98 protein-coding genes and 3 pseudogenes (1 of these 101 cut by a window edge) are annotated in these 114,733 nt (G+C 73.3%); 61 read left to right on the plus strand and 40 right to left on the minus strand.

All coding sequences use genetic code 11. The annotated features are described in order from the left end of the window. Nucleotides 1-178: 178 nt before the first annotated feature. Entirely contained in the window at nucleotides 179-979 is an 801-nt protein-coding gene (locus AC3ERT_RS12960; protein WP_435129821.1) for an SDR family NAD(P)-dependent oxidoreductase, read from the minus strand. A gap of 322 nt (nucleotides 980-1,301) precedes the next feature. On the opposite strand from AC3ERT_RS12960, the gene AC3ERT_RS12965 reads away from it, so the two are divergent. After that, a complete protein-coding gene (locus AC3ERT_RS12965) occupies nucleotides 1,302-1,907 on the plus strand; it encodes a TetR/AcrR family transcriptional regulator (RefSeq protein WP_435174079.1) in 606 nt (201 codons plus the stop codon). Nucleotides 1,908-2,057: 150 nt separating this feature from the next. Beyond that, nucleotides 2,058-2,285: pseudogene (locus AC3ERT_RS12970) on the plus strand (isochorismatase family protein); the annotation flags it as partial. Nucleotides 2,286-2,409: 124 nt separating this feature from the next. Here the strand turns inward: AC3ERT_RS12970 and AC3ERT_RS12975 are convergent. Beyond that, on the minus strand, nucleotides 2,410-2,703 hold the full coding sequence (locus tag AC3ERT_RS12975) for a muconolactone Delta-isomerase family protein (protein ID WP_435129827.1): 294 nt from the start codon (nucleotides 2,701-2,703) through the stop codon (nucleotides 2,410-2,412). Nucleotides 2,704-2,846: 143 nt separating this feature from the next. Here AC3ERT_RS12975 and AC3ERT_RS12980 point away from each other — a divergent pair, with 143 nt between their 5' ends. Then, entirely contained in the window at nucleotides 2,847-3,182 is a 336-nt protein-coding gene (locus tag AC3ERT_RS12980) for an ArsR/SmtB family transcription factor (protein WP_335979791.1), read from the plus strand. Nucleotides 3,183-3,222: 40 nt separating this feature from the next. Here AC3ERT_RS12980 and AC3ERT_RS12985 read toward each other — a convergent pair whose 3' ends face one another. Then, nucleotides 3,223-4,695, minus strand: a complete 1,473-nt coding sequence (locus tag AC3ERT_RS12985; protein WP_435174081.1) for a glycosyltransferase — start codon at nucleotides 4,693-4,695, stop codon at nucleotides 3,223-3,225. After that, complete coding sequence (locus AC3ERT_RS12990; RefSeq protein ID WP_435174083.1) at nucleotides 4,692-4,859, minus strand: hypothetical protein; 168 nt, start codon at nucleotides 4,857-4,859, stop codon at nucleotides 4,692-4,694. The genes AC3ERT_RS12985 and AC3ERT_RS12990 overlap by 4 nt, the downstream gene beginning before the upstream one ends. Nucleotides 4,860-5,148: 289 nt before the next feature. On the opposite strand from AC3ERT_RS12990, the gene AC3ERT_RS12995 reads away from it, so the two are divergent. Then, a complete protein-coding gene (locus tag AC3ERT_RS12995; protein ID WP_435174085.1) occupies nucleotides 5,149-6,096 on the plus strand; it encodes a DUF389 domain-containing protein in 948 nt (315 codons plus the stop codon). Nucleotides 6,097-6,200: 104 nt separating this feature from the next. Here AC3ERT_RS12995 and AC3ERT_RS13000 read toward each other — a convergent pair whose 3' ends face one another. After that, nucleotides 6,201-10,364, minus strand: coding sequence for a S53 family peptidase (locus tag AC3ERT_RS13000; RefSeq protein WP_435174086.1), 4,164 nt, complete (start codon nucleotides 10,362-10,364; stop codon nucleotides 6,201-6,203). A 159-nt stretch (nucleotides 10,365-10,523) separates the two neighbouring features. Between AC3ERT_RS13000 and AC3ERT_RS13005 the strand changes: the two genes are divergently transcribed. Beyond that, the gene (locus AC3ERT_RS13005) at nucleotides 10,524-11,498 is read left to right on the plus strand and encodes a helix-turn-helix domain-containing protein (protein ID WP_335979800.1); all 975 of its coding nucleotides are present in this window, start codon (nucleotides 10,524-10,526) and stop codon (nucleotides 11,496-11,498) included. 33 nt (nucleotides 11,499-11,531) lie between these two features. On the opposite strand, the gene AC3ERT_RS13010 is transcribed toward AC3ERT_RS13005, so the two are convergent. From AC3ERT_RS13010 to AC3ERT_RS13030, 5 genes and pseudogenes are all read right to left on the minus strand, one after another. Further along, the gene (locus AC3ERT_RS13010) at nucleotides 11,532-11,711 is read right to left on the minus strand and encodes a response regulator transcription factor (RefSeq protein WP_435174088.1); all 180 of its coding nucleotides are present in this window, start codon (nucleotides 11,709-11,711) and stop codon (nucleotides 11,532-11,534) included. 205 nt (nucleotides 11,712-11,916) lie between these two features. Continuing rightward, nucleotides 11,917-12,153 (minus strand): annotated as a pseudogene (locus AC3ERT_RS13015) (response regulator); the annotation flags it as partial. Between the two features lie 53 nt (nucleotides 12,154-12,206). Next, nucleotides 12,207-13,427 (minus strand): sensor histidine kinase, encoded by a 1,221-nt coding sequence (locus tag AC3ERT_RS13020; RefSeq protein ID WP_435174090.1) that lies wholly within the window; start codon nucleotides 13,425-13,427, stop codon nucleotides 12,207-12,209. Between the two features lie 131 nt (nucleotides 13,428-13,558). Further along, complete coding sequence (locus AC3ERT_RS13025; protein ID WP_435174092.1) at nucleotides 13,559-15,871, minus strand: MMPL family transporter; 2,313 nt, start codon at nucleotides 15,869-15,871, stop codon at nucleotides 13,559-13,561. A 198-nt stretch (nucleotides 15,872-16,069) separates the two neighbouring features. Beyond that, a complete protein-coding gene (locus AC3ERT_RS13030; RefSeq protein ID WP_435174094.1) occupies nucleotides 16,070-16,384 on the minus strand; it encodes a hypothetical protein in 315 nt (104 codons plus the stop codon). Nucleotides 16,385-16,587: 203 nt separating this feature from the next. On the opposite strand from AC3ERT_RS13030, the gene AC3ERT_RS13035 reads away from it, so the two are divergent. From AC3ERT_RS13035 to AC3ERT_RS13050, 4 genes are all read left to right on the plus strand, one after another. Beyond that, nucleotides 16,588-17,097, plus strand: a complete 510-nt coding sequence (locus tag AC3ERT_RS13035) for a SigE family RNA polymerase sigma factor (RefSeq protein ID WP_435174096.1) — start codon at nucleotides 16,588-16,590, stop codon at nucleotides 17,095-17,097. An 8-nt stretch (nucleotides 17,098-17,105) separates the two neighbouring features. Further along, a complete protein-coding gene (locus AC3ERT_RS13040) occupies nucleotides 17,106-17,537 on the plus strand; it encodes a hypothetical protein (protein ID WP_435174097.1) in 432 nt (143 codons plus the stop codon). A 159-nt stretch (nucleotides 17,538-17,696) separates the two neighbouring features. After that, nucleotides 17,697-18,161 carry a MerR family transcriptional regulator gene (locus AC3ERT_RS13045; RefSeq protein ID WP_435174098.1) on the plus strand — a complete coding sequence of 155 codons (465 nt, stop codon included), beginning with the start codon at nucleotides 17,697-17,699 and terminating at the stop codon, nucleotides 18,159-18,161. After that, complete coding sequence (locus tag AC3ERT_RS13050; protein ID WP_435174100.1) at nucleotides 18,158-18,637, plus strand: carboxymuconolactone decarboxylase family protein; 480 nt, start codon at nucleotides 18,158-18,160, stop codon at nucleotides 18,635-18,637. The genes AC3ERT_RS13045 and AC3ERT_RS13050 overlap by 4 nt, the downstream gene beginning before the upstream one ends. Here the strand turns inward: AC3ERT_RS13050 and AC3ERT_RS13055 are convergent. After that, entirely contained in the window at nucleotides 18,546-18,863 is a 318-nt protein-coding gene (locus tag AC3ERT_RS13055) for an FCD domain-containing protein (RefSeq protein WP_435174102.1), read from the minus strand. The genes AC3ERT_RS13050 and AC3ERT_RS13055 overlap by 92 nt on opposite strands. Nucleotides 18,864-19,140: 277 nt before the next feature. Here AC3ERT_RS13055 and AC3ERT_RS13060 point away from each other — a divergent pair, with 277 nt between their 5' ends. From AC3ERT_RS13060 to AC3ERT_RS13085, 6 genes are all read left to right on the plus strand, one after another. Continuing rightward, nucleotides 19,141-20,061: a polyphosphate polymerase domain-containing protein gene (locus tag AC3ERT_RS13060; protein WP_435129849.1), complete on the plus strand. Its 921-nt coding sequence runs from the start codon at nucleotides 19,141-19,143 to the stop codon at nucleotides 20,059-20,061. After that, entirely contained in the window at nucleotides 20,058-20,735 is a 678-nt protein-coding gene (locus tag AC3ERT_RS13065; protein WP_335979808.1) for a DUF4956 domain-containing protein, read from the plus strand. Before AC3ERT_RS13060 ends, AC3ERT_RS13065 begins: the two co-directional genes overlap by 4 nt. After that, the gene (locus tag AC3ERT_RS13070; RefSeq protein ID WP_435174105.1) at nucleotides 20,735-22,453 is read left to right on the plus strand and encodes a CotH kinase family protein; all 1,719 of its coding nucleotides are present in this window, start codon (nucleotides 20,735-20,737) and stop codon (nucleotides 22,451-22,453) included. Before AC3ERT_RS13065 ends, AC3ERT_RS13070 begins: the two co-directional genes overlap by 1 nt. Nucleotides 22,454-22,599: 146 nt before the next feature. Continuing rightward, nucleotides 22,600-23,352 (plus strand): response regulator transcription factor, encoded by a 753-nt coding sequence (locus tag AC3ERT_RS13075; protein WP_335979812.1) that lies wholly within the window; start codon nucleotides 22,600-22,602, stop codon nucleotides 23,350-23,352. A 29-nt stretch (nucleotides 23,353-23,381) separates the two neighbouring features. Beyond that, complete coding sequence (locus tag AC3ERT_RS13080) at nucleotides 23,382-24,920, plus strand: sensor histidine kinase (RefSeq protein WP_435174107.1); 1,539 nt, start codon at nucleotides 23,382-23,384, stop codon at nucleotides 24,918-24,920. Between the two features lie 144 nt (nucleotides 24,921-25,064). Further along, nucleotides 25,065-25,781: a phosphatase PAP2 family protein gene (locus tag AC3ERT_RS13085; RefSeq protein WP_435174109.1), complete on the plus strand. Its 717-nt coding sequence runs from the start codon at nucleotides 25,065-25,067 to the stop codon at nucleotides 25,779-25,781. A gap of 55 nt (nucleotides 25,782-25,836) precedes the next feature. On the opposite strand, the gene AC3ERT_RS13090 is transcribed toward AC3ERT_RS13085, so the two are convergent. Then, nucleotides 25,837-26,562 carry a class I SAM-dependent methyltransferase gene (locus tag AC3ERT_RS13090; protein ID WP_335979817.1) on the minus strand — a complete coding sequence of 242 codons (726 nt, stop codon included), beginning with the start codon at nucleotides 26,560-26,562 and terminating at the stop codon, nucleotides 25,837-25,839. A 196-nt stretch (nucleotides 26,563-26,758) separates the two neighbouring features. Between AC3ERT_RS13090 and AC3ERT_RS13095 the strand changes: the two genes are divergently transcribed. Then, entirely contained in the window at nucleotides 26,759-26,953 is a 195-nt protein-coding gene (locus tag AC3ERT_RS13095; RefSeq protein ID WP_335979818.1) for a hypothetical protein, read from the plus strand. A 54-nt stretch (nucleotides 26,954-27,007) separates the two neighbouring features. On the opposite strand, the gene AC3ERT_RS13100 is transcribed toward AC3ERT_RS13095, so the two are convergent. After that, a complete protein-coding gene (locus tag AC3ERT_RS13100; protein WP_335979820.1) occupies nucleotides 27,008-27,424 on the minus strand; it encodes an ArsR/SmtB family transcription factor in 417 nt (138 codons plus the stop codon). A gap of 104 nt (nucleotides 27,425-27,528) precedes the next feature. Between AC3ERT_RS13100 and AC3ERT_RS13105 the strand changes: the two genes are divergently transcribed. After that, nucleotides 27,529-29,520, plus strand: a complete 1,992-nt coding sequence (locus tag AC3ERT_RS13105; protein WP_435174111.1) for a heavy metal translocating P-type ATPase — start codon at nucleotides 27,529-27,531, stop codon at nucleotides 29,518-29,520. After that, nucleotides 29,517-29,768 (plus strand): hypothetical protein, encoded by a 252-nt coding sequence (locus AC3ERT_RS13110; RefSeq protein WP_335979824.1) that lies wholly within the window; start codon nucleotides 29,517-29,519, stop codon nucleotides 29,766-29,768. The genes AC3ERT_RS13105 and AC3ERT_RS13110 overlap by 4 nt, the downstream gene beginning before the upstream one ends. 76 nt (nucleotides 29,769-29,844) lie before the next feature. Here the strand turns inward: AC3ERT_RS13110 and lhgO are convergent, their stop codons facing one another. The 4 genes from lhgO to AC3ERT_RS13130 all read right to left on the minus strand — a co-directional run bounded on the left by lhgO (nucleotide 29,845) and on the right by AC3ERT_RS13130 (nucleotide 34,360). Further along, nucleotides 29,845-31,077 (minus strand): L-2-hydroxyglutarate oxidase, encoded by a 1,233-nt coding sequence (gene lhgO / locus AC3ERT_RS13115; RefSeq protein ID WP_435174112.1) that lies wholly within the window; start codon nucleotides 31,075-31,077, stop codon nucleotides 29,845-29,847. Nucleotides 31,078-31,197: 120 nt separating this feature from the next. After that, on the minus strand, nucleotides 31,198-32,229 hold the full coding sequence (locus tag AC3ERT_RS13120) for an alpha/beta hydrolase (protein ID WP_435174114.1): 1,032 nt from the start codon (nucleotides 32,227-32,229) through the stop codon (nucleotides 31,198-31,200). 219 nt (nucleotides 32,230-32,448) lie between these two features. Further along, nucleotides 32,449-33,591, minus strand: a complete 1,143-nt coding sequence (locus AC3ERT_RS13125; RefSeq protein ID WP_435174116.1) for a cytochrome P450 — start codon at nucleotides 33,589-33,591, stop codon at nucleotides 32,449-32,451. 106 nt (nucleotides 33,592-33,697) lie between these two features. Beyond that, nucleotides 33,698-34,360, minus strand: a complete 663-nt coding sequence (locus AC3ERT_RS13130) for a GPP34 family phosphoprotein (protein ID WP_335979831.1) — start codon at nucleotides 34,358-34,360, stop codon at nucleotides 33,698-33,700. Nucleotides 34,361-34,801: 441 nt separating this feature from the next. Here AC3ERT_RS13130 and kdpF point away from each other — a divergent pair, with 441 nt between their 5' ends. The 9 genes from kdpF (at nucleotide 34,802) to AC3ERT_RS13175 (ending at nucleotide 44,582) form a co-directional block, all read left to right on the plus strand. Then, nucleotides 34,802-34,894, plus strand: coding sequence for a K(+)-transporting ATPase subunit F (kdpF, locus tag AC3ERT_RS13135; protein ID WP_335979832.1), 93 nt, complete (start codon nucleotides 34,802-34,804; stop codon nucleotides 34,892-34,894). Beyond that, nucleotides 34,891-36,555 carry a potassium-transporting ATPase subunit KdpA gene (gene kdpA / locus AC3ERT_RS13140; protein WP_435174118.1) on the plus strand — a complete coding sequence of 555 codons (1,665 nt, stop codon included), beginning with the start codon at nucleotides 34,891-34,893 and terminating at the stop codon, nucleotides 36,553-36,555. The genes kdpF and kdpA overlap by 4 nt, the downstream gene beginning before the upstream one ends. Next, entirely contained in the window at nucleotides 36,555-38,711 is a 2,157-nt protein-coding gene (gene kdpB / locus AC3ERT_RS13145; protein WP_435174120.1) for a potassium-transporting ATPase subunit KdpB, read from the plus strand. The genes kdpA and kdpB overlap by 1 nt, the downstream gene beginning before the upstream one ends. 33 nt (nucleotides 38,712-38,744) lie before the next feature. Further along, on the plus strand, nucleotides 38,745-39,359 hold the full coding sequence (gene kdpC / locus AC3ERT_RS13150; RefSeq protein WP_435174121.1) for a potassium-transporting ATPase subunit KdpC: 615 nt from the start codon (nucleotides 38,745-38,747) through the stop codon (nucleotides 39,357-39,359). A gap of 2 nt (nucleotides 39,360-39,361) precedes the next feature. After that, nucleotides 39,362-40,045: a response regulator gene (locus tag AC3ERT_RS13155; RefSeq protein WP_335979838.1), complete on the plus strand. Its 684-nt coding sequence runs from the start codon at nucleotides 39,362-39,364 to the stop codon at nucleotides 40,043-40,045. Nucleotides 40,046-40,258: 213 nt separating this feature from the next. Next, on the plus strand, nucleotides 40,259-41,107 hold the full coding sequence (gene modA / locus AC3ERT_RS13160; protein WP_435174253.1) for a molybdate ABC transporter substrate-binding protein: 849 nt from the start codon (nucleotides 40,259-40,261) through the stop codon (nucleotides 41,105-41,107). Next, nucleotides 41,104-41,961 carry an ABC transporter permease gene (locus AC3ERT_RS13165; protein WP_435174122.1) on the plus strand — a complete coding sequence of 286 codons (858 nt, stop codon included), beginning with the start codon at nucleotides 41,104-41,106 and terminating at the stop codon, nucleotides 41,959-41,961. Before modA ends, AC3ERT_RS13165 begins: the two co-directional genes overlap by 4 nt. Beyond that, complete coding sequence (locus AC3ERT_RS13170; RefSeq protein WP_435174123.1) at nucleotides 41,958-43,028, plus strand: ABC transporter ATP-binding protein; 1,071 nt, start codon at nucleotides 41,958-41,960, stop codon at nucleotides 43,026-43,028. The genes AC3ERT_RS13165 and AC3ERT_RS13170 overlap by 4 nt, the downstream gene beginning before the upstream one ends. 249 nt (nucleotides 43,029-43,277) lie before the next feature. Further along, a complete protein-coding gene (locus AC3ERT_RS13175) occupies nucleotides 43,278-44,582 on the plus strand; it encodes an alginate lyase family protein (RefSeq protein ID WP_435174125.1) in 1,305 nt (434 codons plus the stop codon). Nucleotides 44,583-44,648: 66 nt separating this feature from the next. Here the strand turns inward: AC3ERT_RS13175 and AC3ERT_RS13180 are convergent, their stop codons facing one another. Further along, a complete protein-coding gene (locus AC3ERT_RS13180) occupies nucleotides 44,649-45,935 on the minus strand; it encodes a YihY/virulence factor BrkB family protein (protein WP_435174127.1) in 1,287 nt (428 codons plus the stop codon). 18 nt (nucleotides 45,936-45,953) lie between these two features. On the opposite strand from AC3ERT_RS13180, the gene AC3ERT_RS13185 reads away from it, so the two are divergent. The 15 genes from AC3ERT_RS13185 (at nucleotide 45,954) to AC3ERT_RS13255 (ending at nucleotide 62,908) form a co-directional block, all read left to right on the plus strand. Next, complete coding sequence (locus AC3ERT_RS13185; protein ID WP_335979845.1) at nucleotides 45,954-47,603, plus strand: acyl-CoA dehydrogenase family protein; 1,650 nt, start codon at nucleotides 45,954-45,956, stop codon at nucleotides 47,601-47,603. Between the two features lie 262 nt (nucleotides 47,604-47,865). After that, the gene (locus AC3ERT_RS13190; protein WP_435174129.1) at nucleotides 47,866-49,146 is read left to right on the plus strand and encodes a GAF domain-containing protein; all 1,281 of its coding nucleotides are present in this window, start codon (nucleotides 47,866-47,868) and stop codon (nucleotides 49,144-49,146) included. A 175-nt stretch (nucleotides 49,147-49,321) separates the two neighbouring features. After that, nucleotides 49,322-49,405 carry a putative leader peptide gene (locus AC3ERT_RS13195; RefSeq protein WP_328917755.1) on the plus strand — a complete coding sequence of 28 codons (84 nt, stop codon included), beginning with the start codon at nucleotides 49,322-49,324 and terminating at the stop codon, nucleotides 49,403-49,405. A 188-nt stretch (nucleotides 49,406-49,593) separates the two neighbouring features. After that, on the plus strand, nucleotides 49,594-51,318 hold the full coding sequence (locus tag AC3ERT_RS13200; protein WP_435129907.1) for a nitrite/sulfite reductase: 1,725 nt from the start codon (nucleotides 49,594-49,596) through the stop codon (nucleotides 51,316-51,318). Then, nucleotides 51,315-51,506, plus strand: coding sequence for a hypothetical protein (locus AC3ERT_RS13205; RefSeq protein WP_335979849.1), 192 nt, complete (start codon nucleotides 51,315-51,317; stop codon nucleotides 51,504-51,506). The genes AC3ERT_RS13200 and AC3ERT_RS13205 overlap by 4 nt, the downstream gene beginning before the upstream one ends. Continuing rightward, nucleotides 51,503-52,210 (plus strand): phosphoadenylyl-sulfate reductase, encoded by a 708-nt coding sequence (locus AC3ERT_RS13210; RefSeq protein ID WP_435129910.1) that lies wholly within the window; start codon nucleotides 51,503-51,505, stop codon nucleotides 52,208-52,210. The genes AC3ERT_RS13205 and AC3ERT_RS13210 overlap by 4 nt, the downstream gene beginning before the upstream one ends. Before the next feature lie 110 nt (nucleotides 52,211-52,320). Next, on the plus strand, nucleotides 52,321-52,872 hold the full coding sequence (gene cysC, locus AC3ERT_RS13215; protein ID WP_335979853.1) for an adenylyl-sulfate kinase: 552 nt from the start codon (nucleotides 52,321-52,323) through the stop codon (nucleotides 52,870-52,872). A 4-nt stretch (nucleotides 52,873-52,876) separates the two neighbouring features. After that, nucleotides 52,877-53,812, plus strand: coding sequence for a sulfate adenylyltransferase subunit CysD (gene cysD, locus AC3ERT_RS13220; RefSeq protein WP_435174130.1), 936 nt, complete (start codon nucleotides 52,877-52,879; stop codon nucleotides 53,810-53,812). A gap of 2 nt (nucleotides 53,813-53,814) precedes the next feature. Continuing rightward, the gene (locus AC3ERT_RS13225; RefSeq protein ID WP_435129917.1) at nucleotides 53,815-55,161 is read left to right on the plus strand and encodes a sulfate adenylyltransferase subunit 1; all 1,347 of its coding nucleotides are present in this window, start codon (nucleotides 53,815-53,817) and stop codon (nucleotides 55,159-55,161) included. Between the two features lie 328 nt (nucleotides 55,162-55,489). Then, the gene (locus tag AC3ERT_RS13230) at nucleotides 55,490-56,638 is read left to right on the plus strand and encodes an aliphatic sulfonate ABC transporter substrate-binding protein (protein WP_435129920.1); all 1,149 of its coding nucleotides are present in this window, start codon (nucleotides 55,490-55,492) and stop codon (nucleotides 56,636-56,638) included. A 49-nt stretch (nucleotides 56,639-56,687) separates the two neighbouring features. Then, nucleotides 56,688-57,491, plus strand: a complete 804-nt coding sequence (locus tag AC3ERT_RS13235) for an ABC transporter ATP-binding protein (protein WP_435129923.1) — start codon at nucleotides 56,688-56,690, stop codon at nucleotides 57,489-57,491. After that, nucleotides 57,478-58,422 (plus strand): ABC transporter permease, encoded by a 945-nt coding sequence (locus AC3ERT_RS13240; protein ID WP_435129926.1) that lies wholly within the window; start codon nucleotides 57,478-57,480, stop codon nucleotides 58,420-58,422. Before AC3ERT_RS13235 ends, AC3ERT_RS13240 begins: the two co-directional genes overlap by 14 nt. A 2-nt stretch (nucleotides 58,423-58,424) precedes the next feature. After that, nucleotides 58,425-59,222, plus strand: a complete 798-nt coding sequence (locus tag AC3ERT_RS13245; protein WP_335984349.1) for a sirohydrochlorin chelatase — start codon at nucleotides 58,425-58,427, stop codon at nucleotides 59,220-59,222. Nucleotides 59,223-59,501: 279 nt separating this feature from the next. Beyond that, a complete protein-coding gene (locus tag AC3ERT_RS13250; protein ID WP_435174255.1) occupies nucleotides 59,502-61,727 on the plus strand; it encodes an MMPL family transporter in 2,226 nt (741 codons plus the stop codon). A gap of 89 nt (nucleotides 61,728-61,816) precedes the next feature. After that, complete coding sequence (locus AC3ERT_RS13255; protein WP_335984348.1) at nucleotides 61,817-62,908, plus strand: sigma-70 family RNA polymerase sigma factor; 1,092 nt, start codon at nucleotides 61,817-61,819, stop codon at nucleotides 62,906-62,908. Between the two features lie 24 nt (nucleotides 62,909-62,932). Here the strand turns inward: AC3ERT_RS13255 and AC3ERT_RS13260 are convergent. Further along, nucleotides 62,933-63,040, minus strand: a pseudogene (locus tag AC3ERT_RS13260) (hypothetical protein); the annotation flags it as partial. A 283-nt stretch (nucleotides 63,041-63,323) separates the two neighbouring features. Here AC3ERT_RS13260 and AC3ERT_RS13265 point away from each other — a divergent pair. Next, complete coding sequence (locus AC3ERT_RS13265) at nucleotides 63,324-64,187, plus strand: aminoglycoside phosphotransferase family protein (protein WP_435174132.1); 864 nt, start codon at nucleotides 63,324-63,326, stop codon at nucleotides 64,185-64,187. Nucleotides 64,188-64,385: 198 nt separating this feature from the next. Here AC3ERT_RS13265 and AC3ERT_RS13270 read toward each other — a convergent pair whose 3' ends face one another. Both AC3ERT_RS13270 and AC3ERT_RS13275 read right to left on the minus strand, forming a co-directional pair. Then, a complete protein-coding gene (locus AC3ERT_RS13270) occupies nucleotides 64,386-65,081 on the minus strand; it encodes an exonuclease domain-containing protein (protein ID WP_335984346.1) in 696 nt (231 codons plus the stop codon). A gap of 120 nt (nucleotides 65,082-65,201) precedes the next feature. Beyond that, a complete protein-coding gene (locus tag AC3ERT_RS13275) occupies nucleotides 65,202-66,440 on the minus strand; it encodes an SAV2148 family HEPN domain-containing protein (protein WP_335984352.1) in 1,239 nt (412 codons plus the stop codon). A gap of 258 nt (nucleotides 66,441-66,698) precedes the next feature. Between AC3ERT_RS13275 and glgX the strand changes: the two genes are divergently transcribed. Beyond that, a complete protein-coding gene (gene glgX / locus AC3ERT_RS13280; protein ID WP_435174134.1) occupies nucleotides 66,699-68,837 on the plus strand; it encodes a glycogen debranching protein GlgX in 2,139 nt (712 codons plus the stop codon). 137 nt (nucleotides 68,838-68,974) lie between these two features. After that, complete coding sequence (locus AC3ERT_RS13285) at nucleotides 68,975-71,539, plus strand: alpha-amylase family glycosyl hydrolase (protein WP_435174135.1); 2,565 nt, start codon at nucleotides 68,975-68,977, stop codon at nucleotides 71,537-71,539. A 43-nt stretch (nucleotides 71,540-71,582) separates the two neighbouring features. Here AC3ERT_RS13285 and AC3ERT_RS13290 read toward each other — a convergent pair whose 3' ends face one another. The 3 genes from AC3ERT_RS13290 to AC3ERT_RS13300 form a co-directional block, all read right to left on the minus strand. Continuing rightward, nucleotides 71,583-72,389, minus strand: a complete 807-nt coding sequence (locus AC3ERT_RS13290; RefSeq protein ID WP_435174137.1) for an aminotransferase class IV family protein — start codon at nucleotides 72,387-72,389, stop codon at nucleotides 71,583-71,585. Between the two features lie 538 nt (nucleotides 72,390-72,927). Further along, nucleotides 72,928-74,979 carry an AfsR/SARP family transcriptional regulator gene (locus tag AC3ERT_RS13295; RefSeq protein WP_435174139.1) on the minus strand — a complete coding sequence of 684 codons (2,052 nt, stop codon included), beginning with the start codon at nucleotides 74,977-74,979 and terminating at the stop codon, nucleotides 72,928-72,930. 9 nt (nucleotides 74,980-74,988) lie between these two features. Next, entirely contained in the window at nucleotides 74,989-75,948 is a 960-nt protein-coding gene (locus tag AC3ERT_RS13300; protein WP_435174141.1) for an AraC family transcriptional regulator, read from the minus strand. Nucleotides 75,949-76,037: 89 nt separating this feature from the next. Here AC3ERT_RS13300 and AC3ERT_RS13305 point away from each other — a divergent pair, with 89 nt between their 5' ends. From AC3ERT_RS13305 to AC3ERT_RS13325, 5 genes are all read left to right on the plus strand, one after another. Next, on the plus strand, nucleotides 76,038-76,880 hold the full coding sequence (locus tag AC3ERT_RS13305) for an SDR family oxidoreductase (protein ID WP_435174143.1): 843 nt from the start codon (nucleotides 76,038-76,040) through the stop codon (nucleotides 76,878-76,880). Nucleotides 76,881-77,027: 147 nt separating this feature from the next. Then, nucleotides 77,028-77,906 (plus strand): alpha/beta fold hydrolase, encoded by an 879-nt coding sequence (locus AC3ERT_RS13310; protein WP_435174145.1) that lies wholly within the window; start codon nucleotides 77,028-77,030, stop codon nucleotides 77,904-77,906. A 284-nt stretch (nucleotides 77,907-78,190) separates the two neighbouring features. Further along, nucleotides 78,191-79,102: a GNAT family N-acetyltransferase gene (locus tag AC3ERT_RS13315; RefSeq protein WP_435174147.1), complete on the plus strand. Its 912-nt coding sequence runs from the start codon at nucleotides 78,191-78,193 to the stop codon at nucleotides 79,100-79,102. Nucleotides 79,103-79,209: 107 nt separating this feature from the next. After that, entirely contained in the window at nucleotides 79,210-80,964 is a 1,755-nt protein-coding gene (gene treZ / locus AC3ERT_RS13320) for a malto-oligosyltrehalose trehalohydrolase (protein ID WP_435174149.1), read from the plus strand. Next, nucleotides 80,961-81,143, plus strand: coding sequence for a hypothetical protein (locus AC3ERT_RS13325; RefSeq protein WP_435129964.1), 183 nt, complete (start codon nucleotides 80,961-80,963; stop codon nucleotides 81,141-81,143). Before treZ ends, AC3ERT_RS13325 begins: the two co-directional genes overlap by 4 nt. A 36-nt stretch (nucleotides 81,144-81,179) precedes the next feature. Here the strand turns inward: AC3ERT_RS13325 and AC3ERT_RS13330 are convergent, their stop codons facing one another. Together AC3ERT_RS13330 and zapE are read right to left on the minus strand one after the other, a co-directional pair. Further along, nucleotides 81,180-82,028, minus strand: coding sequence for a polyphosphate kinase 2 family protein (locus AC3ERT_RS13330; protein WP_435174150.1), 849 nt, complete (start codon nucleotides 82,026-82,028; stop codon nucleotides 81,180-81,182). 85 nt (nucleotides 82,029-82,113) lie between these two features. Then, nucleotides 82,114-83,181 carry a cell division protein ZapE gene (zapE, locus tag AC3ERT_RS13335; protein ID WP_335983493.1) on the minus strand — a complete coding sequence of 356 codons (1,068 nt, stop codon included), beginning with the start codon at nucleotides 83,179-83,181 and terminating at the stop codon, nucleotides 82,114-82,116. Nucleotides 83,182-83,347: 166 nt separating this feature from the next. On the opposite strand from zapE, the gene AC3ERT_RS13340 reads away from it, so the two are divergent. The 6 genes from AC3ERT_RS13340 to AC3ERT_RS13365 all read left to right on the plus strand — a co-directional run bounded on the left by AC3ERT_RS13340 (nucleotide 83,348) and on the right by AC3ERT_RS13365 (nucleotide 88,424). Further along, the gene (locus tag AC3ERT_RS13340) at nucleotides 83,348-84,157 is read left to right on the plus strand and encodes a pyrimidine reductase family protein (protein WP_435174151.1); all 810 of its coding nucleotides are present in this window, start codon (nucleotides 83,348-83,350) and stop codon (nucleotides 84,155-84,157) included. A 130-nt stretch (nucleotides 84,158-84,287) separates the two neighbouring features. Next, nucleotides 84,288-84,755 carry an indole-3-glycerol phosphate synthase gene (locus AC3ERT_RS13345; RefSeq protein WP_335983489.1) on the plus strand — a complete coding sequence of 156 codons (468 nt, stop codon included), beginning with the start codon at nucleotides 84,288-84,290 and terminating at the stop codon, nucleotides 84,753-84,755. Nucleotides 84,756-84,846: 91 nt separating this feature from the next. Next, complete coding sequence (gene murC, locus AC3ERT_RS13350; RefSeq protein WP_435174153.1) at nucleotides 84,847-86,250, plus strand: UDP-N-acetylmuramate--L-alanine ligase; 1,404 nt, start codon at nucleotides 84,847-84,849, stop codon at nucleotides 86,248-86,250. A 32-nt stretch (nucleotides 86,251-86,282) separates the two neighbouring features. After that, nucleotides 86,283-86,705, plus strand: coding sequence for a peptide-methionine (R)-S-oxide reductase MsrB (gene msrB, locus AC3ERT_RS13355; protein WP_335983485.1), 423 nt, complete (start codon nucleotides 86,283-86,285; stop codon nucleotides 86,703-86,705). Nucleotides 86,706-86,766: 61 nt separating this feature from the next. Beyond that, nucleotides 86,767-87,705, plus strand: a complete 939-nt coding sequence (locus AC3ERT_RS13360) for a carbohydrate kinase family protein (RefSeq protein WP_435174154.1) — start codon at nucleotides 86,767-86,769, stop codon at nucleotides 87,703-87,705. Between the two features lie 20 nt (nucleotides 87,706-87,725). Continuing rightward, nucleotides 87,726-88,424: a peptidyl-tRNA hydrolase gene (locus tag AC3ERT_RS13365; protein WP_435174156.1), complete on the plus strand. Its 699-nt coding sequence runs from the start codon at nucleotides 87,726-87,728 to the stop codon at nucleotides 88,422-88,424. A 162-nt stretch (nucleotides 88,425-88,586) separates the two neighbouring features. Here the strand turns inward: AC3ERT_RS13365 and hemQ are convergent, their stop codons facing one another. The 3 genes from hemQ to hemE all read right to left on the minus strand — a co-directional run bounded on the left by hemQ (nucleotide 88,587) and on the right by hemE (nucleotide 91,903). Next, entirely contained in the window at nucleotides 88,587-89,351 is a 765-nt protein-coding gene (hemQ, locus tag AC3ERT_RS13370) for a hydrogen peroxide-dependent heme synthase (RefSeq protein ID WP_435174158.1), read from the minus strand. Between the two features lie 4 nt (nucleotides 89,352-89,355). Continuing rightward, the gene (gene hemG / locus AC3ERT_RS13375) at nucleotides 89,356-90,783 is read right to left on the minus strand and encodes a protoporphyrinogen oxidase (protein WP_435129983.1); all 1,428 of its coding nucleotides are present in this window, start codon (nucleotides 90,781-90,783) and stop codon (nucleotides 89,356-89,358) included. Nucleotides 90,784-90,856: 73 nt separating this feature from the next. After that, complete coding sequence (hemE, locus tag AC3ERT_RS13380; RefSeq protein WP_435129986.1) at nucleotides 90,857-91,903, minus strand: uroporphyrinogen decarboxylase; 1,047 nt, start codon at nucleotides 91,901-91,903, stop codon at nucleotides 90,857-90,859. Between the two features lie 160 nt (nucleotides 91,904-92,063). Here hemE and AC3ERT_RS13385 point away from each other — a divergent pair, with 160 nt between their 5' ends. From AC3ERT_RS13385 to AC3ERT_RS13405, 5 genes are all read left to right on the plus strand, one after another. Then, a complete protein-coding gene (locus AC3ERT_RS13385; protein ID WP_335983474.1) occupies nucleotides 92,064-92,687 on the plus strand; it encodes a DUF3000 domain-containing protein in 624 nt (207 codons plus the stop codon). A 187-nt stretch (nucleotides 92,688-92,874) separates the two neighbouring features. Then, the gene (locus AC3ERT_RS13390) at nucleotides 92,875-93,540 is read left to right on the plus strand and encodes a response regulator transcription factor (protein ID WP_202236784.1); all 666 of its coding nucleotides are present in this window, start codon (nucleotides 92,875-92,877) and stop codon (nucleotides 93,538-93,540) included. 185 nt (nucleotides 93,541-93,725) lie between these two features. After that, entirely contained in the window at nucleotides 93,726-95,018 is a 1,293-nt protein-coding gene (locus AC3ERT_RS13395; protein WP_435174159.1) for an HRDC domain-containing protein, read from the plus strand. A 316-nt stretch (nucleotides 95,019-95,334) separates the two neighbouring features. After that, on the plus strand, nucleotides 95,335-96,555 hold the full coding sequence (locus AC3ERT_RS13400) for a thiolase family protein (RefSeq protein WP_435129994.1): 1,221 nt from the start codon (nucleotides 95,335-95,337) through the stop codon (nucleotides 96,553-96,555). Then, nucleotides 96,552-98,678: a 3-hydroxyacyl-CoA dehydrogenase NAD-binding domain-containing protein gene (locus AC3ERT_RS13405; protein WP_435174161.1), complete on the plus strand. Its 2,127-nt coding sequence runs from the start codon at nucleotides 96,552-96,554 to the stop codon at nucleotides 98,676-98,678. Before AC3ERT_RS13400 ends, AC3ERT_RS13405 begins: the two co-directional genes overlap by 4 nt. Before the next feature lie 82 nt (nucleotides 98,679-98,760). Here the strand turns inward: AC3ERT_RS13405 and AC3ERT_RS13410 are convergent, their stop codons facing one another. The 11 genes from AC3ERT_RS13410 to acnA all read right to left on the minus strand — a co-directional run. Beyond that, complete coding sequence (locus AC3ERT_RS13410; RefSeq protein WP_435174163.1) at nucleotides 98,761-99,627, minus strand: DsbA family protein; 867 nt, start codon at nucleotides 99,625-99,627, stop codon at nucleotides 98,761-98,763. 130 nt (nucleotides 99,628-99,757) lie between these two features. Beyond that, nucleotides 99,758-101,371, minus strand: coding sequence for an amino acid permease (locus tag AC3ERT_RS13415; protein ID WP_435174164.1), 1,614 nt, complete (start codon nucleotides 101,369-101,371; stop codon nucleotides 99,758-99,760). 112 nt (nucleotides 101,372-101,483) lie between these two features. Then, nucleotides 101,484-103,439: a 1-deoxy-D-xylulose-5-phosphate synthase gene (gene dxs, locus AC3ERT_RS13420; protein WP_335983460.1), complete on the minus strand. Its 1,956-nt coding sequence runs from the start codon at nucleotides 103,437-103,439 to the stop codon at nucleotides 101,484-101,486. Between the two features lie 177 nt (nucleotides 103,440-103,616). After that, complete coding sequence (locus AC3ERT_RS13425) at nucleotides 103,617-104,921, minus strand: sugar ABC transporter permease (RefSeq protein WP_435130006.1); 1,305 nt, start codon at nucleotides 104,919-104,921, stop codon at nucleotides 103,617-103,619. Next, nucleotides 104,918-105,706, minus strand: a complete 789-nt coding sequence (locus AC3ERT_RS13430; protein ID WP_335983458.1) for an ATP-binding cassette domain-containing protein — start codon at nucleotides 105,704-105,706, stop codon at nucleotides 104,918-104,920. Before AC3ERT_RS13430 ends, AC3ERT_RS13425 begins: the two co-directional genes overlap by 4 nt. 214 nt (nucleotides 105,707-105,920) lie before the next feature. After that, the gene (locus AC3ERT_RS13435) at nucleotides 105,921-107,006 is read right to left on the minus strand and encodes a sugar ABC transporter substrate-binding protein (RefSeq protein WP_335983456.1); all 1,086 of its coding nucleotides are present in this window, start codon (nucleotides 107,004-107,006) and stop codon (nucleotides 105,921-105,923) included. Between the two features lie 137 nt (nucleotides 107,007-107,143). After that, entirely contained in the window at nucleotides 107,144-108,346 is a 1,203-nt protein-coding gene (locus tag AC3ERT_RS13440; protein WP_335983454.1) for an ROK family transcriptional regulator, read from the minus strand. 263 nt (nucleotides 108,347-108,609) lie between these two features. Beyond that, nucleotides 108,610-109,542 (minus strand): carbohydrate ABC transporter permease, encoded by a 933-nt coding sequence (locus AC3ERT_RS13445; protein WP_435174166.1) that lies wholly within the window; start codon nucleotides 109,540-109,542, stop codon nucleotides 108,610-108,612. Between the two features lie 10 nt (nucleotides 109,543-109,552). Next, nucleotides 109,553-110,479 (minus strand): carbohydrate ABC transporter permease, encoded by a 927-nt coding sequence (locus AC3ERT_RS13450; protein WP_435130015.1) that lies wholly within the window; start codon nucleotides 110,477-110,479, stop codon nucleotides 109,553-109,555. A gap of 42 nt (nucleotides 110,480-110,521) precedes the next feature. Next, entirely contained in the window at nucleotides 110,522-111,946 is a 1,425-nt protein-coding gene (gene ngcE, locus AC3ERT_RS13455; RefSeq protein WP_335983520.1) for an N-acetylglucosamine/diacetylchitobiose ABC transporter substrate-binding protein, read from the minus strand. A gap of 487 nt (nucleotides 111,947-112,433) precedes the next feature. Continuing rightward, nucleotides 112,434-114,733: the 3' portion of an aconitate hydratase AcnA gene (gene acnA, locus AC3ERT_RS13460; protein WP_435174168.1), read on the minus strand. It continues 415 nt past the right edge of the window; the window shows 2,300 of its 2,715 coding nt (coding positions 416-2,715); its start codon lies off the right edge, out of view — the gene reads right to left on this strand; its stop codon occupies nucleotides 112,434-112,436.

Consider the following 114,733-nt stretch of genomic DNA (forward strand, 5'->3'; position numbering starts at 1 on the left):
GCTTGTGCTTGGGTGACCCCCCCCCCACCGGGACGAGACCTGGCCGGCGCCGCCGCGGACGCGGACTTCCCGGCCGGTCATCAAGCCGCCGCGGCCGCAGGCGTGCACCGCGTCTACGACGCCGGTCTCCGCGTCGCCGTAGCGGCGGTGCACGCCCCTGTCCGCGGAGGGGTGCCGGCTACAGGCGCTCGCCGCCGGTGGCGTCGATGATCTGGCCCGTGATCCACCGGGCGTCGTGGGAGGCGAGAAGGACGACGACATCGCCGACGTCGGTGGGATCGCCCATGCGGCGGAGGGCGCGGGCCGCGACGCGGCCGGCGATGGCCTCGGAGTTCCCGCGCAACCAGTGGGCGTTCATGTCGGTGTCGGTGGTGCCGGGGCGGATGGCGTTGACGGTGATGCCGCGCGGGCCGAGGTGCTGGGCGAGCGGGCCCGTGAGAGCTTCGAGGGCTCCCTTGGACATGGTGTATCCGACGATGCCGGGCATGGGGAGGCGGGCGGCGCCTGAGGAGACGTTCACCACGCGTCCGCCGTCGGCCAGGCGCGGCAGCGCTTCCTTGATGATCAGGAACGGCGCGGTGGCGTTGATCTGCAGCAGGCGGTTGACGTCCTCGGCGGAGGTCTCCTCGATGACGCCGTCGACGACGATCCCGGCGTTGTTCACCAGTATCCGCACGGGCGCGTCGCGCAACTCGCCCGCGGCCGCGTCGTAGGCGGCCCAGAAGGCGGTGCCGGAGTCGGGTTCGGCCAGGTCGGCGGCGAAGGAGAACGCCGCGCCACCGGCCGCGACGATCTTCCCCACGACGTCGGCCGCGGCGGCCTCGTCCTGGCGGTAGTGGACTGCGACGGTGTACCCCTCGGCGCCGAGACGGCCGGCGATGGCGGCTCCGATGCCGCGGCTGCCGCCGGTGACGACAGCGATGCCGTCGGGCTTACGGGCGTCGAGCGCTTCGATGTCGCGCAGGTCGGTGTCAGACATGGTGCCTCTCTGTCGCCCGCGATCGGGCGGTACTGGGTGCTGATGACGTGGACGCTCCCCCGCTCTACTCGCTCACGGCGGCGTCCACGGAGGGGGAACCTCGACCCCCCGACTTCTATTCCGATCGGAATAGAAGTCGCCAAGCCAGCGATGCGGGTGTGCCGCACGCGACCGCGGGCCGCCCGCGACGACGCCTTCCGCGAAGCGCCTGACGACCGCCGTCGCGGGTGAGAACCAAGGCCATCCGAGGGCATACGCCTTCTAGTCCGATCGGTATACATTTCAGCCCAGATCGCCGCTCGTAGTGGAGTAGCCTGCACACATGGCTGGTTCGCGGAACGTCGTCATGGGTCGGCCTCGGGAATTCGACATCGACGAGGCGCTTGAGCGCGCCATGCAGCTGTTCTGGGAGCGGGGATACGAAGGGGTCAGCCTCACCGATCTGACCAAGGCCATGGGCATCACGAAGCCAAGCCTGTACGCGGCCTTCGGCGACAAGAAGGAACTGTTCCGCAAAGCCCTGGAGCGCTACAGCGAGGGCCCGGCCGACTACGGCACGCGCGCCCTTGAGGAGCCGACCGCACGAGGCGTGGCCGAGGCAATCCTCCATGGAGCGGTCCGGACCACGACACGCCCGGGCTGCCCTGCGGGATGCCTGGGCGTGCAGGGCGCGTTGGCGTCGAGCGAAGCGGGGCGTCCCGCGCACGACATGCTGGTCGAGTGGCGGAACACCGGCGCTCTGCGCCTTGAGGAGCGTTTCCGGCGGGCCGTCGACGAGAGCGATCTGCCGCGCGACGCCGACCCCCGACGGCTCGCCCGACACGTGATGACGGTGGCGTTCGGCATCGCCGTCCAGGCCGCCAGCGGCCTCAGCCGCGACGAACTCCAGGACATCGCGGACATGGCACTGGAGTGCTGGCTGCCATAGGGGGCGTGCGGCGGACAGGCGCGGGACGTTTCCGGCCAGTGCTGACCGGTCTGGAAGCGCGGCGACAGCGGCCCTCGCCTACCCGCCCGCCCGAGATCATCGGTCTTCCGGTCGCGGCCGGGTCGCCGCTTCCAGGTTGCGGACAAGCTCCGCGCCCGGGGCATCGACACCCTCGTCCTCAGCGGCGTCACCACCAGCGGCGTCGTCCTGTCCACCCTGCTCGACGCCGCCGACCGCGACTACCGCGTCTACGTGCTGTCCGACGGTGTCGCCGACTGCGACCCCGAGGCGCACTCCACCCTGATCACCAAGGTCTTCCCCTCCCGCGCCCACCTCATCACCACGGACGAGCTGCGGACCCTCGTACGCAAGGGGTGAACCGTACGCTCCGCAGCGGGCGTTCCTGACGTGGAGCGGCGCCTTCGCTCTGAGGGGGCGGGGCGCCGCTCCGCGCCGCGGATGCCCGCCAGTGGCGCCGGCGGCATCCCTGGTGGCGCGTTCGTCAGGACGCGGCCGCGGCCTCGATCGTCATGGGGTGCGTGGCAAGGAGCGTGATGTCGATGTCGGCGTACGGGCGTACGGGCAGGCTCTCCAGCGCCTCTTCCAGGGCGTCGGCGTCAGGGGCGGTCCAGATGCCGACGTTGGCGCGCTGACCGGGCAGGCGCCAGAAGTGGCGCAGCACGCCCTGGCTCATGAGCTCGCGTCCGCGGGCGCGCTCCCGCTTGATGAGGTCCTCGCGTTCACCGGGGGGCAGTTCGGATGCGCGAGAGGTGTTGATGCGTACGAGGAAGTCCATCGCCTCGTGTTCCCTTCCTTCGGGTGGCAGGTCCGCATCCGGCGGACGTGGGTCCGCGACAGAGCCCGCGACAGCGTCCGCGGCGGATGCGGATCGACCATACATCGATATTCGTCGAACATCGATGTATGTAGGCTGTCCCTATGCCACGTCAGCTGCGTCACCCCGATCCGCAGGGGATTCCGCTCGCCCAGGTCCTGTCCGCCCTCGGCGACCCGGCTCGGCTGCGGATCATGACGGTGCTGTCCGATCACCGGGAGCACGTGCGGGAGGACTTCCAGCTGGGAGTAGGGCCCTCGACCGTCAGCCATCACATGCGGACGCTCCGGGAAGCGGGCCTGACCTGGCACCGCATGGAGGGGACGCGGTGTTTCGTGTCCCTGCGCGACGAGGCGCTCCAGCGGTTTCCGGACGTCGTGGAGAACGTACTGCGCGTGCACGCGGCGCACGAGGCGGAGGCCGAGGGTGCGGCGAGGTAGGGCGCCGCTCCCCGAAGCAAGCCGGTGGTCGCGATGCCGGTCAGTCGGACGCCCGCGGTGCGGCCCCCGCCGCGGTGCGGTGCGGGCCGGAGGGCAGGGGCACCGCGCCGTCTGCGTACACTTCCACGGTCTCGCGGGTGAGCCAGCCGGTGCGGGCGCAGGTCGCCAAGCCGTACCAGCGCACGGCGCGCAGGACCGTGAGGCTCCACAGGGTCATCAGGGGTGCGCAGGCGAAGACGAGCAGTCGGGTGCGGAGTCGTTCGTTGTCGGGGCGGATGGCCAGGTAGCGCAGGCTGTGGAGGTAGCCGAGCGCGATGGGCATGAGGAGAAGGACCGCCAGCGGGGCTGTCCTGCTGATCGGTTGCAGGAGGATGAACCAGGTGAAGACCGCGGCGGTGGCCAGGGTGATGAACCAGTTGAGTGCCTGGTTCCAGAAGGCGTAGCCCTTGAGCGGGAGGTACCTCACGCGCCAGAAGGAGCGGATCGCGGAGCCGCGCATCCAGCGGATCTGCTGGCGGAGGTGGTGGCTGAGGTTCTGCGGCATGGTGGCGCGGGCGAACGCGGTCGGCTGCTGGACCGTCCTGCCGCGGAGCTTGGCCAGGAGCGTCAGCAAGGAGTCGTCGGAGAAGGTGACGGGACGCCCCATGAACGTCTCGTTGAGGTAGGCGTCGGCGTTGTCCCGCACTACCTGCGCCCGGTAGGAGGCGCAGCCCCCGGTGTTGACCACGACGGAGCCCAGGACCGACTGCGCGGAGCGCTCGTTGAGCTGCCAACTGACCGCGTACAGGTCGAACAGGCGGGTCAGCCAGTTGGTGTGGGCATTGGCCGACAGGACCACGGCGGCCACCGACTGCACCTCGGCGTCCGCGAAGGGCTGGTGCAGTTCGTCGAGCGCGAGCCGGTCGAGTTCGGCGTCGGAGTCGATGGTCACGAAGTAGTCCGCGTCCGGGCTCGCCGCGGCGGCGGTGAGCTGGGCGTGCCGCTTGCCGCGGTTGTCGGTGCGCTGCCAGACGACCCGGACGCCCGCATCGGCCGCGGCCGGTTCGAACCACTCCCGCACGGCCTCGTAGCCGACGCTGCTTCCGTCGTCGGTGACGTTCACCGAGTCCGGAAGCCGCGTCTGGTCCAGCAGGGACTGCAAGGAGCGCCGCAGCAGCAGCGGGTCCTCGTTGTAGACGGGGATCAGGACGCAGACGTGGGAGGCGTCCAGGACGGCCTGCTGCGCCGGGGACGCCCGGTACGGGCGTTCGGCGTAGGCCAGCAGCGTCTGCCACAGCAGCCACAGGCAGGTCAGGGAGTACAGGAGGACGAAGGGAGGCCGGCCCCCGCCGCCGAGGGAGGTGAAGGCGTCCACCCGGCGCAGGACGAGGTAGCCGAGGGCCGGCGCGGTGACGGTGGCCGCGGCCAGCACACGGCGGCCGCGCGCGGAGACGGGTCTGACGCGGATCGTGCCGAACTGCCTGGGGACGCGTCGCCGGCCGGTGCCGCTGCCGCGCCGTTCGTTCCCGCTCATGATCCGGCGGGGCGGTTGCGCCGCCACGCGAGCCGCAGCATCACGACACCGGTCACGACGATCGCGGCGGCCACGGCGAGCAGCCACATCTCGCCGACGGCGAACCCCAGTACGGTGACGGTGCCCAGCCCTGCGCCGGTTTTCGCCAACTGCCCCTCAGACATGCGTCTTCCCCTTCGTCGCGGGAGGCGCGCGGTGTGAACGGCTCGGGCGATACCGATCGAGCCCAGTCGGCCGCGCCTTGCTCCGGAGGAGTTCCCCCGCGGGTCGTCCCGGGTGCCGTGCGCGTCGATCGTTCGTTCCCATGGCCTAGAACTTCGGGGGCGTCGTGTGGGGTCGCGGTGTTCCGCACGAGGCGCGGGTCGTGCCTGGAGGTCGCCTAGACTGCGAGCCGGCAGAACGGCGGCGACGGGTCGCCGCGCCGTCACCGAACGCCCGCAGGAGGCAGGCTCCGTGCTCCAGTTCCGCCTGATCGTCCCCGCGGACCGTACCGGCGCGGCCACCGAGCTGATCACCGCGACCGTGGGCGCGACCCACCTGACCGTGCTCAAGGGTGCCGCCCTGGACCCGCCCGGTGACGTGGTGACCTGTGACGTCGCCCGCGAGGCGGCGGACCCGCTGCTCACCGGGCTGCGCCGGCTCGGTCTGGAGGAGGACGGGCTGATCGCGGTGGACTCCGTCGACATGACGCTGTCCCGCAGATCGGACGCGGCGGAACGGGCCGCCCCCGGAGAGGGCGCGGACGCGGTGCTGTGGGACTCGATGGCGCACCTGACCGAGGAGGAGTCCACCCTCACCGTCACGTATCTCGCGTTCCTCTCCGTGGCGACGATGCTCGCCGCCTACGGGGTCATGCTGGACAGTTCCATCCTGATCGTGGGTGCGATGGTGGTGGGTCCGGAGTTCGGTCCGCTGGCCGGGATCTGCACCGGGCTGATACTCCGCAGGACCAGGCTCGTCCGGCAGTCGGCCAAGGCCCTGGTCATCGGGTTCCTGACGGCGATGCTGGTCACCGGCGCGTTCGGCGCGCTCCTCGACCTGCTCGGGCTGTTCAGCCGCTCGCAGTTCGACCGGCCGCACCCCGCCACCCAGTTCATCTGGCAGCCGACCGCCGACTCCTTCGTGGTGGCCCTGCTGGCCGGCATCGCCGGGATGCTCTCCCTGACCTCGGCGAAGTCCGGCGCGCTGGTCGGCGTCGCGATCTCCGTGACGACGGTCCCGGCCGCCGCGAACGCCGCGCTCGCCCTGTCCTACACCTCCTGGCACGAAGTGCTCGGCTCCGCATGGCAGTTGGCCCTCAACCTCGCGGGCATCATCGTGGCCGGCCTGCTCACGATGCTGATCCAGAAACAGGTCTGGCACCAGCAGCGCAAGCGCACCGCGGCAGCCGCCAAACGCTGACAGTCCCCGGGACACCCGGGCCCCCGGGACACCCGGGCCCGCGGCATCCGGGCCCGCGGCATCCGGCCGGGCCGCCCGGACAGGGGCGGCCCGGCCGGGGGCCGTCACCTCATCGCGGCGAGCGCGGTGTCGACGCCGGCCAGCGGAGATCCGAGGCCGGTCACGGTGTCGTACCCGGGGCCCGCGGTGCACTCGGCGCCGCACAGGCCGTTGGAACCCGCGGTGACGTCGTCGAGCCGGGGGCCCAGGGCGTACACATCGGTGTGGGCGGTGTCGCCCTGCGGTCCGGCCGCGGCCAGCGGCGCCTTGCCCGCCTGGGCGCGGAGCTGGTCGGCCGCGCTGATCAGGGCGGCCCAGGACGGCGCGGACAGGCTGGTGCCGCCGACCTCCATCCACACCGGGCTTCCGCCGGCACTCGTGTAGACGGCCACGCCGGTGTTCGGGTCCGCGACGAAGCTGACGTCCGGGGTGGCACGGTACTGCGAGCCCTGCACGCCCTTCTGGTAGGCCGGGCGCTTCTCGAAGTAGCTGAGGCCGCCGCCGGTCGAGGACCAGGCGGTCTCACCGAGGGTGGTGCCGTCGGCGTCCAACTGGAGGCTCGTGCCGCCGATGGCCAGCGCGTAGGGGTTGGTGCTGGAGTAGCCGGCCGGGTAGCCGGCGTCCCCGGTGGACTGGGTGCACACGGAGTCGCTGAGCGCGCAGTGGCCGTCGTAGAAGGACTCCTCGGAGAACTCCGGCATGCCCCAGCTGTCGCTGACGGCGGCCGGGTGCAGCGAGGCGGCCTTGTCGACGGCCTGGTAGAGCCCGGCGGCGGAGGCGTCGGCCGCTTCCACCAGGACGATCTCGGCGTGCGGTGCCACGGAGTGCGCCCACTCGATGTCGAGGGCCTCCTCTTCCTCCCAGTTGGCGTCGGCGGCCGGCCGGGTGCCGTCGGCGTACACCTGCTGGAAGTCGAAGCAGTCGGTGCCGGCCGGGACGCTGTCGCAGGTCTGCGGCAGGCCGAAGTGGCCGGCGAAGTGGTTCAGGTCGTCCTTCGCGGTCGGGTAGTCGTAGGCGTCGACGATGGCGATCTTCTGTCCGGTGCCGTCGCCGGTCAGTCCCAGCCGGGCCTGGATCTGCTGCGGGGTGTAGCCCTTGGTGGGTTCGCCGGTGTCGTCCGCCCGGGCCGCGACGGTCGACTTGACCTCCAGCGACGGGGTGGCGGTACCCGTGGTGGGCAGGGTGGCGCCTGCGAACGGGGTGGCGGCCGTCACGCTGTCGCCCTGGCCACCCTTCTGCTTGGCGGCCAGGTCCCTGGGTGCCTTGCCGCTTCGCGGCTGGACGGAGCGGGTGGCGGCGCCGGCCGGCTGCGGGGTGTCGGTGACCTGCTGGACCGTCACGCCGTGCGGGTAGCTGTCCACCGCGATCATGTCGGCGCCGAACCCGCCGGTGCTCAGGGTGAGGTCGTAGGCGGCGTTGTCCAGCGGGAGGCCGACGATGTCGGTGGCCTTGCCGCCGGTCAGGTCCACTGCGGTGGCGGTGCCCGCGTACAGCGAGAAGTCCTCGCTGGTGCTGGAGAGGTAGTCGCCGGACTTCGGGAACGGCTGGTCGTACTGCTCAAGGCCGCCGACGGCCCCGACGAACGTCTCCTTCCCGCCCGTGGTGGTGGCGAAGAGGCCCTGCTGGTTGTTCGGGAGCGTCCCGACGTCGTAGGGCGTGCTTCCGTCGGCGGGGTAGACCGTCATCTGGAAGGAGTGCAGTTCGACCAGGCCGTACTTCGCCGAGGCGGCGAAGCCCTGGAAGGTGTTGGCTCCGGTGGAGTCGTGCTCGGAGACGACCTTGCCGGTGGCCGCGTCCACGATCTGCACCCGGTGCTTGCCGGTGGCGGGCTTGTCACCGCCGAAGGCGAACGCCACCCCCGCGCCGCCGGTGCCGGGGATCGCCGTGCTGGCGAAGGCCCCGGCCTGCTGCTGTATCCAGGTGGCCGAGGCGGTATCGGTGTTTGCGGGCTGCTCGCTCCACAGTTGCGTGCCGGTGCCCGCGTCCAGGGCCACGGCGGTCGGCGCGGGGTCGCTCGGTCCGGTGCCGAAGGCCGACCGGGCGCCCCCGTACTCCAGGAAGAGCCGTCCCCGGCCGTCGGTGGCGGGGGTGGAGTAGAGGACCTGCTTGCTGCCGACGCCGGCCGGGCGGTACTGCCACGTCCGGGAGCCGTCGGCGGTGTAGGCGGCGACGCTGCTCGCACCGGTCGCGACGATCTCGCCCCTGGTGACGGCCAGGCCGTACTGGAAGGAGCCCGTGGTGATGTCGGCGCCGACCTTGCCGGTGGCCGGGTCGAGCACCGCGAAGCCGTGGGACGTGGCGGCGACGACGTGCGGGGCGGTCCTGCCGTGCCGGTCGGCGACGTTCGCCACCTGGATCTGGTGGACGGCCGCGCTGACGGCGGTGTGCCACAGGACGGTCGGTGCGGCGTTCTTCAGGGAGCGGCCGTCCAGGGCGAAGACACCGTGGCTCTGGCCGCCGACTATCAGGTCCTTGACGCCGTCGCCGTTGGCGTCGATGGACGCCGCGCCGTAGTTCTCGCTGAACAGCGGCAGGTCGACCGCCTTGCCGCCGGCCTTGTCCAGCGTCCAGGCGTTGAGGTCCAGCCCGACGCTGAGCAGGCCGCCCCGGTACGCGGTCACCTGGTCGCCGGTCACGTCGCCGTCACGGCGCCACTCGAGAGAGCCGTTCCGGGCGTCAACGGCGAGCAGTTGGGTGTGGTAGACGCCCTCCGGCTCCGACGCGCTGTCCGCGACGTTGTCGGCGACGGCGGCGTAGACCTGGCCGTGGCCTGACGCGTCGAAGGCCAGCGACAGGGTGGGCGCGTCGGGGTTGCCGACGGTGCTGGCGGTCTGCCGGGTCCACACGGTGTCGCCGCCCGCGTCCCAACCGGAGATCGTGCTCTGCCCGTCGCTCAGGTCGGCGTTGATGCCGAGTTCCGCGACGGCGTAGCGGGCCTGCTTGCCGTGGGCCTGGCCGTTGACGACGAAGTCCTCGGGGATGGTGTTGTCACGCGAGGCCAGTACGGTCCGCGCGCCGGTGCGCGCGTCCACCGCCGTCAGGTCCCACCGCACCGCGTCGTAGGGGTCGTTCTGCTCGGCGACCAACACCCGGTCCGAGCCCGGGTCCTGCTGGAGGATGCGCGGGTAGCCCGGGGTCCTGGTGTCGACCAGGGCCTTGCCGCCGGCCGTGCTCACGACCAGGACGTGGCCGGCCGCCGGCCTCGGGTTGCCCAGGCCGAAGGGCGTGTCCGTCCAACCGACCGTGATCCGGCCGTCGTTCAGGGGCTCGATGTCCGTCCAGTCGGCCCAGGGCGCGCCGGTGCTGTACGTCCAGGCCTTCTCGGCGGCGACGTCGCCGCTCCTGCGCGCGGTGAAGGAGTAGGCGAGCAGGGAACTGCGGCTGTCCCCCTGGGTGGCCACCGGGTCGTCGCCCCAGTCCGGTCCTGTGGTGTCGGCGACGATCAGCTTGCCGTCCTGTGCCAGGAGCGAGCCGACGTATCCCGGCAGGAGCTGGTGCCACAGCATGCGGCCGGTGCGGCCGTCGAGCACGTTGACGAACGTGCCCGACGGCAGGTCGGAGCCGGGCGAGGTGAAGGGCCGGGCCGGGTACTGGCCCACCGAGTAGGCGACCGCGACGTCCGCGACGCCGTCAGCGTTGAAGTCGGCCTGGGCGAAGGGGTGCCGGCCGGACGACGACGGCTCGTAGGGGTTGTAGCCCTCGGACATCACCGGGGTGAACGCCTGGGGCTGGTAGGAGTTCGCCGGCGCCACCTTCCAGTCGTCGTAGAGCGAGCCGCTGGTGCGCTGCCACACCGGGTCGCCGTGGGCGTCGTAGCGGGTGACGGAGCCGCCGGCGGACAGGGCCACCCAGTCCCCGGTGCCCTTCAGGGCCAGGGTGGAGACGGAGCCGCGCGCGCTCTCCCAGGTCGTGGACTGGTCGATGGCGGTCGTCGCCGGGGCCGCCGACGTGCCGGACGCGGCGGTCGACGAGGGGGCGGCCGTCGACGAGGCGGCCGTCGACGACGTGGACGCGTCGTCTCCCGACGCCGCCGCGGCGACGAACCCGGAGGTACCGTCGGCGCTGCGGGTGTACTTCGCGCTCAGTTCCGCCAACTTGGCGGCGTTCAGACGCACGGGTCCGTGCGCGGCCGGGGCGGCGTGCGCCGCCGGTGCGGACAGCAGCGCCGTCGCTACCGCCAGGGCAGCGGCCAGTGCGCCGCCGCGTAGGGCTTGGCCTGCGGATCTCATCCGAACCGTCACTCCTTTGTCACCGCGAGAGGGGGTGGCTGTACCTTTCCAGCCAGCCGCCGGTGATGGGGACGAACCCGGTGGCCTGTTCCGGCCGTTGTCCGCAGCAGGCCACCTGTCCGGCGGTCATTTCCGGGCAATGGGACGCAAGGAGCCGCGATGCTGGAGCCGGTCGGACTCGACGAGGTGGCCGAGCGGGCCTACGGGGTGATGCTCCGTGAGGAGCAGCTGACCGTGGGCCATCTGGCCGGCCTGCTCGACCTGGCGCCCGCGCGCGCCCGCCAGGCCCTGGACGGCCTCGTGACGGCAGGGCTCGCGCAGTGCCACCCGGGGCGGCCCGCGCGCTACGAACCCGTCGATCCCCGCACCGGGCTGACCGGGTTGATCCGTGCACGCCAGCGCGAACTGGAGCGGGTCGCCGCTGCGGTGGAGACGTACGCGGCCGACTACCACGAGCGAAAGCTGCGGGCCGATCCCCGTCTGCTCGTGGAGGTCATCGAGGGGCCCAACGAGATAACCCGGCGGGTCGGGTCGCTCGTCAACAGCGCGGAGGACGAGATCCTCGCCTTCGACGCGCCGCCCTACGTCTCGCCGGGCGACACCACGTCCCCGTCCGAACGGGCCGCCCTGGAACGCGGCGTGAGCGTGCGCGCCGCGTACGCCACCGAGGTGCTGGCGCTGCCGGAACGGGCCCGGGTCCTGCGGGAGATGATCGCTCTGGGCGAGCAGGCCCGGGTGCTCCCGCGTGTGCCGACCAAGCTGATCGTCGTGGACCGGCGCGAGGCGATCCTCCCCCTCACCGGCTCCGACGCGGGGCAGCGCACCACCGCCGCGTACGTCCGGCGCTCCGGGCTCAGTGACGCCCTGGTGGAACTCTTCGAAGCGCACTGGGCCGTGGCCACACCCGTCTTCGCCGCCGCCGACGCGGCCGAACCGGTCGATCCCGAGATCTCCCCCGAGGACCGTGCGCTGCTCCAACTCCTGAACGCCGGGATGAAGGACGAGGCCATCGCCCGCCAGCTCGATCTCAGCCAGCGCACCTTCCGCCGCCGCATCGCGCACCTGCTGAACCGGCTCGGCGCGACCAGCCGCTTCCAGGCCGGCACCCAGGCGATGCGCCGCGGCTGGCTGTGAACGGGGTGAGCGCTGGTCGGCGAACGGCCGAGCTCAGCGCTTCGACGAGTCAGGCCGCACAAGGCCGTTCTGGTAGGCGATGACGACGAGTTGGGCCCGGTCCCGGGCACCGAGTTTGGTCATGGCGCGCTGGATGTGGGTGCGTACCGTCAGGACACTGAGGACGAGTTCCTCGGCGATCTCGCCATTGGACCTGCCGTGGGCTGCGAGCACGGTGATCTCCTGCTCGCGTGGGGTGAGGTCGCCGAGGCGCTCCGGGGGGGGCCAGCGGCGGTGTGGCGGCCGTGGTGAGGAAGCGGGTGATCAGGGCCTGGGTGGCGCCTGGGGACAGGAGTGCTTCACCTGCTGAGATGGTGCGGATTCCGGCGAGGAGGACGTCGGTCGTGACGTACTTGCCGAGGAAGCCGCTGGCGCCGACACGAAGGGCCTGGGCGACGTACTCCTCGGTTTCGAACATGGTCAGGATGAGGACGCGCGTGCTGGCCAGGTCGGGGTCCTCGCAGATGGCCGCGGTGGCGGCGAGTCCGTCGGTGCCGGGCATGCGGATGTCCATGACGACGACGTCGGGCCGGCGGGCGCGGGTGAGTTCCACGGCCTGCCGGCCGTCGGCGGCCTCGCCGACCACTTCCATGTCGTCGCAGGAGTCGATCAGCACGCGGAAGGTGCCGCGCAGCAGGGCTTGGTCGTCGGCGAGCAGGACGCGGATGGTCAACGGGGTTCCTCGTGCCGGTGGGACAGGTTGTCGACCTGGGGCGGGGGCTGGATGGGCAGGCTGGCGGTGACGTCGAAGCCCCCTTCGGGGCGGGGGCCCGCGTGCAGGTCACCGCCGACGGAGTGGGCGCGTTCGCGCATGCCCATCAGGCCGTAGCCGCCGCCCGGGACCGCCGACCGGACGGGCGGGCCGTCGTTGGTGACGGTGATGAGCAGGCGGGTGTCCGCGTACGTCAGCTGGACGCGGGCCACGTGGTCGGCGGCGTGCTTGGTGGCGTTGGTGAGGGCTTCCTGGATGATCCGGTACGCCGTGAGGTCCACGCCGGGGGTGAGGGGGCGGGCCGACCCGCCGGTGGAGACATCGACCCTCAGGCCCGCAGACTTGCAGGCGGCCAGCAGGTCGGGGAGGCGGTCCAGGCCCGGGGAGGGTTCCAGCGGCCCGGTCTCGGGGGTGTCGCCCTGGCGCAGGACGCCGACGGTGGCGCGCAGCTCCAGCAGGGCGGAGGACGTGGTGCCGACCAGGTCGGTGAGGATCTCGCGGGCCTGCTCCGGGCGGGTGCCTGCGAGGTGGGCGGCGGTACCGGCCTGGGCGTTGGCGACCGCCATGTGGTGGGCGACGACGTCGTGCAGTTCACGGGCGATGCGCAGGCGCTCCTCGGCGACCCGCAGCCGGGCTTCCTCTTCACGGGTTCGTTCGGCATGTGCCGCGCGGTCCTGGGCCGAGCGCAGGTAGGCCCGGCGGAAGCGGCTCAGGACGCCCAGTGACATGGGCAACGCCAGCCACAACACGGTGCCCAGGGAGCGGAGCATGAAGTTGTCGCCGATCGGGGCCCCGGCCAGGGAGGTGGCCACCAGCACGGCGATGGTGGGGTAGCCGTAGAGCCCGGTGGTACGCGGGTCGGTGACGGTGGCGAGCCAGTACAGGCACGCCATGACGGGGGCGAGCAGCAGGGGGCTGGGCAGGTAGCCCATGGCGGTCAGAACCGCGGCGGCCGCCGCGGCGGCGGTCAGCGCCGTGCGGGGACGACGGCGGGCTTCGAGGAGGACGGCGCCGCTGAACAGGGCGAGGACCCGGGCGGCCCAGGGAGTGTGCGGGGGCGTCGAGCCGGCCGTGCTGATGTCGGCCCCCAGCAACATGCAGGCGCACAGCGCCACCGCCAGCACCACTTCCGCCGTTCGCGGGTGGTGCTGCGCGTAGCGTTCCAGGTGGCTCGTCATCGTGGTTCTTTCGGGTGTGCGGGTGCCTGCGTCCATGGTCGCCGATCGCTGCCGCAGGGCGGGCCGCCCGAGAGCGTGTCTCGGGCGGCCCCTGGTCGGCGGCCGCTCGCGCGGCCTCGGCACGTGAGGCGCTATCGGTGTGCCGGGGCGGCCTCGTGCAAAGCGGGCCCCGCTTCCGGCGTGTCCTCCTCGGCGCCGTGCCGGCTGAGGGCCGCGCCCTCGATGTCGACGTGCGGCAGGAAGCGGTCCAGCCACCTCGGCAGCCACCAGGCCTTCTTGCCGAGCAGCGCGAGCACGGCGGGCACGACGGCCATGCGGACGACGAAGGCGTCCAGGAGCACCGCGGCCGCGAGGCCGAAGCCGATCATCTTGATCATCGAGCCCTTCTCCTCGATGAAGCCGGAGAAGACGGCGATCATGATGAGGGCGGCCGCCACCACCACGCGGGCGCTGTGGCGGAACCCGGAGACGACCGCTTGTCCGGCGTCCTCGCCGTGAGCGTGTGCCTCCCGCATCCGCGAGAGCAGGAACACCTCGTAGTCCATGGCCAGGCCGAAGACGATGCCCACCATGAAGATCGGCATCAGGCTCATGATCGGGCCGGTCTGCTGCACACCGAGCAGCCCGGCAAGGTGTCCTTGCTGGAAGACCAGCACGACCAGGCCGAGCGCGGCCAGGACGGACAGCACGAATCCGAGCGCCGCCTTGACCGGCACCAGCACGGACCGGAAGACCACCAGCAGCAGCACGATCGCCAGGCCCACCACGACCGACAGGTAGGGCACCAGTGCGCTCTGGACCTTGGCCGCGACATCGATGTTCAGCGCGGTCGTGCCGGTGACCTCGAATGTCGCGGACGTGCCGGACTCGATCTCCGGCCGGTGGTCGCGGACGGTGGTGACGACGGTCCTGGTCTTCGCGTCGGTGGGACTGGTCGAGGGGGTGGCCGAGAAGATCGCGGTGTCGCCGGCCTTGTCGAAGCTGGGCTGCGAGACCGACACGATCCCCTCGGTCTCGCCGATCCGGGCACTGATCCGGTCCACCGAGGCCTTCGCATCGGGTGCGCCCTTGGCGTCCACCACGATGGTCAGCGGACCGTTGAAGCCGGGACCGAACCCTTTGGCGAGGTCGTCATACGCCCGGCGCTGTGTCGTCGAGGTCGACAGGGCCTCGTCGCCGGGCATGCCCAGGTGCAACTGGGAGACCGGCACGGCCAAGGCACCCAGCCCCAGCACGCCGAACAGCAGCACCACCACAGGACGGCGCAGCACGAACCGCGCCCAGCGGGTACCCAGGTTCTCCTTCTTCCGGTCGGGCCCGGCGCTGTGGTTCTCGCGGCCGCGCGGCGTGACCTCGGCGTCGGTGCCGCGGCGGTGCTCCCGGCCGGGCAGCAGCCTGGCCGGACGGCTTGTTCGGGGCCCCTTGCGGACCCGGCGCGAGAGCACGGCGTTCGGCCAGAACCCGAGCAGGGCCGGGACGATCGTCAGGGCCACCAGCACCGCGACCGAGACGGCGCCTGCCGCGGCCAGGCCCATCTTCGTCAGCGTCGGGATGCCGACGACCGACAGGCCGGCCAGGGCGATCACCACGGTCAGGCCGGCGAAGACCACCGCCGACCCGGCTGTGCCCACCGCCGTGCCGGCCGCCTCCTGCGGCGAACGGCCGCGGGCGCGCTCCTCGCGGTAGCGGGAGATGACGAACAGGGCGTAGTCGATTCCGACGGCCAGGCCGAGCATCATTCCCAGGGTCAGGGTGTCGGATGTCAGCCCGAGCGGGTGTCCCAGCAGCAGTATCCCGAACAGGCTCGCCGCGGCGCCGATGATCGCGGTCAGCAGCGGCATGCCGGCCGCAGCCATCGACCCGAAGGTGACCAGCAGGACGACAGCTGCCACGGCGATGCCGATGCCCTCCGAGACGCCGCTGGGTCCGTCTCCGCCATCCAGCGCGGAGCCGCCCATCTCGACGGTCAGGCCCTCGGCGCGTGCCTGGTCGGCGGCCTTGTCCAGCGCGGTGCGACTGGCGTCGGTCAGATCGTCGGAGGTCACCTTGTAGCTGACCGTCGCATACGCGGTGGTGCCGTCCTTGCTGACCGCCTGCGAGGTGAAGGGATCTGCGACCCCCGCCACCTGCGCATCACCGGCGAGCCGGTGGACGGTGTCCTCGATCGCTGCCCGGTGGTCGGTCGCGGTCACCTGCTGCCCGCCGGGGGCGACGAAGACCAGCTGCGCGGACGCGCCGTCGGCGGCGGCACCGGGAAACCGCTGCTGGATCAGGTCGTATGCCTTCTGGGACTCGATCCCCGGCATGGTCAGGTCCCCGTCGGAGGTTCCCTGGCCGGTCAGTCCGCCGAAGCCCACAGCGGCCAGGATCGCCACCCAGATCAGGGCGACGTAGCGTCGCCGCCGGAAAGCCAACCGGCCCAGTCGATACAGATAGGTCGCCATGCAGGGCACTCCCGAGTCCGCTCGCGATTACCCCGCCAGCCTCGTCGGCCGGGGCCTTCGCGTCGTCGTGCAGCTACAGGCTTCGCGTGTACTGAGATCGCAGTAGGCGCCCGGCAACTTCGTCGGGAATGCGGGGGCGGAGCACCTCGCCGGGGACGGACGCGGGTCCGTGCTCCGGCGAGGTGCGGAGTGCAGCGGTCAGCCCACCGAACTCGCCCGCTGGGCGGCGGTCAGCTCCCAGGGACGGACGGCGCCGGCCGGGTCACCGACCCGGGGGGCGGCCTTGCGGGCAGCGCTCGCAGCGGGGGCCGCCTTCTTCGCCGGGGCCGCCTTCGTCGCGGGGACCGCGGCGGTGCGAGCGGCAGGCACGGCGGCCGGGACCGCGGCCGCCTTGTGGGCCGGGGCCGGGGCCGCGGAGGCGACGCCGACGCCGGCGGCGGCGGCCAGGGCGGTTCCGACGACAAGGGTGTACATCCGGCGCCGGTTCTGCGTGATCTTGCGGTGACTCGTCAACGGTCGTCCTCTGTCTCGTTCTCGGGCCGCCGCTCGTGGCGCGGAAGCCCTTGTGTGAGAGGAGTACGGGGGCGGGCCCGGACGGGTTGCACGCCGGGCGGGGGAACTGCGGGGGAAAACTCTCGCGCCGGACCATGCAACCCCCGCGGCCCGCGCCACGTATGTACTACCGGCGGGGGGTGTGCGAGTGAAGGGTCGCCAGGGTGAGGGAAGCCGTCCGGGAGCGGGAGTTCCGGGAGTTCGCCGAGGCGCGGCAGGCACAGCTCAGACGCAGCGCCTACCTGCTGTGCGGCAACTGGCACCAGGCACAGGACCTGACCCAGACTGCTTTGATGAAGCTGTACGCGGCCTGGGGCCGGGTCTCCCGGGACGGCAACGTGGACGCGTACGCCCGTACCATCCTGACCCGCACCTTCATCGACCAGCAGCGCCGGCAGGGTTGGCGGGAGGAGCCGGTGAGCGAGCCGCCCGACCTGGCCGCCACCTTCCCGGTCACACCCGAGTTGCGCTTGGTGATGCAAGAGGCGCTGAGTGAGCTGCCGCCCCGCTACCGCGCCGTGCTGGTGCTGCGGTTCTGGGAGGACTGGACGGTCGAGCAGACCGCGCAGGCGCTCCGGATCAGTCCGGGGACGGTCAAGAGCCAGAGCGCCCGCGCGCTCGCCCGGCTGAGGGGCATCGTCGAGAGCCTGACCAGTGAACGGACCGACAGGTGAGGCCGGACATGGACGAGCACGACAACGACGCCCTGCACGCCGCCTTCGAAGCGGTCCTCCGCTCGCAGCCGGAACCGCCGCTGCCCAGCGTCACCGATGCCGCGATCGCGGGCGGTCGCCGCATCCGGCGGCGCCGGGCCGCGCTCGCCGCGGTGAGCACCCTGGCGGTCGCTTCCACGGCCCTCACGGTCTTCGGTCTGACCCGGACGGGCGGCGGGCCGACGACGCCGCCGCTGGCCCCCATCGGCACCACCGGCTCGACAGCCCCCGCGCCGCCGCCCCCTTCGACCGCGACCGCGCCGAAGAACCCGGGCGGGGCCTTCCCCTTCCACTCGGCGGCAGCGGGAGCCACGCCCGAGCACAGCGCGGACGACCCGCGCGGCGCGGTCCGGGTGTCGGGCGGCCAGAGCCCGCCGGCCCGCCGGGTGAGCCCCAACTGACGGCGCCCGCACGGCCGCCCACGCCCACCCCACACCACTCGCGGGGCACCGGCGCCGCCACCGGTTGCCCGAAGGCCACGACCGGCCGAGGCACACAGGGCGGTGCGGCACGCGTGGGGGTTTGCGTTTGAGCGCACTCACACCCCTACGGTCCGGGGTATGGAACACGACGAAGCACTGCGGCAGGCCCTGCGCCTGGCGGTGGACCCGCCCGGCGGGGTCTCCGCGGAGGCGCTGCGCGAGCTCGCACGCGACGACGACGCGGCCGAGTGGGACATCGCCACCACCGCGGAGCACCTCGGGGTCAACCCCCACACGTTGCGGTACTACGAACGGATCGGGCTGGTCCGCGTGCCGCGGGACTCGGCCGGGCACCGGCGCTACGACGCGGCGGCGGTCCGCCGGCTGGTGTTCCTGACCCGGATGCGCACCTCGGGCATGCCCATCAGCGACCTGCGCCACTACGTGGAGCTGGTCGACCTCGGCCAGGACACCGTCCCCGAGCGCATGGACATGCTGCTGGAGCACCGCGACACGCTGCGCTCCCAGATCACCCAGCTGCAACTCGCCCTCGCCGCCACCGAGTACAAGATCGCCACCTACCAGGAAGGCCCCCGGCCATGACCGCCGCCACCGCCCAGTCCACCGCCCAGCACGACATCGACAGCCCCGAGAGCCTCGCCCGGCGCCGCCACGGGCAGTCCGTGCTCTCCCGCATCGACGGGCACGCGGGCGAGGCGGTCATCGACTCCCTCGCCGACATCAGCCCGGCCCTCGGCCACCACGTCGCCGCCTTCGCCTTCGGCGACATCTACGACCGGCCCGGCCTCGACCCGCGCAGCCGCCAACTCGTCACCCTCGGGGCGCTCACCGCCCTCGGCGGGTGCGAGCCCCAGCTCAAGGTGCACATCGGCGCCGCCCTCAACGTCGGCATCAGCCGCGAGGAGATCACCGAAGCGCTCCTCCACGCCGCCGTCTACTGCGGTTTCCCCCGTGCCCTGAACGCGACTACCGCCGCCCGCGAGGTCTTCGCCGACCGCGACCGCGACGACGACAGCAACAGCAACGACAGCGACAGCGACAGCAACGGCACCCGCTGACCCCCCGGCGGGACCAGGCGGCGCTGGAGACCAGGGCGGTCTGGTCGCGCAGCTCGTCGAGGGACGTCACCAGCAGGGGGTTGCCGCACTCGGCGTACAGGGCGCGGTGGAAGGCGCGGTTGGCGAGCGAGCGGTCGGCGGCGTCCTCGGCACGGTCGGCGGCGTCCAGCGCGGCGGCGGTCTCCTCCAGCGCGTGCCGGGAGTGGGTGGCGCGGCCGGCGGCCACCGGGGCGCAGTTGACGGTACATCACCCATTCAGCCGGCGACGGTACGACGGAATACAGGCGTCCGCTCCCCGCCGCTGACCGCGCCGTTTCATATACGAGACAGTGCCGTTCGGGGTCGGCGGAAGGGACGTCGGAGACGGCTGCGTTTCCCTCACGTTCACTCTTTCGCCATCTGCAAGCCTCCTTGAATCCACCCGGTTTTCTCATCTGCTCCTCATGCACCACTGGTTGCGTGTGCACGGCCGGTCGGTCCGTCACGTACGAGCAGGGAGTCGCATGGTGGTGCGTTCGAGAGCAGTCGGTGCCCAGCCGGCGGGCAGTGCCGAACCGGCGGGCGGCCAGGAGCCGTTGCACGTCGCCAGCCGGCTGCACGCGTTCAACCGGTTCGAGCTGAAGTACCTGGTGCCGGTCGAGCAGGCCGCCGAGATCCGCGACGAGCTGGCCGAGCGGATGGACCAGGACCCGCACAGCCCTGTCGGCGGGTACGGCGTGTGGAGCCTGTACTACGACACGCCCCGGCTGCGGTTCTACTGGGAGAAGATCGACGGCCTGAAGTTCCGCCGCAAGCTGCGCATCCGGCACTACGGCGACCTCGCCGCCGTCACCGACGACACCCCGGTCTGCGTGGAGATCAAGCAGCGCGTCAACCGGGTCACGCAGAAGCGCCGCATCACCCTGCCCTACGGCACGGCGCGACGGCTGTGCGACGGGCGGGAACTGGTCGAGCACTCCGCGCAGGAGAGCGCCTTCGTGCAGGAGGTGCTCGACCTGGGCGTCCGGCTGGACCTGCGGCCCACCGTGCTCACCGGCTACCAGCGCGAGGCCCTGGTCGGGCGGCACTCCGACACCGGCCTGCGGGTGACCTTCGACCGCCGGGTCCGCGGCCGGGACCGGGACTTCCACTTCGGCACACCCACGCCGGAGAACCGCTTCACGATGCCACCGCACCTGAGCGTCATGGAGATCAAGGTCAACGAGCGCACCCCGCACTGGATCACCGACCTGGCCGCCCGCCGCAACCTCAACCTCATCCGGGTCTCGAAGTACGTCCAGGCCGTCGAGGCGTTCGGCCTGGCCCCGCGGTCGGCCTTCCACGTCCACGAGGCGGACTACCCGCCGCCCACCCCCACCGAAGAACAGCCGCCCGAGCAGCGGCCGGCGCACCCCGACGCGCCGTCGAAAGCAGGAGCACAGTGAACTTCGATCTCCAGGAACTCAGCGGCACGTTCAGCGTGGCCGACGTCGCGGCGGCCATGGTGCTGTCGTTCGTGCTGTCCACGATGATCGGCTACGTGTACCGGTACACGCACCGCAACGTCTCCTACAGCCAGTCCTACGTGCAGACGCTGGTCATCGTCGGCATGATCGTCGCCCTGATCATGCTGGTGGTCGGCTCCAACCTGGCCCGCGCGTTCTCGCTGGTCGGCGCGTTGTCCGTGGTGCGGTTCCGCAACGCGGTCAAGGAGACCAGGGACGTCGGCTTCATCTTCCTGGCCATGTCGATCGGCATGGCGTGCGGTGCCCGGTTCTACACGCTGGCCGCGGTCGGCGCCGTGGTGATCTGCGTCGTGGTCGTCGTGATGTTCCAGTTCAACTGGTTCGCGCTCAACGTGCAGCGGCAGGTCGTCAAGGTCCAGGTGCCGGCCGGTGACGACTACACGCCGCAGATCCGCGACGTGCTGATCAAGTACACCACCGAGTTCGAGCTGGTGAGCACCGAGACGATCCGCGGCGGCGCGCTCAGCGAGGTGTTCTACACGGTGCGGCTGAAGCAGGGGGCCGAACCGGGCGACCTGGTCAGCGCGTTGCAGGCCAGGACGTCCGGCCAGCGGGTGACCGTGCTGACCGGTTACGACACCACGGACCTGTGATGGGCGGTCCTGGGGCCGGCGGGCCCGGACCGGACACGCCCGCGACCGTGCGGCGCCGGCGGCGGCTACGGGACCGGCTGCCGGTCCGGCTGCGCCACCACTGGAAGCCGGCCGCGGCGCTGGGCGTCGGGCTCGCGGCGATGGTCGCCCTGCTCGGCAACACCCGGGTCACCCCGTACGTCACCTCCTCCTCGCGCGCCGAGGCCGACCCGATCACCGACAACGTCCGCGGCAGCACACCGCTGTACAGCGCCTCGGTGCCGCACTCGATCGAACTCACCTACCAGCAGACCGACTTCGACAAGATGATGAAGGGGTTCACGAAGGACGGGAGCAAGGACTACATCGAGGCCGACCTCACCATCGACGGGGTGTACCTCAACGACGTCGGAATACGTCTGAAGGGGAACTCCACCTTGTCGTCCCTGCGCGGCACGAGCGGCGGCATGCCCGGCGGCCGGGCGGTGCCCCAGGGCGCGCAGGGCGCCTCCGCCGGTGCTCCCGGGGACACCGGCGGAGGAGGGGGCCAAGGCGGCCCCCAGGCCGCCCTGGGCGGGGGCCAAGACGCCCAGGGCGGGGGCGGGTTCGGCGGGATGGTGCAGTACGACCTGTCCGCGCAGAAGCCCGAGGAGCTGCCCTGGCTCGTCAAGATCGACGAGTACGTCAAGGGCCGCGCCTACCAGGGCGAGCGGGAGATCTCGCTGCGCCCGGGCAGCAACAGCCAGGTGCCGCTCAACGAGGCGCTCGCGCTGTCCCTGACCACGGACGGCGGCCAGAAGGCCGAGCGGTACGCCTTCACCGAACTGAAGGTCAACGACCGGCCCGTCGCCACCCGCCTGATGGTCGAGTCGCCGGACACCGACTACGCGGAGAGCGTCGCCGACGGCAACGGCGTGCTGTACAAGGCAAGGGCGGGCGGCAGCTTCGACTACCGCGGGGACGACCCGAGCGCGTACGAGTCCTCGTTCAAGCAGCTCAACATGACCGGCAGCCAGGACCTGGCGCCGGTGATGAAACTCATCAAGTGGGCCAACAAGGCGTCGGACAAGGAGTTCGCCCGGGATCTGCACCGCTACGTCGACGTCGACTCGCTGGCCGCCTACGTCGCGTCGCAGAACCTGCTGCTGAACTCCGACGACATGTCCGGCCCCGGCAAGAACTACCTGCTCTGGTACGACCTGGACACCAAGAAGTTCTCCGTCCTGGGCTGGGACTACAACCTGACCTTCGGCAGCAACGCGACCGCCGGACCGAAGGACTCCATCGGCATCGGCGGTGGCCTGCCCGCCGCGGGCGGGAACACCGGAGCCGGGGCGGACACGGGAGCCGGTACGGGCACGGCCGGGGCAGCGCCTTCCGCGCTGCCCTCGGGCCTGCCGTCCGGACTGCCGGACGGCGGCGGAGGCGGCGGAGGCGGCGGCCAGGGCGGCGACGCCGGCAAGGGCGGCCAGGGCGGGTTCTCCATGGCCCAGCAGATCCTGAAGACCCGGTTCCTGGCCTCCGACGCCTTCGACGGCGTCTACATGAAGGCGTACCGCAGCCTCTACCGGACCTTCTACGGCTCCGGCACGGCCCTGAAGGACCTGAAGTCCATCGCGGCACAAGCCAGTTCCGCCGAGGCGGACCCCAAGTCGCTGGACACCGCGGTGTCCGCGCTGCGGAAGACCGTCACCGAGCGGGCCACCGCACTCGCCAAGGACAAGGAGGTCACCGGCTGACGTACCGGCAGGCGCGGGCCCGCCGACCGCACCGCCCGACCTACCGACCGCAGGAAGAGAAGGGGAGCCGCACACGGCGGCTCCCCTCCACCCGTGTCCCACCCGCAGTCCCGCCCGTACCCGACCGCACCTCGAGGTATCCGCACGTGACCGATCCGAACGCCCTCGCGCGCCCACCCGCCGCCCGGCACACCGTCCTGGTCGTGGAGGACGACGCCAGCATCCGTACGCTGCTCGCCTCCGCGCTGACCGCGGCGGGCTACGCCGTGGTGCGCGCGGGCGGCGGCCAGGAGGCGATGTTCGCGGTCGGCAGCCGCCGGCCGGACCTGATCGTGCTCGACATCATGCTGCCCGACACCGACGGCTTCCAGTTCACCCGCGACCTGCGCGCACAGGGCGTGTACACGCCGGTGCTGTTCCTCACCGCCCGCACCGGCGTCGAGGACCGCATCATCGGCCTCAGCTCCGGCGGCGACGACTACGTCACCAAGCCGTTCCACGTCCAGGAGGTGCTGCTGCGGGTCCGGGCGATCCTGCGGCGCAGCGGCGCGACCGCGGGTACGGCCGGGGCCCGCCCGCCGCTGCGCTACGCCGACCTCACGCTCGACGAGAGCAGCCACGAAGTGATGCGCGCCGGGCGGCCGGTGAAGCTGTCGCCGACCGAGTTCCGGCTGCTGGCCTGCTTGCTGGCCCACCCGGAGCGGGTGCTGAAGAAGCCGGAGATCCTCCAGCAGGTGTGGCGGTACGACTTCTCCGGCGACACGCGGATCGTCGACACGTACGTCAAGAACCTGCGCCGCAAGCTCGACCGGGACGCGCCACCCCTGATCCACACCGTGCGCGGGGTCGGCTACTGCCTGCGGCTGCCGCCCGACGCGACGGGCCCGGCGCCCCGGTGAGGCGCCCGCCCCGCCCGCGGCTGCCCCGCATGCCGCGACTGCCCCGGCCGCGTTCGCTGCGCGGCCGCCTCATCCTGATCGCCGGCCTGCTCGCCACCAACGCCGTGCTGCTCTGCCAGCTCGCCGGTCTGGCGGTGCTGCGCGGCTGGCTCACCGACCAGGTCGACGACCGCCTCACCCACTTCCGCCCGCCCGAGGGCGTCTACCAGGACCTGGCCGCCGGGCGGATTCCGCGCACGCCCAGCCCCGACAGCGCGCTGCCCTCGGACTACCGCGTCTTCTTCTACGACGGCGGCGGCCGCCTGCTGCACACCTCCATGGGCGACGGCGACGGCCCCGGGCCCCGGCTCCCGCAGCGGGCGGCGGACCTGCACCTGACCGCCGGGCGGCCGAGCACCGTCCCGGCCGAGGGCGGCAGCGGCGGGGCCGGATGGCGGGTGGTCAGCTACGCCGGGCCGGACGCCATGCGGACTGTCGTGGCGCTGCCGCTGGACACCGTGGCCGGCGCCACCGCCAAGCTGCTGTGGCTCAGTCTCGGCCTGGGCGCCGCCGTCGCCGCGGGGGTCGTCGTCCTCGGCAACGGCGCGGTGCGGCTCGGCCTGCGCCCGCTCACCCGCGTCGAGCGCACCGCGCAGCTCATCACGGCCGGGGCGCTGGAACTCAACGTCCCGGTGGCCGACCCCGACACCGAGGTCGGCCGGCTCGGCCTGGCCCTGAACACCATGCTCGACCGGCTGCGGACGGCGCTGCGCCGTACGGAGACCTCCGAGCAGCGGCTGCGCCGATTCCTCGCCGACGCCGGCCACGAACTGCGCACCCCGCTCACCGCGGTGCAGGGCTTCGCCGAACTCCTCCTCGACGAGCCCGGCATGGCCGACCGCAGGCGCCGCGAGGCGCACGCGCTGATCGCGCGCAACGCCGACCGGATGAGCCGGCTCGTCGACGACCTGTTCCTCCTCGCCAAGCTGGGCGACACCCCGGCCGCGCACCGCGAGCAGGTCGACCTCCTCTCGCTGGCGGCCGACACCATCGCGACCACCGCGATCCGCCACCCCCAGCACGCCATCTCGCTGGGGCCGCTGGCGGCGCACCCCGCCGGACCCGAGCGCGACCTCGACATCGTCGAGGCGCCCGGCGACCCGCACCAACTCGCCCAGGTGCTGGGCAACCTGCTGTCCAACGCGTGTACCCACACCCCCGCCGGGACCCGTGTCCAGGTGCGGATCGGTGCCGCGCGCGCCGGGGTGCGCGGCGCCTTGGGCACCGGGGCCGCCCTGCCGCCGGGCACGCCGGTATGCGCGGTGGAGGTCGCCGACGACGGGCCCGGCATCGACCCGGCCGAGGCGCCCCATGTGTTCGAGCGCTTCCACCGGGCGGTGCCGTCCGCCAACGGTGCCGGGTCGGGCGCCGAGCCCGGGTCCGGCCTCGGGCTCGCCATCGCGGGCGCGATCGCGGCGGCGCACGGCGGACGGATCGAGCTGGACAACCGCCCCGGTGCGGGCTGTGCCTTCCGCCTGCTGCTGCCCGGGGCGGGCACCGCGACGGAGGGTGCTGGCGGCACCGTGTAGTGTGATCATTCACCTGCACGACGGCCGCAGTTCACGAGTTGGCCGCTCGGTGTTCATCGTCTACATTCGCGTAGACATACCTGCCGCCACGGCGACGACCGGCCGGGAACGGGCCGTTTGAGCCGGCTTCGAAAGACGATGCTGATGATCACAGGCGCCGCGACGCTGGCCTTCGACGGGTCGCACATCGACGGACCGCTGTTCACCGCCGTCACGGACCTGGCCCGCGACACCCGCTGGCTCAACGGCTTCGTCGCATGGTGGACCAACGCCCAACTCGGGGTCTTCGCGGTCCTCATGGTCATGGGCTGGTGGCGGGCCCGACGGCGGGACGGCGCCGCGATGGCGCTGGCGCTCGCCGTGCCGGTCAGCGTCGGGGTGGCCTTCGCCTGCGCCGAGGTGGTCAAGAAGATCGTCGCCGAGCAGCGGCCGTGCCGTTCCATGCCGCACGCCTTCATCGTCGAGACCTGCCCGGTGCCGAGCGACTACGCCTTCCCCAGCGGCCACACCACGGCGGCGGCCGCGTCCGTGGCCGCGCTCTTCCTGCTCGACCGCCGGCTCAGCGCGATCGCCGCGCTCTTCGCGGTGCTCGAAGCCTTCACGCGGGTCTACGTCGGCGCGCACTACCCGCACGACGTCGTCGGCTCCGCGCTGCTCGCCCTGCCGGTCGCCTACGCCAGCAGCCTGCTGATCGGCCGCCTCGCGGCCCCCACGATCACGCGGCTGCGGGTCCGCCGTCCGAACCCGTTCCTGGCTGACACCCGCTACGCCCCGCCCGCGCCCCGCGGCGCCGCGGACTCCACCCCGAACAGCCGGAGTCAGGGCCAGAGCCACGGCCAGGGCCGCCACGCCCGACGCTGAGCGGCGGCGCCCCTCACCGCGGTCTCGGGCCCCCGCCGGGCGGGCCCGAGACCGCTCACGGGCGGCGGGCGAGGAAGACGAACTCCAGCCCCGGGCGGTCGGGGGCGTCCCGCACGCCGGCCACCTCGAAGCCGGCGGCGGCGAGGTCGCCCTCTACCTCCGCACGGGTCCGGAAGCGCAGCGTCGAGTCCGAGGTCAGCGTCACGCCGTCGGCGGCGAACACGTAGGTCGCCCGGAAGGTGACCAACGGCAGCGCCACGCTGATCAGTTCGTGCCAGCTCTCGATCACGCCTGCGCCCGGGACCTCGGCCACCTGGTGGGAATTGGCGCGGGTCCACCCCTCCCAGGCGCGCCGGTCCGGGTCACGGGTCTCGAACACCAGGTGCCCGCCGGGCCGCAGCGCGCCGTACGCGCCGCGCAGCGTCGCCCGCCACACGTCCTGGTCGGTGACGGCCTGGGCGGCGTTCCCCGTCATCGTGGCGAGGTCGACGCGCAGCGGGGGCAGGGCGGTGGCGTCGCCGTGCAGCCAGCGCACGCGGTCGGCGCCCGGTTTGGCGCGGGCCACCTCGACGGACGCGAGCGCCGGGTCGACGCCCACGACGTCCAGGCCGCGGTCGGCCAGGAGCAGGGCGAGGACGCCCGTGCCGCAGCCGATGTCCAGGACGCTGCGCGCCCCCACCTCGTCGGCGAGCGCGAGATACGCCGCCAGATCCCCGCGGTCCGGGTCGAGCGGGTCGTACAGCGCGGCCAGCCGCGCATGCCCGTAGCACTCGTCAGCCATGGGGCGACGGTACGGGGGCGGGGGTGCCCCGGCCACCGGTTTTCGCTGCGCCGCGCTCCATGCCGCTCACCTGCGGTGAGGGGCCGGCCACTCATTCGTCACCGTCTTGACAGGTGACGCACCCGATGCCAGAGTGAAGCCGTGCCCGAGCCGGGAGCGACACGGCGAGGCGGCACCGACCGAGTGGAGGTTGGCCATGGAGAGCATCAAGATCACGGACAGCGCGGCCGCGGCGGCGCGGCGGGCACGGTTCGGCAGCCTCCCGGAGCGGGTCCGCTTCGAGGACATGGTCGAGGTGGCTCCGGTGGAGGGGAAGGACCTCACGGACACCTACGCCGCGGACAAGTCCTTCATCTCCTACTCCTGCCTCGCCCTCGATCTGGGGCTCTGAGCCCCAGCCCCGCCGAAGGGGCCGCCGGCTGCGGGGCGGCGGGTCGGGGGGCGGTCAGATCGTCGGGCCGGCCGCGAGATCCGCGTCCTCGGCGGCGGGATCGGCGCCGGCGTCCGCGTCGGCGTCGCTGAGTCCGAGGCGCAGGTGCTCGGTGTGGTAGACGGCCTGGTCGAGGAGTTCGGCGACATGGTTGTCGTACAGCGCGTAGACCACCGAGCGGCCCTGCCGGGTGCCGACGACCAGGCCGAGGTTGCGCAGCAGCCGTAGCTGGTGGGAGCAGGCGGACTGCTCCAGGCCGGCGGCGTGGGCGAGTTCGGTGGCCGCGCAGGGCCCTTCGCGCAGGCGGGCGAGGATCAGCAGCCGGGACGGGGTGGCCAGGGCCTGGAGCGTGGTCGCCACCCGCGCGGCGTTGTCCGCGTCCAGGCGCACGCGCGGGACGGCGTTCTTCGCGGGAGCGGCTCCATGACCCATGCGTCAATACTACAGGCGACGCATGAAGGACTGTTCATTTGATCCTGTATCGTGGGCCGGGTCGTCCCTCCTGCCGATGGCCTGCACAAAGGGTCCTGCCTGCCATGTCCTCCACCCTGACCGAGCGCCCCGCCCCCGGGCTGGCCGCGGCGTCCGCCGGAGACGCGCCGCGGCGGCGCACGCGGATCTTCGCGCTGCCCGAGGCCCGGTGGGCGCTCGCCGCGACGCTGCTGTTCCTGGTCGCGCTGCCCCTGCAACTGGCCGGCGCCCCGGCGTGGGCATGGGGCCCGCCGTATGCGGTCGCCTACGCCGCCGGCGGCTGGGAACCGGCCTGGGCGGGGCTCCAGGCGCTCAGGGAGAAGACGCTCGACGTCGACCTGCTGATGATCGTCGCCGCGCTGGGTGCCGCCGCGGTCGGTCAAGTGATGGACGGCGCCCTGCTGATCGTCATCTTCGCCACCTCCGGCGCGCTGGAGGCCCTCGCCACCGCCCGCACCGCCGACTCCGTACGCGGTCTGCTCGACCTCGCCCCGGCCACCGCGACCCGGCTGCTGGACGACGGCACCGTGGAGACCGTCCCGACCGATCGGCTGGCCGTCGGCGACACCGTCCTGGTGCGCCCCGGCGAGCGGATCGGCGCCGACGCCAGGGTCCTGGACGGCGCGAGCGAGGTCGACCAGGCCACCATCACCGGCGAACCGCTGCCGGCCGTCAAGCACCCGGGCGACGAGGTGTTCGCCGGCACCCTCAACGGCACCGGCGCGCTGCGCGTCGCCGTCGAGCGGGACGCCTCCGACTCGGTGATCGCCCGGATCGTGCAGATGGTCGAGGAAGCCTCCGAGACCAAGGCCCCCACCCAGTTGTTCATCGAGAAGGTCGAGCAGCGGTACTCGATCGGCATGGTCGCTGCCACCCTGGCGGTGTTCGCGGTCCCGCTGGCGTTCGGCGCGGTGTTCACCGGCGCGCTGCTGCGGGCGATGACCTTCATGATCGTCGCCTCGCCGTGCGCGGTGGTACTGGCGACCATGCCGCCGCTGCTGTCCGCGATCGCCAACGCCGGCCGCCACGGCGTGCTGGTGAAGTCCGCCGTGGTGATGGAGCGGCTCGGCCGGGTGGACGCCGTCGCCCTGGACAAGACCGGCACCCTCACCGAAGGCACGCCCCGCGTCACCGACATCCGCCCGCTGCCCGGCTCCGGGCTGACCGAGGAGGAGTTGCTCGCGCTGGCCGCCGCGGCCGAGCACCCCAGCGAGCACCCGCTCGCCCGCGCCATCGTGGCCGCCGCCCGCGGCCGGGGCCTCGTGCCGGCCCCGGCCGAGGACTTCAGCTCCGTTCCCGGCGTCGGGGTGAGCGCCCACGTCGCCGGCCGCGCGGTCGCGGTCGGCGCCCCGGCCCGGCGCCTGCACGACCGCGCGGACGACGGCTCCGCCCGCGCCGCCGCGGTCGCCGGCGCGCTGGAGGACGACGGCCGCACCGCCGTGCTGGTCGAGGCCGACGGCATCCCGGTCGGGGTGCTCGGGATCGCCGACCGGCTGCGCCCGGACGCCGCCGCCACCGTCGCCGCCTGCACGTCCCTGACCGGCACGGCGCCGATCCTGCTCACCGGCGACAACCCGCGCGCGGCCGCCCGCCTGGCCGCCGAGGCCGGCATCACCGACGTCCGCGCGGGGCTGCTGCCGCAGGACAAGGTCGCCGCGGTCAGGGAACAGGAGCAGGCCGGGCGCAAGGTCATGGTGGTCGGCGACGGCGTCAACGACGCCCCCGCCCTGGCCGCCGCCCACACCGGCGTCGCGATGGGCCGGGCCGGCTCCGACCTCGCCCTGGAGACCGCCGACGCCGTCATCGTGCGCGACGAACTCGCCACGGTGCCCGCCGTGGTGGCGCTCTCCCGGCAGGCCCGCCGGCTCGTGGTGCAGAACCTGGTCGTCGCCTCGGTGTTCATCACCGGCCTGGTGGTCTGGGACCTGGCCGCCACCCTGCCGCTGCCGCTCGGCGTCCTCGGCCACGAGGGCTCCACGGTCATCGTCGGGCTCAACGGCCTGCGCCTGCTGCGCGAGTCGGCCTGGACCCGGGCCCGCGCCGAAGTCCTCCGGTGAGCCCTCGCCACCCCGACGGGCCCGCGGGCCGCGCCCGGCCCGCCCGCCTCGGCCAGCACGACCTGGGCGCCCGCCACCCGGACGTGCCCGTCGCCCGACGGCGCGAACGCGCCCGCGCCCGCGTCCGCGGCGAGGAGGACGTGCGGGGAGCGCGGATGGCCGCTGCGGTGGACGTCCGGGCAGACGCCGGCCCTGCCGCCGGTAACCGGTGGGGCTCGCCGGCCACCGCCGGCACCGTGGCGGCATGAAGCCGGCCGAATCGCGCCGGCGGCGACCGGTGAACGGTCGGCTGCCGCGACCCGGCGGACCGGGCCGGCCGGAGCACTAGGGGTGCTGGAGGTAGTGGTCGGTGAGGTGGGCGGCGATGGCCAGGCAGGAGGTCGCGGCGGGGGAAGGGGCGTTGCGCAGGGCGGTGACGGGGCCGAGGGCGGTGAGGGTGAAGTCGTCGACGAGGGCGCCGTGGGAGTCGAGGGCCTGGGCGCGGACGCCGGCGGGGGCGGGCAGGAGGTCGGCTGCGGTGAGGGCGGGGACGTAGCGGGCGGCCTGGGCGGCGAAGGCCCGCTTGGACAGGGAGCCGTGGAGTTCGTGCAGGCCGGCCCGCCAGTGGCGGCGGACGAGGCGGCGGGTGCCGGGCCAGGCGAGCGCGCGGCCGAGGTCGCGCAGGTCGACGTCGCGCCGCCGGTAGCCCTCGCGGGCGAGCGCGAGCACCGCGTTGGGGCCGATGTCCACCTGGCCGTCGACGCGGGGGGTGAGGTGGACCCCGAGGAAGGGGTAGGCCGGGTCGGGCACGGGGTAGACCAGCCCGCGCACCAGCCCGGCCCGTTCCGGGCGGAGCCGGTAGTACTCGCCGCGGAAGGCGAGGATCGCCGGGGAGGGCGCGTCGCCGGCCAGCCGCGCCACCGTGTCGGAGTACAGGCCCGCGCAGATCACCGCGCGGCGCAGCTCGTACGGCCGCCCGCCGCTGGTGACGGTGACGCCGTGCGGGCCGGGCCGGATCGCGGTCACCTCGGCGCCGAGCACCAGCCGCCCGCCGGCCGCGGTGACCTCCCCGGCCAGCGCCCGCGCCACCGCGCGGAAGTCGACGATGGCGGTGGTCGGCGAGTGCAGCGCGGCCAGTCCCCTGACCTCGGGCTCGACTTCGCGCAGCGCGGCCGGGTCGAGCCGCCGCACCCGGGGTACGCCGTTGGCGCGGGCCCGCTCCTGGAGGACGTCCAGCCGCGCCACCTCCTCGGGCGAGTGCGCGACGACGACCTTGCCGATCTCCCGGTAGGGCAGCCCGTGTTCGGCGCAGAACTCCTTGAGCAGCCCGACCCCGCGGCGGCACAGCACGGCCTTGAGCGAGCCGGGCGGGTAGTACAGGCCGGAGTGGACGACGCCGGAGTTGTGCCCGGACTGGTGGACGGCGACCTCCGGCTCCTTGTCGAAGACCACCACCTCGGCGCCGCGCTGGGCGAGCCGGCGGGCGACGGCCAGGCCGATCAGGCCGGCGCCCACCACGCCGACCGGCCGGCCCGAACCGCCGCCGCCGAACCCGGGTACTGCGTCCGCTGCCGGCATCGCGGCCCCGCCTTCTTCCGCTCGTCCCTGTCTGACGGCCTGACGGCCTGGCGTCATGGCGTCATGACGGGCCATGGCGGGCCATGACGCCATGCCGTGCCCCCGAGCATAGAAGCAGCTTCAGCCGGGCAGCCCGGCCAGCCACGTCGTGAGGTGCGCGTTCACCTCGGCGGCGCGCTCCTGCTGGAGGAAGTGCCCGGCGCCCTCCAGGACATGGCAGCCGGCCAGCCCCGGCAGCGTTGCCGGATAGGCCGCGATGGCGTCCGCGAGCCAGGTCGTGGAGGCGTCCAGCGACCCGCCGAGGAAGAGGGACGGCTGCCGGACCGGGGCGCCGTCGTAGGCGGCCAGGTCCTCCCAGTCGCGATCCATGTTGCGGTAGCGGTTCAGCGCGCCGGTCAGTCCGGTACGTTCGAACTCCCCCGCGTAGAAGTCGAGTTCGGCCGAGCTGAGCCATGCGGGCAGCCCGGCGGCGGAGCCCTCGCCGCCGGCCGCGGCCCGGCCGCCGCCCGCCGCGGCCGGGAAGCGGTCCCTCAACTGCCCGCCGCGGGTGACGAAGTGGGGGTCCGGCGCCCCGGGCGGCGGCATGGTGCCGGCGGACAGCGCCGCGTAGAAACCGGCCAGCCAGCCCCGCACGTCCGGCTCGATCTCGGCCTCGGCGCGGCCGGGCTGCTGGAAGTAGGAGACGTAGAACTCCTCGTCGCCGCCCATCGCGGCGAAGACCTCGCTGGGCCGCGGGCCGCCGCGCGGCGTGTACGGCACGCTCAGCAGGCCCACCGCGCGGAAGACGTCCGGCCGGACCAGCGCGCTGTTCGCCGCGATCGCCGCACCCCAGTCGTGGCCGACCACCACCGCCGTCCGCTCGCCGAGCGCCTCCACCACCGACGCGGTGTCCGCCACCAGCTCCAGCATGCGGTACGCCGCCGGGTCCGCGGGCTTGGACGAGCGGCCGTAGCCGCGTACGTCGAGGGCGACCGCGCGGTAGCCGGCGGCGGCCAGCGCGGGCAGTTGGCGGCGCCAGGAGTACCAGGACTCGGGGAAGCCGTGCACGAGCAGCACCAGCGGCCCGCTGCCCGACTCCACCACATGGGTGCGCCCCGCGGGTGTCGCGAGCAGTCGGTGGGTGCCGGCTGCGTCGCCGGTGTGCTGGGTCATCTGGGCCTCCCTGGTCCGTACGGCCTGGTCAACGGGGCGCGGCCATCCTGCCGCCGGGCCCTGACCCGATCATCCGGGCGGCGGCCGCCCGTGGCCGACCCGCCTTGCCGGTCCGGCAAAAGGACCGCCCGTTCCGGCGCAACCGGGGCCGCCACGGCATCCCCTCAGCGCACCCGCGGGCCGCCCATGGCAAGCCCTCGGCCCGCCCCCGGCGCGCCCTCAGCTCCGCCAGCGCACCGCCAGCGTCGGCGGCTTGCGGAAGACCAGGCCGCGCGGCGCGCTCGGCCGCTGCGGGTCGAGCCGCAGCTCCGGCAGCCGTTCGAGGCAGGCGCGCAGCGCGACCTTCGCCTCCAGCCGGGCCAGGTGGGCGCCGACGCAGTAGTGCGGGCCGTGGGCGAAGGCCAGTTGGAGCCGGGTGTTGGGGCGGCGCACGTCGAAGCGGTCGGGGTCGGCGAAGACCTCCGGGTCGCGGTTGGCGCCGGCCAGCGAGACGGTGACGAGGTCGCCGGCGCGGACCCGTACGCCGGCGAGGTCGGCGTCGCGGGTGGCGTAGCGGTCGACCACCGCGGCACCGGGCTCCAGCCGCAGGGACTCCTCGACGGCGTTGTCCAACAGGGCTTCGTCGGCGAGGAGTTCGGGTACCACGGCGGGCTCGGTGAGGATGTGCAGCAGCGCGTTGGCGATCATCGCCTCGGTGGTCTCGATGCCGCCGAAGAGCAACACGGCCGCGTTGGAGGCCAGTTCGGCCGGGCCGAGCCGGCCGTCGGCGGCCGCCCGCACCAGCAGGGAGTCCGCGGCGCCGGCGTCCAGGGTGCCGGCGACCGCCGTGCGCAGCGCCGTGTAGGCGGCCGGGCCCTCCGCTCCGGCGTCCTCGCCGTGGGTGAGCCGGTCCACCGCCCGCACGATCGCGTCGTACCACGCCAGGATCGCGGGTACGGGCACGCCGGTCAGCCCCAGCACCTCGGCCATCACCACCGCGGCGAGCGGACCGGCGAAGTCGCGGCGCAACTCGGCGGCGCCCTGCGGCGCGAGGGCGTCGAGCAGCCGGCCGGCCTCGCGCGCCACGGCCGGTTCGAAGGCGGCGTGCACCGCCCGCGGCCGGAAGGGGGCCACGAACGGGTCGCGGTGGCGGGCGTGTTCGGGTCCGTCCAGCGAGAGCATGCTCGGGCCGACGACCTGCGCGGTGGTGAAGCGCGGGTCATCCACGGTGTAGGTGGCGGCGTCCCGCATGACCTCCACGGCCAGGGCCCGCCCGGTCACCATCCACCCGCCGAGCGCGGGCAGCCACACCACGGGGGCGCTCGCGCGCAGCTCGGCCAGGTGCGGGTGCGGATCTTCGGCGAGCTCGGCGAGGGTGACCACGCGACGAACCCTAACCCGGCCTCCCGGGCCCCTCCGGCCCGCCCCCGCCCCCGCCGCAGCCCCGGCCCGGGCGGCGGGCGGACGCGGCGCGGGGCCCGCGGGCGGGTCAGTAGCCGCGGCGGAGGGTGGCGGCGTGGGCGTCGTCGAGGCGGCTGGCGCGGCGCCGGCGCTCGGCGGAGAGCTCGGCGACGGCGTCGGCGAGGGCGGCGAGGATCGCCTCGACGGCGGGGTCGTCGATGCGGGCGGGCAGGTCGGGCGGGCCGGCGGGGGCGGGCGCGGGCAGGCCGAGCGCGGGGTCGGGTGGCGGGGGCGGCGGGGCGCCGACGGTCGCGGCCAGCGCGAGCAGCACCGGTTCGTCGGCCGCCCAGCGGTGGGCGGCGCGGCGCCGGTCCGCGGTGTCCAGCAGCACCGTGCGGCTGCCGCCGAAGGCCAGCCAGCGCCGCTTGCGCTGCCGGGCGACGGTGCCCTCGTCGGTGAGGACGGCCAGGTACGCGGCGGCCAGCCCGCGGCCGCGGCGCCACAGCCACTCGTCCACCGTCTCGAAGGGCAGCGTGCGGGACAGCGCGGCGGCGGCCTCGCCCAGCAGCCGGTCGTCGTGCGGCAGCCGCTCGCCCGGTACGACCCGGCCGCCGGTGAGCGTGGCCGCGCCGGACCGCAGCAGGTCCACCAGTTCCGCCGCGGCCAGCCCCAGCGAGAGGTCGCCGGGCGCCACCTCGCGGCCGGACGGCAGGTCCAACGTGGTGATCAGGAAATCACGCGCTGTGGTCATGGCTGCTTCCCGTTCCGGATGACGGCGGCGGTGGCGACGGCGGCCGTCGTACGGTCGCGCCGCCCTCGGCCCACGCCTCGATTATCCCTCCCCGCGATCTCCGTGCCGGAGCCGCCCCGCCTCCGCGGCCACGGCCCGTGCTCCCGGGTCCGCGCCAGGACCCGCGCCGGCTCCCGCGTCAGGACCCGCCCCGGGGCCCGCGTCAAGACACCGTCAAGGCCGCAGGTGAGCGCGTCAGGAAGGCGCTAACGGACGGCTCCGGGCCGCCCCGGACGGGCTTCAGTGGGAGCGCCCGCCGACCGGTCCACGGCCCGCGGGCGGTCCCGTCCCCTTCCGAACCACTGCACCGGGGTGCTCACGCATGCCAGACCTGTTGTTCCTTCTCCTCACCGTCGTGGTGTTCGCCGTCATCGGCCTGGTCGCCAAGGGGGTGGAACGGCTGTGAGCGCCGAGAACATCGTCGGCCTCGTCGTCGCCGTGGCCCTGGTCGGCTACCTGGTGGTGGCCCTGATCCGCCCGGAGAAGTTCTCGTGAACGACACCCTCGCCGGCTGGTTGCAGATCCTCGCGCTGCTGGCCGTGCTCGCCCTGTCCTACCGGCCGCTGGGCGACTACCTGGCCCATGTGCTGACCTCCCCCCGCCACCTGCGGGTGGAGCGGCTGCTCTACCGCGTCGGCGGCGTCGACGGCGACGCCGACCAGCGCTGGCCGGTCTACCTGCGCAGCGTGCTGGCGTTCTCCGCGGTCTCCGTGCTGTTCCTGTACGGGCTGCAACGGCTCCAGAACCACCTGCTGCTGGCCATCGGCATGAAGGCGGTGGCGCCGGGCGTGGCCTTCAACACCGCGGCGTCGTTCGTCACCAACACCAACTGGCAGTCGTACTCGGGTGAGACCACCATGGGCCACCTGGTGCAGATGGCCGGGCTGGCGGTGCAGAACTTCGTGTCGGCCGCGGTCGGCATCGCGGTGGTCGCCGCCCTGATCCGCGGCTTCACCCGCAAGCGCACCGACCGGGTCGGCAACTTCTGGGTGGACCTGACCCGGATCGTGCTGCGGGTGCTGCTGCCGATCGCCTTCGTCTTCGCGATCGTGCTGGTCGCGGGCGGCGCGGTGCAGAACTTCCACGGCGTGCAGTCGCTCACCACCATCGCCGGCGACCACCAGAGCCTGACCGGCGGACCGGTCGCCTCGCAGGAGGTCATCAAGGAGCTGGGCACCAACGGCGGCGGCTTCTACAACGCCAACTCCGCCCACCCCTTCGAGAACCCCAACGCCTTCACCAACCTGGTGGAGATCTACCTGCTGCTGGTCATCGCGGTCAGCCTGCCGCGCACCTTCGGGAAGATGGTCGGCGACCGGCGCCAGGGCTACGCGATCCTCGCGGTGATGGCGCTGATCTGGGCCGCGTCGGTGGCGGTGATCACCGTCAACGAGCTGCACAGCGTGCACAGCGCGGCCGGGCACGCGGCCGGCGGCATGCTGGAGGGCAAGGAGCAGCGGATCGGCGTGTGGGGCTCGGCGCTGTTCGCCACGTCCACCACGCTCACCTCGACCGGCGCGGTCGACTCCTTCCACGACTCGTACTCGCCGCTCGGCGGCGGCATGACGATCTTCAACATGATGCTGGGCGAGATCGCGCCCGGCGGCACCGGCTCGGGCCTGTACGGGATGCTGATCCTCGCGGTGATCGCGGTGTTCGTGGCCGGGCTGATGGTCGGGCGCACCCCGGAGTACCTGGGCAAGAAGCTCGGCGGCCGGGAGATCAAGTTCGCCTCGCTGTACATCCTCACCACCCCCGCGATCGTGCTGGTCGGCGCGGGCCTGGCGATGGCGCTGCCCGGCGAGCGGGCCGGGATGCTCAACTCCGGCGCGCACGGCTTCTCCGAGGTGCTGTACGCCTTCACGTCGGCGGCGAACAACAACGGCTCGGCGTTCGCGGGGCTGTCGGTCAACACCGACTGGTACAACACCGCGCTCGGCCTGGCGATGCTCGCCGGCCGGTTCCTGCCGATGGTGTTCGTGCTCGCGCTGGCCGGCTCGCTCGGCCGCCAGCAGCCGGTGCCCGCGACCGCGGGCACCCTGCCCACCCACCGGCCGCAGTTCGTCGGCCTGCTCACCGCGGTGATCGTCATCGTGGTCGGGCTCACCTACTTCCCGGCGCTCGCGCTGGGACCGCTCGCGGAAGGTCTGCACTGATGTCGTCTCTGACCACTTCGAAACCCCCCGCGGCGCCGGGTGCGGCGCCGCAGCCCGCCGCGGGCGGCCGGGTCGGCGGCGGCATGCTCGACCCGAAACAGCTGCTGGCGTCGCTGCCGGACGCGTGCCGCAAGCTCGACCCCCGGGTGATGGTGCGGAACCCGGTGATGTTCGTGGTCGAGGTCGGCTCGGTGCTCACCACGCTGGAGGCGGTGAAGGACCCGAGCGTCTTCGCCTGGGTGATCACCGTGTGGCTGTGGCTGACCGTGGTCTTCGCCAACCTCTCCGAGGCGGTGGCCGAGGGGCGCGGCAAGGCGCAGGCCGAGTCGCTGCGCCGGACCCGGACCGCCACCACCGCGCGGCGGCTGTCCGGCTGGCAGCCGGGCGGCTCCTCCTCGGAACCGGCCGGCACCGAGGAGGAGGTGCCGGCGTCCTCGCTGTGCGTGGGCGACCACGTCGTGGTGGCGGCCGGGCAGACCATCCCCGGGGACGGCGATGTCGTCGAAGGCGTCGCGTCCGTCGACGAGTCGGCGATCACCGGCGAGTCCGCGCCGGTGATCCGCGAGTCCGGCGGCGACCGCTGCGCGGTGACCGGCGGCACCTCGGTGCTGTCGGACCGGATCGTCGTGAGGATCACCTCCAAGCCCGGCGAGACCTTCATCGACCGGATGATCGCGCTGGTGGAGGGCGCGGCGCGGCAGCGCACGCCGAACGAGATCGCGCTGAACATCCTGCTGGCGTCGCTGACCATCGTCTTCCTGCTGGCCGTGGTGACCCTCCAGCCGTTCGCGGTCTACGCGGGCGCCGAGCAGTCCCTGGTGATCCTGGTGTCGCTGGTGGTGGCGCTCATCCCGACCACGATCGGGGCGCTGCTGTCGGCGATCGGTATCGCGGGCATGGACCGGCTGGTGCAGCGCAACGTGCTGGCGATGTCCGGGCGGGCGGTCGAGGCGGCGGGCGATGTGACCACGCTGCTGCTGGACAAGACCGGCACCATCACGCTGGGCAACCGGCAGGCCGCCGACTTCCTGCCCGCGCCGGGGGTCAGCGCGCAGCAGCTGGCGGACGCCGCGCAGTTGGCGTCGCTGGCCGACGAGACACCCGAGGGCCGCTCGGTGGTGGTGCTCGCCAAGGAGCGGTACGGGCTGCGCGGCCGCGGCGAGGGCGAGTTGGCGGGGGCGGAGTTCGTGCCGTTCACCGCGCAGACCCGGATGAGCGGGGTGGACCTCGGCGAGGAGGGCGCCGAACGCGCGCTGCGCAAGGGCGCGGCGGCCGCGGTGACGCAGTGGATACGCGACAACGGCGGCTCTCCCGCCGAGGAGGTCGGCCCGATGGTCGACGCGATCGCCGGCAGCGGCGGCACCCCGCTGGTCGTCGGCGAGGTGGTGCGGCGGCGCGACGGCGCGGCCACCGCCTCGGTCCTCGGGGTCATCCACCTCAAGGACGTGGTCAAGGAGGGCATGCGGGAGCGGTTCGACGAGCTGCGCCGGATGGGCATCCGCACGGTGATGATCACCGGCGACAACCCGCTGACGGCCAAGGCCATCGCCGACGAGGCGGGGGTCGACGACTTCCTCGCCGAGGCCACGCCCGAGGACAAGCTCGCGCTGATCAAACGGGAGCAGGCCGGCGGCAAGCTCGTCGCCATGACCGGCGACGGCACCAACGACGCCCCCGCCCTCGCCCAGGCCGACGTCGGCGTCGCCATGAACACCGGCACCTCCGCCGCCAAGGAGGCGGGGAACATGGTGGACCTGGACTCCAATCCGACCAAGCTCATCGAGATCGTCGAGATCGGCAAGCAGCTCCTGATCACCCGCGGCGCGCTGACCACCTTCTCCATCGCCAACGACGTCGCCAAGTACTTCGCGATCATCCCCGCGATGTTCGCCGGGGTCTACCCGGGGCTGCGCCACCTGAACGTGATGGGCCTGCACAGCCCGAGCTCCGCGATCACCTCGGCGATCGTCTTCAACGCGCTGATCATCGTGGCCCTGATCCCGCTGGCCCTGCGCGGGGTGCGCTACAAGCCGTCCTCGGCCGCGGCGCTGCTCAGCCGCAACATCTGGGTCTACGGCCTGGGCGGCCTGGTGCTGCCCTTCGCCGGGATCAAACTCATCGACCTCGTCGTGCAGTTCATCCCCGGGCTGCGCTGAGCGCGCCCGGCTGCGAAGAGTAAGGAAGCCCCCATGCGTATCGTGCGCAACCACCTGGCGGCCCTGCGGATGCTGCTGGTCTTCACCGTGCTGTGCGGGTTGGCGTATCCGCTGCTGGTCACCGGGGTCGCCCAGGCGGCGTTCCCGGCGAAGGCCAACGGCTCGCGGGTGGAGCTGGACGGCAAGGCCGTCGGCTCCAGCCTGATCGGGCAGAACTTCGACCTGCCCAAGAAGAACCCGGACGACCCCGACGAGGTGGCCAAGCCCGACCCGAAGTACTTCCAGCCGCGCCCCTCGGCCGGGTCGTACGACCCGCTGGCGTCCGGCGCGTCCAACCTCGGCCCGAACGACCCGGACCTGGTGAAGACGATCAAGGAGCGCCGCGCCGCGGTCGCCGCGTTCGACGGGGTGGACCCGGCGGACGTGCCGGCGGACGCGGTCACCGCGTCGGGCTCCGGGCTGGACGCCGACATCTCCCCGGCGTACGCGGCCGAGCAGGTCGACCGGGTCGCGAAGGCACGCCACCTGAGCACCGCCGTGGTGCGGAAGCTGGTGGCGGAGCACACCCACGGCCGGCCGCTGGGCTTCCTGGGCGCGCCGTACGTCGACGTGGTCACCCTCGACCTGGCGCTCGCGAAGCTGGGTTGAGCGTGACGCGCATCCTCGTCGTGGACGACGAGCCGCAGATCGTCCGGGCCCTGGTGATCAACCTGCGGGCGCGCCGCTACGAGGTGGACGCCGCCCACGACGGCGCGACCGCGCTGCGGATGGCCGCGGACCGGCACCCGGACGTGGTGCTGCTCGACCTCGGGCTGCCCGACATGGACGGCACCGACGTCATCGCCGGGATCAGGGGCTGGAGCCGGGTGCCGATCATCGTGCTGTCGGCCCGGCACAGCTCCGACGAGAAGGTGGAGGCGCTGGACGCGGGCGCGGACGACTACGTCACCAAGCCGTTCGCGATGGACGAGCTGCTCGCCCGGCTGCGGGCGGCCGAGCGGCGCCGCTCCGGCCGGGAGCCGGAGCCGGCCGCCGCCCGGCTGGAGACCGCCGCCTTCACCGTGGACCTCGCGGCGAAGAAGGCGACCCGGCACGGTGCGGACGTCCGGCTGACCCCCACCGAGTGGCACCTGCTGGAGGCGCTGGTCCGCACCCCGGGCCGGCTGGTCAGCCAGCAGCAGCTGCTGCGCGACGTGTGGGGGCCGTCGTACCGGACGGAGACGAACTACCTGCGGGTGTACATGGCGCAGTTGCGGCGGAAGCTGGAGGACGATCCGACCCGGCCGCGGCACTTCGTCACCGAGCCGGGGATGGGGTACCGGTTCGAGCCGTGAGCGCCGTTGCCGTTGGCCGTTACGGCCGTCTGTCCCCGGCGGCGCCCGGTGCGGTGGTCGTCTGATCGCACAAGCGAGGGCAGGTCCGGTGATCGTTTGGATTATGCGATGCTACGGCGGACTTTCCCCTGGCAGCTGCGGAACTATCATCGTGCCCATGACCGCGACCGGCGGCTCGGCGGAGAGGGAGAGTTTCCTGTGACCACCCCACGTATGCGGTTCGCCCGGACCACCCGTCGCGCGCGCTCGCGCGGCCTGTGCGCGGCGGCCGGAGGCGCCGCGCTGCTGCTGGCCCTGGGCGCCTGCTCGTCGTCCTCCTCGAAGTCCTCGGACTCCTCGAAGCCGTCGGGCTCGTCGTCCGCGTCGGCGTCCGGGCCGCAGCAGGTCTCGGGCACCGTGGTGGTCTTCGCGGCCGCGTCGCTGAAGGAGTCCTTCACCGCGCTCGGCAAGGACTTCCAGCAGGCGTACCCCGGCACGAAGGTGGTCTTCAGCTTCGGCGGCAGCGACCAGCTCGCCGCGAGCATCACCGGCGGCGCCCCCGCCGACGTCTTCGCCGCGGCCAGCCCGGCCACCATGAAGACCGTCACCGACAAGGGCGACGCGTCCGCCACCCCCACCGACTTCGTGCGCAACCAGCTGGAGATCGCCACCCTCCCGGGCAACCCGAAGAAGATCGCCAGCCTCAAGGACCTGACCGGGTCGGGCCTTTCGGTGGTGCTGTGCGCCAAGACGGTGCCGTGCGGCGCCGCCGCGCAGAAGGCGCTGACCGCCAGCGGCCTCAAGCTCACCCCCAAGTCGTACGAGCAGGACGTGAAGTCCGCGCTGACGAAGGTGGAGCTGAAGGAGGCGGACGCGGCGGTGGTCTACCAGACCGACGTCAAGAGCGCGGGCAGCAAGGTGCAGGGGGTGACCTTCCCCGAGTCGGCCAAGGCGATCAACGAGTACCCGATCGCGCCGCTGAAGGCCGCGCCGAACCCGAGCGGCGCGGCGGCGTTCATCGCCCTGGTGAAGTCCGCCGAGGGCCGCAAGGTGCTGGGCGAGGCGGGCTTCCTCAACCCGTGAGGCCCGCACCGAAGAACGCCGGGGCGGGGGCGGCGCAGCCGCCGGTACGGCCGCGGCGGCAGCGGGGCGGGGGCGCCGTCCCGCTGCCGCTGCTGCTGCCCGCCGTGGTCGGCCTGGCGTTCCTGCTGGTGCCGCTGCTGGCCCTGCTGGTGCGGGCGCCCTGGCGCAACATGCCCGGCCTGCTGACCGGTTCCGCGGTGTGGCAGGCGCTGCGGCTGTCGCTGGAGACGGCGACGTCGGCGACCGCGGTGGCCCTGGTGCTCGGGGTGCCGCTGGCCTGGCTGCTGGCCCGCACCCGCTTCCCCGGCCGCCGGCTCGTACGGGCCCTGGTGACGCTGCCGCTGGTGCTGCCGCCGGTGGTCGGCGGGGTGGCGCTGCTGCTGGCGCTGGGCCGCAACGGCATCGTCGGGAAGTGGCTGGACACGTGGTTCGGCGTCACCCTGCCCTTCACCACGGCCGGGGTGGTGGTCGCCGAGGCGTTCGTGGCGATGCCGTTCCTCGTGATCAGCGTGGAGGGCACCCTGCGCGCCGCTGACAGCCGGTACGAGGAGGCCGCCGCGACGCTGGGCGCCTCCCGCTTCACCGCCTTCCGCCGGGTGACGCTGCCGATGATCGCGCCCGGGGTGGCGGCCGGCGCGGTGCTCGCCTGGGCGCGTGCGCTCGGCGAGTTCGGGGCCACGATCACCTTCGCGGGCAGCTTCCCCGGCCGCACCCAGACGATGCCGCTGTCGGTGTACCTCGCGCTCCAGGACGACCCGGACGCGGCCGTCGCGCTGAGCCTGGTGCTGCTCGCGGTGTCCGTCGCGGTGCTGGCCGGGCTGCGTGACCGCTGGACGGGGGCGGGCACCGGATGAGCGCCCGCGGGCTCGACGCCCATCTGGTGGTGGACCGCGGCGATTTCCGGCTCGACGTGCGCCTGGCCGCGGAACCCGGCGAGGTGGTGGCGCTGCTCGGGCCGAACGGCGCGGGCAAGACCACCTCGCTGCGCGCGCTGGCCGGGCTGACCGCGCTGACCGGCGGCCATCTGCGGCTGGACGGGCGGGAGTTGGAGCGCCCGGTGGAGCGGGTGCGCATCGCGCCGGAGCACCGCCCGGTCGGCGTGGTCTTCCAGGACTACCTGCTCTTCCCGCACCTGAGCGCCCTGGACAACGTGGCGTTCGGGCCGCGCTGCCACGGCGCCTCCCGCGCCGAGGCCCGGGCGCTGGCCGCCGGTCTGCTGGACCGGATGGGCCTGGCCGGGCACGCGCACGCCAAGCCGCGCCGGCTGTCCGGCGGCCAGGCGCAGCGGGTCGCGCTCGCCCGGGCGCTGGCCACCGCGCCCCGGCTGCTGCTGCTCGACGAGCCGCTGGCGGCCCTCGACGCCGGTGCCCGGCTGGACGTACGCGCCGAACTGCGCCGCCATCTGGCCGCGTTCGAGGCGGTGGCAGTGCTGGTCACGCACGACCCGCTGGACGCGATGGTGCTCGCCGACCGGCTGGCGGTGGTCGAGCACGGCGGCATCGTGCAGGAGGGCGCCCCCGCGGAGATCGCCCGCCACCCGCGCACCGACTACATCGCCCGCCTGGTCGGGCTCAACCTCTTCCGGGGCGAGGCCGACGGCGCCCGCGTCCGGATCAGCCCGCACCTGGCGCTCACCGGCACCGCCGCACTGACCGGCCCGGCGTTCGCGGCGTTCCCGCCCGGCGCCGTCACCCTCCACCGCGAACGCCCCGACCCGGCCACCCCCAACGCCTGGCCCGTCCGCGTCACCGGCATGGAGTCCCACGGCGCCCGGTTCCGCATCACCCTCACCACCACCCCGGACGACCTCCCCCTCACCGCCGACCTCCCCCCACCCGCGGTCGCCGACCTCTCCCCCGGCGAGGGCACCGCCCTGTGGGCCACCATCCCCCCGTCCGACACCCACACCTACCCCTCCTGACCCCGCACGCCACCGCGCCGTCCCCCCGCACAGGGCGGCCCCGCCCGCCAGGTAGACGTGTCCGACCCGGTGGGCGATGCCCTCGGAAGGAGGCAATTCGGGTGCGGGTTCAGGTCATTGACCTTTGTTCAGCCCCTTGACTGGGGCGGTGGAGGGCGCGATCCTCGCGTACCACGGAAAGGAAAGTTTCCTTACACTGCCCGGCCGCACCTCACCTCCCGCCCCACCGCGGAGCAAGGAGCCCCCACCATGCGCAGATTCCCCCACCGCACCCACGACGCCCGGAGCACCCGGAGCACCGGCAGCCCCCGGCGGAAACGCTTCCGCCGGGCCACCGGGCTGGCCGCCGCGGCCGCCGCCCTCGGCACCGCGCTCACCGCACTGCCCGGGACCGCCACCGCCACTGCCGCCCCGGCCCCACACGCCGCCCCCGCCGTGGCCGCCGCGCCCACCACCTTCACGCACCCGGGCGTCCTGGTCAGCCTGCCCCAACTCGCCTACGTCAAGGAGCAGGTGCAGGCGAACGCGGAGCCGTGGAAGGACGCGTACAACCAGATGATCGGGAGTTCGTACGCCTCCCTGTCCCGCACCCCCAAACCGCGCGCCGACGTGGAGTGCGGGTCGTACTCCAACCCCGACAACGGCTGCACGGACGAGCGGCAGGACGCGATCGCCGCGTACACCGACGCGCTGGCCTGGTACATCACCGGCAACAGCGCCTACGCGCAGAAGTCGATCGAGCTGATGAACGCCTGGTCGTCGACGATCACCGAGCACACCAACAGCAACGCGCCCCTCCAGACCGGGTGGGCCGGCTCGGTGTGGCCGCGCGCCGCGGAGATCATCCGCTACACGTACGACGGCTGGTCGCCGGCGGACATCGCGCGGTTCTCGGACATGCTGCGCGACGTCTACCTGCCCGAGGTGATCAACGGCTCCAACAGCAACGGCAACTGGGAACTGGTGATGATGGAGGCCGCGGTCGGCATCTCCGTCTTCCTCGACGACTCCGCGGACTACGACAAGGCGATCACCCGCTACCTCAACCGCGTCGCCGCCTACGTCTACCTGTCCACGGACGGCGCGCTGCCCAAGACGGTGCCCGGCAGCGGGCTGGACACCTCCGCGAAGATCATCAGCTACTGGCAGGGGCAGTCCACGTTCGTCACCGGGCTGACCCAGGAGACCTGCCGCGACTTCACCCACACCGGGTACGGCATCGCGTCGATCTCCGACGTCGCCGAGACCGCCGCGATCCAGGGGCAGGACCTCTACCCGCAGGTCGGTGAGCGGCTGCGGCAGGCGCTCGGCTTCCAGTCGAAGTACGAGCTGGGGACGGCCCCGCCGTCCTGGCTGTGCGGCGGGCAGCTCAACCTCGGGCTCGGGCCGGTGACGGAGGTCGGGTTCAACGCGCTGCACAACCGGATGGGCATCGCGATGACCAACACCCAGGCGCTGACGGAGTCGCAGCGCCCGGCGGGCACCAACGCGCTGTTCGTGGCATGGGAGACGCTCACCAACGCGGACAACCCGGATGTGATCCCCACGAGCTGACGGCCTCCCCGCCGTCACATGACGCCCGGCCCGCCCCGCCACCCGCGGGGCGGGCCGCGGCGCGCCCTAACCGTGCGAGCGGTCGTCCGGGAAGTGCGGGGCGCGCGGGGGCAGGGGCGGCATCGGGGGCGGCATCCGCGGCGGCGGGGGCACCGGGGGCACCTGGCCCGGGTAGTCCGGCAGGTCGGGCGCCGGGGGGCGGCGGCGCGGGGAGCTGCCCGGGCGGGCGGACCGCAGCCGCGCCCTGATGTCGAGGTGCGGGTGGAAGTCGGCCCAGCGCTCCGGGTACTCCGCCGGCGGCAACTGCGCCTCCCGCTCCTCCTCTTCCCCGGTGCTGGGCGCCGCGTGCCGGGCCCGGCGGGCGGCGACCGCGCGGGCCACCACCGCGGCGGCGGCCGCCTCCCGCAGCCGGTCGTTCTCCTCGCGGGCCAGGGACGTGGCGACCGACGGCCACACCCGGTCCACGGCGGCGTTGACGGCCGCGCCCACCAGCACGGCGAACGCGGACACCCCTATCCACAGCAGCACCGCGACCGGCGCGGCCAGCGACCCGTAGATCGTGTGCCCCTCGACGGCGTGGGTGAGGTAGATCCGCAGCACGAAGCTGCCGACCACCCACATCAGCAGCGCCACCAGCGCCCCGGGCACGTCCTCGTACCAGGGCGAGCGGACCGGCACCGAGACGTGGTACAGCGTGGTGAGGAAGGCGATCACGGCGAACAGCGCGGCCGGCCAGTACAGGATGTGCTCGGTGGCGCTGCCGCCGGGCAGGTAGCGGGTGAGCGTGCCGGGGCCGACCACCACCAGCGGCAGCACCGCGGCGCCGACCAGCAGCGCGGCCACGTACAGCAGCAGCGACATCAGGCGGGTGCGGACGATGCCGCGGCGGCCCTCCAGGCCGTACATGATGGTGATGGTGTCGACGAAGACGTTGACCGCGCGGGAGCCGGACCACAGGGCGATCAGGAAGCCGATGGAGATCAGGTCCGGGCGGCGGCCGTGGAAGACGTCGTCCACCAGCGGCTTGACCAGTTGGTTGACGCCCTTGTCGGACAGCACCGTGGCGGACGCCTTGAGGATGTTGTGCCGGATGTGGTCGATGGTGTCCAGGCCGACCACGGTGTCCACGTAACCGAGCGCGCCGACCAGCCCGAGCAGCAGCGGCGGCAGCGACAGCAGCACGAAGAAGGCCGCCTCGGCGGCCAGCCCGGTGACGCGGTACTCCATGCAGGAGTCCACCGTGTCCTTGAGCAGCAGCCAGGCCATCCGGCGTTTGGAGACATTCCGGTACAGCGCGCGGGCCCTGCGCCACCGGCCCGGTCTCCGGTGGCTTCTTTCGTCTGCTGCTTGCACGCCCTTACGTTAGCTGGCATGACTGCCCCCACTCACACGGTCACGAACCAGGCGCCGCCCCTGGTCGGCCATGACGTGTACAGAACGGACCGCGCGCTCGCCGAAGGCGTGGCGCGGCACGCGGCCCCGGAGCGGCTGGCGGAGATCGACGGCGAGCTCAGCGACCTCGGCCGGGCCGCGGGCTCGGCGCAGGCGCAGCGCTGGGGCGAGGAGGCGAACACCTACTCCCCCGTGCTGCGTACCCACGACCGGTACGGCAACCGGATCGACGAGGTCGACTTCCACCCGTCCTGGCACCGGCTGCTGGGCCACGCGGTCACCTCGGGCCTGACCGACGCCTGGTCGCGGCCGGACGGGCACCTGCGGCGCGCGGCGGGCTTCATGGTGTGGACGCAGGCCGAGGCCGGGCACGGCTGCCCGGTGTCGATGACCCATGCCGCGGTGCCCGCGCTGCGCGCCGACCCGCGGCTGGCCGCCGAGTGGGAGCCGCGGCTGGGCGCGCACGTCTACGACCCGCGGCTGGTCGCGCCGGGGCAGAAGCCGGGCGCGCTGTTCGGGATGGGCATGACCGAGAAGCAGGGCGGCTCGGACGTCCGCGCGAACACCACCACCGCGCGGCCGCTGGCGGAGGACGGCACCTATGCGCTCACCGGCCACAAGTGGTTCTGCTCGGCGCCGATGTCGGACGGCTTCCTGGTGCTGGCGCAGGTGCCGGCCGACGGCGGGCAGCGGCTGACCTGCTTCCTGGTGCCGCGGGTGCTCGCCGACGGCAGCCGCAACGCCTTCGCGATCCAGCGGCTGAAGGACAAGCTCGGCAACCGCTCCAACGCCTCCTCGGAGGTGGAGTTCGCCGGCACCTGGGCGCGCCGGGTCGGCGAGGAGGGCCGCGGGGTCGCCACGATCATCGAGATGGTGGCCGCCACCCGGCTGGACTGCGCGCTGGGTTCGGCCGCGCTGATGCGGCAGGCGGTCGCGCAGGCCGTGCACCACGCCGCGTACCGCAGCGCGTTCGGCGGGCCGCTGATCGACAAGCCGCTGATGCGCAACGTCCTGGCCGACCTGGCGCTGGAGTCGGAGGCGGCGACCACCGCGGTGCTGCGGCTGGCGGCGGCCTACGACGCGGACACCCCGCGCGAGCGCGCCCTGCGGCGGCTGGCGGTCGCGGTGACGAAGTTCTGGGTGACCAAGCGGTGCCCGGCGGTGGCGGTGGAGGCGCTGGAGTGCCTGGGCGGGAACGGCTACGTGGAGGAGTCCGGCATGCCGCGGATCTTCCGGGAGTCGCCGCTTAACTCGGTGTGGGAGGGCTCCGGCAACGTGCAGGCGCTCGACGTGCTGCGGGTGCTGGGCCGTGAACCGCAGGCGGTGGACGCCTTCCTCGCCGAGGTCGGCCTCGCGCACGGCGCGGACCCCCGGCTGGACGCGGCGGTGAAGGACCTGCTCACCGACCTCGCGGACCTGGAGGGCGTCGAGACGCGCGCGCGGCGGGTGGTGGAGCGGATGGCGCTGGTCTTCCAGGGCTCGCTGCTGGTGCGGTTCGCGCCCGCGCCGGTCGCCGACGCGTTCTGCGCGTCGCGGCTGGGCCGGGACTGGGGCGCCACCTTCGGCACGCTGTCCGCTTCGGCGGACCTGGCCGCGCTGGTGGAGCGGGCCCGGCCGGTCGCGGTCTGAGCCGGCCGCCGTACAAAGGGGGGCGGAGGTGGCGCCGCGCCGACTCGGCACCACCTCCGGTAACGCGACCCGTACGCGACGGGCCGCCACCGACCGCGAGTTGCAGATGTGCGAGGTCGGTGACGTGCCGTCACTGTCCGTCAAAGTCGCGTACGCTCGCAAGGGTTGCAGCACGTTGCACGTGGTCCGGCCGGTCCGGCGGGCGCGAGGGCGTGGGCACACCGACCACCGATACTGGGCAACGGGGCTGAGCGGAGGCGAGATGGCACACCTTCGGATCGGTCCGGCGCGGCCGGTGGGCACCGGCGGCCGGCCTGCGGCACACCTGCCGGCGCCGGTCCGGGACGCCGCCTGGTCCGGCCGGGCGCCGCGTCCGGCCACCGGGCCGCGTACGGTGATCAGCGAGTCGTGGACGCGCGCGCAGCAGTTGGGCGTCGATCCGGACATGGGCGCGGCGCACCGCATCCTGAGCACCGACGAGGTCGAGCAGCGCCGGCACGCCACCCCGCTCGCGGAGATCATGCCGAGCCTGCGGGACGGCCTGGTCGCGGTCGCGGACGCGACCTGGCACATCATGGTCGTCACCGACGCCGAGGGCCGGGTGCTGTGGCGCGACGGCAGCCACGCGATCCGCCGCCGGGCGGACCGGGTGGGCTTCGCCGAGGGCGCCTCCTGGGCCGAGAACGCCGTGGGCACCAATGCGATCGGCACCGCGCTGGTGACCCGTACCCCGCTCCAGGTGCACTCGGCCGAGCACTTCGTCCGCACCCTGCACAGCTGGACGTGCGCCGCCGCGCCGCTGCACGACCCGCGGGACGGCCGGCTGCTGGGCGTGGTCGACGTCAGCGGCCCCGCGACCAGCCTGAACCCCGCGACGCTGGCGCTGGTGTCGGCGGTGGCCCGGGTCGCGGAGGGCGAGCTGCGGGCCCGGCACTGGGAGGCGGTGGGGCGGCTGCGGTCGGTGGCGGCGCCGCTGCTGACCCGGCTGTCCGGGCAGGCGCTGGTGGTCGACCGCAACGGCTGGGTCGCCGCGGTGACCGGGATGGCCTGCGCCGACCGGGTCGCGCTGCCCGCGCGGGTACGGGCCGGGCAGGTGTGGCTGCCGACGCTGGGCCTGTGCGAGCTGGACCCGCTGCCGGGCGGCTGGCTGGTGCGGGTCGGCGAGCGGGAGCGGCCGGCGGCGGCGCACCGCGTGGTGCTGGACCTGAGCGGGGCGCAGGGTGCCGAGGTGACGGTGCACGGCCCGGCCGGGCCGTGGTCGCAGCGGCTGAGCCCGCGCCACGCGGAGCTGCTGTTCGTGCTGGCGCTGTACCCGGGCGGGCGCAGCGCGACGCAGCTGGCGGCGGACCTGTTCGGCGACCCGAGCCGGGCGGTGACCGTACGGGCGGAGATGTCGCGGCTGCGGCGGACCCTGGCGGGGGTGCTGGCGCACCGGCCGTATCGTTTCGCCGACGGGGTCGGCGTGGAGGTGCTGCGGCCCGGGCGGCCGGCCGACCTGCTCCCGCATTCGCTCGCGCCGGCGGTTCTGGCGGAGCGGGGGTGACGGGACCCCCCCGGGGCAAATGGTGCTGTCGGTTCCGGGACCACCTGCCGGTGGGGGGCTTGGCGCGCAGTTCCCCGCGCCCCTTAAAAACAAGCGTGACCGCTATTCGAGATGAAGTGGTCCACATGGTGGATAATGGTGGACTGTCCGAACATCTGCGTGCCACGCTTTCGACATGTCACGCACTGGAATCACCTTGGTAGGTCGGCCGCACGTCGACTTCTGCCGTGTGTCCAGCGCCATCTGTCCGGCGGGCTGAGCACCTGACGGCGCGCTGAGCGCCGACCCCCGCCGTCCCCGCCGTCGTGGATGCGTGAGAGCCGCCTGCCGTCTTCGGCGAGCCGTGATGCCCTGCGCCCGCGCAGGCACCCCCGGGTCGCTCCCGGCCGCATGCAGCCGCCTCGCGCCGTACCGACCCGTATACGCCTGCCCGAAGGACGCATCGCCATGGCCTCCAGCCCTGAGTCCCCCCAGCCCCCGGCCGGGAGCCCCGCTCCGAAGGCCGCGGCCGCCCGCCGCAGGACCGGGCGGCACCGCGGCGAAGGCCAGTGGGCGCTGGGCCACTTCACTCCGCTGAACGCCAACGAGCAGTCCAAGAAGGACGACGACGGCCTCAACGTGCGCACCCGGATCGAGACGATCTACGCGCACCGCGGCTTCGACTCGATCGACGGCGCCGACCTGCGCGGCCGGATGCGCTGGTGGGGGCTGTACACCCAGCGGCGGCCCGGGATCGACGGCGGCCGCACCGGCGCGCTGGAACCGGAGGAGCTGGAGGACAGCTACTTCATGATGCGGGTGCGGATCGACGGCGGCCGTCTGACCGTGGCCCAGCTGCGGGTGATCGGCGAGATCTCCCAGGAGTTCGCCCGCGGCACCGCCGACCTCACCGACCGGCAGAACATCCAGTACCACTGGATCAGGATCGAGGACGTGCCGGAGATCTGGCGGCGGCTGGAGGAGGTGGGCCTGTCCACCACCGAGGCGTGCGGCGACGTGCCCCGGGTGATCCTCGGCTCCCCCGTCGCGGGCATCGCCGAGGACGAGATCGTCGACGGCACCCCGGCGATCGAGGAGATCCACGCCCGCTACATCGGCAGCAAGGAGTTCTCCAACCTGCCGCGCAAGTTCAAGACCGCGATCTCCGGCTCCCCGCTGCTGGACGTGGTGCACGAGATCAACGACATCGCGTTCGTCGGGGTCGACCACCCCGAGCACGGCCCCGGCTTCGACCTGTGGGTCGGCGGCGGCCTGTCCACCAACCCCAAGCTGGGCGTGCGGCTGGGCGCGTGGGTGCCGCTGGGCGAGGTGCCCGAGGTGTGGGCCGGCGTGGTCGGCATCTTCCGCGACTACGGCTACCGGCGGCTGCGCTCGCGCGCCCGGCTGAAGTTCCTGCTCGCCGACTGGGGCGCGGAGAAGTTCCGCCAGGTGCTCCAGGACGAGTACCTGCGGCGCCCGCTGCTCGACGGGCCCGCGCCCGAGCAGCCGGCGCAGGTGTGGCGCGACCACATCGGCGTGCACCGGCAGAAGGACGGCCGCTACTACATCGGCTTCGCGCCGCGGGTCGGCCGGGTCGACGGCGCCGTCCTGACGAAGGTCGCCGAACTCGCCGCCGCGCACGGCTCGGACCGGCTGCGCACCACCGCCGACCAGAAGCTGATCGTGCTGGACGTCGAGGAGGACCGGGTCGCGTCGCTGTCCGCCGGGCTGGAGGCGCTCGACCTCCAGGTGCGGCCCTCGCCCTTCCGGCGCGGCACCATGGCCTGCACCGGCATCGAGTTCTGCAAGCTGGCGATCGTGGAGACCAAGGCCCGCGGCGCCTCGCTCATCGACGAACTGGAGCGGCGGCTGCCGGAGTTCGACGAGCCGATCGCCATCAACATCAACGGCTGCCCCAACTCCTGCGCCCGCATCCAGACCGCGGACATCGGCCTGAAGGGCCAGCTGATCACCGACTCCGACGGCAACCAGGTCGAGGGCTACCAGGTGCACCTGGGCGGCGGCCTCGGCCTCGACCCGGGCTTCGGCCGCAAGGTCCGCGGCCTGAAGGTCTCCGCCGACGACCTGCCCGACTACGTCGAGCGGGTGCTCGGCCGCTTCCAGGCCGGACGCGGCGACGGCGAGCGCTTCGCCCAGTGGGCGGCCAGAGCCACCGAGGAGGAACTGTCGTGACGGAGCGCGCCGCGCCCTTCTACTGCCCCTACTGCGGCGACGAGGACCTGCGTCCCTCGGAGCAGGGGCACGGCGCCTGGGAATGCCGCGCCTGCAACCGCGCATTCCAGCTGAAGTTCCTCGGCCTGCTCGCCGAGGGGTTCAAGGCTCCCTCACCGCACGGCTCTTCCGACGGAGGCGCACCGTGACCACCGCTCCGCACCGTACCGCGCAGGACCTCCAGCGGCTGGCCGAACAGGCCGGCCGCGACCTGGAGGAGGCGCCCGCACTCGACGTGCTGCGCTGGGCCGCCGACACGTTCGGCAGCCGCTTCTGCGTCACCTCCTCGATGGAGGACGCCGTCGTCGCGCACCTGGCCTCGCGGGCCATGCCCGGCGTGGACGTCGTCTTCCTCGACACCGGCTACCACTTCCCGGAGACCATCGGCACCCGGGACGCGGTGGACGCCGTGATGGACGTGAACGTGATCACGCTCACCCCGGCGCAGACCGTCGCCGAGCAGGACGCGCAGTACGGCGCGAAGCTGCACGACCGCGACCCTGACCTGTGCTGCGCGCTGCGCAAGGTCGCCCCGCTGGAGGCCGGGCTGCGCGACTACGACGCCTGGGCCACCGGGCTGCGCCGGGACGAGTCCCCGACCCGGGCCGGCACGCCCGTCGTCGGCTTCGACGCCAGGCGCGGCAAGGTGAAGATCGCTCCCATCGCCCGGTGGACACAGGAAGACGTGGAAACATACGTCGCCGAGCACGGGGTTCTCACGAATCCGCTGCTGATGGACGGCTATGCCTCGGTCGGCTGCGCCCCCTGCACCCGCCGGGTGCTCGAGGGCGAGGACGCCAGGTCGGGCCGGTGGGCCGGCCTCGGCAAGACCGAGTGCGGGATTCACCTGTGAGTCCGGCCGTCGAACCTGTGAATACACCCCGGAGTGCGGCTGCCCGCAGCGGCACGCAACCGACGACGAACCGACCGGCGGCGCACCCGCCGGGGAACCAGGAGGACCGGATGAGCGGCGGAGCCACCGTATGGCTCACCGGCCTGCCCAGCGCCGGCAAGACCACCATCGCCACCGCGCTGGCCGGCCGGCTGCGCGCGGAGGGCCGGCGGGTCGAGGTGCTGGACGGCGACGAGATCCGCGAGTTCCTCTCGGCCGGCCTCGGCTTCACCCGTGAGGACCGGCACACCAACGTGCAGCGGATCGGCTTCGTCGCCGAACTGCTGGCCGCGCACGGGGTGCTGGTGCTGGTCCCGGTGATCGCGCCGTACGCCGACAGCCGCGAGGCGGTCCGCAAGCGCCACGAGGCGCGCGGCACCGCCTACGTCGAGGTCCATGTGGCGACCCCGGTGGACGTCTGCTCGGTCCGGGACGTCAAGGGGTTGTACGCCAAGCAGGCCGCGGGGCAGCTGACCGGCCTGACCGGGGTGGACGACCCGTACGAGGTGCCGCTCCGCCCGGACCTGCGGATCGAGACCGAGGGCAGCACCGTCGAGCAGTCGGCGGCGGCGGTGTACGCGTACCTCGGGGACAGTGGCCGCATCGCGAGCGAGAAGAGGTAGGGGCATGACGACGACCGTCGCGCAGAGCGGGGCCAGTGCCAGTCCGTACGCGCTCACGCACCTGGACGCGCTGGAGTCCGAGGCGGTGCACATCTTCCGCGAGGTCGCGGGCGAGTTCGAGCGGCCGGTGATCCTCTTCTCCGGCGGCAAGGACTCGATCGTGATGCTGCACCTGGCGCTCAAGGCGTTCGCGCCCGCCGCGGTGCCGTTCTCCCTGCTGCACGTCGACACCGGCCACAACTTCCCCGAGGTGCTCGCCCTGCGGGACCGCACGGTGGCCGAGCACTCGCTGCGGCTGCACGTGGCGAAGGTGCAGGACTACATCGACGACGGGCGGCTGCGCGAGCGCCCGGACCGCCTGCGCAACCCGCTCCAGACGGTGCCGCTGACCGACGCCATCCGCGAGCAGCGCTTCGACGCGGTCTTCGGCGGCGGGCGGCGCGACGAGGAGAAGGCCCGCGCGAAGGAGCGGGTCTTCTCGCTGCGCGACGAGTTCTCCCAGTGGGACCCGCGCCGCCAGCGCCCCGAGCTGTGGTCGCTGTACAACGGCCGGCACGCCCCGGGCGAGCACGTGCGGGTCTTCCCGCTGTCGAACTGGACCGAGCTGGACGTGTGGCAGTACATCGCCCGGGAGCACATCGCGCTGCCGGAGATCTACTTCGCGCACCGCCGGGAGGTCTTCCAGCGCTCGGGGATGTGGCTGACCGCCGGCGAGTGGGGCGGCCCGAAGGACGACGAGCCGGTGCAGACCCGGCTGGTGCGCTACCGCACCGTCGGCGACATGTCCTGCACCGGCGCGGTCGACTCCGACGCCACCACGCTCGAAGCGGTGATCACCGAGATCGCCGCCTCCCGGCTCACCGAGCGGGGCGCCACCCGGGCCGACGACAAGATGTCCGAGGCCGCGATGGAAGACCGCAAGCGCGAGGGGTACTTCTAGCCATGACCGGCACCACGAGCCCGATCACCGCCGAGCAGCTGTCGGCCACCACCCTGCTGCGCTTCGCCACCGCCGGCTCCGTCGACGACGGCAAGTCCACCCTGGTCGGCCGCCTGCTCCACGACTCCAAGTCGGTCCTCACCGACCAGCTCGAAGCCGTCGAGCGCGTCTCCCAGGACCGCGGCCAGCAGGCCCCCGACCTCGCCCTGCTCACCGACGGCCTGCGCGCCGAACGCGAACAGGGCATCACCATCGACGTCGCCTACCGCTACTTCGCCACCGCCCGCCGCCGCTTCATCCTCGCCGACACCCCCGGCCACGTGCAGTACACCCGCAACATGGTCACCGGCGCCTCCACCGCAGAACTCGCCGTCGTCCTCGTCGACGCCCGCAACGGCGTCGTCGAACAGACCCGCCGCCACGCCGCCGTCGCCGCACTGCTGCGCGTGCCGCACGTCGTCCTCGCCGTCAACAAGATGGACCTCGTCGACCACGCCGAACCCGTGTTCGCCGCCATCGCCGAGGAGTTCACCGCCTACGCCGACTCCCTCGGCATCCCGGACGTCACCGCCATCCCGATCTCCGCCCTCGCCGGGGACAACGTGGTCGAGCCGTCGGCGAACATGGACTGGTACGGCGGCCCGACCGTCCTGGAGCACCTGGAGACGGTGAAGGTCGGCCACGACCTGACGTCCTGCCCGCCGCGCTTCCCGGTGCAGTACGTGATCCGGCCGCAGACCGCCGAGCACCCCGACTACCGCGGCTACGCCGGGCAGATCGCCTCCGGGCTGCTGCGGGTGGGCGACCCGGTGACGGTGCTGCCCTCCGGCCGCACCACCACCATCGCCGGGATCGACGCGCTCGGCTCGGCCGTGGACACCGCGTGGGCGCCCCAGTCGGTGACGCTGCTGCTCACCGACGACGTGGACGTCTCCCGCGGCGACCTGATCGCGCCGACCGCCCACGCCCCGGCCACCACCCAGGACATCACCGCCACCGCCTGCCACCTGCACGAGCGGCCGCTGCGGGTCGGCGAGCGGGTGCTGCTCAAGCACGCCACCCGCACCGTCAAGGCGATCGTGAAGGCGCTGCCGTACCGGATCGACCTGTCGGACGGCCTCGCCCACGAGGAGCACCCGGCGGCGCTGGAGGTCAACGACATCGGCGCGGTGGTGCTGCGCACCGCCGAGCCGCTGCCGGTCGACGCCTACGCCGAGTCGCGGCTGACCGGGTCGTTCCTGCTGATCGACCCCGCCGACGGCGCCACCCTCACCGCGGGCATGGCCGGCGAGCCGTTCGCCGCCCGCCCGCAGGCACCGGCCGCCGACGACGACGGATGGGACTTCTGACGGTGCAGCCCACCAAGGAAGCCTTCTCGGGCTTCGCGAAGGAAGGCGGGCGGGTCGGCAGCGGCACGCTCGGCGCCGGAACGGGCGGGGTCCCGCGATGTGCGGGCTGACCCGCCCGGCCGCGGCCCGCACCACCGCCGCGACCACCGTGTGCCGCGCACCGCGCACCCCCGGCGTCCCGCCGGGCTGCCCGGCCACCCGGCCCAGACCGCCCCACCGGGCCCGGCGCACCGCGCCGCGGCCCCGCTTTCGAAGACCTGACGCCACTCCGGCCGCGCCCTAGCCTCCACCGGGCGCGACACGCCGGGCCTTACGAAGGGACACACCCGTGTCTGCCCTGCCCCGCACCTCGGCGCCGCACCGCTCGTCGCGCCGCCGCAGACTCCTCGCCGCGGCCGCCGCGCTGCCGATCCTCTTCGGCGCGCTGACCGCCTGCGGCTACGGCTCCGACAAGTCCGACGACTCCGCGACCACCGCGCCGGCCGCCAGCGGCAGCGCGAGCACCAAGAAGCTCTCCACCGACGAGGTGAAGATCGGGTACTTCCCGAACCTCACCCACGCCACCGCGCTGGTCGGGCTGAAGGAAGGCTTCTTCCAGCAGGAGCTGGGCAGCACCAAGATCAAGCAGGCCACCTTCAACGCGGGCCCGGCGGAGATCGAGGCGCTCAACGCCGGTTCGATCGACATCGGCTGGATCGGCCCCTCGCCGTCCATCAACGGCTACACCCAGTCCAACGGCTCCGACCTGAAGATCATCTCGGGTTCGGCCTCGGGCGGCGTGAAGCTGGTGGTCAACCCGAAGAAGATCAAGACGGTCGCGGACCTCAAGGGCAAGAAGATCGCCACCCCGCAGCTGGGCAACACCCAGGACGTGGCGCTGCTGAACTTCATCAAGTCCAAGGGCTGGAAGGTCGACGCGCAGAGCGGCAAGGGCGACGTGTCGGTGGTGCGCACCGAGAACTCGCTGACCCCGCAGGCGTACGCCAACGGCTCCATCGACGGCGCGTGGGTGCCGGAGCCCACCGCGTCGAAGCTGGTGGACGAGGGCGCGAAGGTGCTGGTCGACGAGAGCACGCTGTGGCCGAACAAGCAGTTCGTGATCACCAACGTGATCGTGTCGCAGAAGTTCCTCACCGCGCACCCGGACGTCGTGGAGGCGGTGCTGCGCGGCTCGGTGAAGACCAACGCGTGGATCAACGCCAACTCCGACAAGGCGAAGGCCGACGCCAACGCCCAGCTCAAGGCGCTGACCCAGAAGGCGCTGCCGGCCAGCCAGCTCGACCCGGCGTGGAAGTCCATCAGCGTGGTCGACGACCCGCTGGCGAGCACCGCGAAGGCCGAGGCGGAGCACGCGGTGGCGGCGGGCCTGCTCAAGTCGCCGAAGCTGGACGGGATCTACGACCTGACGCTGCTCAACAAGGTCCTCAAGGAGCAGGGCAAGCCGACGGTCAGTGCCGCCGGGCTCGGCACCCAGTAATCCCCGCTCCCATCCACCGCATCCCATGTGCAACCGAGGACCCCAGGAGGTGACCACCATGGCCGACACCCTCACCGGCCCCGCGGCACCGTCGGCGGGACCCGCCGGGTACGCCGCGCGCATCGACCATGTTTCGAAGGCGTTCGGCCGGCCCGGCGCCGGGCAGCTCGTGCTGGACGACATCACGCTGGACGTGGCACCGGGCGAGTTCGTCTGCCTCCTGGGGGCTTCGGGGTGCGGCAAGTCCACCCTGCTGAACCTGGTGGCCGGGCTGGACAAGCCGTCGGCCGGCGCCATCGAGACGCCCGGCGGGCGGCCGGCGCTGATGTTCCAGGAGCACGCGCTGTTCCCGTGGCTGACCGCCGGCAAGAACATCGAACTGGCGCTGCGGCTGCGCGGGGTGCCGCGCGAGGAGCGCCGGACCGAGGCCGAGCGGCTGCTGTCGCTGGTGCGGCTCGGCGGCGCCTACGGCAAGCGGGTGCACGAGCTGTCCGGCGGCATGCGGCAGCGCGTCGCGCTGGCCCGGGCGCTCGCCCAGGACAGCCAGCTGCTGCTGATGGACGAGCCGTTCGCGGCGCTCGACGCGATCACCCGGGACGTGCTGCACGACGAGCTGACCCGGGTGTGGTCCGAGACGGACCTGTCGGTGCTGTTCGTGACGCACAACGTGCGCGAGGCGGTCCGGCTCGCGCAGCGGGTCGTGCTGCTGTCCTCGCGGCCCGGCCGGATCAACCGGGAGTGGGCCATCGACATCCCGCAGCCGCGCCGCATCGAGGACGCGGGCGTGGCCGACCTGTCCGTCGAGATCACCGAAGAACTCCGTGGGGAGATCCGCCGCCATGGCCAGCACTGAGACCGGAGCGAAGGGCACCGAGCCGCTCGGCGGCGACCAGCGGGCGCGGCAGGAGCAGGACGCCCGGCAGGAGCAGGACCTGTCCGGCCTGGAGGCCGGCCTGGACGCGCTGGAGACCGTCGCGGCCGGCCGCACCCCGGTCGGCCAGGTGCTGCTGAAGAAGGTGCTGCCGCCGCTGAGCGCGGCCGTGCTGGTGCTGGTGGTCTGGCAGCTGTGCGCGTGGGGCAAGGTCGCCGACCCGACGAAGCTGCCCAGCCCGCACGCGGTGTGGCAGGAGCTGGTGGACCGGTGGAACGCCGGCGACCTGTTCTCGATCATCTGGACCAGCGTGGAGCGCGGCCTGCTCGGCTTCCTGGCCGCGCTGGTGATCGGCACCCCGCTGGGCCTGCTGGTCGCCCGGGTGCCGTTCGTGCGGGCGGCGATCGGGCCGATCCTGTCCGGGCTCCAGTCGCTGCCGTCGGTGGCGTGGGTGCCGGCCGCGGTGATCTGGCTGGGGCTGAGCGACTCGGCGATGTACGCGGTGATCCTGCTCGGCGCGGTCCCGTCGATCGCCAACGGCCTGGTGGCCGGCATCGACCAGGTGCCGCCGCTGTACCTGCGGGCCGGCCGCACCATCGGCGCGACCGGGCTGCGCGGCGCCTGGTTCATCCTGCTGCCCGCCGCCCTGCCCGGCTACGTCGCGGGGCTGAAGCAGGGCTGGGCGTTCTCCTGGCGCTCCCTGATGGCCGCCGAGCTGATCGCGTCCTCCCCGGACCTCGGGGTGGGGCTGGGCCGCTACCTGGAGAACATGCGGGAGGCGTCCGACATGGCCGGGGTCTTCCTCGGCATCCTGCTGATCCTCGTGGTGGGCATCGCGATCGACCTGATCGTCTTCAGCCCGCTGGAGCGGTGGGTGCTGCGCAGCCGCGGCCTGACCGCGCGGGCCCAGTAGCCGTGCGCCGCGCCCGTACGGACCCGCCCGCGCTGCTGGTGATCGCGCACGGCTCGCGCGACCCGCGGCACGCCGCGACCGTACGGGCGCTCACCGCGCGGGCGGCCGCGGCCCGCCCGGGGCTGCGGGTGGACACCGCGTTCCTCGACTTCTGCACCCCGTCGGTGCCCGACGCGCTGCGGGAGCTGGCCGGCGGCGGGGTGCGCGAGGTGGTGGCGCTGCCGCTGCTGCTGACCCGGGCCTTCCACGCCAAGGCCGACATCCCGGCGGTGCTGGCGGACGCCGCCGCGCGCCTGCCGGGGCTGCGGCTGCGGACCGCGGGCGTGCTCGGCCCCTCGCCGCTGCTGGTCGCCGCCCTGGAGCGGCGGCTGCGGGCGGCCGGGGTACGGCGCCGCGACCGGGCCGGCACCGGCGTCGTCCTGGCGTCGGCCGGCTCCACCGACCCGGAGGCGGGCGCGGTGCTCGCTGATATCGCGCGGGAGTGGCGGCGTACCGGTTGGTGCGCCGTGCGGCCCGCGTTCGCCTCCGCCTGCCTGCCGCGCACCGAGGACGCGGTGCGCGCGCTGCGCGCGGAGGGCGTACGGCGGATCGCCGTGGCGCCGTATGTGCTCGCGCCCGGCTTCCTGCCGGACCGGATCGCGCGGGGCGCGCGGGAGGCAGGCGCGGACGTGCTCGCCGACGTGCTGGGCCCGGCGCCCGAGGTGGCCGAACTGCTGCTGCGCCGCTACGACGAGGCGCTGCCCGGCCCGGTCCTGCGGCCCGCGCTGGCCGGCGCCGGGTCCGGCGCGCCCGCTGCCTGAACCGGCCCGCGCCGCCCGCCGCGCGCTGCGTGTAAGGGGCAGCCACCGCCGCGGTCAGGGCCCGCCCCCGACGCCGGGGTGGGGACAGCCCCACCCTCAGGAGGGAGAACACCTCACCGGAAGTCACCTGTTGGCCGGATGGGTGCGCGTCCCCCGGGCCCATAGCGTCATGGGTGACAGAGCGGCAGGTCGACAAGCCGCCACCCACGACGATCCTTCAAGGGGGACACCGTGAGTCGCGCTCGCGCACACGGCAGCAGAACGGGCATCGCGGCGGCCATGGGAGGCTGGAGCGCCCGGCACCGCTGGGCGGCGGTCGGCGGCTGGCTGCTCTTCGTCATCGCCGTCATGGTGATCGGCCAGTCGGTCGGCCGCACCGACCTGGACCAGTCCCGTTCCATGGCCGGCGAGGTCAACCAGGCGGCGACGATCATCGACGACGCCGGGCTCCAGGACAAGGCCGGCGAGATGGTGCTGGTGCAGACCCCGCACGGCACCGTCACCGACCCGGCGGTCCGCACCGCGGTCGCCGACGTGGTGGGCGCGGTGCGCGCCACCGGCCTGACGACCGCGATCACCTCGCCGTACGACACCCAGGCCATATCCGAGGACCACCGCTCGGCGCTGGTCCGGTTCGACATGCGCGGGTCGGCCGACGACGCCCCCGACCATGTGCAGCCGGTGCTCGACGCGGTGGCGAAGACCCAGCGGGCCCACCCGGACCTGCGGATCGAGGAGTTCGGCGACGCCAGCGGCGACCACGCGGTCAACAACGCCTTCGGCAGCGACTTCAAGACCGCCGAGTACTCCGCGGTGCCGGTCGCGCTGGCCATCCTGCTGATCGCGTTCGGCGCGCTGGTCGCCGCGCTGCTGCCGGTGGCACTGGCGATCACCGCGTTCCTCGGCGCCGGCGGGGTGGTGGCGCTGGTCAGCCACGCCATCCCGATGAGCGACACCGCGAACTCCGTGATGCTGCTGGTGGGTCTGGCCGTCGGCGTCGACTACTGCCTGTTCTACCTGCGCCGGGAGCGCGAGGAGCGCGCCGCCGGCCACGACGCGGCCACCGCGCTGCGGATCGCCGCGGCCACCTCCGGCCGGGCGGTGCTGATCTCCGGGTTCACCGTGATCGTGGCGATGGCCGGGATGCTCTTCACCGGCATCGGCGACTTCAAGGCGATGGGCATGGCCACGATGATCGTGGTGGCGATCGCGATGTTCGGCTCCGTGACGGTGCTGCCCGCGCTGCTGTCGATCCTCGGCGAGCGCGTCGAGAAGGGCCGGGTGCCGCTGATCGGCCGCAGGTCCCGCGGCGCCGGGGCCCGCGCCCAGGCCGCGCACGGCGGCAGCCGCTTCTGGCGGACCGTGCTGCGGCCGGTGCTGCGCCACCCCAAGGTCTCCACGCTGGTCGCCGGCGGCGCCCTGATCGCACTCGCGGTGCCCGCCTTCTCGATGCACACCGCGAACCTGACCACCCAGCAGGAGCTGGGCGACGGCCTGCCGATCATCAAGACCTACGAGCACATCAACGCCGCCTTCCCCGGCGGTCCCGACCCGGCGCACGTGGTGGTCAAGGCCGACGCGATCAACGCGCCGCAGGTGAAGAAGGCCATCGCCGACTTCCGCGCGGAGGCGGTCCGTTCGGGCGCCAGCACCGGCCCGGTCACCGTCACCGTGCACAGCGCGCAGAACGTCGCCCAGATCGACGTCCCCCTGGCCGGCGGCAGCGACCGCGCCAAGGCCGAGGCCGACGTGCGCCTGCTGCGCGACCAGGTACGGCCCGACACGCTCGGGAAGGTCGGCGGGGTGCAGGCGCCGGTCACCGGTGAGACCGCGTCCTCGATGGACTTCACCCACAAGATCACCAGCAGCGTGCCGCCGGTGTTCGCGTTCGTGATCGTCTTCGCCTTCCTGCTGATGCTGCTGTCCTTCCGGTCGCTGACCGTCGCACTGACCTCGATCGCGCTGAACCTGCTGTCGGTGGGCGCCGCCTACGGGGTGCTGACCCTGGTCTTCCAGCACGGCGTGGGCGCCTCGCTGGTCGGCGCGCACAGCAGCGGCGCGGTGGTGGCCTGGCTGCCGCTGTTCCTGTTCGTGATCCTCTTCGGGCTGAGCATGGACTACCACGTGTTCGTGGTCTCCCGTATCCGCGAGGCCCGCAGCCGCGGCCTGACCACCAAGGGCGCCATCGAGCACGGCATCACCACCACCGCGGGCGTGGTCACCAGCGCCGCCGTCATCATGGTCGCGGTCTTCGCGATCTTCGGGACACTGTCGATGCAGAGCATGAAGCAGATGGGGGTCGGCCTGGCCTGCGCGGTGCTGGTGGACGCCACCGTGATCCGCGGGGTGCTGCTGCCGGCGCTGATGACGCTGCTCGACGAGCGCAACTGGTACCTGCCGCGGTGGCTGCACTGGCTGCCGGACATGACGCACGACGAGTCGGCCGTGTCGGAGCCGCCGGCCGCCGGCGACCGGCCGCGCCACGCGGTCCCCGACCGGGTCTGAACCCCCGCGACCTGCACGGATCAACGACAGTGCCCCCGCGCCGCCTCGGTTCGGGGGCACTGTCGGTGCCCGCCGGTACGGTGGCCGTCATGAGCGTAGGGCAGAGCACGCGGGCCGCGGTGGCGGCCGGACCGGCCGGACCCGGCGGCGGGATCGAGGAGCGGCTGGAGGCGCACCGGGCGGAGTTGACCGGGTACTGCTACCGCATGCTCGGCTCCGCCTTCGAGGCCGAGGACGCGGTGCAGGAGACGATGGTGCGCGCCTGGCGCGGCGCCGGCGGCTTCGAGGGCCGGGCGAGCCTGCGCTCGTGGCTGTACCGCATCGCGACGAACGTCTGCCTGGACAGCCTGAAGGCCGGCCGGCGACGGGCCCGGCCGATGGACCTGTCCCCGGCCGGCCGGGCCGACGCGATGCTGCCCGACCGCACCCCGGCCGCGGAGTGGGTGGAGCCGGTGCCGGACGTGCGGGCCCTGCCGTCGTCGGGCGACCCGGCGGACGTGGTGGTCTCCCGCGAGAGCATCCGGCTCGCCTTCGTGGCCGCGCTCCAGCACCTGCCGCCCCGGCAGCGCGCGGTGCTGATCCTGCGGGAGGTGCTGGCCTGGAAGGCGAGCGAGACCGCCGAACTGCTGGGCACCACCGTGGCGTCGGTGAACAGCGCCCTGCAACGCGCCCGCGCCACCCTGGCCGGCGCCGGGGTCTCCTCCTCCCACGAGGCCGGGCAAACCCCCTCCGGCGCCCCCACGTCCGGCCCGGCGGCGGCTCCCGCGGCCATGGACCGGGAGCAGCAGCTGCTGCTGGAGCGCTATGTCGACGCCTTCGAGCGGTACGACCTGGACGCCCTGACCGAACTCCTCCACCAGGACGCCACCTTGTCCATGCCGCCGTACCCGATGTGGCTGCGCGGCCATGAGCAGATACGGGCCTGGCTGACCGGCACCGGCCGGGAGTGCGAGGGCTCACGGCTGCTGCCGGTCGCCGCCAACGGCACGCTCGGTTTCGGCCAGTACCGCCGGGACCCCGCCGGGCGCGGCCACCGCGCGTGGGCCCTGCAAGTGCTGGAGGTCTCCGCCGGCCGTGTCAGCGGGCTCAACTCCTTCCTCGACGTGCAGCGGCTCTTCCCGCTCTTCGGGCTGCCACTCGAACTGCCCGCCGAGCCCGGCGAGTTCGAGCAGGCCACGTAACGCGGGCGAGGCGCCGCGCAGCCGCACCCGGCGGCCGGAGCGGCGCGCGGCCAGGGCCACCCGGGCGAGCGCGGCCAGCGTGCCCCGGTCGGCGGCGAGGCCGCCCGCGTCCAGGGACACCACCCTCGCCACTGCGCCACCTCGCGTCCCGTCTCACGTTTTCGGTCCGGCTCGCTGGCCCGTTTCGGCCACCTGCGGGGGCCGTCACGTGATACGACCAGTGCCGGGGTCGTAACTCATCGGTACGGCGGGTACGTATTCGCGGCAACTCCCAGCGGACTTCCCGGAAACCACGAGGGAATCCACAGGGCGCGGGTGCGAGACTTGCCGTGGCGCCGCCGCATGCCGATACCTCTGGCATATGCGGTCGGACGGTTGCGGGTGGGCCGCAGGGCGAAGAAGCGAGAGGCTGGGCATGGCGGACGCGGTGTTCACGCAGGACCGGGCGCGGGCGGTGCTGGACGCGGCCGGGCACCGGGAGGCGGACCTGCTCTCCTTCGGGGAGAACGCGGTGTTCGCCGCCGGGCGGCTGGTGATCAAAGTGGGGCGCGGCTCCGACCTGCTGGACCGGGCCAAGCGCGAGGTGCGCACCGCGGACTGGCTCGCCAAGCACGACGTGCCCGCGGTGCGCTCGGCCGAGTCCGAGGTGCGGCTCGTGGAAGGGCACCCGATCACCTACTGGCAGCGGCTGCCGGAGTCGCTGCGGCCGGCCGAGACGGTCGACGTGGCGCCGCTGCTGCGGCTCGTCCACGCCCTGCCGGAACCGGACTTCGGGCTGCCGCCGCGGGACCTGCTGGCCGGGGTGGAGCGGTGGCTGCGCGCCGCCGGCGACTTCGTGGACCCCGCCGACGTGGCCTACCTGCGCCACCGCAGAGACGAGTTCGCCCAGGCCGCGGCCCACCTCGTACCGCGCCTGCCGCGCGGCCCGATCCACGGCGACGCCCTGCCCCGCAACGTGCACATCGGGCCCGACGGGCCGGTCCTGCTGGACCTGGAGACCTTCTCCTCCGACCTGCGCGAGCACGACCTCGTCGTCCAGGCGCTCAGCCGCGACCGCTACGGGGTGCCCGCCTGCGACTACGACGCCTTCACCGCCGCCTACGGCTGGGACGTCACCACCTGGGACGGCTACGAGGCGCTGCGCGGCGCCCGCGAGACCGCCGGGTGCGCCTGGGTCGCCCAGCACGCCCCCGCCAACCCCGCGGCCCGCACCGAGTTCCGCCGGAGGGTTGCCTCCCTGAGAGCCGAGGACCCGTCCGTCCGCTGGTACTCCTTCTGACCCGCACCGCCCACGGGGTCCCCCTTGGCCCCACGCGCCCCTGGTGATGCTCGGCTCTTTTCGCGGAAGAAGCCGCAGTTGCTCAGGGGCGCGTGGGGGCACCTCCCAGGCGAAGCTCTGGGGGAGAACTGCGCGACCAGCCACAGCGGACCGTCAGATCCGGCACCCCCAGGACGGGGCACCCCGGGGGCACCCGGCTTACCCGCGGAGCGGCCAGTTCGGGTCCACCACAGCGGCAGCGTCCTTGCGGCGCAGCCACCCCTGGAAGTCCTCCGCCCACGCCGCGTACCAGGCCCGCTGCTTGTCCTGGAGCTCCCACAGATCGGCCTCCCCCGCTTCGGCGTACCGCAGCGCCACCGCCCGGGCCACCCGGACCGCCGCGAGGGCGTCGGCGCCCGCCTCGTGGGCGCCGTCGAGCACCACTCCGTAGACCCCGCAGGCGGCTTCGAGCGTCCGCTTGCCGCGGCGGTAGCGGTCCAGCGCCCGGTCGATGACGAGCGGGTCGATCACCGGTCCGGCGGTGCCGCCCTGCGCGGTGAGCCGGGGCAGTGCGTACCGCGCCAACTCCTCGTCCAGCAGGGTGAGGTCGAAGGGCGCGTTGTAGACGACGACCGGCACCCGCGCCGCCCAGTAGCCCCGCAGCGCGTCCGCGACCTCGGCGACGACCTCGGCGGCGGGCCGCCCCTCCGCGGTGGCCCGCTCGGTGCTGACGCCGTGTATGGCGGTGGTCTCCGCCGGGATGGGCACGCCCGGGTCGGCGAGCCACCCGCGATGCCGCACCGGCTCCCCCGCCTTGACCTCCGTGACCGCCGCGGTCACGATGCGGGCCTGCCGCGGATCGGTCCCCGTGGTCTCCAGGTCGAAGCCGACCAGCAGATCCTCGTGCCATGCCATGGCGTGTCCTTCCAGCCGTTCTCCCCCGTGTGCCCAGCCATCATCGCCTGAAGCACTGACACTCCGGCCCCGGGGCCGGGCCGTTGACGCACCGGGCGCGTGGTAGGGGGCGGGGGCGGGTCAGGACACCGGGCGGGAGTCGGCCCAGATGCCCTCGAACTCCTCGCGGTAGACGTCGAACAGACCGCCCTCGGCCGGTGTGTCACCGCCCACCACCCGCCGGTTGCCGCCGCGCAGCAGCATCACCGGCACCTCCATGCCGCGGGCCCGGCGCAGATAGGTCTGCACGACCGCGAGGCCGTCGGTGCTGTCCCCGTCCACCAGGTACGCGGTGCAGCGCGGTGTCTCGTCGAACACCTGGATCTCGAAGGCGCCCTGGTCGCGCACCCGGGCCCGGACCCGCCGCATGTGCAGGATGTTCATCTCCACCGCGCGGCCCAGCTCGCCGCGCCCGAGGCCGAGTTCGCGCTCGCGGCGGCGCACCGCGCTGCTGGCGGGGTTGAGGAAGAGCAGCCGCACCCGGCAGCCGGACTCCGCGAGGCGGACCAGCCGCCGCCCGGAGTAGTTCTGCACCAGCAGGTTCAGGCCGATGCCGACCGCGTCCAGCCGCCGGGCCCCGGCGAACAGGTCCTCCACCGGCAGTTGGCGCTGGAGGCGCACCCGGTCGGGGTAGACGCCGATCACGTCGGAGTAGCGGTCGGCGACCAGTTCCTCCACGGCGTCCACCGGCAGCCGCTGCGCGGCCGTACGCGCCGGGCCCGAGCCCAGCGTCTCCAGCAGCCGTGCGCAGGCCCGCTCGGCCTGGTCCAGCACCGTGCGGGACAGCGCCCGGTTGCGGGAGACCACGTGCCGGGCCACTTCGAGTTCGTCCAGGGCGAGTTCGAGGTCGCGCCGGTCGTCGAAGTAGGGTTCGAAGCAGGGCCAGTGCTGGACCAGCAGCTCGCGCAGTTGCGGCAGCGTCAGGAAGCTGAGGACGTTGTCGTCGGCGGGGTCGAGCAGGAAGCCCTTGCGGCGGCTGACCTCGCGCACCGCGACGGCCCGCTGCACCCACTCGTGGCCGGCCGGACCGGCCGCGGCGACCACCCACTCCTCGCCGTGCACCGGCTCGTAGATGGGCCGCAGCACCGCGTTGACCACCGCGCGCAGCCGCTGCTCGACCAGGTTCAGCCAGACGTAGGCGCGGCCGGCCCGGCGGGCGCGGGTGCGCACCTCGGCCCAGTCCTCGGCGCCCCAGTCCAGTTCGGTGCCGATCTCCACCGGCGCGGCGACGGAGACCACGCCCGGCAGCGTGGCGGCCTCGCCGTCCGGGGCCTCCCCCGGGGCGTGCCGGTCACCCTGCTCGCCGCCACCCGGGAGCATCAGACCTCCGGACGTCTCCACGTCACCGCCTCCCACCCCCGTCCACGATCAAGGAAGGGTACTGCGGTGCGGGGGGCGTCGCAGCCGGAACGACCTTACTTGACTACTAGCAGACAACCCCATCACCCCTTCCGTCGCAGGCTGTTGCGATGATGTCACTCTCGGGAGGGGTGGGATGGGAAGATGCTGTCGCAACGTCACTCCCGGCGGGCGGTCACCCTCCGCGCGGCCGGTTCCCCGGAGCGGAAGAGTCCTCACATGCAAGTCTGGCCGGGTCATTCCTACCCGCTCGGCGCCACCTACGACGGCGCGGGCACCAACTTCGCCGTCTTCTCCGAGGTGGCGACGCGGATCGAACTGTGCCTCCTGCACGACGACGGCACCGAGACCGCGGTGGAGCTGCGCGAGGCGGACGCCTTCGTCCGGCACGCGTACCTGCCCGGGGTGATGCCCGGCCAGCGCTACGGCTTCCGGGTGCACGGCCCGTACGACCCGGCGCGCGGCCACCGCTGCAACGCCGCGAAGCTGCTGCTGGACCCGTACGCGAAGGCGATGAGCGGCGGCATCGACTGGGACGAGTCGGTCTACGGCTACCGGTTCGGCCAGCCCGACTCCCGCAACGACCTGGACTCCGCCGCGCACACGATGTCCTCGGTGGTCGTCAATCCGTACTTCGACTGGGCCGACGACCGCCCGCCGCGCATTGAGTACCACAAGACGATCATCTACGAGGCCCACGTCAAGGGCCTGACGATGACGCACCCGGGGCTGCCGGAGGAGATCCGCGGCACCTACGCGGCGCTCGCGCACCCGTCGGTCATCAGCCACCTGGTCGAACTCGGCGTCACCACGCTGGAACTGATGCCGGTGCACCAGTTCGTCCAGGACCACCGGCTGGCCGACGCCGGGCTCGCCAACTACTGGGGCTACAACACCATCGGGTTCTTCGCCCCGCACAACGGCTACTCCTCGCTGGGCGACCGCGGCCAGCAGGTGCTGGAGTTCAAGACGGCGGTGCGCGCGCTGCACCGCGCGGGCATCGAGGTGATCCTCGACGTGGTCTACAACCACACCGCCGAGGGCAGCCACCTGGGCCCCACGCTGTCGCTGCGCGGCCTGGACAACGCGTCGTACTACCGGCTCGGCGGCGACAAGCGCTACTACACGGACACCACCGGCACCGGCAACAGCCTGCTGATGCGCAGCCCGCACGTGCTCCAGCTGATCATGGACAGCCTGCGCTACTGGGTGACGGAGATGCACGTCGACGGCTTCCGCTTCGACCTGGCGGCCACGCTGGCCCGGCAGTTCCACGAGGTGGACCGGCTCTCGTCCTTCTTCGACCTGGTGCAGCAGGACCCGGTGGTCTCCCAGGTGAAGCTGATCGCCGAGCCGTGGGACGTCGGCGAGGGCGGCTACCAGGTCGGCAACTTCCCGCCGCTGTGGACGGAGTGGAACGGCAAGTTCCGCGACACCGTGCGCGACCTGTGGCGCGGCGAGAGCGCCACCCTGGCGGAGTTCGGCTCCCGGCTGACCGGTTCCTCCGACCTCTACCAGGACGACGGCCGCCGCCCGCTCGCCTCGATCAACTTCGTCACCTGCCACGACGGCTTCACCCTGCGCGACCTGGTCTCCTACGACGAGAAGCACAACGAGGGCAACGGCGAGGGCAACCGGGACGGCGAGAGCCACAACCGGTCCTGGAACTGCGGCGCCGAGGGGCCGACCGAGGACCGGGCGGTGCAGGCGCTGCGGCTGCGCCAGATGCGGAACTTCGTGGCCACCCTGATGCTCTCCCAGGGCGTGCCGATGCTCAGCCACGGCGACGAGTTCGGGCGCACCCAGCGCGGCAACAACAACGTGTACTGCCAGGACAACGAACTGGCGTGGATCGCCTGGCCCGGCAAGCCCGGCGGCGGCCAGGCGGACAACGACGCGCTGAAGCTGCACGAGTTCGTGAAGACGATGGTGTGGCTGCGCCGCGACCACCCGGTCTTCCGGCGCCGCCGCTTCTTCCACGGCCGCCCGGTGCAGGGCACCCATGACGAGCTGTCGGACATCGCCTGGTTCACCCCGGACGGGCGGGAGATGACGCAGCTGGACTGGCAGGCGGCGCACGCCAGGTCGCTGGTGGTCTTCCTCAACGGCAACGCGATCTCCGAGCCGGGCCCGCGCGGGGAGCCGATCACCGACGACTCGTTCCTGCTGCTGTTCAACGCCGCCCCGCGCGCCCTGGAGTTCGTGCTGCCGGTCAACCACGGCAAGGAGTGGCAGCTCGTGGTCGACACCGAGCGGCCGGACGGGGTGCCGCCGGGCGCCGGCGAGCGGGTCGCGGCCGGGGACCGGCTGCTGCTGGCCGACCGCAGCATCGTGGTGCTCCAGCGGCCGGCGGACTGACCCGGACAGGTGATGCGGGCGCGGCGGGCCGGGGCGGGGCGCGGTGGGGGCGGGCGCGGCACGCCGGGGCCGGGGCGGGCACGCCGGGGCGGGGTGTCCCGGGCAGATCCGGTCAGATCCGGGGTAAAGAAGACCATATGACGGCTTCCCCGGCTCCTTCAGCGGCTCCCGCCCCGCCCGGCGCGGACCCGGCGGTCCCCGCCTCGACCTACCGGCTCCAGCTGCAACCGGGCTTCACCTTCGCCGACGCGGCGGCCCGGGTCCCGTACCTGGCCGCGCTCGGGGTCACCCATCTGCACCTGTCACCGGTGCTGGAGGCGGTACCCGGCTCGACGCACGGCTACGACGTGGTGGACCACACGCGGGTACGGGCCGAGCTGGGCGGCGAGCAGGGGCTGCGGGAGCTGTCCGCGCGGGCCCGGGCGCACGGCCTGGGGCTGGTGCTGGACGTGGTGCCCAACCACATGGCCGTCCCGGCGCCGGAGCACCTCAACGGCCCGCTGTGGGAGGTGCTGCGGGACGGGCCCGGCTCTCGGTACGCGGACTGGTTCGACATCGACTGGGCCGCGCGGGGCGGGCGGGTGCTGCTGCCGGTGCTGGGCGAGCCGCTGCCGGACGTGCTGGGCGCGCTCGCGGTGGTGGCCGACAAGCGCGCCGAACGGTCGGACCCGGGGTCCGGGTCCGGCGGCGGCCGGGTGCTGGCGTACTACGAGCACCGGTTCCCGCTGCGGCCCGGCACCGAGGACCTGCCGCTGCCCGAGCTGGTGGCCGCCCAGCACTACGAGCTCGCGTACTGGCGCACGGCCCGCACCGACCTCAACTACCGCCGCTTCTTCACCATCTCCGACCTGATCGCGGTCCGCGTGGAGCGGCCGGAGGTGTTCGAGGCGACCCACGCGACGGTGCTGCGGCTGCTGCGGGAGGGCGTCGCCGACGGCCTGCGGATCGACCACCCGGACGGGCTGGCCGACCCGGCGGGCTACCTGCGGCAGTTGGCGGCCGCGAGCGGGGGCCGCTGGACGGTGGTGGAGAAGATCCTCCAGCGCGGCGAGGAGCTGCCGCGGGGATGGGCGTGCGCGGGCACCACCGGGTACGACGCGCTCGACCGGATCGACGGGCTGTTCACCGACCCGGACGGGGCCGCGCAGCTGGCGGACTTCTACCGGGAGTTCACCGGGGTGCCCGACGACGAGGGCGGCCGGTGGGAGGCGACGGTGCGGCGGGCCGCCCACCGGGTGGTGGGCCGGGACCTGGCCGCGGAGGTCGCCCGGCTGGCGCGGAGCGCGGACCGCGCCCGCCGCGCCGGGCAGCCGGTAAGCCCTGCGCACCAGGAAGACGCCCCTTACGCACGCTCCGGCGTGCGCGGGGACGCAGGCTCCGCGGTAAGCCCTGCGTGCCGGGAGGACACCCCTTACCCGTCTTACCCGTCGGCGTACGCGCCCGAGGTGCTCGCGGAGGCGCTGCGCGAACTGCTGGTGCGCGTCCCGGTCTACCGCACGTACGTCCTGCCCGGAGCCGAACCCGCGGGCACGGACGTCGCCCTGCTCACCGCCGCCGCGCGGCAGGCGGCGGAGGAGGCCGGCCCGCGGCTGGCCCCCGCGCTCGCCCTGCTCCGCGACCTCGCGCTGGGGCGGCCCGCCGCCGCCGGCTGTGCGCCCGGCCCGGACGCCGACGACGTCGCGGTCCGCTTCCCGCAGGTCGCCTCCGCGCTGCACGCCAAGTCCGTGGAGGACGCCGCGTTCTACCGCTACGGGCCGCTGCTGCCGCTGTGCGAGGTCGGCCGCGACCCCGGGGCGCCGGCCGTCTCCCCCGCCGAGTTCCACGCCTCCTGCCGGCAGCGGCAGCGCACCTGGCCGGCCACCGGCACCGTGCTGTCCACGCACGACACCAAGCGCAGCGCCGATCTGCGGCTGCGGCTCGCCGTGCTGTCCGAGCGGCCCGGCGCCTGGCGGGAGTGGCTGACCGCCGGGGCGGGCCCCGCCGCGCCGGACCGGCACACCGAGTACACCCTGTACCAGACCGCGGTCGGGCTCGGCGCCTCCTGCACCCCCGAGCGGCTGGTGCCCGCCGCCCTGAAGGCCGTACGCGAGGCGGGCCTGCGCACCACCTGGACCGAGCAGGACGCGGACTACGAGGCGGCGGTCGCCGACTTCGCCCGGCAGGGCCCCTGCGGCGCGCGACAGCCGGACGTGGCCGCCTTCGCCGCCGCCCTGGCACCGTACGCGGAGGCGAACACGCTGGGCGCGGCCCTGCTGCACCTCACGATGCCCGGCGTGCCCGACCTCTACCAGGGCACCGAGTACCCGGTGTTCACCCTTGTCGACCCCGACAACCGCGAGCCCCTGGCCGCACCCGCGCCCGGCGCGTCCGAGGGGGCCAAGCCGCGGCTGACCGCCGTCGCCCTGCGGCTGCGCCGCGACCACCCCGAGTGGTACGGCCCGCACGCCGCCTACGCCCCCCTGTACGCCGAGGGCCCCGCCGCCGAGCACTGCGTCGCCTTCCTCCGCGGCGGCGGCGCGCTGACCGTGGTGACCCGCCTGTCCGCGCGGCTGGCCGAGTCCGGCGGCTGGCGCGGCACCGCTCTCCCCCTCCCCCCGGGCCGCTGGCGCGACCTCCTCGGCGGCGCCGTCCACGCAGGCGCGGTCCCCCTCGCCGCCCTCCTCGCCGCCGCCCCGGCAGCCCTCCTCACCCGCGACGCATGACCCGCCCACCCGCGTGCCCCCGGCGGACGCGCACCCGCAGCGTTCAGACGGTCTGCCAGGGGTTCGTCCCGTAGCAGTCCACGAGCAGGTTCGTCACCTCGGGATCGACGGTCAACGCCGCCTCGTCGATGCCCGCGACCGGGACGGCAGGCGAGATCGAGTTCGTGAGGAAGGCCGCGAGGGCGGGGGTGCCGGACGCCCAGGCTCCCAGCTCGCGACGGTGGATCTCCCGCCGGCCGGACGGGATGCCCTTGGCCGCCAGCCCGCGCTGGAGCAGTTGCATCGTGATGCCCGGCAGTACGGCGGCCTCGGGCCAGACGACCCGCTCGCCGTCGAAGAAGCCGATGTTCGAGATCGACGCTTCGCTGACGCGGCCGTGGCGATCGGTGAACAGCGCGTCGTCGTACCCGGCGCGCACCGCCTGGCGCCGGTGGCGGACGAGCCCGAACGTCCCGGCGTGCTTGACGTGGGGCAGGTCCCGCTCGTACGCCACCGTCCGCAGCCGCACCGGTGAGGTCCGCGCCGGAAGAGGCGCGCTCATCGCCACGGCCACGTCCGGCTCCACGTCCTCGCCGCGCACCACGGCCTCGTGGTGGCGGCTGAAGACGGTCACCCGGACCGTCGCCCCGTCCGGGCGGTCACGGAGCGCGTGCCGCACGCAGGAGCGCACCCGGTCGGCGTCCAGTCCCGTTCCGAACAGCTCCCGCGTACTGCCGTCCAACCGCTTCAGGTGCAGATCCAGTCCGCGGACCGCCCGGTCCCGCGCCTGCATCGAGGAGAAGTGCGCGTAGGTGGCCCGCGCGAGCACCCTCAGATCCTCCGCGTCCGCTTCGGCACCGTTGACTTCCACCCGGTCGATGACGCACCCCTCCCTCGCCCGGCCCCGGCCCCGCGGCCGTTCCCCGACCACCTTAGGTACCGCCCCGACGTCAAGGAACCGGGCCGTACCGGACAAACGACGCCTCCCCGCCCGAGCGGCGGGGCCGACGGGGCCTGGTACTCCCCAAGCCTGCGGCATGGGCGGTGCCCCCAATCGCAAGGCGCAGGGCGCTGGGGGAACAGGCTGCGCCCCCGACCGGCAACGCTGGGGGGAGGGCGTGCGCGCCGGCCCCGGCCCCGCGGCCGTTCCCCGACCACCCTAGGTACCGCGAGGGCGTCAAGGAACCGGGCTGTGCCGGACAAACGACGCCTCCCCGCCCAAGCGGCGGGGCCGACGGGGCCTGGTACTCCCCAAGCCTGCGGCATGGGCGGTGCCCCCAATCGCAAGGCGCAGGGCGCTGGGGGAACAGGCTGCGCCGGCGACCGGCAACGCTGGGGGCGCCCCCGCCGGAGGCAGGGAGAGGGCGTGCGCGCCGGACCCGGCCGGGGCGGGATGCGTCGGAGACGGCCTAAGGCAGGGCCGCGGTGATCGCGGTCAGGTAGGCGCGGACGGGGCCGGCGGTGAACATGCCGGTGGCCGCGCCCGCGAGTTCCGCGGCGGCCGGGAGGAGGCGGGCGCGGGCCTGGCGCAGGGCGGGCGGGTCGCGGAGTTCGGCGGCGAGGGCGGCCTGGAGGCAGCACAGGGCCTCGTACGTGAGGTCGGCCGGTGGTTCGGGCAGCGCGGCCAGCGCCTGGCGGGCGGCGGGGCGGTCGCCGGCGCGCAGCAGGAGGAAGGGTTCGGCCCAGGGGCGGTACGGGCCCCAGTCCGCGCCGGGGTCCGCCCCTTCCGCGGCGGCCGCGACCGCCCCGGCGCCGAGCCCGCTGCCGTCCCCGCCCGACAGGCGCAGGCACAGCAGCGCCAGCGGCAGCAGGCCGCGCCGCACCCCCGGCATGCCCGCGCCTTCCAGGCGGGCGTCGGCGGCCCGGTAGGCGGCCTCGGCCGGTCCGGAGCGTCCGGCGGCGGCGAGCCGCAGCGCCGCGTACCACCCGGTGAAGACCCCGACGAGCGGCAGTTCGTGCCGCTCGGCCAGGCGGTCGGCCGCGGCGGCGTGCGCGTCGGCGGCGGCGAGGTCGGCGAGCGCCGCGCGGGCCTGCATCCGGATCAGGTGCCCGAGCACCTCGAAGGTGGGCAGGTCGTGCCGGGCGGCGAGCGCCGCCAGTTCCGCGCCGACCTCGTCCCGGCGCGGCGCGCGGCCGGCCCGGGCGCAGGACTGCATGAAGACGCCGTTGAGCGCGTACGCGAGCAGCGCGGGGTCGTCCAGCCGTCGGGCGATCTCCTCGGCCGCGCGCGCCGCCTGGGGGCCGCGCGGGGAGCGGGTGCCGCGCGTCTCCACCGCGACGGTCGCGAGCAGCCGGCAGCGCGCGGCGTCGTACGCGGCGGCCGGCGGCAGCGCGGCGAGGGTCCGTTCGGCCGCGGCGACGATCCGCGCGGCGGCCTGCGGGTCGTCGCCGCGCGGCCAGACCGCGGGGACGTCGTAGCCGCCGATGACGCGCGTGGTCAGCTCGGGGTCGCCGAGTTCCTCCGCCGCGGTGATCGCCGCGAGCCGGTGCCGCCGGGCGGCCTCCAGGCCGCCGCCCCCGGTCACCGCGAGGTTGCGGATCAGGCCGACGGCCGACTCCAACCGGGCCCGGGCGCCGCCGCCCACCGTGCGGTCGTAGGCCGCGGCCGCCTCCCGCCACAGCAGGTCGGCGGCGGTGGCGGGCGCATCCGTCGGCCCGGCATTCGTCGGCCCGGCATTCGTCAGCCCGGCGTCCGTCGGCAGGTCCAGGTGCGGGTCCTGCGCCAGGATGTCCGCCTCCAGGCGGCGCAGCCGCGCCCCGGGGTCCAGGCCCAGCCGCCCGGCCAGGGTCTCCCGGGCCCGGCGGAGCACCGCCAGCGCGTCGGCCTGGCGGCCGGAGCGGTACAGCGCCAGCGCCAGCAGCCGCCACGCCTCCTCCCGCCAGGGGTGGTCGGCGAGGTGCGCGTCCAGGTCGGGTACGGCCTGTTCGGCGCGGCCCAGCGCGAGCCGGGCCGCGGCCCTGCGCTCCTCGCCCTGGAGCCGCAGTTCGGCCAGCCGGGCGCGTTCGGTGTCCGCCCAGCGGGCACCGGCGAACTCCGCGTACGCCGGGCCGCGCCACAGGCCGAGTGCCCCCTCCAGCCGTTCCAGCGCCGGGCCGGGCGGCAGCTCGGCGGCGGCCGTCAGCGCCGCCTCGAACCGCCAGGCGTCCACCGCGTCCGGCCGCGCCCGCAGCGCGTACCCGGGTCCTTCCGTGACCAGCAGCCGCGCCGGGGCCCGCGGCGGCCGCTCGGGCTCCAGCGCCTTGCGCAGCGCGGCCACGAACGTCTGCACGGCCCCCACCGCCCCCTGCGGCGGCTCCTCCTCCCACAGGTCCGCGACCAGCTGACGCACCGGCACCACCCGCCGCCGCGCCACCAGCAGCCGCGCGACCACCGCCGTGTGCCGCGGCCCCCGCAGCCCTACCCGCGCCCCGCCCCGCTCCGCCACGACGGCCCCGAGCACCCCGAACTCCACCTCCGCCATCCCCCCACGCTACGTCCCCGCCCCGCCTTCTCCCGCCGCGAACCCCCGCCCCGCCGCATAGCGGCCCGGCGCCACCCCGGTGGTGCGGCGGAAGGCGTTGCTGAAGGCGCTCGCCGACCCGTAGCCGACGCCGTGGGCGATCGCGTCGAGCGTCTGCCCGCCGCGGCCCAGCGCGTCCTTGGCCAGCGCCATCCGCCAGGCGAGCAGGTACTCCATCGGGGTGGTGCCGACCCGGGCGGCGAACCGCTCGGCGAACACCGAGCGCGACATGCGGGCCACCGCCGCCAGCGCGGCCACCGTCCACGGCCGGCGGACGTCGGCGTGCAGCGCGTGCAGCGCGGCGGCGACCGGTGGGTCGGCGAGCCCGCCGAGCAGGCCCGGCGGCACGTCCCGGGGGCGGCCGCCGGTGTCCGCGGCGCCGTGGCCGCGCAGCGCCTCCACGAGCATGATCTCGACCAGGCGCGGCAGGACGTAGCCCGCGCCGGGCCGGTCGGCGGCCGCCTCGTCGCCGATCAGGTCGAGGAGTTGCGCGATCCGGCGGGTGCCGGGCTCCGCGCCCCGCAGGTGGACGCGGCCGGGCATCAGGGCGCGCAGCAGGTGGGCGTTGGCCGGGTCGGTCAGGAAGTGGCCGCCGGTCAGCCGGCAGGGCTCGCCCGTACCGTCGCCGACGGTCACCGCGTGGTCGGGGGAACGCTCCAGCAGCGCGTCGCCGTCCGCGGCCGGGGTGTCGGGGTCGGCGGCGAAGGTGAAGCCGTCCGGCGGCGCGCAGATCAGCAGGAAGTCGCCCTCGGCGAGCGCGAGTCGGGGTCCGGCGCCGAGGAGCAGGCAGCTGCCGCGGGTCACCGTGCCGAAGGTGATGTCGTCGCCCGCGGGGAAGCGGACCGCCCAGCGGCCGGTGCCCTCGATCCGCTTGCGCAGCACGGCGTGCGGCCGGATGAGGCGGATCAGGTCGGTCAGCGGATCAGCCATCCCGGACGCCCACTCCTCTCGGACGATCGCTCATCATTGGCGGACTATTGATGATAGACAGTCCGCCGTCTGCTTTCCATCCTGGAGACATGACTGATCGACATCACCCCAGGACGGTTCTGGTGACCGGCGGCGCGTCCGGTCTCGGCAAGGCGACGGTGGCGGCGTTCCTGGCCCGCGGCTGGAACGTGGCCGCCACGGCACGGCGCCCCGGCGCCGCGGACCGCCCGGACCCGGCCGGCAACCTGCTGCTCCTGCCCATGGACGTACGCGACGAGGAATCGGTGGGCGCCGCCGTCGAACGGGCCGCCGAGCGGTTCGGCCGCATCGACTGCCTGGTCAACAACGCGGGCGCCGGGCTGCTCTCGGTCTTCGAGGCCACCCCGATGACCGCCGTGCGGGACCTGTTCGAGACGAACGTCTTCGGCGTGATGCGGGTGACCCGGGCGGTGCTGCCGCACTTCGCGGCGCAGGGCGGCGGCCGGGTGGTCAACGTGTCCTCCGGCGCCGGCATCGCGCCCGAACCGCTCATGTCGCTGTACTCCGCGACCAAGTTCGCCGTCGAGGGCTTCACCGAGTCCCTGCGCCACGAGCTGGCCGTGCGCGGCGTCACCGTCAAGCTCGTCGAACCCGGCCTGGTGCCGGGCACCGGTTTCGTCCGGAACACCGAGGAGGCGTCCCGCACCGTGCCCGTGCCGCCCGCGTACGCCGGCTATGTGCGGCAGGCCGTGGCGCGCTACCAGGAGGGCGTCCCCACCGGCGTGGCGACACCGGAGGCGGTGGCCGAGGCGGTCGCCGCCGCGGCCGAGGAGCCCGCGGACCGGCTGCGGCACCTGGTCGGCGAGGACGTGGAGGAGGCGGCCCGGATGCGGCGGGAGACGTCCGAGCGGGAGTACGAGGAGTGGGCGCTCGCGCGGGCCGCCGCCGGGTGACGGCGGCGCGGGGGCCGGGCGGGACGGAGCCGGGCGGGGCGGGAGCGGGCGGGGCGGATTGCCGCAGGACCGGTTGCTGATCGGCTGCTGATCGGGGCGCGGGAGGCTCGAGGTATCACCCGGACGACCCACTGAGAGCAGGGCACCATGGCACCGAGCATCCCGGACTTCGAGCAGCGGCGCGTGAAGGTCGCCGACGGGGTCACCCTGAACGTCGCGGTCGGGGGCGCCGGCCGTCCCGTCGTGCTGCTGCACGGCTTCCCGCAGACGCACCTGATGTGGCGGCACGTCGCCGCCGACCTCGCCGCGGACCACACCGTCATCTGCCCGGACCTGCGCGGCTACGGCGCCAGCGACAAGCCCGCCGACCCCGACGGGACCGCGTACGCCAAGCGCACCATGGCCGCCGACACCGTGGCGCTCGCCCGGGCGCTGGGCCACGAGCGGTTCGCGCTGGCCGGGCACGACCGGGGCGCCCTGGTCGCGTTCCGGGCCGGGCTGGACCACCCGGACGCGGTCACCCATCTGGCGTGCCTGGACGTCCTGCCGACGCTGGACATGTGGGCCGCGATGCACGGCACCTCGGCGGCGGTCGGCTTCCACCTGTACCTGATGGCGCAGCCGCCGGGACTGCCCGAGCAGTTGATCGGGGGCGCGCCGGACGCGTTCTTCGGGCACTTCCTGGACGCCTGGGCCGCCGACCCCGCCGCGATCCCGGCCGAGGTGCGCGCCGCGTACCTGGCCGCCTGCCGCGCCGCGGTCCCGTCGATCGTCGCGGACTACCGCGCCTCGGCCGGCATCGACGTCACCCACGACCAGGCCGACCGCGACGCGGGCAACCGGCTGCGGATGCCGGTCGCCGTCCTCCAGCAGGACTGGGGCGCCGCGCTCGGCTACGACGCCCGGGCGCTGTGGCGCGCGTGGGCGGACGACCTGGTGCACGCCACCGTCGGCTGGGGGCACTTCATGGCGGAGCAGGCCCCCGCGGAGGTGGCCGCCGCCCTGCGCGAGCTGATGGCCCGCTGATCCCCCACCCGCCGATCCCCCGCCCGCCGATCCGCCGGCCCCGGGACACCGCCCGGGGCCGCGGGTCACGGGACCTCGCGCGGCCCCGGTCGGCCGGCCCGGCCCGGCCGGGAAAAGCGATGGCGGCCGCGGGCGCGGGCGGGCTAGGCTTCGCGGACACGTCCGGCCAGGACCAGGAAGAGGAGGCGAGAGCGATGTCGAGGACCACCAACCCGCGCTCCCGCCCGTCCGCCGGACGTCCGTGACCTCTTCGGGAGCGCACCGCTGACTCCCGAAGGACGCACATGTCTGATCTGGTACTCCGCCCGCTCACCGCGGGCGAGTCCGCCCTGTTCACCTCACTCCCCGTCGCGGACCGGCTCGGCCGCGCCCTGCTCGGGGAGGACTTCGCCCTGCTGGACGCGGGCGGCCCGTACCGCCCGGAGTGGTCGTGGGTCGCGCTGCGCGACGGCACCCCGGTGGCCCGCGCCGCGTGGTGGGCGCAGCCCGACGACACCGCGCCGGTGGCGCTCGACTGGTTCGACGTCGCCGACGGCGAGCAGGAGGCCGCGGTCGCCCTGCTGCGGGCCGCGCGGCTGAGGGCCGAGCACAGCCTGCTGCTGCCGCCCGGCTGGCGCGAGCACCCCGCGCTGCGGGCCGCGTACGACGCCCGCGCCGAGGCACTGGAGGCCGCCGGGATGCACCGTCTCGTGGAACGCTACCGCTACACCTGGACCGCCGCCGACCGGCCGCTGCCCGCCCGCACCGGCCGGCTGGTGTACCGGCCCGAACCGGACGACGCCGCCTTCCGCGCGGTGATGGCCCGGACCATGTCCGGCACGCTCGACGCCCACGACCGGCACACGCTCGACGCGGAGGGCCTGGACGCCGCGCTCGACGAGACGCTCGGCATCCTGTCCTGGATGCCCTCCCCCGACGACTGGCGGCGGGTCGCCTTCACCCCCGAGGGCGACCTCGTCGGCCTGCACGTCCCGGCGCGCAACACCAGGACGCACTGCGTCGGCTTCGTCGCCGTCGTCCCCGAGCAGCGCGGGCGGGGCTACGCCTACGACCTGCTGGCGGAGTGCGGCCGGGACCTGGTGGACCTCGGCGCGACCGAGATCGCCGCGGCCACCGACCAGCCGAACTTCCCGATGGCCCGCGCCTTCGCCCGCGCCGGCTACCCGATCACCCAGGAACGGGTGGATTTCGTCTAGACGCCACCGCCGGCGGGCATGCATGTGCCCGGAAGACCGCCGGACGGGCAGAGCCGGGCGGACGACGACGCGGGGCCGGGACGACCGGGCCGGACGGGAGCCGTTGCGTGCTGTTCGAGGTGTGGGCGCCGAACGCCCGCCAGGTGGAGGCGCTGGTCGACGGGCAGCCGTACGGGATGGGGCCCGACCCCGCGCGCGCCGGCTGGTGGCGGGTGGACGCCCCGGCCGGGCCCGGCACCCGCTACGCCTACCGGCTCGACGGCGGGCCGCCGCTGCCCGACCCGCGCGCCCGCCGCCAGCCCGACGGGCCGGACGGCCCCAGCGCGGTGGTCGACCACGGCGCCTTCCGATGGAGTTCGCCGTGGCCGGGCCGTGGCCTGCCGGGCGCGGTGCTCTACGAGCTGCACGTCGGCACCTTCACCCCCGAGGGCACCTTCGACGCCGCGGCCGAACGGCTGCCCCACCTGGCCAGGCTCGGCATCACCCATGTCGAGCTGATGCCGGTCTGCCCGTTCCCCGGCACCAACGGCTGGGGATACGAGGGCGTCTCGCTGTGGGCGGTGCACGAGCCGTACGGCGGCCCCGAGGCGATGAAGCGCTTTGTCGACGCGGCCCACTGCCACGGCCTGGGCGTCGTCCTGGACGTGGTGCACAACCACCTCGGCCCGTCGGGCAACCACCTGCCCCCGTACGGGCCGTACTTCACCGACCGGCACCACACGCCCTGGGGCGACGCGGTCAACCTCGACGCGCCCGGCTCGGACGAGGTGCGGGACTTCCTGATCGGCAGCGCGCTGGCCTGGCTGCGCGACTACCGGCTGGACGGCCTGCGGCTGGACGCGGTGCACGCGCTGGTCGACACCCGCGCGCTGCACTTCCTGGAGGAGCTGTCCACCGCCGTGGACGGGCTGTCGGCGGCGCTGGGCCGCCCGCTGTTCCTGATCGCCGAGTCCGACCTCAACGACCCGCGCACCACCGCGCCGCGCGAGGCCGGCGGCCTGGGGCTGCACGCGCAGTGGAACGACGACTTCCACCACGCCCTGCACACCGCGGTCACCGGCGAGGCCCAGGGCTACTACGCCGACTTCGCCGCCGCCGGCCCCGCCGCGCTCGCCAAGGTCCTCACCCACGGCTTCTTCCACGACGGCACCTGGTCGTCCTTCCGCGGCCGCCACCACGGCCGCCCGCTGGACCCGGCGACGGCGCCCGCGCACCGCCTGCTCGGCTACGCCCAGACCCACGACCAGGTCGGCAACCGCGCCACCGGCGACCGGCTCACCCCCGAGCAGCTCGGCACCGCCGCCGCGCTGGTGCTCACCTCGCCGTTCACCCCGATGCTGTTCATGGGCGAGGAGTGGGGCGCCACCACGCCCTGGCAGTTCTTCACCGACCACGGCGACCCGGAGCTGGCCGCGGCCATCACCCGGGGGCGGCGGCGGGAGTTCGCCGCGCACGGCTGGGCCGAGGAGGACGTGCCCGACCCGCAGGACCCGGCCACCCGCGACCGCTCCTGCCTGGACTGGGCCGAGGCCGGCAAGCCCGGGCACCGCGAACTGCTGGAGTGGTACCGGGCCCTGATCGCCCTGCGGCGGGCCGAACCCGAGCTGGCCTCGCCCCGGCTGGACACGGTGACGGCCACCGCGGGCGGGCGCACCCTGCGGATCGCCCGCGGCCCCTTCCGGGTGCTGGTGAACTTCTCCGACGCCCCCGCGCGCATCCCCCTCAACACGCCCTGCGAGGTGCTGCTGGCCCGCCCCGCCTGCCGCACCCTGCCCGGCCCGGCCGTCCAACTCCCCCCGCGCGGGGCGGCCGTCCTGCGCGCCCACGACACCGGGCCCGCGCAGGCTACGGTGGAGCCGTGAGCGATTCCCCGCAGGTCCCCGCAGAGACGGCCGAGGCAGCCGCCGAACCTGCCGCCGAGCCCCGTGCCGACTGCGTGCTGTGCGGGGAGCCCACCGAGTACCCCAACAGCACCAAGGGCGCGACCCTCTGCCCGGTCTGCGCCTGGCAGGAGGCCCAGCGCACCGCCTGCTCCGGCTGAGGCGGCTCAGCCGGTTCCGGCAGATGCGGGGACGGCTCAGGTGGCGAGCAGCAGCCTGCGGTACTTCGCCACGTCGAGATCCGGCTGCGGGTAGGCCGGGCGGAGCTGCTCCAGGTGCTCCAGCAGCAGTCGGCTGACCGCCCAGTTCCGGTACCACTTGCGGTCCGCCGGCACCACGTACCAGGGCGCGGCCTCGGTCGAGCACCGCGCGAGCACCGCCTCGTACGCCTCCCGGTACGCCGGCCAGCGCTCCCGCTCAAAGACGTCGTCCGGGCTGAACTTCCAGTGCTTGTCCGGGCGTTCGAGCCGCGCCAGCAGCCGTGCGCGCTGCTCCTCGGGGCTGATGTGCAAGAACACCTTCAGCAGGCTCACCCCGCTCTCCGCGAGGGACTGCTCGAACCGGTTGATGGCCGCGTAGCGGCGGCTCCACACCGAGCGGGGCACCAGGTCGTGGACCCGGACGATCAGCACGTCCTCGTAGTGCGACCGGTCGAAGACCCCGATCTCCCCCGCCTGCGGCAGCGCCCGCCGCACCCGCCACAGGAAGTCGTGCCGCCGCTCCTGCGCGGTCGGGGCCTTGAACGCCCGCACCCGAAGGCCCGCCGGGTTCAGCCCGGACACCACGTGCTTGACGGTGCCGCCCTTGCCCGAGGTGTCCATCCCCTGGAGGACCACCAGCACCCGGCGCGGGTCCCCGCCCACCGCGCTCTGCGCGAACAGCCGCTCCTGGAGTTCCGCGAGCCGCGCGCGCATCTCCTGAATCCCGGCCAGCCCCGCCGCCTTGCCCTTCGGCCCGCCCGGCGTCCCCCGCGGGTCGTACGCCGCCAGGTCCACCGCGCCGCCGCGCGCCTCGACCCGCAGCCTCGCACTCAGCTTCTCCGCCATCCCCCGATCCTCCCCTGTTCTCCTCGGGTCCGCCCGTGCTCGGGCCGCGGGGGACCAGGCGGGGTGGGAATCAGGCGGGGCGGGATCAGGCCAGGCGGGAGGAGTCGCGGGCCAGGGAGGTGAGGCGGGACACCGCGCGGAAGTACTTCTTGCGGTAGCCGCCGCTGAGCATCTCCGGGGAGAAGAGCTGGTCGAAGGGCACCCCGGAGGCCATGACGGGCACCTCGCGGTCGTAGAGCCGGTCGGCGAGGACGACCAGGCGCAGCGCGGCCGCCTGGTCGGTGACCTGCCGCACCCCGCGCAGGAAGACCGCGTCGACCCCGTCGACGAGGGCGCCGTACCTGCTGGGATGCACCTGCGCGAGGTGCGCGGCGAGCGGCTCGAAGTCGTCGAGCGCGGCGCCGGGGGTGCGGACGGCTGCCGCGGTGACCTGCTCGTCGCCGTAGGGCTGCGGCGCCTGCGGCAGCCCGCGGTGCCGGTAGTCCTCCCCGTCGATCCGCAGGGACGTGAACTGCGCGGACAGGCCCTGGATCTCCCGCATGAAGTCGGCGGCGGCGAAACGTCCCTCCCCGAGCCTGCCGGGCAGCGTGTTGGACGTGGCCGCCAGGCGCACCCCGGCGGCGGCGAGCCGGGACAGCAGGGTGGAGACCAGCACCGTGTCCCCGGGGTCGTCCAGCTCGAACTCGTCGATGCAGACCAGCCGGTGGGAGCTGAGCGCGTCGACCGCCGTGCGGAAGCCGAGCGCGCCCACGAGGTTGGTCAGCTCCACGAAGGTGCCGAACGCTTTCTGCGCGGGCGGTGCGTCGGTGGCGTGCCACAGCGAGGCGAGCAGGTGGGTCTTGCCGACGCCGTAGCCGCCGTCGAGGTAGACGCCGGTGGGCGCCGGGGGCTGCTCGGGCGCCTTGCCGCGGAACCACCTGCGGCGGCCGGTGCCGGCCGCGGGCGTGCCGAGCCCGGCGGCGAACTGCTCCAGGGCGCGCACGGCGCGGGCCTGGCTGGGCTGGTCCCGGTCCGGGACGTAGCTGGAGAAGCGCACCGCGTCGAACCGCGGCGGCGGCACCAACTCGGCGAGCAGCCGCTGGGTGTCGACGCGCGGGTCACGCTCCGCGAGCACGACCGGTGCGGTTATTCCTGCGGCGACATCTGCTTGCACGGCATCCCACCTTACTCTCCGCCGGGCGCACCCCCCGCGGGTGGGTGGGGCGTACCACGGGGGTGCCGCGGGGGTGCCGCGGGGCACTGCGGGGGCGCCGCGGGCCGGTGGCAGGGCGCCCAAGGGGCAGGGGGCGCCCTGCCCGGCCTGGTGGGAGACTGCGGAAATGCAGCAACTGTTCCCCCCGCTCCCCCTGCCGGGGCCGGCCGCCGCGCCCGCGGTGGACCTGGCCGACGCCTACGCGTACCCGCCGCGGGAGGCGGGCCCCTACCTCCGGGCGAACATGGTCGCCTCGCTCGACGGCGCCGCGACCCACGACGGCGCCTCGGCGCCGCTGTCCTCCGCCGCCGACATGCGGATCTTCGGCACCCTGCGGGCGCTGGCCGACGTGGTCGTGGTCGGGGCCGAGACCGTCCGGCAGGAGGGGTACCGCCCGGGCAAGGCCCGCCCGTCGTTCGCCGAGCGCCGCGCGGCCGACGGCCAGACCCCCGCCCCGGCCATCGCCGTGCTCAGCCGCCGGCTGGACCTGGACTTCTCGGCGCCGCTGTTCACCGCCGCGCTCACCCCGACGCTGGTGCTCACCGGCACCGGCGCGGACCCGAAGGCGCTGGCGGCCGCGCAGGCGGCGGGGGCGCGGGTGGTGACCGCGGGCGAGGGCGCCGGGGTGGACCCGGTGCGCGCGGTGCGGGAGCTGGCGGCGCTGGGCCTGACCCGGCTGCTGCACGAGGGCGGCCCGCGGGTGCTGGCGCAGTTCACGGCGGCCGGGGTGGTGGACGAGCTGTGCCTGACGCTGGCGCCGCTGACCGTCGGCGGCGGCGCGCCGCGGATCATGAACGGGCCCGGCCAGGACACCCCGACCCGCTTCGCGCCGGTGTCGGTCCTGGAGGAGGACGGCTTCCTGTTCACCCGGTACGTCGAACGGCGCCGGCTCGAACAACTCGGCGTCAAGCCGGCGGAGGCGCAGGTCACGGCATAAGGCACTCTCCCGGGGGACCTGCGGCCGAAAAAAGCGGATTCGATCGTTCCGCTTCGCGTGGCGTGGGGACAATGGAACCGGTGCCCGGCGAAGATCGGGGCCTCGCTCGCGAGAGAGAAGGACGCGTCCCGTGTTCACGACCGTACTCATGATCGAGAAGCCGCTCGCCTCGGCCGATGTGGAGCTGGTCACCACGCTCCACGGCGACGAGCAGGTCTCCTTCGTCGTGCTCATGCAGCCGCGCGGCGACCAGGACCGCCTGCTGCGTGCCGTGGACGACGTGGCGCTCGGCTACCTCGACGACGCCGCCCGGGAGAACGAGATCCCGGAGGGCCAGGCCGCCTACCAGCCCGCCGAACTCGCCCTCGCGCACTCCCTGGAGGCGCTGCGGGCCACCGGCGCCCCGGCCGAGGGCGAGGTGGTGCAGAGCCACCCGCTGGACAAGCTCAAGGCCGTGGTGGAGCAGTCCGGGGCCGACGAGGTGGTGGTGCTGACCGCGCCGCACTTCGTGGAGGAGTTCTTCCACCGCGACTGGACCTCCCGGGCCCGGCACAAGGTGGGCGTGCCCGTGCTGAAGCTCTTCGCGCAGCACGACTGAGCCGGCGGGTGCGCCCGTCGAGAAAACCGCGTCGCACATGTGCCACGATCGGGGCTCCGGCACACCCACGATCCACCCTGGAGACCCGCGCATGAGCCCGTCCGGCCCGCCCGTACCCCCCGACCTGGACCGACCGCACTTCATCGGCATCGGCGGCGCCGGGATGTCGGGGATCGCGAAGATCCTCGCCCAGCGCGGGGCGCGGGTGGCCGGCAGCGACGCGAAGGACTCCGAGACCGCGCAGGCGCTGCGCGCGCTCGGCGCCACCGTGCACCTCGGGCACGACGCGGCGCACCTGGCGCCGGACGCGTCGGCGGTCGTGGTCTCCAGCGCGATCCGGGCGCAGAACCCGGAGCTGGCCGCGGCCCGGGAACGAGGGCTGCCGGTGGTGCACCGCAGCGACGCGCTGGCCGCGCTGATGGCCGGCACCACCCCGATCGCGGTGGCGGGCACCCACGGCAAGACCACCACCACCTCGATGCTCGCGGTGGCGCTGACCGCGCTGGGCCTGGACCCGTCCTACGCGATCGGCGGCGACCTGGACGCGCCGGGGTCCAACGCGCACCACGGCGGCGGGGAGATCTTCGTCGCCGAGGCCGACGAGTCCGACCGCAGCTTCCACCGCTACGCCCCGCAGGTCGCGGTGGTGCTCAACGTGGAACTGGACCACCACGCCAACTACGCCTCCCTGGAGGAGGTCTACGAGTCCTTCGAGGAGTTCGTCGGCAGGGTGCGGCCCGGCGGCACCCTGGTGGTCTCCGCCGACCAGCCCGGCGCGGTCGAGCTCACCAGCCGGGTCCGAGACCTCGGCGGCCTGAACATCGTCACCGTCGGCGAGGCCGAGGGCGCCGACGTGCGGATCACCCGGATCAACCCGCGCGGCCTGACCAGCGAGGTCAGCGTGCTGCTCGACGGCCGCATGCTCACCTTCACGGTGTCGGTGCCCGGCAGCCACTACGCGCACAACGCGGTCGCGGCCCTCGCCGCGGGCATCGCCGCCGGCGCCCCGGCCCGCAACCTGGCCTCCGCGCTGGCGAAGTACACCGGCGTCAAGCGCCGGCTCCAGCTCAAGGGCGAGGCGGCCGGCGTCCAGGTGATCGACTCCTACGCCCACCACCCGACGGAGATGGCCGCCGACCTGACCGCGATCCGCCAGGCCACCGACGGCGGCCGGGTGCTGGTGGTCTTCCAGCCGCACCTGTTCAGCCGGACCAGGGAGCTGGGCACCGAGATGGGCGGCGCGCTCGCGCTGGCGGACGCCTCGCTGGTGCTGGACATCTACCCCGCCCGCGAGGACCCGCTGCCCGGGATCACCAGCGAGCTGATCGTGTCGGCGGCCGAGGCCGCGGGCGCCGACGTCACCGCGGTGCACGGCGCGGACGCGGCGGTGGAGCGGGTGGCGGGAATGGCGAAGCCCGGTGACCTCGTTCTCACCATGGGGGCGGGTGACGTGACGGAGCTCGGCCCCCTGATCCTCGCCCGGCTCGCCGACTGAGCCCGGTCGAAGGCCCGTCTGAGGAGGTTCGCATGTCGCAGGACGCACGCAACTACCCGGTCGACAAGACCGAGGAGCAGTGGCGCGCCGAGCTGTCCCCGCAGGAGTACGCGGTGCTGCGCCAGGCCGGCACCGAGCGCCCGTTCACCGGTGAGTACACCGACACCAAGACCGAGGGCGTCTACTCCTGCCGGGCCTGCGGCGCGGAGCTGTTCCGGTCGGACACGAAGTTCGAGTCGCACTGCGGCTGGCCGTCCTTCTACGACCCGGCCGCCACCGACGCGGTCGAGCTGATCGAGGACCGGTCGCTGGGCATGGTGCGGGTGGAGGTGCGCTGCGCCACCTGCGGCTCGCACCTCGGCCACGTCTTCGAGGGCGAGGGGTACCCCACGCCCACCGACCAGCGGTACTGCATCAACTCGGTCTCGCTGCGGCTGGCCCCCGCGAGCAGCTGACCGCGTCCCGTCAGGCCTCCGGTAAGGTGATCGCCCACACACCGAACCGGGGGGATGGGCCGTGGTGGAGCACAGCGGAGCCGGCAGCAGCCGGGCGGACGCCGACGAGCGGTACGAGGTGCTGGTGGTCGGCGGCTGCGGCGTCGACACCATCGTCCGGGTCGACGAACTGAAGATCCCCGGCAGCGACTCGGTGTCGGTGCCGCCGGTCCGCGACTACGTCGCCCACACCGGCAACGGCGTCGCCCTGGGCTTCCACGCCCTGGGCCGCCGCACCAAGTTCGTCGACTTCCTCGGCGACGACGTGCCCGGCCGGCTGATCCTCGACCGGTACGCCTCGGTGGGCCTGGACTTCGACCACCTGCCCGCGCCCGAGGGCACCCCGCGCAGCGTCAACCTCGTCGACCGGGAGGGCCGCAGGTTCTCCTTCTTCGACGGCCGGCACCCCGCCGACCTGCTGATGCCGCTCGCCTTCTGCGGCCCCCACCTGGACCGCGCCGACCACGTCCACCTCTCCCGCTCCCACGTCAACCGCGAGCTGTTCGAGGTGTGCCGGCAGCGCGGGGTGCCGGTCTCGACCGACATCCACGTCTGGGACGGCGCCGACCCGTCGGCCCACCCCTGGGCGTACGGCGCCGACTACGTCTTCATGAGCGCCGCCACCGTCAAGGAGCGGGCCCCCGACGTGCTGCGGGACATCGTCGCCCGCGGCCGGGCCCGGCTCGCGGTGGCCACCGACGGCGCCGACGGGTCGTACGTCCTCCAGCGGGAACGGCCCGATCTGGTACGGCACTTCCCCGCAGTGCGGCCCGAGCGGCCGGTGGTGGACAGCAACGGCGCGGGCGACGCCTATGTCACCGCCTTCCTGCACACCCTGTTCGACGGCGGCGACCTCGACCAGTGCGCGCGGGCCGGCGCCGTCTCGGGCGCGTTCGCCTGCGGGCACCACGGCACCCACGAGGTGCAGATCACCGCCGCCGAACTGGCCGCGGCCCTGTGAGCCGGTGGCAGACTGGCGAAGTGAGCAGCCCTTTCCCGCACGAGGCCGACGACCGTGACGCCGCGCCCCAGTACGTCCTGCCCCTGGTGGTCCGGATCGAGCGCGACGCGCCCCCGGCCCGCACCGACGCCCTCCAGACCGCGGCCCGCGCCGTGCTGACGCTGCTGTCCGACGAGCGGGCGACCGCCGAGGACGGCGTGTGGACGCAGGCGGTCACCGCCTGGCAGGACGCGCGCATCCGCAAGGTCGTACGGCGCGCCCGCCGCGCCGAGTGGCACCGGGCGGAGGCGCTGCCGGGCATCACCGTCACCGGCGAGCACGCCGAAGTCCGGGTCTTCCCGCCGATCCCGCTCGACGGCTGGCCGAAGGACCTCGCCCGGCTCCAGGTCTCCGGCACCGAGCTCGACGACCCCGAGCCGCCCGCGCCCACGGACCCGGCCGAACCGGTGCTGTGGATGGCACCGGACCTCACGATGTCCGCGGGCAAGGCGATGGCCCAGGCCGGCCACGGCGCCCAACTCGCCTGGTGGGCGCTGTCCGCGGAGGAGCGCCGCGCGTGGCGGCAGGCGGGGTTCCCGCTCGCCGTCCGCACGGCCGCCCCGGCGCAGTGGAAGACCCTCACCGACTCCGGGCTGCCCCTGGTCCGCGACGCCGGCTTCACCGAGGTCGCCCCCGACTCCGCCACGGTCATCGCGGATCATCCGGCGCTCCGGAGCTAGCGGGACCCTCCAGAGTGCCCCGTTCTGCGGGCTGCGGGACCTTGCGGTCCGCGGTGGCTTGCCGCGCAGTTCTCCCCCAGAGCTTCGCCTGGGAGGTGCCCCCACGCGCCCCTGAATATGCTCGGGTCGCCCCGGGGCAAGCACGCGGCGAGCCGCACTTCGTCAGGCGAGCCCGGCGATGAGCTCGGCGACGGGGCGGCGCCGGCCGGTGTAGAAGGGAACCTCTTCCCGGACGTGCAGCCGCGCCTCGGAACCGCGCAGGTGCCGCATGAGGTCCACGATCCGGTGCAGCTCGTCCGCCTCGAACGCGAGAATCCACTCGTAGTCGCCGAGCGAGAAGGACGCCACGGTGTTGGCCCGCACGTCCGGGTAGCCGCGCGCCATCTTGCCGTGGTCGGCGAGCATCCTGCGGCGGTCCTCGTCGGGCAGCAGGTACCAGTCGTAGGAGCGGACGAAGGGGTACACGCTGATGTACGCGCGGGCCTCCTCGTCGGCGAGGAACGCCGGGACGTGCGACTTGTTGAACTCGGCGGGCCGGTGCAGCGCCATGTTGGACCACACCGGGGCGAGCGTGCGCCCGAACCTCGTACGGCGGAAGAGGTTGTAGGCGTCCTGGAGCGCCTCCGCGGTCTCCGCGTGCCACCAGATCATCAGATCGGCGTCGGCGCGCAGGCCGGACAGGTCGTACGTGCCGCGCACGGTGACGTCCTTCGCGGCGAGCTGCGCGAACAGCTCCTCCACCTCGTCCGCGTACCCGGTGCGGTCGGCCGGCAGCACGTCCTTGAGCCGGAAGACCGACCAGAGCGTGTAGCGGATGACCTCGTTGAGGTCCTTGGCCTTCTTGCCCGCGTTGGCGGGCCGGGCGTGCGCGGAGTCGGCGGCAGCGGCGGAGTCGAGGGGGGCGCGGTCGGCGGTCGAGTCGGTCATACGGCTATTCTCCCGCGCCGCCCGCGCCGTTCGGCACCAGGGTGGCCAGGATCGCGGCGGCGGCCCGGCGGCCGCCGGCGACGCAGGCGGGGATGCCGACGCCGTCGTACACCGCGCCGCACAGCGCCAGGCCCGGCAGCTTCGCGGTGTCCTCCCGCACCCGCCGCATCCGGTCCAGGTGCCCGACGGCGTACTGCGGCAGCCCGCCGTCCCAGCGGGTGACCCGGGCGGCGACCGGCGCGGCCCGCAGGCCGACCGCCTCCCCCAGGTCGTCCCGGGACAGCCGCACCAGGTCGGTGTCGTCCCAGGCCAGGTCTGCGGTCTCGCCGTGCCGCCCGACGGAGGTGCGCAGCACGAACACGTCGTCGCCGGCCTTGTCGAGCCAGCCCCACTTGCGGCTGGAGAAGGTGGCCGCCTTGATCGTCCGGCCGTCCACCGGCGGCACCAGGAAGCCGCTGCTGAGCGGGAGTTGGAGCGCGTCCCGGCGGCGGAAGGCCATGGTGACCAGCGCCATGCTCGCGTACTCCACCGCGGACAGCTCGGCGGCGGCCACGGGCGCCTCCGCCGCCAGCAGCGCGGCGGCGGCCGGCGCGGGCGCCGCGACGACCACCGCGTCGGCGGTCAGCTCACGGCCGGCGAGGCCGACCCGCCAGCCGTGCGGGCCGGTGCGCCGCAGCTCCCGTACGGCGGTGCCGGTCTCGATCCGCACCCCGGCGGCGCGGCAGGCGTCCGCCACCGCGAGCGGCAGCCGGCCGATCCCGCCGCGGATGCCGTTGAAGACCGGGCCGCCGCCGCTGCCCGCGGCCGCCTTGCGCTGGATGCCGCGGGCCGCCTCGATCAGCGAGCGGTGGTCGCGGGCGGCGGCGAAGAGCTGCGGCACCGCGGCACGCAGCGAGATCTGGTACGAGTCGCCCGCGTAGACACCGCCGAGCAGCGGCTCCACCAGCCGGTCCACCACCTCGTGGCCCAGCCGCGCCGCCACGAAGGTGCCCACCGCCGTGTCCTCGCCGATCTCCGTGCGGGGCAGCACATGGTCCAGCGGGAGGCGGGCCAGTCCCGCCGTCGACAGCACCCCGGAGGCGGCCAGCGGCGCCAGGTCGCCGGGCACGCCCATCACATGGCCCTTGGGCAGCGCCCGCAGCCGGCCGCGCGTCCACAGCGCCGCGCCGCCCACGGCGGGCGGCTGGAGGTCGTCCCCGAGCCCCACCTCACGCGCCAGCTCGACCGCCTCCGGCCGCCTGGCCAGGAGCGACTCCGCCCCCAGGTCCACCGGCGCGCCCGCGATCTCGTCCGCGTGCAGCTTCCCGCCGAGGCGCTGCGCGGCTTCCAGCAGGGTGACCCGCGCCCCGCCCTTCGCCAGCTCCAGCGCCGCGGTCAGCCCGGAGATCCCGCCGCCGACCACCACCACCTGCTTGTCCCGCGTCCCGCTCATCCCCCCACTCTCCCAGGTGCCAGGGGGGCCCTGTCCCGCCGGGGTGGGTGGTGGCGCCGGTTGCGGGCGGCGGTCAGTGCGCGGTGGCGGTGTGGACGTACTCCACGAGGCGGGTGAGCGCGTCGGGGTCGGTGGCCGGCAGCACGCCGTGGCCGAGGTTGAAGACGTGGCCGGTGCCGGCGGCGTGTGCGGCGGCGAGGACCTCCGCGGCCTTCTCCTCGACCGCGGAGGTCGGCGCGAACAGGACGGAGGGGTCCAGGTTGCCCTGGAGTGCCTTGCCGGGCCCGACCCGGCGGGCCGCCTCGTCCAGGGGCACCCGCCAGTCGACGCCGACGACGTCCGCCCCGGCCTCGCCGAAGAGCCCGAGCAGTTCGCCGGTGCCGACCCCGAAGTGGATGCGGGGCACGCCGTACCCGGCGACGGCGTCGAAGACCTTGGTGGAGGCGGGCATGACGTAGCGCCGGTAGTCGGCGGGGGCGAGGGCGCCGACCCAGGAGTCGAAGAGCTGCACCGCGCTGGCGCCGGCCTCGATCTGGACCTTGAGGAAGGAGATGGTGATGTCGGCGAGCCGGTCGAGCAGGTCGCGCCACAGCTCGGGCTCGCCGTACATCATCGCCTTGGTGCGCTCGTGGTTGCGGGAGGGCCCGCCCTCCACGAGGTAGCTGGCGAGGGTGAAGGGCGCCCCGGCGAAGCCGATCAGCGGGGTGGCGCCGAGTTCCGCGGTGAGCAGGCCGACCGCCTCGGTGACGTAGGAGACGTCGTCGGGCTCCAGGTCGCGCAGCACGCCGAGGTCGGCGCGGGTGCGGACCGGGGTGCCGACCACCGGGCCGACCCCGGGCTTGATGTCCAGGTCGACGCCGATCGCCTTGAGCGGCACCACGATGTCGCTGTAGTAGACCGCCGCGTCCACGCGGTGCCGCCGCACCGGCTGGAGGGTGATCTCGGCGACCAGCTCGGGCCGGGTGCAGGACTCCAGCATCGGGATGCCCTCGCGCGCCTTCAGGTACTCGGGCAGCGACCGCCCGGCCTGGCGCATGAACCACACGGGGGTGTGCGGCACCGGCTCGTGCCGGCAGGCGCGGATGAACGGGGAAGCAGCGGTCAGATGGTGCGCACTCACCCCCGAATCCTCCCACGCCCGGGGCGCCGCCTGGCCATGGTGCCCCGGGCCCCGCGGCCGCCCCCGGCACCGGGCGAAAGTGCGCCGGGACGACAGCACGCCGTGACACAAGGGGTGTTGATGCGGGCGTGCGGGTGGGCGGCGGCCTAGTCTTCCGGGCATGGCTGCGGTTCACGGGCACTCGCCGGACGAGGCTCCCTTCTCCTTCCGGCGCGCGGTGGACGGTCTGCGGACCGCCCGGCTCCGCTCCGAGGTGCGGATCGAGGAGGTGCCGGCGCCGCGCCGGCTCGCCTCGTACGCGTTCGCGCTGGAGGCGACGGTGCTCGCCGACGGGGAGGAGCTGGCCGACGGCCGGCTGGTGCTGCTGCACGAGCCGGACGGCCACGACGCCTGGCACGGCGAGTTCCGGGTGGTCACCCTGGCGCGGGCCGAGCTGGAGCCGGAGATGGCCGGCGACCCGCTGCTGCCGGAGGTGAGCTGGTCGTGGCTGACCGGCGCGCTGGCCACCCGCGGCGCGGGCTACCACGAGCCGAGCGGCACCGTGTCACGGGCGTCCTCGCACTACTTCGGCGCTCTGGCCGACCGCCGGGACGACACGCAGATCGAGATCCGCGCGTCCTGGACGCCGTACGAGCGGCCGGAGGCGGGGCCGGACACGGCGGCGCACCTGGTGGCCTGGTGCGACCTGCTGTGCGCGTGTGCGGGCCTGCCGCCGTCCGACGGCCCGGACCTGCCCGGACGGCCGGTCAGCGGCGTGGTGCCGCTGCCGAAGCGCCGCACCTGACGGTCCGCCGGACCCGCCCCGCGCCCCGGCGCGGCCCTCGTCGGGCCCGTCGTCGGCACGCCTTCGCCCGGTCATCCGATTCGCCCGGAATTGTTCTCCAACAAATCGTGATCTTTCCCTAAAGCCGGGAGCAATTGCTGCCGAAGGAGACTGTGACCGTTTCAGTCCCCTTTGCACAGGAGGCCCGGTGTCCGTTCTTCTCGAGCAGCCCACGAGCCTGGTCGCCTACCGTCCCAGCAAGCCGACGGCCATGGTCGTCGTGGCCGACCCCCGGGTTCGCTCCACTGTCACCCGACACCTGTGGGCACTCGGAGTCCGGGACGTGATCGAGGCTTCCTCCATCGCCGAAGCCCGCCCCCGGGTCGGCAACCCGCGCGACATCTGCGTCGCCGAGGTCCACCTGCCCGACGGCTCCGGCCTGACCCTGCTCGCCGAGACCCGCGCGGCCGGCTGGCCGAACGGCCTGGCGCTGTCGGCCGCCGACGACATCGGCGCGGTGCGCAACGCCCTGGCCGGCGGCGTGAAGGGCTATGTCGTCACCGGCACCCGCAACACCGCCGGCGCGCTGGCCGGCCGCCCCGGCCTGGCTCCGCTGGGCGCCACCGCGGCCCGGATGCAGCGCCGCCCGCCGGGCGTGCCCGGCCACCCGGGCGGCTACCGCGAGCTGTCCGGCCGCGAGGTCGAGGTGCTGCGGCTGGTCGCGGAGGGCCAGTCCAACAAGGCGATCGGCGTGTCCATGGGCCTGTCGGCGCTCACCGTGAAGAGCCACCTGGCCCGGATCGCCCGCAAGCTGGGCACCGGCGACCGGGCCGGCATGGTCGCGGTGGCGCTGCGCACCGGCATCATCCACTGAGCCGGCGCCGGTCGGCGGCCCCGGGCGGAACTTTCCGCCGCGGCGCCGCCGACCACCGCGGGACCGGGTCCGCGCGCCGCCGCGGCACCGCCCGGCACCCCGTCCGCGGCCATGACAGGGACCGATCGGCAGCCGGGCCGCGACGTAGATCCACCACCGCGGCCCACCCCGGCTACCCTTGACAGGTGACCGACGCCAAAGAGACCGCAATCCAGGAACCATCGGCGCCGGTCCCGCTGCTGGACCCGCGCGAGGGAATCCCGCCGGTGACCGCCAGCCCGGAGGCCCTCGCGGAAGTCGTCGCGGCCTTCGCCGCGGGCACCGGTCCGGTCGCCATCGACGCCGAGCGCGCCTCCGGCTACCGCTACGGGCAGCGGGCCTACCTGGTCCAGCTGCGCCGCACCGGGGCAGGGACCGCGCTGATCGACCCGGTCGGGTGTCCCGACCTGTCCGCCTTGGGCGAGGTGCTGGCCGGCACCGAGTGGGTGCTGCACGCCGCCACCCAGGACCTGCCCTGCCTGTACGAGCTGGGCATGCGGCCGACCACGCTCTTCGACACCGAACTGGCCGGACGGCTGGCCGGGTTCGCCCGGGTCGGCCTGGGCGCCATGGTGGAGAACGTGCTGGGCTTCACCCTGGAGAAGGGCCACTCCGCCGTCGACTGGTCCACCCGGCCGCTGCCGGAGCCCTGGCTGCGGTACGCGGCGCTCGACGTGGAGCTGCTGGTCGACCTGCGCGACGCGCTGGAGGAGGAGCTGCGCGGCCAGGGCAAGCTGGACTGGGCGCTCCAGGAGTTCGCCGCGATCGCCGCCGCCCCGCCGCCGGCGCCCCGGGTGGACCCCTGGCGCCGTACCTCGGGCATGCACAAGGTGCGCCGCCGGCGGCAGATCGGCATCGTCCGCGAGCTGTGGGAGGCCCGCGACCGCACGGCCCGGGAGCGGGACGTCTCGCCGGGCCGGGTGCTCACCGACGCGGCCATCGTCACCGCCGCCCTGGAGGTGCCGCCCAACGTCCACGCGCTCGCGGCGCTGCCCGGCTTCGGCCACCGCATGGGCCGGCGGCAGCTGGAGCAGTGGCAGGCGGCCGTCGACCGGGCCCGGGCCCTGCCGGAGCGCGAACTCCCGCAGCCCACGGCCGCCTACACCGGGCCGCCCCCGCCGCGCGCCTGGGCGGACAAGGACCCGGTCGCCGCCGCCCGGCTGTCCGCGGCCCGCGCGGCCGTCTCGGCGCTGGCCGAGGAGCTCAACCTCCCGCAGGAGAACCTCGTCACCCCGGACACCGTCCGCCGGGTCTGCTGGACCCCGCCGGCCGAGATCACCCCGGAGAACGTCGCGGCCGCCCTGACCGCGCTCGGCGCCCGCCCCTGGCAGGTCGCCCTCAACACTCCCCTGCTGACCAAGGCCCTCACCACCCAGCTCCCGGCCGCCCCGGTCACGCCGCCGAGCACCCCTCCGACCACCCCTCCGACCACGGAGTAACCCCAAGTAACGTCAAAGGGCCGTCCTCCCCGGGGCGGCCCTTCGGTGTGACCTACGCCGCAGCCCGGGGTAAGAGTATGCACACCGGTTACCGATGAGTAGCATGGACGGTGTCAGACGCGTCCACTCCTCGGAGTGCGCCCACCCGCACGGTCACCATTCGCCCGGGCTCGCCGGTGAGCGAGCCAAAGGGCGCGCCGGTGTCGAAAGTGGAGGAGCGACAAGCGAGGAACGAGCGCGGGAGCGACGACCGTCGACACCGGGTCGAAGCGCCCGGCGGCGAGCCGAACACAAAGAAAAAAAGAAAGGTCGCATCGTGCCTCGTACCGCGAGGGAGGTCGTCTTCGTCGACGGCGTCCGCACCCCGTTCGGCAAGGCGGGCCCGAAGGGCATCTACCACGAGACCCGCGCCGACGACCTGGTGATCAAGTCCATCCGCGAGCTGCTGCGCCGCAACCCCTCGCTCGACCCGGCCAAGGTCGACGAGGTCGCCGTCGCGGCCACCACGCAGATCGGCGACCAGGGCCTGACCCTGGGCCGCACCGCGGGCATCCTCGCCGGACTGCCCACCACCGTGCCCGGCTTCTCCATCGACCGCATGTGCGCGGGCGCGATGACCGCGGTGACCACCACCGCCGGCGGCATCGCCTTCGGCGCGTACGACGTGGTGGTGGCCGGCGGCGTGGAGCACATGGGCCGGCACCCGATGGGCGAGGGTGTGGACCCCAACCCGCGGTTCGTCTCCGAGAAGCTGGTCGACGAGTCCGCGATGTTCATGGGCATGACCGCCGAGAACCTGCACGACCGCTTCCCGCGGCTGACCCGGCAGCGCGCCGACGAGTACGCGCTGCGCAGCCAGGAGAAGGCCGCGAAGGCGTACGCGAACGGGAAGATCCAGCAGGACCTGGTGCCGATCGCGATCCGCCGCACCGACCCCGAGGTCGGCGAGACCGGCTGGGGCCTGGCCACCGCCGACGAGCCGATGCGCCCGGACACCACGCTGGAGCGGCTGGCCGGGCTGAAGACGCCCTTCCGGCCGCACGGCCGGGTCACCGCGGGCAACGCCGCGGGGCTCAACGACGGCGCCACCGCCTCGCTGCTCGCCGCCGAGGACGTGGCCCGCGAGCTGGACCTGCCGGTGAAGATGCGCCTGGTGTCGTACGCCTTCGCCGGCGTGGAGCCCGAGGTGATGGGCATCGGCCCGATCCCGGCCACCGAGAAGGCGCTCGCCAAGGCGGGCCTGGGCATCGGGGACATCGGCCTGTTCGAGGTGAACGAGGCGTTCGCCGTGCAGGTGCTGTCCCTGCTGGACCACTACGGCATCGCCGACGACGACCCGCGGGTCAACCAGTACGGCGGCGCCATCGCCTTCGGCCACCCGCTGGCCTCCTCCGGGGTGCGGCTGATGAACCAGCTCGCCCGGCAGTTCGAGGAGCAGCCGCACGTGCGGTACGGCATCACCACCATGTGCGTCGGCTTCGGCATGGGCGGCACGGTCATCTGGGAGAACCCGAACTTCGACGGGAGCGGCAAGTGAGTTCCACCGCAGAGCTGCTGAAGGGCGCGGCCGAGCTGTTCCCCGGCGAGGTCGTCACGCAGGCGCAGGTACGGCACCTGGACCTGCCCGGCGCCGGCCGGTTCGCGCTGATCACCCTCGACAACGGCTTCGACCACACCAAGCCGACCACGCTCGGCCCGCAGTCGCTGGCGAATATCGACGCGGCCCTGGACCAGGTCGAGAAGGAGGCCGCGGCCGGCGAGATCGTCGGCGTCGGGGTCACCGGAAAACCGTTCATCTTCGCGGTCGGCGCGGACCTCAAGGGCGTGGAGCTGCTGACCCGGCACGAGGACGCGCTCGCCATCGGGCGCGGCGGCCACGACGTGCTCAAGCGGTTCCAGTCGCTGGCGGTGCCGACGTTCGCGTACTACAACGGCGCCGCGATGGGCGGCGGCGTCGAGATCGGCCTGCACTGCTCCTATCGCACGGTCTCCGCGTCGGTGCCGGCGTTCTCGCTGCCCGAGGTCTTCCTCGGCCTGGTGCCCGGCTGGGGCGGCTGCACGCTGCTGCCGAACCTGATCGGCGCCGACCGCGCGGTGACCGTCATCATCGAGAACTCGCTCAACCAGAACCGCCAGCTGGGGGGCGCCCAGGTGTACGAACTGGGCATCGCCGACGCGCTGTTCGAGGCGGCGGACTTCCTGGAGCAGTCGCTGGCCTGGACCGCTGCGGTGCTCAAGGGCGAGATCGAGGTGACCCGCACCGAGGTGGACCGCGGCGAGGCATGGGACCAGGCGGTGGCGCGGGGCCGGTTCGTCGCGGACGGCAAGGTGCACGGCGCCGCCCCGGCCGCCTACCGGGCGCTGGACATCATCGCGGCCGCCAGGACCGGTGACCTGCGCAAGGGCTTCGAGGCGGAGGACGCCGCGCTCGCCGACCTGATCATGGGCGGCGAACTGCGGTCGGGCATCTACGCGTTCAACCTGGTGCAGAAGCGCGGCAAGCGCCCGGTCGGCGCCCCCGACAAGTCGCTGGCCCGCCCGGTGAACAAGGTCGGCGTGGTCGGCGCGGGCCTGATGGCCTCCCAGCTGGCACTGCTCTTCGCGCGCCGCCTCCAGGTGCCGGTGGTGCTGACCGACATCGACCAGGCGCGGATCGACAAGGGCGTGGGCTACGTCCACGGCGAGGTCGACAAGCTGCTGGGCAAGGGGCGGATCGGCCAGGACCAGGCGAACCGGCTCAAGGCCCTGGTCACCGGCCACCTGGACAAGGCGGCGGCGTTCGGCGACGCGGACTTCGTGATCGAGGCCGTCTTCGAGGAGATGGGCGTCAAGCAGCAGGTCTTCGCCGAACTGGAGGCGGTGGTCCGGCCGGACGCGATCCTGGCGACCAACACCTCCTCGCTGTCGGTCTCGGAGATGGCCGCGAAGCTGGCGCACCCCGAGCGGGTGGTCGGCTTCCACTTCTTCAACCCGGTCGCGGTGCTGCCGCTGCTGGAGATCGTCCGCGCCGAGGCCACCGACGACCCGTCGCTGGCGACCGCGTTCGCGGTGGCGAAGCAGCTGAAGAAGACCGCGGTGCTGGTCAAGGACGCGCCCGCGTTCGTGGTCAACCGCATCCTGACCCGCTTCATGGGCGAGATCCAGAACGTCATCGACGAGGGCACGCCGGTCGCCGTCGCCGAGAAGGCGGTCGAGCCGCTCGGGCTGCCGATGTCGCCGCTGGTGCTGCTGGAGCTGGTCGGCCCGGCGATCGGCCTGCACGTCTCCGAGACGCTGCACGGCGCCTTCCCGGACCGCTTCACCGTCTCGCCGAACCTGGCGGCCGTGGTGAAGGCCGGCAAGCGCGGCTTCTACGTCTACGACTCCGGTGCGCCGGAGCTGGACCCGGAGGTCGCGGCGCTGCTCCAGCAGGGCGACACCGTCCTGACCGAGGAGCAGGTGCGCGCCCGGGTGCTGGACGCGGTGGCGCAGGAGATCGGCCTGATGCTCGCCGACGGTGTGGTGGCCGAGGCGCAGGACATCGACCTGTGCCTGATCACCGGGGCCGGCTGGCCCTTCCACCTCGGCGGGATCACCCCCTACCTGGACCGCGAGGGCGTCTCGGAGCGGGTGAACGGCTCGCCGTTCCTGGCGCCGGGCGTGGCGAGCGTCCCGGCCTGACAGACCCCCATGACGACCGTGCCCGGTCGCCTCCCGTCCAGGGTGGCGACCGGGCACGGTCGTGTCGTACGGGGAGCCGGTGTCAGCTGAGGGCGGGCGAGGCGGTCGGGGTGGCCTGGAGCGCGATCACGCGCTTGGCCTCCTTGTTGACCATGGTGCGCAGCTTGGCCGGGGTGAGCGAGGTGCGGACGTCCTTGACCGGCTTGTCGTTGATCTCCAGCGCGGGCACCTGGCCGAGGCCGGAGTGGGCGAAGTCGGCCTGGGACTTGATCACCCAGCCCTTGTGGTCACCCTGCTCGATGCACGGCTCGAAGTTGGCCATCTTGATCTTCTTGGCCTTGTGCGCCAGCGACTTGATGAGCTTCTCGCTGCCGAGGCCGCCGCTGTGCGGGTCGGGCTGGTGGTCCCAGACCTCCTGCACGAACTGGGTGAACCGGCCCTGGTCCTGCGCGCAGGCGGCCGCGTTGGCGGCGTACTGCGAGCTGCTGCCGCCGTAGGTGCGGTCCGAGGCGGTGACGAGCTGGTAGTGGATCTGCACCTGGCCGGTGGTCAGCAGCTGGCGCAGCACGTCCTGGTACTCCTGCGCGAACGCCTTGGAGTCGGGGCTGCGCAGGTCCTCGTAGACGGTGATGGTGACCGGGACCGACGGGCGCACCGCCACCTGGAGGTTGGGGCCGCTGCTCGCGGTGGGGGTGGGGCTCGCGGTGCTGCTCAGGTCCACCGGGCCGGTCGGCACCACCGCGGGGCCGACGGCGCCGGACGGAGCCGACACCTTGTCGTCCTTGGAGGCGCGCACGTGCGCGCCGATCAGCGCGGAGCCGCCGAAGACCACGACGACCGCCATGATGCCGACCGCGTACGGCCGTATCTTGGCGAGCGGGCCCTTCCGCTTCTTCTTCGCCGGCGCCGCCGCGCCGCCGCTCTTGCCGGGTCCCTTGGACTCCGTCATGCCTACGCCACCTCGATCGTCCCGCACTGCTCTCGCGCATTTCTACCACCGCCGCGGCCCGGCCCGGAAAACGGGTGGCCCGGGCCCCGGCGGCGGCCCCCGGCGGGCCGGGGCGGGCCGCCGCGGCGGGTCAGTCGCGGCGCGCGAGGCGGCTGTGGCCGCGGCCGTAGCCGAAGTAGATCGCGAAGCCCAGCACCATCCATCCGGCGAACCGCAGCCACGTCTCCACGCTGAGGTTGATCATCAGCCACAGCGACGCGCACACCGACAGCACCGGCAGCACCGGCACCCACGGCGCCCGGAAGGCCCGCGGCAGGTCGGGGCGGGTGCGGCGCAGCACCACCACGCCGACGGCGACGACGACGAACGCGAAGAGCGTGCCGATGTTCACCATCTCCTCCAGCTGCCCGACGGTGAAGAACCCGGCGATCAGGGCGACGACCACCCCGAGCAGCACGGTGGTGCGGTAGGGCGTGCCGAAGCGCGGGTGGACCCGGGAGAAGGCGCGCGGCAGCAGTCCGTCGCGGCTCATCGCGAAGAACACCCGGGTCTGGCCGAGCAGCAGGATCATCACCACCGACGTCAGGCCGACCGCGGCGCCGAAGCTGATCAGGCCGGACCAGAAGGGCGCGCCGACCGCCTTGAACGCGCTGGCCAGGGGGGCGCTGGTGTCCAGCTCCGAGTACTTCTGCATCCCGGTGACCACCAGCGACACCGCGACGTACAGCACGGTGCACACCACCAGCGAGCCGAAGATGCCGCGCGGCATGTCCCGCTGCGGGTGGCGGGTCTCCTCCGCGGCGGTGGCCACGATGTCGAAGCCGATGAAGGCGAAGAAGACCACCGCGGCGCCGGAGAAGATCCCCATCACGCCGAACGACGACGGGGTGAAGCCGAACGCCGCCTGCACCAGCGGCGCGTGCAGGGTCGATCCGGCGCCGGTGTTGCTCTGGGAGGGCGGCAGGAACGGCGAGTAGTTGCTGCCGGTGACGTAGAAGAGCCCGGCGAAGATCACCAGCAGCACCACGGTGACCTTCACCGCGACGACCAGGCCGGTGACCCGCGCCGACAGCTTCATGCCGGCCATCACGATGCCGGTGAGCACCAGCACCAGGGCGGCGGCGAGGACGTCGAAGCCGTAGTGGCCGCTTTTGTGGCTGAGCTGGTCGGGCACGGTGATGCCCACGTTGTTCAGCAGGTTGGTGACGTAGCCGGACCAGCCGCCGGCCACCACGCCCGCGCCGAGCGCAAGTTCCAGCACCAGGTCCCAGCCGATGATCCAGGCCGGCAGCTCGCCGATGGAGGCGTAGCTGAAGGTGTAGGCCGAGCCGGCGACCGGCACGGTGGAGGCGAACTCCGCGTAGCACAGGGCCGCCAGCCCGCAGACGACGGCCGAGGCGATGAAGGACAGCGCGATGGCCGGGCCCGCGTACTGCTTGGCGACCGCGCCGGTCACCACGAAGATGCCGGTGCCGACGATGACGCCGACGCCGTAGACGATCAGGTCGAGCGCCGACAGTTCCTTGCGCAGGCCGTGCTCGGGGTCCTCGGTGTCCGCGATGGACTGCTCGATGGTCTTGGTACGGAACACCCCTTGCCGTGGCGTCGTCGACGTCGCCTCGCGCGTGCCCAGATCCACAGGCGCACCTCCATCGGATCGCTGCGCCGCCCAGGCCGGTCCCGGTGCGGTGCTGGTTACTCCACTGCGGTGGATCACCTCACCCGTCAAGGCGCGCCTACACATCCCTCGACGGCGCAGGGGGTCCACCCGTGCGGGTGAACCCCCTGGTACGCGCCGGCGGGCGCCTGCGGCGCCGTACAGGGCTGCGGTGGCGGCGTGCGGCGGTCAGCGCGCGTCAGTCCCGGCTGACCTCGCCGGCGGCGTCCACGGTGCCCGCGGTGCCGACGGTGCCGGCCTCGTCGGCGAACCGGCCGTCGATGGTGGCGACCACCCCGGTCACCTGGCGGGCGATGTCCGGCGCGGTGAGGCCGATGGCGGCCAGCACGTCCTTGCGCGAGCCGTGCGCGAGGAACTGCGGCGGGATGCCGAAGTCCCGCAGCGGGACGTCCACTTCCGCGTCGCGCAGCGCCTGCGCGATCGCGGAGCCGACGCCGCCGACCCGGCCGTTGTCCTCGACGGTGACGACCACCCGGTGCCGGGCGGCGAGCTTCGGCAGCTCGGCGTCGACCGGCTTGACCCAGCGCGGGTCCACCACGGTGGAGGTGATGCCCTGGGCGTCGAGCAGTGCGGCGACCTCCAGGCACATCGGGGCGAGCGCGCCGACGGAGACCAGCAGCACGTCGGGGCGGTCGGTGCCGTCCGCGGGGGCGCGCAGCAGGTCCATGCCGCCGATCCGGCCGACCGCGGCGACCGCGGGGCCGACCGCGCCCTTGGAGTAGCGCACCACGGTCGGGGCGTCGTCGACCTCGACGGCCTCGCGCAGCTGTGCGCGGACCTGGTCGGCGTCGCGCGGGGCGGCGATCCGCAGGCCCGGCACCACCTGGAGGATCGACATGTCCCACATGCCGTTGTGGGAGGCGCCGTCGCTGCCGGTGACGCCGGCCCGGTCGAGGACGAAGGTCACCCCGCACTTGTGCAGGGCGACATCCATCAGCACCTGGTCGAAGGCGCGGTTGAGGAAGGTGGCGTAGACGGCGAAGACCGGATGCAGGCCGCCGGTGGCCAGGCCCGCCGCGGAGGTCGCGGCGTGCTGCTCGGCGATGCCGACGTCGTAGACGCGGTCGGGGAACGCCTTGGCGAACTTCGTCAGCCCCACCGGGTGCAGCATGGCCGCGGTGATGGCGACGATGTCCGCGCGCTCCTTGCCGAGTTCGAGCATCTCGTCGCCGAAGACGGAGGTCCAGTCGGCGCCGCCGGCCGCGACCGGCAGCCCGGTGTCGGGGTGGATCGGGCCGATGCCGTGGAAGCGGTCGGTCTCGTCACGCTCGGCGGGGGTGTAGCCGCGGCCCTTCTCGGTGATGCAGTGCACGATGACCGGGCCGCGGAAGCGCTTGGCGCGCTGGAGCGCGGACTCCACCGCCTCGATGTCGTGGCCGTCGATCGGGCCGAGGTACTTCAGCCCCAGGTCCTCGAACATGCCCTGCGGGGTGACGAAGTCCTTCAGGCCCTTCTTGGCGCCGTGCAGCGTCTCGTAGAGCGGCTTGCCGATCAGCGGGGTGCGCTCCAGCACCTCCTTGGTGCGGGCGAGGAACTGCTCGTAGCCGTCGGTGGTGCGCAGGGTGGCGAGGTGGTTGGCCAGGCCGCCGATGGTCGGCGAGTAGGACCACTCGTTGTCGTTGACCACGATGACCAGCGGGCGGTGCTTGGCGGCGGCGATGTTGTTCAGCGCCTCCCAGGCCATGCCGCCGGTCAGGGCGCCGTCGCCGATCACGGCGACCACCTGGTCGTCGCGGCCGAGCAGTTCGTTCGCCTTGGCCAGGCCGTCGGCCCAGCCGAGCACGGTGGAGGCGTGGCTGTTCTCGATGACGTCGTGCTCGGACTCCGCGCGCGAGGGGTAGCCGGACAGGCCGCCGGTGCTCTTGAGCTTCGCGAAGTCCTGCCGGCCGGTGAGCAGCTTGTGCACGTACGCCTGGTGGCCGGTGTCGAACAGCACCCGGTCGGCCGGCGAGTGGAAGACCCGGTGCAGCGCGATGGTCAGCTCGACGACGCCGAGGTTGGGGCCGAGGTGGCCGCCGGTCTTCGAGACCGCGTCGACGAGGAAGTCCCTGATCTCCTCGGCCAGTTCGACCAGCTGCTGCGGGTTGAGCCGGTCGAGGTCGCGGGGTCCGTTGATACGGGTCAGCAGTGCCACCCGTGCCTCCTCTTCCTAGCGCGCACTTGTCCGTCGCGGCGGGCCGATCTGGCCGTTCCGCGAGTCTAATGTTCCGCATACCGGAGCGTCGGCCGACCCGTGCGAGATATGTCACGGGCTGTGGTCCGGTCGTACCACGAAGGCGCCGGGTGCCTCGTTACGGGTACGGCCGGGGCGTCAGGCGCGCCCGGACGTCCGCTGGGTCCTGCGGGACACCGAGTCCACGACCACGGCCGCCAGCAGCACGCCACCGGTGATCATGTACTGGATGGAGGTGTTCATGTTCAGCAGGTCCAGGCCGGTGGTGATGGACTGGATGACCAGGCCACCGAGCAGGGCCGACCAGACCCGGCCGCGCCCGCCGAAGAGGCTGGTGCCGCCGATGACAGCCGCGGCGATGGCGAGCATCAGGGTGTTGCCGCTGCCCGCCTGGAGCGTCGCGGTCTGGGTCTGGGCGGCCAGGAACAGACCGCCGAGGGCCGCGAAGCCGCCGGCGATGGCGAAGACCGAGATCCGGACCAGGTCCACGTTGATACCGGCACGCCGGGAGGCCTCGATGCTGCCGCCGAGCGCGAAGACCTTGCGGCCGAAGGTGGTCCGCCGCAGCACGAAGTCGCAGATGATCAGCGCGACCAGGAAGACCACGAGGGCGTTGGGCACACCGGCCGTCTTGTTGAGCACGAACGCCACGACGTAGGCGACGATCGCCAGCAGCACCGCACGGGCGACGATCTCGCTGGTCGGGCGGAACGGCACGCCGGCCTTGCGGCGGCGGCCCTGCTCGACGAACGAGCCGAGCAGCAGCGCGGCGACCCCGACGGTGGCCAGGATGTAGGCGCCGGCGATGTCCTGGTCCATGAAGAAGGACGTCTGGCCGAGCAGGTGCATCGGGCCCTTGTCGGCGATCGAGAGGCTGCCGGTGTCGCCCAGCACCCACAGCATCAGGCCGTTCCAGCCGAGGAAGCCGGCCAGGGTGACGACGAAGGCGGGTACGCCGACCTTCGCGAAGAAGATGCCGTGCACGGCGCCGATACCGATGCCGATGAGCACCGCCAGCAGGAACGCCAACCACATGTTCATGCCGTGTGTGGTGGTGAACACCGCGAACAGCGCGGAGATCAGGCCGCTGACCGAGGCGACCGACAGGTCGATCTCACCGAGCAGCAGCACGAACACCAGCCCGATGGCGAGCATGCCGGTGCCCGCCACGAAGTAGCTGATGTTGACCATGTTGGTCGAGCTGAGGAACAGGCTGTCCTTGCTCTGGAAGATCGCCCAGATGACGATCAGCGCCACGATGACCGGCAGCGAGCCCAGTTCGCCGCCCTTGAGGCGGCGCTGGAACTCGGTGACGTAGCCCTTCAGGCCCTGCTCGCGCACCAGCAGGCGCGGGTCGACCGCCGCCACCGCGGGCGGCGGTACTTCCTCGACGGACGGCTTGTCGCCGTCCTTCGACGTGTCGATGGTCGTCTCGTCGCTCACTTGGCCGCCTCCGCGTTGCGCGACTGCCGACGGGTCACGGCGTTGTCCGTGGCTCCGGTGATCGCGGCGATGATCTGCTCGTTCGTGGTGCTCTTCACCGGGAAGGAACCGTTGTTCCGGCCCAGCCGCAGCACGTGGACGGTGTCGGCGACCGCCATCACGTCAGCCATGTTGTGGCTGATCAGGATGACGCCGAGACCGCGCTCGCGCAGCCGCTCGACGAGGTCGAGGACCTGCGCGGTCTGCTCGACGCCCAGCGCGGCGGTCGGTTCGTCGAGGATGACGACCTTGGGCTCACCGATGAGCGCACGCGCGATGGCGACCACCTGGCGCTGGCCGCCGGAAAGGCTCGCGATCGGGATGCGGACGCTGGGGATGCGGATGGAGAGGGTGTTGAGCAGCTCGCGGGAGCGCTTCTCCATCGTGACCTCGTCGAGGCTGCCGAACCGCAGCAGCTCCCGGCCGAGGAAGAGGTTGCCGACCACATCGAGGTTGTCGCACAGCGCCAGGTCCTGGTAGACGGTGGCGACACCGAGCTGCTGGGCGTCCTGCGGGCGCCCGATGTTGACGCCGCGGCCCTCCCACTCGATGACGCCTTCGTCGATCGGGTGGACGCCTGCGATCGTCTTGACCAAAGTTGACTTGCCGGCACCGTTGTCGCCCACGAGGGCGACCACTTCTCCGGCGTGGACCTCCAGCTCGACGTCGGTGAGGGCTTGCACCGCACCGAATCGCTTGGAGACTCCGCGCAACGCCAACACGGGCGTAGCGGACACGTGAACCATCTCCTTCGCCGCCTGACCGGCGGGGATGCCGCGGACCGGGTTACCGCCCGCGGAGGAAGTGCTGGGGAGCACAGGATTGCAAGGCCTGACGGGAACGGGCGTTGGCCCGTTCCCCCACTGGTCCCGTCGTGTTTCCGTCCGGCGCCCCGCCCCGGCAGCGGGGTGTTTTGGTGGGTGCGGGGCACCGGACAGGCTTCACCGGGAGGCGGTGGCTCTACTCGATGCCGGCCGCCTTGCAGGCTGCCGCGAACTGGGTGGTGCAGATCTGGGAGGTCGGGTACAGACCGTCCTTGACCACCGTGTCCTTGAGGTTGGCCTTGGTCACCGCGGTGGCGCCGATCAGCAGCGACGGCACGGTCTGGCCGGACGCGCTCTTGGACGTCGTGGTGGCGATGCTGGTGATGCTCTTGCCCTCGAGGAGGTTCACCGCGATCTCGGCGGTGGCGTCGGCCTCAGGCTTGTACGGCTTGTAGATCGTGGCGCTCTGGGTGCCGGCGAGGATGCGCTGCACACCGGGGAGCTCCGCGTCCTGGCCGGTGAGCGGCGGGTTGATGCCCGCGCCCTTCAGGGCGGTGGCGATACCGCCGGCCATGCCGTCGTTGGCGGAGTAGACGCCCTTGATGTTCTTCGCGCCGAGCTGGGTGATCGCCGCAGTCATCTTCTGGTTGGCCGTGGTGTCCTTCCACAGACCGGACTGCTCGTAGGCGATGTTCACCTTGCCGTCGAGGATCTTGTGCGCGCCGGCCTTGAACATGGCGGCGTTCGGGTCGGCCGGGTCACCGTCGATCATGACGATCTTCGAGGTCGGCTTGGCGTCGGCGCCCATCGCGTCGAGCAGGGCCTGGCCCTGCTCCTCACCGATCTTCTCGTTGTCGTACGAGACGTAGGCCGAGACCGGGCCCTCGGCGAGGCGGTCGTAGGCGACGACCTTGATGCCCTTGTTGACCGCGGCCTGGATCGAGGACTTGATGCCGACCGAGTCCTCCGGGTCCACGATGAGGACCTTGACACCCTTGGTGATCATCGTGTTGACCTGCTGGGCCTGCTTCTGCGGGTCTCCGGCAGCGTTGTCATAGCTGATGGTGCAGTCCGAGCACAGCTCCTTGATCTTCTTCTCGATCAGGGGCTTGTCGAACTGCTCGTACCGGGTGGTGGCGTTCTCCGGCAGGAGCAGGCCGATCGACTTGTCCTTGCTCTTGTCCGAGCTGCTGCTGCCGCCCGCCTTGCCGCAAGCGGCCATGGTGAGCGCCATCGACACAGCCGCCGTGCCGATGACGATTCGACGCGTCATTGCGTTCATCTGAGGTGCCTCCCTGACAGGGCCGCAACACTGCGGCCGAGGTGCAGGTGAGTCAACTCTCGCTGACACGTGTCGTCAAGAAGTAAACACTTAACGAGATGGCAACGGCGCGTTTCGTTAGCAGTGTGAACGCTGCGTTATGCCGAGAACGCGGGGGAATCCACCGCTGCGTTCCCGTCCAGGAGCGTGGAGTCACCCATCTCGCTCAGCACCAGGGCCAGCGCCCCCAGCACCTCCGCCCGCGCGCCGAGCGCCCCCGGCATCACCGACAGCCGCTGCGCGGCGCTGGGGATGGCGTAGCGCGACACCGACTCCCGGATCGGGCCGAGCACCAGCTCCCCCGCCTCGGCCAGGTCCCCGCCCAGCACGACCCTACTCGGGTTGAGCAGGTTGCACAGGCTGGCCACCCCCATGCCTATGTGCCGCCCGACGTCGCCGATCACCCGCCGGCACCCCGGGTCCCCCTCCCGCCCCAGCTGCACCATCTTCGGGATGGTCAGGTGCTCGCCGTGGCTGCCGCGCAGCAGCTCCAGCACGTAGCGGGCCGCGGTGAAGGTCTCCAGGCAGCCGCGGTTGCCGCAGCGGCACACCGGGCCCGACTCGTCCAGCGTGATGTGCCCGATCTCCCCCGCGGTGCCGCCCGGGCCCCGGTAGATCCGGCCATCCACCACCAGCCCGGCGCCGACGCCGCTGGCGACCTTGATGTACGCCAGGTCCCGCACCCCGCGGCCGCTGCCCCACACCAGCTCGCCCAGCGCGCCGAGGTTGGCGTCGTTGTCCACCTGCACCGGGACGCCGAGCCGGTCGATCAGCTCCTGCCGCGGGTTGATCCCGCTCCAGCCCGGCAGGATCGCGGTGGAGCCCAGCAGGCCGGTCTCCATGTCGATCGGGCCGGGCACGCCCAGGCCCACCCCGAGCACCTTGTCGCGGTCGATCCCGGTGGACTCCACCAGCCGTCCGACCAGCTGTTCGGCCCGGTCGAAGCCCTCGGACGCCGAGGCGTCCACGTCGATCGGCTCGGACTGCTCGGCGAGCACCTGGTGGGCGAGGTTGCCGACCGCGACCCGCAGGTGGGAGTGGCCGAAATCGACCCCCACCACGATGCCCGCGTCGCCCGACAGCGCCACGCTGCGCGCCCGCCGACCGCCCGAGGAGGTCGGCGTGACCTGCACCGTCCCGCTGTCCTTCAGCTCGCGGACGATGTTGGACACCGTGGCCGCCGACAGGCCGGTCGTACGCGCGATCTCCGCCTGGGTGAGCGAACCGGCGAGCCGGACGGCCCGCACCACGCGCTCCAGGTTGGCCCGGTGCAGCGACGACTGCGATCCCGGAGTATCCACGACATCCACTCCTGCCCGGCGGCCGGAGCGCCTCCGGCTGCCCGCACGGGACGGGGCCCGGGTACCGGCGCCAGAGCTGCCACACCAGTGAGACCCCGTCGTCTACAACATGTGAACTCTAAGTTGAGGGTTAGGGGTGATGTCCCGTCAAGGGGGGAGAACCACACCGTTACGCGATCCACCCCCGACGCCGACCAGCGGCTCCGCATGCTCGCGGAGCCGCTGGGGACAGCGTACGGGGCCCTCTCGGCCGGGCGGCGGGCCTATTTCACCGCGCCCGCGGTGAGCCCGGCCTGCACCTGCCGCTGGAAGACGACGTAGACCGCCAGCACCGGCAGCATCGCGATCGACAGCCCCGCGAACAGACCCGACCAGTCGCCCTTGTATCCCTGCTGCACCGCCAGGTCGGCGAGCCCCTGGGTCAGCACCCACTTGTCGGTGTTGCCCTGGTTGAGCACCAGCGGCAGCAGGTACTGGTTCCACTGCCCGAGCACGTTGAAGATCCCGATGCTGATGATGCCCGGCTTGGCCATCGGCACCATGATCTGGAAGAACGTGCGGGTGTGGCTCGCCCCGTCGACGAGCGCGGCCTCGGCCACGGACGTCGGCAGTGTCCGGAAGAAGGACGTCATGAAGAAGACGGTGAACGGCAGCGAGTAGGCGATGTACACCAGGATCAGGCCGGGCAGCGTGTTGAGGATGCCCAGGTTCTTCGTGACGAAGAACAGCGGCACCAGCACCATGACGACCGGGAAGGCCATGCCGCCGACGAACAGGAAGTAGATGAAGCGGTTGCCGAAGAACTCGAACCGGGCCAGCACGTAGGCGGCCATCGAGCCGAAGAGCATCGTGCCGACGGTCGAGAAGCCCACCACGATCACCGTGTTGATGAAGTAGCGGCCCATGTGCGCCTTGGTCCAGGCGCGCGTCCAGCTGCCGCCGTGCAGGGGCCACGGCAGCGACCAGGGGTGCGACAGGATGTCGCCGGAGGTCTTGAAGGAGCTCCACACCGCCCACAGCAGCGGTACCGCCACCATCAGCGCCCAGACGATGAGGAAGCCGTGGCTGAAGACGTTCAGCACCACGCCCTCGCCGCGCCAGCGGTGTCGGGCGGCCGCGTCCGGCGCGGGCTTGGGGAACGCCTGGGGAGCCTTGTCCGCCGGTCCGGGCGCGTCTTCGTAGGTCTCAGTGGTCATCGCGGCACCCCTAGAACTCGATGCGCTCGCGGCGCGAGAGCCGCAGCGTCAGAACGGCGAACAGCAGCGTCACGATCAGCATCGCGACACCGATCGCGGCTGCCATGCCGTACTGGCTGTTGTCGCGGAAGGCCGTCTTGTACAGCAGCAGCGGCACCACGTCCGTGCTCTCGTTCGGCCCGCCGTTGTTGACCGACATCAGCTGCACCAGGGCGAAACCGTCCATGGCGATGATGCCCATGTACACCCAGCCGGTGGCCACCGTGTCCCGCAGCAGCGGCAGGGTGACCCGGAAGAAGGTGGTGATCCGGTTGGCGCCGTCCAGCAGCGCCGCCTCGTAGATCTCCGCGGGGATCGAGGCCATGCCGGCGGAGAAGAGCACCACGTAGAAGCCGACGTTGGACCACACCATCACCGCCATGATGCAGGCGAGCGCGATGCTCGGGTTACCCAGCCAGGACTGCTGGAGCGAGTCGAGGTGGACGTGGTGCAGCAGCGCGTTGAGCAGGCCGCTGTCCGGGTCGGGGTTGTAGATCTGCTCCCACAGCACCGCGACCACGGTGACCGACAGCACCTGCGGGAAGAAGTAGACGATCTTGTAGAAACCCGCGCCCCGAACGCCGGCGACCGACGCGCTGCCCTTGCGCCGGCCGCCGACATTGAGCATGAAGGCGAAGAACAGTCCCAGTCCCAGCGTCACGATCGGCACGATCAGCAGCATCAGGACGTTGTGCCACAGTGCCTTCCAGAAGAGGTTGTTGTGGATGATCTTCTGGTAGTTGTCCAGCCCGATGTAGTGCTTCTCGGGGGTCAACCCGCTCCAGTCCGTCAAGGAGATCTGGAAGTCCTGGATGAAGGGCGAGATCACGAGGACCGCGTACAACGCCACAGGTACTGCCAGAAACCCGATGATGAACCGGTACTTGCCGTGTCGCATGGTGCCGGTCGCTCTCGTCTCAGCCGTCAGGGAAGGTTCGGGTCACACGTGCTTGAACTTGGGCACGGACGAGTCCGCCTTGGTCGCGTCGGCGGCCTTCTGCGCGCCCTCGATCCACTTCTTGGCGTCGATCTTTCCGGTCAGGAGCTGGAGGGTCAGGTTGCCCAGGGTCTCCTGGTTGAGCTTGACGTACCAGTCCTGGAGCCGCGAGTTCAGCACATTGGTGCCCGCCGCCGTCAGCGCCTTGGACGCCGAGGCCAGGCCGGGGGTGAGGGTCAGGCCCTCCGCGGCACCGCTGATGCAGGTCAGCGACTTGGTGGTGTTGGTGAAGTTGTCCGTCTCCTTCTTGCTGATCATGATGCGCAGCAGCTCCATGCCGCCGATCGGGTTCTTGCCGTCGGCCGCGACGATGTACGGCTCGCCGGCCGCGGCGTAGACGGTGCCGAAGGGCAGCTTGTCGGAGGAGCCGGCGCCGACCAGCGGGCCGACCGCCAGGTCGAAGTCCTTGGGCATGGTCGGGGCGGCCTCGTTCTCCACCCACGAGCCGTCCGCCACGATGGCGGCCTTGCCCTTGGTCCAGGCGGTCTGCATCTGGATGTGGGTCATGCCCTCGGAGCCGGGCATGAAGTACTTCTTCGCGGCCACTTCCTCGTAGTAGCCGATGACCTGCTTGACCGCGTCCACCTGCCAGGCGCCGTCCTCGAGGTCGTCGATGGCGTTGAGGACGTCCTTGCCGCCGATCTTGCCGATCTGGGCGAGCAGGTCGAAGTGGACGTAGTAGGGGTACTTGCCCGGGTAGGTGAAGAGGGAGATGTTCTCCTTCTTCGCCTTGGCGCCCAGGGCGAGCGCCTGGTCGAAGGTCTGCGGGTACTCCCAGCCCTTGTCCTGGAAGAGCTTGTTGGAGTACCAGCCGCCGTAGACGGTGAAGGCGTAGTTGAACGCGTACATCGCCTGGGTGCCGAACTGGCCCTGCTCGACGGTGCCGGCGATCAGGACGTCGCGGACCTTCTTGCTCGGGTCGTCGACGGTCGGCGCGTCGAGCAGCGCGGTCAGGTCCTGGAGCTTGTTCTCCTTGGCCAGGGCCGCGGTGTCGAGGTTGTCGGCGCCGGAGTTGTCCATGACGTCCGGCGGCGTGTCGCTGGCGAAGCGCGGCTGGAGCTTGGGGCCGAGGCCCTGGGTGCCGGTGTGCTTGACCGTGATGCCGTACTCGGAGTTGTAGACCGCCTCGGCGGCCTTCACGTACGAGTCGCCGAAGCCGCCCTTGAAGATGAACGCCTCCAGCGGGGCACCCTTCTTCACCCCGAGCGGGTTGTTCGCCGTCTTGGCACCGGTGGGTTCGGACTTCGGCTTGTCGCTGCCGCCGCCGCTGGAGGCGCAGGCCGACAGCAGCGAGGCGGACGGGACGGCCACCACGCCGATGGCCATGGCCCGCTTGATGGCATCACGGCGGTTGATCTCGGAGCCCATGCTCAAGTCCTCAGCCTTCTTCCAGGACTCATGCGGTGCAGCGGAAGCCGCCGACGACCGCGAACAGTTGAAGCGTGAGTGATGCGGTGCATCCAGTGAGGCGAGGAACGATAGCCGACGGCTGCCTTGGCCGCCCTGTCGGCGCCCCCGCGCGGTCCCGCGCTCAGCGGGTTCCCGGACGCCGACAGGTATAGTCCACTCGGCTCGGACAGGGCAAGATCGAAAGAAAGTTTGGCCGCCAAGCTTTCCCGAGTTGAGACCTGTCCGAAACGTGGGACGTTCGTCCGCCCGAAAGCTCCGGTCGGCTTTGTATTCAGTCGTAACGCCCCTCCCGGTCCGGTGTGTTCAAGTAGTGAACCGGCCGGAGGGCACCGGGGCGGGGAGACCTGCCGCAGCAACACGTACGGGCCGCACCCCCGGGTGACAGGGGTGCGGCCCGTACGGCCGACAGCGGTGCTTCGGCGGGGTTACGCCGAGGTCACCGGGGCTACTTGCGCAGCAGCGAGCGCAGCACGTACTGCATGATGCCGCCGTTGCGGTAGTAGTCGGCCTCTCCGGGGGTGTCGATCCGCACCACCGCGTCGAACTCGACGCCGGTGTCGGTGCTGACCTTCACGGTGCGCGGCGTGCTGCCGTCGTTGAGCGCGGTGACCCCGCTGATGCTGAAGGTCTCCTCGCCGGTCAGGCCCAGGCTCAGCGCGGTCTCACCCTCGGGGTACTGCAGCGGCAGCACGCCCATGCCGATCAGGTTGGAGCGGTGGATGCGCTCGTAGGACTCGGCGACGACGGCCTTGACGCCCAGCAGCGCGGTGCCCTTGGCGGCCCAGTCGCGGGAGGAGCCGGAGCCGTACTCCTTGCCGGCCAGCACCACCAGCGGGGTGCCCTGCGCGATGTAGTTGCGCGAAGCGTCGTAGATGAAGGCGACCGGGCCGCCCTCCTGGGTGAAGTCGCGGGTGAAGCCGCCCTCGGTGCCCGGCGCGATCTGGTTGCGCAGGCGGATGTTGGCGAAGGTGCCGCGGATCATGACCTCGTGGTTGCCGCGGCGCGAGCCGTAGCTGTTGAAGTCGCGGCGCTGCACGCCGTGCTCGGTGAGGTACTGGCCGGCCGGGGTGTCGGCCTTGATGGCACCGGCCGGCGAGATGTGGTCGGTGGTGACGGAGTCGCCGAGCTTGGCGAGCACCCGGGCGCCGGAGATGTCGGTGACCGGCTCCGGGTCGGTGCCCATGCCCTCGAAGTACGGGGGCTTGCGCACATAGGTGGACTGCGGGTCCCACTCGAAGGTGTTGCCGGTGGGGATCGGCAGCGCCTGCCACTGCGCGTCGCCGGCGAAGACGTCCTGGTAGGACTCGGTGAACATGTCCTGGCCGATCGCGGAGGCGACCACGTCGTTGACCTCGGCCTCGGTCGGCCAGATGTCCGCGAGGTGGACCGGCTTGCCCTCAGTGTCGGTGCCGAGCGCGTCCTTGGTGATGTCCACCTTCATCGAGCCGGCGATGGCGTACGCGACGACCAGCGGCGGCGAGGCGAGGTAGTTCATCTTGACGTCGGGGTTGATCCGGCCCTCGAAGTTGCGGTTGCCGGAGAGCACCGCGGCCACCGCGAGGTCGGCCTCGTTGACCGCCTTGGAGACCTCCTCCGGCAGCGGGCCGGAGTTGCCGATGCAGGTGGTGCAGCCGTAGCCGACCAGGTTGAAGCCGAGCTTGTCCAGGTACGGGGTCAGGTGCGCCTTGTCGAAGTAGTCGGTGACGACCTTCGAGCCCGGGGCGAGGGTGGTCTTCACCCACGGCTTGCGGGTCAGGCCCTTCTCGACGGCCTTCTTCGCCACCAGGGCGGCGGCCACCATCACGTAGGGGTTGGAGGTGTTGGTGCAGGAGGTGATCGCGGCGACGGTGACGGCGCCGTGGTCGATCTCGTAGGTGCCGCCGTCGGGGGTGGTCACCAGGGTCGGCTTGCTGGGCACCCCGTTGTGGGTGGCCGGGGAGTCCGAGGCCGGGAAGGACTCCTTGCCCGCCTCCTCGTCGTCGGTGACGTAGTTGCGCACGTCGCGGGCGAACTGCTGCGCGGCCTGGGCGAGCACGATGCGGTCCTGCGGGCGCTTGGGCCCGGCGATGGACGGCACCACCGTGGACAGGTCCAGCTCCAGCTTCTCGGAGTAGTCCGGCTCGGCGGCCGGGTCCAGCCACAGGCCCTGCTCCTTGGCGTACGCCTCGACCAGCGCGACCTGCTGGGCCGAGCGGCCGGTGAGCTTGAGGTAGCTGAGCGTCTCGGCGTCGATCGGGAAGATCGCCGCGGTGGAGCCGAACTCCGGGGACATGTTGCCGATGGTGGCGCGGTTGGCCAGCGAGGTGGCGCCGACGCCCTCGCCGTAGAACTCGACGAACTTGCCGACGACGCCGTGCTTGCGCAGCATCTCGGTGATGGTCAGCACCAGGTCGGTGGCGGTGGTGCCGGCCGGCAGCTCGCCGGTGAGCTTGAAGCCGACCACCCGCGGGATCAGCATGGAGACCGGCTGGCCGAGCATCGCGGCCTCGGCCTCGATGCCGCCGACGCCCCAGCCGAGCACGCCCAGGCCGTTGACCATGGTGGTGTGGGAGTCGGTGCCGACGAGGGTGTCGGGGTAGGCCTGGCCGCCGCGGACCATGACGGTGCGGGCCAGGTGCTCGATGTTCACCTGGTGCACGATGCCGGTGCCGGGCGGGACCACCTTGAACTCGTCGAAGGCGGTCTGGCCCCAGCGCAGGAACTGGTAGCGCTCCTTGTTGCGGCCGTACTCCAGCTCGACGTTCT

Source organism: Actinacidiphila sp. bgisy145, from assembly GCF_057708125.1.

Coding starts and splice junctions, on each gene's coding strand:
- AC3ERT_RS12960 (WP_435129821.1), bottom strand. CDS start 979: ATGTCTGACACCGACCTGCGCGACATCGAAGCGCTCGACGCCCGTAAG.
- AC3ERT_RS12965 (WP_435174079.1), top strand. CDS start 1,302: ATGGCTGGTTCGCGGAACGTCGTCATGGGTCGGCCTCGGGAATTCGAC.
- AC3ERT_RS12975 (WP_435129827.1), bottom strand. CDS start 2,703: ATGGACTTCCTCGTACGCATCAACACCTCTCGCGCATCCGAACTGCCC.
- AC3ERT_RS12980 (WP_335979791.1), top strand. CDS start 2,847: ATGCCACGTCAGCTGCGTCACCCCGATCCGCAGGGGATTCCGCTCGCC.
- AC3ERT_RS12985 (WP_435174081.1), bottom strand. CDS start 4,695: ATGAGCGGGAACGAACGGCGCGGCAGCGGCACCGGCCGGCGACGCGTC.
- AC3ERT_RS12990 (WP_435174083.1), bottom strand. CDS start 4,859: ATGTCTGAGGGGCAGTTGGCGAAAACCGGCGCAGGGCTGGGCACCGTC.
- AC3ERT_RS13000 (WP_435174086.1), bottom strand. CDS start 10,364: ATGAGATCCGCAGGCCAAGCCCTACGCGGCGGCGCACTGGCCGCTGCC.
- AC3ERT_RS13005 (WP_335979800.1), top strand. CDS start 10,524: ATGCTGGAGCCGGTCGGACTCGACGAGGTGGCCGAGCGGGCCTACGGG.
- AC3ERT_RS13020 (WP_435174090.1), bottom strand. CDS start 13,427: ATGACGAGCCACCTGGAACGCTACGCGCAGCACCACCCGCGAACGGCG.
- AC3ERT_RS13025 (WP_435174092.1), bottom strand. CDS start 15,871: ATGGCGACCTATCTGTATCGACTGGGCCGGTTGGCTTTCCGGCGGCGA.
- AC3ERT_RS13040 (WP_435174097.1), top strand. CDS start 17,106: ATGGACGAGCACGACAACGACGCCCTGCACGCCGCCTTCGAAGCGGTC.
- AC3ERT_RS13045 (WP_435174098.1), top strand. CDS start 17,697: ATGGAACACGACGAAGCACTGCGGCAGGCCCTGCGCCTGGCGGTGGAC.
- AC3ERT_RS13050 (WP_435174100.1), top strand. CDS start 18,158: ATGACCGCCGCCACCGCCCAGTCCACCGCCCAGCACGACATCGACAGC.
- AC3ERT_RS13060 (WP_435129849.1), top strand. CDS start 19,141: ATGGTGGTGCGTTCGAGAGCAGTCGGTGCCCAGCCGGCGGGCAGTGCC.
- AC3ERT_RS13070 (WP_435174105.1), top strand. CDS start 20,735: ATGGGCGGTCCTGGGGCCGGCGGGCCCGGACCGGACACGCCCGCGACC.
- AC3ERT_RS13080 (WP_435174107.1), top strand. CDS start 23,382: ATGCCGCGACTGCCCCGGCCGCGTTCGCTGCGCGGCCGCCTCATCCTG.
- AC3ERT_RS13085 (WP_435174109.1), top strand. CDS start 25,065: ATGATCACAGGCGCCGCGACGCTGGCCTTCGACGGGTCGCACATCGAC.
- AC3ERT_RS13090 (WP_335979817.1), bottom strand. CDS start 26,562: ATGGCTGACGAGTGCTACGGGCATGCGCGGCTGGCCGCGCTGTACGAC.
- AC3ERT_RS13095 (WP_335979818.1), top strand. CDS start 26,759: ATGGAGAGCATCAAGATCACGGACAGCGCGGCCGCGGCGGCGCGGCGG.
- AC3ERT_RS13100 (WP_335979820.1), bottom strand. CDS start 27,424: ATGGGTCATGGAGCCGCTCCCGCGAAGAACGCCGTCCCGCGCGTGCGC.
- AC3ERT_RS13105 (WP_435174111.1), top strand. CDS start 27,529: ATGTCCTCCACCCTGACCGAGCGCCCCGCCCCCGGGCTGGCCGCGGCG.
- lhgO (WP_435174112.1), bottom strand. CDS start 31,077: ATGCCGGCAGCGGACGCAGTACCCGGGTTCGGCGGCGGCGGTTCGGGC.
- AC3ERT_RS13120 (WP_435174114.1), bottom strand. CDS start 32,229: ATGACCCAGCACACCGGCGACGCAGCCGGCACCCACCGACTGCTCGCG.
- AC3ERT_RS13130 (WP_335979831.1), bottom strand. CDS start 34,360: ATGACCACAGCGCGTGATTTCCTGATCACCACGTTGGACCTGCCGTCC.
- kdpB (WP_435174120.1), top strand. CDS start 36,555: ATGTCGTCTCTGACCACTTCGAAACCCCCCGCGGCGCCGGGTGCGGCG.
- kdpC (WP_435174121.1), top strand. CDS start 38,745: ATGCGTATCGTGCGCAACCACCTGGCGGCCCTGCGGATGCTGCTGGTC.
- modA (WP_435174253.1), top strand. CDS start 40,259: ATGCGGTTCGCCCGGACCACCCGTCGCGCGCGCTCGCGCGGCCTGTGC.
- AC3ERT_RS13170 (WP_435174123.1), top strand. CDS start 41,958: ATGAGCGCCCGCGGGCTCGACGCCCATCTGGTGGTGGACCGCGGCGAT.
- AC3ERT_RS13175 (WP_435174125.1), top strand. CDS start 43,278: ATGCGCAGATTCCCCCACCGCACCCACGACGCCCGGAGCACCCGGAGC.
- AC3ERT_RS13185 (WP_335979845.1), top strand. CDS start 45,954: ATGACTGCCCCCACTCACACGGTCACGAACCAGGCGCCGCCCCTGGTC.
- AC3ERT_RS13190 (WP_435174129.1), top strand. CDS start 47,866: ATGGCACACCTTCGGATCGGTCCGGCGCGGCCGGTGGGCACCGGCGGC.
- AC3ERT_RS13195 (WP_328917755.1), top strand. CDS start 49,322: ATGTCACGCACTGGAATCACCTTGGTAGGTCGGCCGCACGTCGACTTC.
- AC3ERT_RS13200 (WP_435129907.1), top strand. CDS start 49,594: ATGGCCTCCAGCCCTGAGTCCCCCCAGCCCCCGGCCGGGAGCCCCGCT.
- cysC (WP_335979853.1), top strand. CDS start 52,321: ATGAGCGGCGGAGCCACCGTATGGCTCACCGGCCTGCCCAGCGCCGGC.
- cysD (WP_435174130.1), top strand. CDS start 52,877: ATGACGACGACCGTCGCGCAGAGCGGGGCCAGTGCCAGTCCGTACGCG.
- AC3ERT_RS13225 (WP_435129917.1), top strand. CDS start 53,815: ATGACCGGCACCACGAGCCCGATCACCGCCGAGCAGCTGTCGGCCACC.
- AC3ERT_RS13240 (WP_435129926.1), top strand. CDS start 57,478: ATGGCCAGCACTGAGACCGGAGCGAAGGGCACCGAGCCGCTCGGCGGC.
- AC3ERT_RS13250 (WP_435174255.1), top strand. CDS start 59,502: ATGGGAGGCTGGAGCGCCCGGCACCGCTGGGCGGCGGTCGGCGGCTGG.
- AC3ERT_RS13255 (WP_335984348.1), top strand. CDS start 61,817: ATGAGCGTAGGGCAGAGCACGCGGGCCGCGGTGGCGGCCGGACCGGCC.
- AC3ERT_RS13265 (WP_435174132.1), top strand. CDS start 63,324: ATGGCGGACGCGGTGTTCACGCAGGACCGGGCGCGGGCGGTGCTGGAC.
- AC3ERT_RS13270 (WP_335984346.1), bottom strand. CDS start 65,081: ATGGCATGGCACGAGGATCTGCTGGTCGGCTTCGACCTGGAGACCACG.
- AC3ERT_RS13275 (WP_335984352.1), bottom strand. CDS start 66,440: ATGCTCCCGGGTGGCGGCGAGCAGGGTGACCGGCACGCCCCGGGGGAG.
- glgX (WP_435174134.1), top strand. CDS start 66,699: ATGCAAGTCTGGCCGGGTCATTCCTACCCGCTCGGCGCCACCTACGAC.
- AC3ERT_RS13285 (WP_435174135.1), top strand. CDS start 68,975: ATGACGGCTTCCCCGGCTCCTTCAGCGGCTCCCGCCCCGCCCGGCGCG.
- AC3ERT_RS13295 (WP_435174139.1), bottom strand. CDS start 74,979: ATGGCGGAGGTGGAGTTCGGGGTGCTCGGGGCCGTCGTGGCGGAGCGG.
- AC3ERT_RS13300 (WP_435174141.1), bottom strand. CDS start 75,948: ATGGCTGATCCGCTGACCGACCTGATCCGCCTCATCCGGCCGCACGCC.
- AC3ERT_RS13305 (WP_435174143.1), top strand. CDS start 76,038: ATGACTGATCGACATCACCCCAGGACGGTTCTGGTGACCGGCGGCGCG.
- AC3ERT_RS13310 (WP_435174145.1), top strand. CDS start 77,028: ATGGCACCGAGCATCCCGGACTTCGAGCAGCGGCGCGTGAAGGTCGCC.
- AC3ERT_RS13315 (WP_435174147.1), top strand. CDS start 78,191: ATGTCTGATCTGGTACTCCGCCCGCTCACCGCGGGCGAGTCCGCCCTG.
- AC3ERT_RS13330 (WP_435174150.1), bottom strand. CDS start 82,028: ATGGCGGAGAAGCTGAGTGCGAGGCTGCGGGTCGAGGCGCGCGGCGGC.
- AC3ERT_RS13340 (WP_435174151.1), top strand. CDS start 83,348: ATGCAGCAACTGTTCCCCCCGCTCCCCCTGCCGGGGCCGGCCGCCGCG.
- murC (WP_435174153.1), top strand. CDS start 84,847: ATGAGCCCGTCCGGCCCGCCCGTACCCCCCGACCTGGACCGACCGCAC.
- msrB (WP_335983485.1), top strand. CDS start 86,283: ATGTCGCAGGACGCACGCAACTACCCGGTCGACAAGACCGAGGAGCAG.
- hemQ (WP_435174158.1), bottom strand. CDS start 89,351: ATGACCGACTCGACCGCCGACCGCGCCCCCCTCGACTCCGCCGCTGCC.
- hemG (WP_435129983.1), bottom strand. CDS start 90,783: ATGAGCGGGACGCGGGACAAGCAGGTGGTGGTGGTCGGCGGCGGGATC.
- AC3ERT_RS13385 (WP_335983474.1), top strand. CDS start 92,064: ATGGCTGCGGTTCACGGGCACTCGCCGGACGAGGCTCCCTTCTCCTTC.
- AC3ERT_RS13410 (WP_435174163.1), bottom strand. CDS start 99,627: ATGACGGAGTCCAAGGGACCCGGCAAGAGCGGCGGCGCGGCGGCGCCG.
- AC3ERT_RS13415 (WP_435174164.1), bottom strand. CDS start 101,371: ATGTGTAGGCGCGCCTTGACGGGTGAGGTGATCCACCGCAGTGGAGTA.
- AC3ERT_RS13430 (WP_335983458.1), bottom strand. CDS start 105,706: ATGGTTCACGTGTCCGCTACGCCCGTGTTGGCGTTGCGCGGAGTCTCC.
- AC3ERT_RS13435 (WP_335983456.1), bottom strand. CDS start 107,006: ATGAACGCAATGACGCGTCGAATCGTCATCGGCACGGCGGCTGTGTCG.
- AC3ERT_RS13445 (WP_435174166.1), bottom strand. CDS start 109,542: ATGACCACTGAGACCTACGAAGACGCGCCCGGACCGGCGGACAAGGCT.
- AC3ERT_RS13450 (WP_435130015.1), bottom strand. CDS start 110,479: ATGCGACACGGCAAGTACCGGTTCATCATCGGGTTTCTGGCAGTACCT.
- ngcE (WP_335983520.1), bottom strand. CDS start 111,946: ATGGGCTCCGAGATCAACCGCCGTGATGCCATCAAGCGGGCCATGGCC.